Below are 115,343 nucleotides of genomic sequence, written 5' to 3'. Positions count from 1 at the left end.
GGAGTCGTCACTTTTGGGGATTATATACTCAATTAAAAAAAATAGATAAAAATTTTAGATTAAATTTTGGACTAAAAAAAGTATAAAAACTATTGCCAACACCGGTAACCGTTGCACAACCCCTTAAAAAAGCATAAAAACAGCTTAAAATCTTTGATTTTAAGCTGTTTTTAATTTTAATACGCCATACTTTCTCTAAAATGCAAGTGGCTTAAAACATAGTACTCGAAGGCTTATTAGGTGGTTTTTGGTGCTTTTAATAAAAGCAAGTAGTCCTGCTATACTTTCTGGTAAGTTTTTCATATATTTTAAATACTTTTTAAGATTATAGGCTGTTGCGGATAGATGCATACACTTATTAGCTTGTTTAATCCCAAGAGTATTCACTTTGACCATGTCTAAAAACTGAGTTAGTGCTCCAAATACGGGGGAACGTACTATGTCGTTTTACTTTCATATAGCTTCCTTTTTTCACTAATTCGTCGTCGCCCTTTACTGAACAAAATCCTTTTTACAAAAATGCCATGGCAGAATGTGTAAATGGCATATTAAAAGATGAATTTTACCTCGATCAAACCTTTGATAGTGTAGCACACGCAAAGAGCGCTGCAAAAAAGACAATTAATTTATACAACGACGTTAGATTACATTTATCTTTAGATTATAAAACACCTAATATGGTATATAAATTATCAGCTTAATTCAATTTTAACCTGTAGCCATATTTCAGGACAAGACATTGATTATTCACCCAAAAACATGACACAAAACGAATTAAACATAATTGGACTAGCATTTGATATTATAGGAGTTGTTTTATTGTTTTTTTACGAACCTCCTAAACCAGAGATTGGAGCTATATTATTAGAATCAGCGCCATCAAAATCAGATAGAGACAAAATAAAAAAAGTAAAAAAAATGGTATCTAAAATCGCCTTAATATTAATACTTATTGGATTTTCTATACAAATATATTCTAATACGATCCAATAAGGTTTTTTAGCTTAAAAAAATCAATCGCTTTTTTATTACACAACGGAATACTCACTCAACCGATTTCGAACAAATACAATACGAAACTGTTGCGTCGGACTGATATTCTGCACGGAATCGAAACTCTATAATTTCTGACCATAGTAAAACGCAAATATTACGGCGGATTTACTTTTTGTACGGCAAATCTAAACGTGGTAAATAAAAATCACTAAAACAGCGTTTTATAAATGTTTGAGAATTAAATCAATCCTACAAGTGAGAAATTATAATGTTCGCTAACAAAATGTATAAAAAACAGCTATTTTATTCCTAACTTTTTGATAGTTGCTTTGTTTGCCAGCTTCTGATTTTCCTTCGGAAAATCCTCGCACACAAACACGCTACTTTCCAAACAAGACCGTTAGCAGAAATACCAAAACTAGTAATATCTAAAATTTAATTTCTGTTTTTAAGTTTAAGTTTCTTAGTAGATAACCAACACAAAATAGAACCTACACAAACGAGTATTGCACCTTGCCAAAATGATAAACCTAAAGTTGTTGACAATATCATAGAAGAAATTGCTGAAGAAAACACAGGAATAAAATAAGAAGCTCCAGTCAAAATTGTAACATTTCCTTTCATAATACCAACATTCCAAGCAGCATAACCAAATCCCATAGAAATAGCTGCCAAAATCAAATAAATTATTGATTCTAAGTTGAAATTAAAATTAGAAATTTGATTTCCAAACAAAAAGAATTTTACCCAAAGCACAATTGCAACAAGCATAAAAAATAAAGTAATACCATTTATTCCTTTTGCTAATTTTATCGTTACAACACAATAAGCTGACCAGAGAATTACACCTACAAATGCTAAAGTATAACTCAATGGATTACTTTTGATATTTAAAATCATTTGAGAAATATCTATTCCTTCATCACCACCCAAAACCCACATTATTCCAACCATAGAACATAAGATTCCAGGAATGATTAACCAATTAGCCTTTTTTGTATGAAAAACTACTGTTGCAACCATTGTAAAACTTGGCCATAAATAGTTCACCATTCCAATTTCAATTGCTTGTTTTGAATTTTGGGAATAACCAATCGATAATGAAAGACAAATTTCATAAGCAACAATTAAAAATCCACCTAAAATCAAATACTTCTTAGGAAATTTCTTTAGTGGTACCCAACCTACACTAAAAATCAAAAAAAGAAATGCAACTGTATAAATTAACGCAGAACCACCAATTGCACCAAATGAGTTACTAACCTCTTTAATTAATCCGACAATAGCACTCCACAAAATTATAGCTGACAAACCAATTAATGTCCCTTTAGTAATTTGGTTCATAAATAAAATCTTAAAAAATCATGAATGCAATTATAGTAAAAAAGCAGTACTTCTGCTAACAAAGTACTGTGTTAAAAAACAAGTGAAATCTCATTAATTTTTCACTAATGTACTTTTATATTTTTTATTAAATATCAACCCTGATTTAGCAATAGCTTGTTTTTATAACTTATTACAAACCACTATTAAAGTTAGTTTTTTACTTTTTCCTTTGGCTACTAATCGCTCATAAATAGCTTTGCATGCTTTGTTGTATTTGCAAGCGCTAAAAGGCCACATAAACAATAAATTTCTAAGGTTTTAATTATCCATTTCATTAATTCGTCGTCGCCTTTTACTGAACAAAATCCTTTTTACAAAAATGCCATGGCAGAATGTGTAAATGGCATATTAAAAGATGAATTTTACCTCGATCAAACCTTTGATAGTGTAGCACACGCAAAGGGAGCTGCAAAAAAGGCAATTAATTTATACAACGACGTTAGATTACATTTATCTTTAGATTATAAAACTCCTAATATGGTATATAAATTATCAGCTTAATTCAATTTTAACCTGTAGCCATATTTCGGGACAAGACATTAAAGAAAAATGAAGTATTTATTCCTTTTAATAATTTTGATTAGCTGCAGTCAAAAAAAAGAAAAAATTAAAGACAAAGAGAATACAACATCTATTTTATTAAAGGATACTGTTTCTAATAAAATAGTCTATACTGTTGACTTGGAAAATAATGACTATAATTTATCCATGAATATGGAAAAATATTTATTAAAAGTAATTCCTGACTCTAATTCTTCCAAACAAGATATGAATTACAAAATATTGATGACATCAAAATCTGATATTATTATAGACTACATCATTAATATTGATTCTATCAATAAAAATTACATAGACCCTGAAAACAGTTTGAAAAAGGATAGAATAGATTTTAAAAACGAATATTATTTAAGCGGTATAGACATGTCGTGGTTGCGTCCTAGAGCAGATAATTTATCGTTTAGAGCTAAATTAAATTCTAAAAAAGATACAACCAAAAGACACGTTGAACTAACATTTAAAACTTCTGGACATAAAATGGGAAAACTATCTATAGCAAACATTTCAAACTAAAGCCAATCGAGTAGACGAACTCCGACTAAAATAGTCGGTTGCGCCTCTCACAACACCGCACATATGCAACTACGTTGATCCTTTCGTCTCTATTGCTACTAGCAATAGAACTCAGGAACGTATACGGCGGTTCGTAAATCATCACGCCAAAGGGCTTCATCCTTGCTACTTACTAATGCTTCAATAAGCCTGTCCTGAGTCTAGCCGAAGGGTTACGCCTGCGCATAAGGGACTTGCACCCTCTAGATTAATCATTTACCTTTAGTTAAATTAAAAGATGCCCATGCCGAGCGCACATACCGTATAAAAATAATTGAAATAGGATAAAGTTATGCAAGAGAGATACACTTCAAATTATGAAACACCAAGACTTACAAATGGAATACTTGATTACGATAAATTTATTAAAAATAACACCTAATAATGCAACAATGTGATGTTATTGAAAATTACAGTAAAAAAGATTCTCTAGAGTATATAAAACAACTTTTAAAGAAAAGAATTACTTTCAGAGCTATACATAATAGTCCTTTTATTCAAATGCATGACTATCATACTCTTGGCATAGGTACTCTCGAAGAATCTCTAGCTCACTTAGACCACGATTATCTTCTTGCTAATAGTATTTAATTCTCTAAGGATTTTTTATATAATTTTTCTTTAGATTCAGAAGTTGCTGAGTTCAACCCATAAGTGCAACACTCATACTTTTTAGGGTTTCAATAGGGTTATTATAATTAAACTTTCTAATAGGTCTGTAATTTAGTAATCTTTCTACTTCTTTTATTCTTTTGTTAGAGACTTTTCTAAGGTCTGTTTTCTTTGGAAAAAATCTTCTTATTACCCCGATTCTGTTTTCTACAGTTCCCTTATCCTGAGAGGTGTATGGTCTTGTGAAATATGTTTTCGCATTGACGTCTTTTGCTATTTCTCCATGGCGAGCAAACTCCTTTCCATTATCAAATGTTATTGTCTTAACCCAAGATGAGTCAAAATTAGTTAGGCGTTGATTCATTTTTTGATAAACTTCATCTGCATTTTTACTACTGAGCTTTTCTATCATCGTTACAAGAGTTGCTCTGTCTGTCATAACCAGTAATGCTGATTTATGATTACTACCCATCATAAGATCGACCTCTATATCTCCAATGCGTGAACGTTCTTCGACAACCTTAGGTCTCTTATCTATCCCTATACGACCGATAATAGCTCCTCGTTTATCTTTTATGTTATTTCTCTTTTGCCTTCTACCAGTGTGGCGCAAGTGCTTGTATAGTTTCTTGTAAGCATTGTGATTTCTATGGTTGCTGTGCTTTGCTGTCCATATCCATTTATAGATAGTCTCGTGGCTAACGCAGAGTTCAGATTCTTTTACTAATCGTTTTGCAATCAATTCTGGACTCCACTTCTCATGTTCCATTAAATCGGCTATTCGTTTTTTAAGTCCATCAGTTAAAATAATTGATTTTGGTTTTAGGCAATGTCTATTAAGCGCTTTATGTTGCGCGTGTTCTGCAATGTAAATGCCAGCTGTACGACCTCGACTGGGAGTATTCCTTTTTAATTCTCTTGATACGGTACTTTTATTAACACCAATAATTTTTGCTATTTGTGTTATACTAATTCCTGTCTCTAATAATGCAGAGATTTGATACCTTTGTAACAAGGTCAATTGTTTGTAATGTTTCATCCAAAACGAATATAAATATTGAGCCTAAAATAGATGGGGCTAGCTCCATCTATTTTAAATAGTCGTGTTGCACTTATGACTTGAACTTGGAGTTTCTTTATTAACAAGAATTATCATATTCTTGTTAAGAAAAACACGTATTCTTTAAACCATTTCTTTTGACTCCTTTAAATTACCCTCTAAACATAAATCATTGAATAGTAAATTTATCTTTCTGCCTATCATTATTTTCCATTTGATCAAAGTAAGAAAAAGAATTAATTTTGGCAGTAGTTAAAAACACACTAATTAATTATAAAAATATTAACAAATAAAAAAAATATGAAAAAATTAATAGGACTAGTACTTATAATTACATTATCATTTTACAGTTGTTCATCGGATGATGACAGCGTATCAAGTTCAGAAACAAGAATCAATCCACCAACTTGGATTCAAGGAACTTGGCTATTAGAAAATCCAAATTCGGGTTATGAATTTACAAATGATGATTTTTGTCTGATTATTTTAACTACACAAACTTGTTTTAAAGAATCTATCAGTCAAACCAATAGTAATGGAGGAACAACAAATGTTACTGAAATAACTACTGATAATAGTTATTCAATAGAAATAACATTAGAGACACAAACAGTTTATTATGAATTTGAAAAAATATCAGAAACCGAAATAGAATGGATTAATGACCCTTTAGGAGATTTAGCAACGACAATATATGTTAAACAATAAAATCTATTTATAAAATTAAGTTATATCATATATAAAAACAATAAAAAAACTTTAGACGTTTTGAAATGGGCAAAAATAAATTGAAAAATGTACCTTAAACACAAAAGGACAATTCATTTCAACAAAAAAGACAAACCTAATTTTGGAATAAAAGACCCAACTTGTGTTAAACAAATTTTCTCAGATGAAAACTTACAGCCTTTATGAAATACAGAACATAAATGAAGTGACACACTCATTTACCAAGGACAATTATAATTTATATAATACAACCCTCAAATTTAGCGACAGATTTTTTGAAGGACATTGTTCAGAATGTAGAGATATTTTAGAAGTTGACATAGTCTGTATAGATAAAAACTACGTACAATCGAGTAGACGAACTCCGACTAAAATAGTCGGTTGCGCCTCTCACAACACCGCACGCATGCAACTACGTTGATCCTTTCGTCTCTATTGCCACTAGCAATAGAACTCAGGAACGCACAAGGCGGCTCACCAAATTGAAATTTGCGTATAGTACTATAATCTAACAACGATTTATACCCTTTTAGTTTTAAGCCTAGAGGTTGTGATAGTAGTCTTTAAAATAGGACTTTGAGCTACTGCCCAACCTCCCATTCTGGTTCTACTCCAAGCATAAGCTTGTCCTGTCTCTACACCTAATTGAATCCTGTTTTGCGCTTGCGTTCTAGTGTCTTCAAATTTTGTTTCCAAAACACCAAGCTCACTTCCTTCTAGTGTTTGAGAATAATTAATTAAAACCAATCGTCACTTAAAGCACTAATTTCATTTTTAGATTGCTCTAATAAACTATCGACCTTATCCGCATATTGTTGCAAACCAAACGCGGTAATGTTTTTAGATGGAATACCCATTAATCCCAAACAAGCGTTTAATAAAGGGGTAGCAAAATTCATGCTTTTTAATGGCTCGATATTAAAATCACTTCCGCTAGTCATTAACACTAAAGCTTGTTTGTTTTCACATAGTCCTTTTGGTCCCATTTCGGTTTGTGTAAAAGTAACACCTGCCTGGATCACAACATCTATCCATGCTTTAACTGTAGCAGGAACAGACATATTAAATATTGGGCTGGCGATAACAATAAAATCAGACTCTAAAACCTGAGCCACCATTGTATCATTGTTTGCTAATAATAACTGCTCTTGATCCGTTAATGTAACACCTCCAAAATTACGTTTAACATATAAGTTTAATCTGTCTTCCAATAGTAAATCCGGTGTGTTTTTGGCTAAATTTAGTTCCGTAATTTCTGTTTTACTTTTGTTATTTTCAATAAAATAATCTACAAGTTTTTTTGTATTAGAGTTTTCTCTAGGCGTATAACTTACAACTAATGTCTTTGTCATCTGTTTTGTTTTTAAAATTGAATGAATACTATACTTCAATTTTTATTATTTTCAAAAGTAGGCTATATTTGGTATACTTTATATACTACTATACTAAAGTATACCGCTATACTTTAGTATAGTAACACCGTTACAAGCACATAACATGAAAACAATAAAAAACGACACAACCAGTTATACCCCAACAGAATGTAAAACATTTATCCTACCCGTACGTGATGTGATTGATATTATTGGCGGAAAATGGAGACTACCTATTATTATTGCGCTGTCTTTTAAAAACCATAGATTTAAAGAATTAGAACGCCAAATAGAAGGCATTACTCCTAGAATGTTGTCTAAAGAACTAAAAGATTTAGAAATTAACGGTTTAGTAAACAGAACTGTTTTTAACACCACTCCCGTTGCTGTGGAATACAGCCTAACAGAATACGGTAAATCGTTAGATAAAGTTATCGAAACCATTCGAGAATGGGGTATTACACATCGTGAAAAAATTAAAAATAGCTAATAGTACTTCTGCTTTAAACAAAAAACGCCAACCTCACAGTTGCCGTTTTTTATATATAAAAGTATGCTTTAGTCTAAAGCAGGGATACGTAATACTTGGCCAACATAAATTTTGTCTGGATCTGTAAGCATTGGTTTATTAGCTTCAAAAATTTCTGGGTACTTCATAGCATTACCGTAATATTTTTTAGCAATCTTACCCAAAGTGTCTCCGTTTATCACGGCATGAAACTGCGCTTCTGGTATAACTACTGCTGCTACTGCCACCGTCATTTTATCGTCCACTGTTGCAATACCATCGCTATTACCCACTAAAAGCACCACTTTTTCTTTAGTTGCTTGATCTGCCGCTTCACCAGAAATGGTTGCTGCATCAGCATCTATAAATATAGTTAATCCCTCTACCACTAAATCTAAATCTCTTGCTGTTTCTTCTAGTTTCCTGGCAGCTAATGCTTCTATTTTAACTTCAGCTGCAGCTGCTTCTGCGACTTCTTCTTTATCTGTTTGTCCTATCCCAAAAACTTTTGCTCCTGCGTTTTTAATAAATGAAAATAATCCCATAATTGTGTTTATTAGTTTAATTGTTACTTAATAATTATAAAGTTAAAACATTAGTTACCCAACGCCAACTTATAGCAACAGCTCTTATGCTAAGTCTTTGTTAAAACACCTGTAGCAACCTTGTTTTAACTAAAAATAAAAAACCGTTTAAAGCATATGCCTTAAACGGTTTTTACAAACTAATTAACTAACTTTTTATGTTCTAGAACTGTCTCTAGCATTATCCTTTTTCTCTGTATGTTGTACACGCTTTTTTAGCCCAGATGCTTTAGATCTATTGGTTTCTGTACCAACCCTTAAATATTCGATATAACCTCTTCCTGTAAACTCGTATACTGTTCCAGAACTTGGGTGATATAACTCGATACGTTGATCGTTAAGTATACTTAATTCAAATTGTTCGTTATCAAAATAATCGTAATCTAAAACCAATGTTTTTAAATACATGTTTCCAATTACATTTCCTACGCCATACAATCCTGTATAATCCCAATATAAATTGTTTGGATTAATACCATTTGCATCTTGACTGCTTCGGAACGTGTCATCATTTCCTCCAGATAAAAATTGTAAGTAATTTTCGTTATCGAACTCATTTAAAGCTCCAAAATTACTAGTGTATGTTTTTTCCCAACCCTCATATTCTTGTAAAAAATATTGGATATTATCGTAAAACACAAAGTCATAATCAAAATTACTACGTTGGTAACCATGTAAAAAATACGAGGTATCTGTAAATGGGTTGTATAATTCTATAGTATTATTGTCTATTTGATAAACATCAAAACTATCATTTCCATCAATATCGTGGTCTACATCTAAGATATTATCATAGGCGTTATAATACCCAATTGCGATACCATAACCATTACCCTGACTACCAATCCCTACTAAGTTATTATTCGCGTAAAGCGTCCCATTTCTAAAAGAGACTGTAAATGCGATTTGTAAAAAAGGAGACTCGCCATAACCGATAGTTTCCTCAACCGCAACATACCACAACTCGTTAGAGTTTAATACTTGGTTAATGTTTATCGGAATTGGGTCATTATAGCCATTATAGTCATCAACTACAACTTCTGTATAACAAGACGTAAATAATGTTGCTATTAAAGCAAAACCTGTAAGTAGTTTTATAGTCTTCATAATCTGTCGTTTTAAGGATTGATATTTAAGTCTATTTCAAAAGCTGTGCCAAAAACGATATAACATTGATAAATCATTAACCTATAACACTAAAATTTTCCGTATTTTTGATATTGATATAACCCCATTTTATGAGTCAACAATTAAAATACGCTGTTTTTGGATCCGGAAGTTGGGCCACTGCAATTGTAAAAATGCTTTGCGAAAACTTGGACGAAGTCGGATGGTACATGCGTAGCGTTTATACCAAAGAGCATTTATTAAAAGAGCAACATAATCCCAGTTATTTAAGTTCTGTCGAGTTTCATTTAGAGCAATTAAAACTCAGTAACGATATTAACGAAATGGCTGAATATGCCGATGTGCTAATTTTTGTAGTCCCATCCGCATTTATACATTCTGAATTACAAAAACTAACCGTAGATATTACCAATAAAACAGTGGTCTCTGCAGTAAAAGGTATTCTTCCAGAAACAGGAATGCTTTTAGGAGAATATTTTCACGACAGCTATAAAATACCTTTCGAGAACATTGCAGTTATCGCAGGACCATGTCACGCAGAAGAGGTAGCGTTAGAGCGTTTATCGTACTTAACCATATCTTGTGCCGATCAGAAAAAAGCACAAGCTATTGCAGATGTATTGTCAAGCGATTATATAAAAACTAAAACTAGCGATGATGTTATTGGTACAGAATATGCCGTAATGCTTAAAAACATTTATGCTATTGCTGCCGGAATCGCACACGGTTTGGGCTACGGAGATAACTTCCAAAGTGTATTAATGAGTAACGCGATCCGAGAAATGAAGCGTTTTATTAAAAAAATGCACAAAATGAAACGTAACATAAATAACTCCGCTTACTTAGGCGATTTATTAGTTACCGGATACTCTTCCTTTTCTAGAAACCGTTTGTTTGGAAACATGATTGGTAAAGGGTACACCGTAAAATCTGCACAAATGGAAATGAGTATGGTAGCAGAAGGCTATTATGCCACTAAAAGTGCTCATTTATTAAACGAGAAAAACAAAAAGAAAACACGTTTACCAATAGTCGATGCTGTTTATGCTGTACTATACGAAGGTAAAGATGCCAAAAAGGTGTTTCAGAAATTAACAGATAAATTAGATTAAAAAAAGTCCCTTTGTATAAATTATATAAAGGGACTTTTTAATTTTTAAATCTATTTGGGCGTTACCTAAAGGTCGCGCTTTACGTTGCAATCTTTTTAATCGTGCCTCATAAAAAGGATTTACACTACAATCGCTAACGCAACTACCAGCCAAGGGTTTTTAACACAATAGTGTAACAAACCTACTATTAAGTTATCCTTATTAAAAGCCATAATTTAACTTTTATTATAACCGTAAATAGTATGAAATTTAAAGCCATCCTTTTAATCATTTTTATAAGTATACTAAGCTGTAAATCCAATAAAGAAGAAAAACTAGACCCTTTTAAAAAAATCACAAAACTAGTAGACACCTACGCTAACCAAACTTTAGAGAAAAACAACATTAACTCTTTAGCGTTTGCTATTTATAAAGACGGAAAACTATATAAAAACTATTATGGCGAAATTGATAAAGGTGCAAACAACAGACCAGACGACAATACATTATATGAAATAGCATCTATAACCAAAGTATTTGCAGGCTCTTTAGCAGCAAAAGCGGTTTTAGAAAAAAAGATTAACCTTAATGATGATATTAGAAAACACCTAAAAGGAGATTATGCTAATTTAGAATTTGAAGGCACACCAATAACCATCAAAAATCTGCTTACACACACCATAGGTTTAAAAAACAAAACACCAAAAAGACTAAAAGAAGTAACAGACAGTGTAAATAATGGTTATTTTAAAAACAAACCATTTTCTTATAACATTACTCACCTTTTAGAAGAACTTAAAACTGTAACAGTAAATAAAAAACCAGGCACCGTTTACGCTTACAGCTCTGTTGGACCAGAACTTGTTGCTTATATTTTAGAACAAGTGTACCAAAAACCATATCCTGTTTTATTGCAAGATTTTTTAGACCAATTAGGCATGAAAAACACCTATTTACTAGGTTCTAATTTTGATGAAAACCGAATAGTAAACAGCTATAAAAATGGCAAATTGGCTCCATTAGACAAAAACCCCTTACTTGGTGGAGCAGCTGGACTTATTTCAACACTACCAGATTTAATTACGTTTGTGAAGTTTCAACTAGAAAGCGATAACCCTATTGTTAAAGAGTCTGTTAAACAGCTTTTTGAAGACAATGACGATAATCTAGTTGGATACCTATGGGAAGGTTTAGGTGTTGGAGAAGAAGAAGGTTTTTACTATTCTAAAACAGGAACATCAAATGGTACACAAAGCGGACTTTTATTATGTCCAGATAGCGATTATGGTATAATTTTAATTATGAATAGTAACTCTGATGCTGCTTTAAATAATTGGGAAAATTTATTTTTTAGTACAGAAAACGAACTCATTAAATACCCTAAATTAAACAGCGTTGCCTTTTTTGAAAATACTTTATTGCATGATACCAATAATGGCATTAAGCAATTAAGACAACAACTTAAAGATACGACTAATTACTATACAAATAATGATAATTTAAATGCCATAGCATACCAACTTCTTAATAATAAAAAGACCGAAGATGCTCTAAAAATATTTAACCTTCAACTAGAAATGTTTCCAGAGCATTTTAATTCTTACGATAGTTTGGGTGAATTCTATTTTACAACCAAAGATTACACTAAAGCATTAGTTAATTACAAAAAATCTTTAGAGTTTAATCCAGACAATGAAAACGCTAAAATCTTTATTCAAAAAATAGAAGCAATAACTGGCAAGTAAAGTAGCTACTTAACCAAAACACCTTTTGCTTCCATTAAAGGTACTGCCTGTAATGCTTTTAAATTAATGGTGTTTTTTCTAAAGGTATAGGTTTTATCAAACATTGCATTACCTTCAAAAAAGGTCACTTTAAACTGGTTATTTAAAGTAAACAAATCTTCCTGCATCAATTCGATCTTAGCATAACTCTTTTTAGGTAGTTTGTCTAGTTTTTTTCTAAAAATAGAAGTCATTTTATCATCAGAATACCCGCTAGTTACAATTAAAACCATGTCTAAATCAACGTCTTTATCATTAATGATATAAGCGTTCCAATCTTGTGTTTTATAAAGGTCGTTATACTCGTTAACAACAGCAATATAAACGTTTTCTACTTTAGGGATGTCAATGTCTTTTTTCATAAAAATATTATAAACTTGAACTAACAAGTCTTGCAAAAATATAGATTAGTACTAAGGATTATGTAACATTCGGTAAGTTTTTATTACATATATTAGCACTAAATTAATAACCAATGACCTTTTTTAGACCTTTTTTACTTTTATCCTTTTTATCAATAGCCCTTTTTTCTTGCGTAGATGATGCGTCAAAAGCCCATACAGCAGCAGCTGAGGAAGATATCCCTGACTGTAAAATAATGATTATTCTTGGTGATGACAGAAGTGGCTCATCACAAAGTATTCAAAAATTAGACAAAGCAGACTATGAAGCTGTAATAAATATTATTACCGAAAATGGTAATGGGTATTTTGCTTCAACCATTATTGGGAATCCTGCACCAAACTCTAAAGAGATTTTTAGATTAAAAGTAAGCGCGTTAAAACCTTACGAAGACATCTTAACGTCAGACAACCCAACACTGTCGGAACAAGCAAAACAAAAAAAACACAACGAAAAAATTAAAGCTAAAAACGAAAAGATTAAAAAGAAAAACCAATCCCGTGTAAACACTTTTTTATCCAAAACGTTAACGTCTTCCATTTTAACTTACGAACCTTATAAAGGTAATGACATTACTAATATCGATTTAGCCTTTAACCACATTAATAAGCTTTTAAAAGAACCTAACATGGATGATTACGACAAGATAATCGTCGTATTATTTACAGATGGTGTTAATGAGCCTGTTAGATCTGGTAAAATTGAAGCGATTGAAAACACTTTAGAACTTACTGATAATGCAGAATTGTATTTAGTAGGTTGGAAAGACACTTCCGTATTTGGAGGTGCCGAGATTAATGAATTTGAGGGTAAAGAAGGCTTTTTTAGCTACCTTGAAGATTTTGAATGTTTATAATAAACCACACATAACCAATTATGATTGTTAACTGGAATCAACCATCTACAGACGAGTCTGAGAATTTATACACCATCTCTGACGAAGTCGCATCAAGAGCGAACTCTGCCTCAAAACGCGCAAGAGATACTTTTGAAATTTTAAAACCTGAAGAGAAAAAACTAAGCCAATGGGACAAAATAATGTCCAATGCTTATGTTGTGCCTTTCACTATTTCGTTTATTGTAATTTGTATTTTAGAATACTACTTTAGTCGCGAAATTTATCGTGACATCTTACCTCAAGCGCCCTGGATTATTGGGATTGGAATTATATTTATATCGATAGTTATTGCCGAGCTTTTAGTAGGGATGCTAAGTTCTCATACTAGAAACAGACGTTTTTTTGAGGATAAAAAGATAAGCGCAAATGCCTCTACACCTGATTCTGATATTGTTAGAGGCGTATACAAACATGCTAGAGGTCAATTTATCTTTGGTGTTGTTTTATTTATTGCTATTGGAGGTGCCATTTTCTATTTTTCTAAAGAGCGTGTTGCTAGAGAAATTGCTGCAGGAATTAGAGAATCTGCTTTTGGAATTCAAGATATCTTACCAGTCTTATTTTATGTTTTAGAAGTATTAGCTGGACTGTTTGTCTTTTACTTATTCAAACGTTCTGTAGTGGCTTACAAAAACTATAGCAACAGAAAAAAATACAGTAAAGAGGTTGAAATTGCTAGATTACACACCAGCGAATCTTGTAAATATTTTGACAATGCTGAGAAAAAAGGATACAATACCTTTTTAGACGACGTGAGTAGCAACTTACATTTAGGCTTTTACAGAAACAAACATCAAAATACAAATCAGCAACATTTAAATTATGTTAATGAGCCTGAGATTGAAGAACAGTTTTTTAAAGCTAAGTTTTTAAATGTCAATGGACATCCTGCGCAAGTGACTATTGATGTCTTAACAGAATACAAGTTTAAAGAAAGTAAAACTAGCGATTCTAGTGGTTTAATAGAGTTGAGCATCCACGCTTACCCTCAGGACCAAATTAAGCAGTTTAAAATTACTTATTTTAATACCAACGACGAGAAAGTGATAGAAGATATTTCTGGAAATTACTCTCTAAACAATGAGGTACCTTACGAGATTATTTTAAAGTAAATCACAACAAAATAAATCCAATAAAAAGCCCATTTGACTAGTCAAATGGGCTTTTACTATTTTAAGAACTTAGACTAATTAATAATTAAAGTGTAATCAATATCATCTACAGAAAGTATTGTATTAAACACATCCTTATCTTTTCCACTAACTAATGCCTTCAGCTCTTTAATTTCCTGCCGATTAAACATTAGCACTAAATTATCTTGTAAGGTTGGAATTGGTATTTTACGTTTAACGTTAGCACAAGCATATTTATGCTCCCAATAATCCGCTTCCACAAATAAGATATACGTTTTAAATTGCTCATATTCCTTAGGCGTAAATTCGAAATAAATATTATTAAATTCAAGATGAAATTGCTGACACCCTTTACAGAAATTTAATTCGCCTTTAGAGGTTTTAGATATTGATTTTATATTGTTGCACATAATGATATATTTAGAATCAATAACAGTCTTTTTTTATTTGATTATTGGCCTCAAAAAAGGACAATGGTTGCTGCAGTTTAGATGCTGTGATGTGCTGTAACACTTCTAGAACCTTATTTTGCATAGCTATAGAGCCACAAATAAATATAACACCGTTGTCTTTTAAAACCTGAGCTATTACGTCTTGGTTATTAGCAACGACATCCTGAACATAAATTTTATCTTGTTGCTCTTGCGATAATGCAAGATAAAAACTAGATAGCGTTTTGTTTTTTAAACTGTTATCAATATGGTTTTTATATAGTTGTAAAGACTGTTTTGTACGCCCGCCCCAAAACAAATGTTTGGTTATTGGATGAGACTGACTTATCATACCCAGAAAAGGACCGATTCCTGTTCCATTAGCAATTAAAACAGCACTTTTATTTGTTTTAGATTCAGGTAAATTAAAAGACGGATTACGTTTAATCACTGCTTTTACCTGATCTCCTTTTTGCAAAGCACTAAAATAATTAGAGCAAATGCCGTGTTCGTGTTTTTTTACACTAATTATTATCTGATTGTTTATTTCTGCAATAGAATATAAGCGTTCCACACCATCTACTTTTGGAACCATTGACAATAAATCTCCTGAAGTAAATCTTACTTTTTTACTAGGTTTTAGTGTTACTAAAAAAGTGTTATCTATATTTAATGCTGAGACATCCAACACTTTAAAAGTTTGTTCTTTTCTTGGTTTAGTAATCGTTTTAATAGTTGAAATATCTAAATTTAAACTAATCACAGATTGCCATTGCAACACCCAATCTTTAAAACGGTCTTCCGATTGATTATGGATTTTAAACAACTCTAAATTAGGTTGAAATTTTGAATCTAACTGTAAACTCGCATCTACGATTTGTGCGTACTTGCAATACTCCTTATATTGTAAAGATCCAAATCCAACCACCGCGTAATTAAGTATTTGCTCTTGCTGCACACTTTTTAAAAGTGACACAAACTGTTTTGCATTTATTGGCGCTTCTCCTTCTCCATAAGTAGAAGTAAACACCACTAATTGTTTGGCTTGCTTGTATGTTGAATAACTGTTTAAGTCTGCAATAAACACCGTTTGCCCGTTAGCTAATAATGCTTTAAAAAAAGATGTTGCCAAACTATATGTACTGCCCGTTTCCGATCCCACAAGAATGATATACTCGGCTTTATCCTTAGTAAACTTGTTTTTTGGTAAGACCGTTTTTTTTCTTCTATCTATAGTCATTTTAAAACCTGAGTAGATAAAAAATAGAATATTTAAACACGCAATTAACAATACTATAGACCACCAAATACTCCCTTTACCAGTATGTAATAGCAAACTTAAATCTGATAAAAAAGTAACCATTGGATAATCAATCTGACTTAACACTACACCAGAATACTGATGTACAATAAGTTCTTTCTCTTTCAATTTTAAAGTAAAATAATCTTCTTCATCTTCCGAGAAAGGAAATTCTAAAGCAACAACCTCATCTAACATTACCGTACTAAACAGATGGCTACCAGGCTGCTTTTCAGCGAAAGCGGTCATATTAAAATCAACCGAATGCGAAGGTTTGTTTTCTGTAATAACATCAAACTTTAACAGTGATAAATACAGCCCTGTCAAGGTAATAATGATAATAGGAATTAAAGACAAACGTCCTAAAACGACATGCCAATATTGAGAGAAATCTTCATTTATAACTTTAGCAAAAAACCGTTTTATTCCGCTTTGACGCTTAATAATTAAAATGGATCCTGTAATAGCAATAATAAATAATAAAAATGACCCCAAGCCAACAAAAAAACGACCAAGTCCTTTCAAAAACAGAGAGCGGTGTAAGTTTGTTGTGAATTTAAAAAAATTAGATACTTCTGGCTTTTCGCCTAAAAAAGCACCTGTTTTTGGATTGAAATAACCATTTAAAGCGCTGCCCTCTGTAGTAATAACAGAAGCAGACACAAATTGATTTGCATCTACTTCTATAGTTATAATCTCTGGATATTGTTTTTTAAACGTTGCAACGGTTTGTTGTAAATCAAGTTGCTCTGACCCTTCTATTTTATACGATTGTAACTGCTCTGATATAGGCTGAAATGCTAATACAATACCTGTTATTGTTGCTAGAAAGACAAATACAAAAGAAGCTATAGCTAATGTGAGGTGACTATACCTCCAAATAGAAATGGTCATAAATACGTTTTAGTTTGGCATTAAACGCACATAGCGTATAAATCCTGTCCCTTCAACTTTGCTTTTTACACTGTCGGTGGTTAACAAAAACTGAACATCTTTAGTGTAATATTCTTGATCCTCTACTGCAGACTCAAAACGGATACTATAGCCTGCATTGATTTTAGAATCTTCAATTTGTATCACACTTACTGCACGTTCTCCTCCAGAAATAGTAGCGCCCGTTAAAGCATCAATATCAGTTCTTACTTTACCTTGAAATTTCCACCATTCTGTGATGTCATGATACCACTCTTCATCATCACCTTGGACGTACAACGTTTTTTCGTATTCGCCATCAGGATTAATTAAAGAGATAGCAACATAAGCGCCTTCTCCGCTATAATTAGTCATCTGCACCATACATTTATACTTGGATGACGTTGTAAGGCTTGTAAAAGAAAACAAACTGATACAAAGTACTGCTAGGCTAAAAATTAGTTTACTGTTTTTCATTTAATGTTCTATTTTAAAAAATCTAAAGTGACTTGATTACTCATTAAAATTTCGTTTTCCGATGCTAAATCAAAAACACCCTCATCAAAGCTAGTTTTTATTGTTTTATCTGCTCCGATTGACAATAAATATCTAATAATTGTAGTATTAGTCGCTTTCATGGCTGCTAAATGTAAAGCTGTGTAACCTTCTTTATTAACCGTATTTACATCAACATCAAATTGATTAATTTGTTTTAAAAAATCGACGTCATTTTTATCTAAAGCAATATGTAATAATGTGTTTCCGTTTTTTTGAGGTGTTGCAAAGTCAAAGCCATTACCTTCTAAAAGTTGTAATTTGGTTTTGAAATTTGCTTCCTTTTTAGGATTGTATGATTCTACTAGATAATACGCTATATTATTTCCATTACTATCAGCAACATCCGTTTTTGCCCCTTTATCTAATAGTAATTTTACAACGTCATGACTATTATTTTTAACCGCTAACATTAATGCTGACTGTCCTTTTTTGTTAGTAAAATCAATCGATTCCACTTGCTCTAAAAGTGATGTAACAATTGTAATATCGTTATTACTTGCTGCATTTAAGAATGGCGTATTTCCATTTTTATCTGCGTCGTTTACAGAATTACCTTTTTCAATAAAATAATTAATAACTGCTAAGTCTTTATTTCTAGAAGCCACATTATGTAAAGGTGTAATACCCTCTGTTGTTTTAGTTTTTGGGTTTAAACCTACACTTTCTAAATAGTTGTACACGTCTAATCCATTCGTTTTACCTTTAGTCCCTTTACTAGCAAATATAAAGGCTTGATCGGTTCCTTTTTTCCCTTCTTTGATTAATCCTTTAAGCAATTCTAAATCCCCCGTTTTAGCCACGTAATTAAAAATTCCGTTGCCGTTATTATCAACGCTTTTATCACTTAAACCTTTATAAATAAAATAGCCCGTTAACCTAATATCGTTAGGTGCTGCCAATAATAAAGCATTAGCACCATCATGATTAACATCATTTTTTAAGTCCGCACCATTTGCAATACAAATGTCATACACTTTAGTATTGGTTTGTCCTGCATTTGCAGCAAAGTTTAAAACGGTCATGCCGTGATCATCCAAAATATCTGTTTTAGCACCTTTGCTAATAAAATACTCCATTATCGTATCATTACCAGTGTAAGCTGCCCAAAAAATATACGTACGTCCATCATGCGTTAATTTGTTAACATCGTTACCTTCTAAAGACACCATATACTCTATGACCTCATTTGGTGCCGACTGCAAAATAGCATACACAACAGGATCAAAATTATTATCATTTAACTCGGATGGATTATTCCCCGCATCAACTTGCGCCTTAACCGCATCAATAGTTACAGACGGGTTCCAAAACCCTCTACTTAAAAACACATTATCCTGTGCGCTTACTGTTATACTAACAAGCAGTAAACTTATTGCTATTATTTTTTTCATGTTAATTATATCTATTTTTTAATAAAACGTTCAATTATAGGATCTATTTGCTCTGATGTCGAGTAATTTTCGTCATCAAATAAATATTTGAATAATACTTTATTATCCACTTTTGCTTCTAAAGCTAAATCTTGGTGCCTTGCAAAAACAGACGCCCATTTAGTACGGACTTTAGCCCATTTTTCTTGGCCATCTTTCCACCAATCTTGTGCCGCTTGACATTTATTGTCATCCACCTTAACATAGGTGTTATAGCCTTTCTCTTTAGCCAAAATTACATCTTCTTTTCCAGCTTCTCTTATAATTTTTTCATTGTCCTGATCATGCACCCAACCATAGTCTGTTGTTTGATGTCTGTTACCTCTTAAGGTGATGTTATAATCGCTTCTTTTAGTATATTCTCGTCTTGGTAACGGTGCAGTTGTAATATTTTCCCAATAACTTTTACCATCAACATGTACCCAAGTTGCAGATCCTTCATAACGTGGACTATCATCTACTTGATAGACTTTTTGCGTCCATTGGTTTTTAACCTCTTTTTTCGGTTTTGACACATACGCCCATTGGTTATCGCCATTAAACATATAAAAATCTGTGTTTTCAAACAACCAGTCTTGTCTCCAATGCTTCACAATATAAGGTGCCTCAGGAGTTCCGACTTGTAATAAATGCTGAATCACAATTTTATCATCATTATCCTCTACCAATTGCGCCCATTCCAAACCTGAAGCGATTTTAGTATCCGATGGCTTGTACAAGGAATCTTTGCTATAATTAAACGTCTCTGTAAAATTGAACGTCACCTCGTAACAACCACACATGTTTTTTATGGCGTCTTGGTCCTGCTTCTTCTTGTTTTGCGCACGTAATGAGACAGAAAATGCTAAAAGTAATACTGGTAAAACTACTAATTGTTTCATTTGTAATGGTTTGGTTTTTTTATTAAAAATAATGTTGTTCTTATTTAGACTGAATTAAAATAACTTATATATTTGTAGCAAATTTAATCAAGAATGATTCTAAATAAAAACTATTTAACGGTTTATTTTATATTTTTTTTAATCGGAATTACAACCGCTCAACAAAAAGAAGCGACGACCAACGATTCTACAATAGTTCAAAATCTTGATGAAGTTGTTGTTACCGGTCAATACAATCCACAATCGATAAAAAAATCGGTACATAACGTCATCGTGATAGACCGAAAAAAGATTGATCAACAAGCTGCTAATAATTTAGCAGACTTACTAAATTTTAACCTTAATTTAAATATTATTCCTAGCGCACAAACGGGACGTTCTACTATTTCGTTTTTTGGGTTAGACTCGCAATATTTTAATATTTTAGTGGATAACATTCCTTTAGTTAGTGATAATGGCGTTGGTAATAATATTGATTTAACGCAAATTAATTTAGACGATATAGAACGTATCGAAATCGTCGAAGGTGCAGTAGGTGTAGACTATGGCGCCAATGCAGTCTCTGGTGTTATTAATATCATTACTAAAAAATCTATTGCCCATGACTGGGAAATTCAAGCCTTTGTACAAGAAGAAACAGTAAGTGATGAATATGCTTGGTTTGACGAAGGTCGCCACATACAAGCACTTAATATTGGGCATAAAATAAACGAAAAATGGTCCGCTAAATTAGGCTTCAATCGTAATCAATTTGCAGGATTTTACAACCAACGTGAAGGTCAAAACCATTATACAAATGATGGGTTACGTGGTTATGATTGGTTACCAAAAACCCAATTAACCTCTAAAGCCAGTCTTAATTACTCGGGTAACGACTTTAGATTATTTTATAAGTTCGAATATTTTAATGAAGACTTAAACTATTATGATGCTGCCGTAAGAGCAAATATAGACACACAGTCACAAACTAGTAATCCCTCGGCAACGGATAGAATATACACCACTAATAGATTTGTAAATAACTTAAGTTTAAGCGGTAGTTTAACTTCTGGTGCTAATTATAATGCGTCCTTTTCTTACCAAACGCAAAAACGAGATTTAAACGAGTTTAACTACTATATCTTAACTAAAGAAAAGACTAATGAAACCGATGAAACCTACCAATCAAGCACTGTGTTCTTCTCGAAAGGAACCATCAATAATTTATCAAAAAGCGATAAGTTTAACTACCAATTAGGATATGAAACAAGGTTTATAGAAGGGTTTGACACACAAGCATCCGGAGAAGTCACACAACAAGATAAAACACAACAACAGAATAATTACGCTGTGTTTTCGTCCTCAGAAATTAAACTATCCAATAAACTATCACTCCGACCAGGTTTAAGATATGAATACAATTCAAAATTTAAATCTCAATTTTTAGGATCATTTAGTGCCCGATATTTATTAAACAAAGGTTATGAGTTAAGAGCAAGTATCGGATCGTCTTACCGTACTCCAAATTTTGAAGAGCTGTACTACTATTTTGTAGACTCTAACCACGATGTAAGAGGTAATCAAGACTTAACCCCAGAACAAGGGTTTTCGACCTTTTTAAACCTAAAAAAACGAAGCTGGTTTGGCGACATCGCCATGACTAACAATCTAAAATTAAGTTATATCAACTTAAAAGATAAGATTGAACTAGCACTAGTAAATACAACGCCCCTACAATACCAATATATAAATATTGATGCCTATCGTTTAATTGGATTTACATCCGAAAACACTATAAAACAGAATAATTGGACTTTTAATTTAGGAGCAACCATACAAGGTGTCTCAAGAATTATGAACACTGAGGTTAATGCCGAAAACGACTTTTTATACGCCTTGCAGCTTAATACAAGTGCAACGTATTTAGTTAAAGATTGGAACACTGCCTTTACCTTGCTTTTAAAACACAACGGAAAACAACAAAACTACATTGCCGAAGGCAGCGACACTGAAGGCGGTACGCTATTTAAAAAATATACCACAGATGCTTACAGTTGGATGGATGCCTCAATAAAAAAGTCCTTTTTAAACAACAAATTACAAGCCACAATTGGAGGTCGAAATCTATTAGACGTCACAAACGTTACAACTAATGGCAACTCTACAACTGGTACCCACAGCATAAACAACAGTAGCCTTTTATTAGGATACGGCAGATCATATTACTTAAAACTATTATATAATTTAAATTTTTAAACACCAATACAATGAAAAACAAACTCTTTACTTTAGCCCTTTGCATGACTGCACTAGTTTTTACAAACTGTAGTAGCGATGACGATAATACACCATCACAACCAATAAACATCGTTATTGAAGGTGCTGCAGTAGCACCAACTGTTGGTGGACCAAACCAACAAAATCAAGTCTATGTCGATTTAAGTACAAATACAACAACAAGCGTACAGCGTGACTCTTGGGATTTAGGATTTTATTCTGGAACAGAATTTAGAGTTGCTATAAATGGCTCTATAGAAATGACCGTTGCTGAATTAACTACAAACGATATTGATAACGTTAATGCATCAACACAAGAAGTTCTAGACTTACAACCACAAATGGAAATAGGTAATCCTGGAACTGATTTATTTGTTGATAATCCAGAAGGAGATATTTCTGGTACTGCCATTTCAGAAGTTTCATCAACGGATGACAATAACAAAGTTTATCTTGTAAACTTAGGTTATGAAGTTGGAACAGAAACACCTCCTGTTGGAAGCATAAGTGTTTCTGGAGATTCTAGAGGATGGAAAAAAATAAGAATCTTAAAAAACGGTAATGACTATATTTTACAATACGCCGACCTAGATGCAACAACACATAATGAAGTTACAATTTCTAAACAGGCAGATTATAATTTTACTTTTTTCAGCTTTAACACAGAAACAGAAATAAATATAGAACCAGAAAAAACAAAATGGGATTTAAACTTTAGTAGAGCAACACAAATTTTAAGTTTTGGACCAGGCATATCTGGTGCTTATGGTTATTCGGATTATGTCTTAAACAACACTAAATCAAACGCTACTGTTTATAGTATTGATACAGAAGTTGACACGGACCTATCTTATGATAATTTCACTTTAGCAGACGTTATTGACACCAACTTTACTAACGATCAGCGTGGTATTGGAAGTAGTTGGAGAAACGGTGGTGGACCAGGCGCTTTACCTTCTTTAAAAGACAACGTCTTTTATGTTGTTAATGATACCGACGGAAACTTATATAAATTAAAATTTATAGCGTTAACTAACGCAGCAGGAGAACGTGGTTATCCAGAATTTGTATATAGCTTATTGCAATAGACCATTTAACAAACACATAAAAAAGCCTTAACAGTAAATGTTAAGGCTTTTTTTATTGCACTATTCCATATACCGGTTGGTGTAATCACTGCTAACTATTCCTTTCAAGTTATAAACCACTAAATATTGAAACAACTCCTCTTTAGGATACAATTCAAACAAATTATGCTTCTTAAAAATAAGATTATCAATTCTGAAAAAATAAACTTTCACCATTAATTCCAAATTAATATCCTGCTTAATATCTCCTGATTCTTTGGCTTTTTTAAGTAAGTTAAACACTATATCAGTAGACAATTCTTCCGTAAAATCATCAACTAGAGCACTTGCTTTTGGGTAATACTTTTTTAATCCAAACAAAAAAGAGGGCTTAAAGTATTTTAAATACTCAAACCCTCTACGGTAAATTAATATAACACAAAAAACAGGATCTTTACCATTGCTATTAACAATCCCATCTATATCATCTCTAAACTCCTTTAATAAACTGTCAAGACTAGCAGTTACTAGATCTTCTTTATTTTTAAAAAAAGTATAAATTGTTTTTTTTGATATACCAAGCGTATTTGCTAACTCGTCTAAAGTCACATGCTTGCTCCCAAATTGGGTAAACTTTGCAATAGCACAACTTAACAACTCCGCTTTGGTAATCATTTTAGTTTATTTTATCTCCATCCACCACCAAGAGCTTCGTATAAGTCTACGATAGATACCAGCTGTTGTAACTTACTATCAATTATATTCAACTCTGCACTCAAGGCACTTTGTCTCGCAGTTAACAAGTCTAAATACGTTGCGTAACCATTTTTAAGTAACTCTTCAGAGTTTGATTCTGCAGTACGCAATGCTTCCACTTCATTTTCTCTAAATTGAAATTTCTTAGTTTCAGACTCATAAGAAAACAAGGCATTGGACACTTCAGTTCCTGCAATTAACAAGGTCTTTTTAAACTGAAGTAATGCTTGTTCTTGTTGTGCAATAGCCACTTCTTTTTGTGTTTTTAACGCCCTTTTATTAAATAACGGTTGCGTTAAACCACCAACTATATTTGCGAAAATTGAATTTGCATTAAATAATTTATCTATCTCTAAACTTTGTAATCCACCGGCAGCCGTTAATTTTAAAGACGGATATAAATTACTTTTAGCAACATTAGTCAACTCAAAAGATTGAATCAAATTATACTCTGCAGACATTACATCTGGACGGTTACTTAATAGTGTTGCAGGAACACCAAGCTTAAGTTGTTCTTCAATTTTCTGAATATCTAAATTGCTTCTTTCAAAATGTTGTGCTGATTTACCAAGTAAAATACTTAACGTATTTTCTGTTTTAAAAATAGCAGTTTCAATATCGACCTGTAACGCTTGCGCACTACTATATTGTGCTATATTTTGATCTACGGCAACTTGTGTTACTTGTCCCGCATCTTTCAAAGCTTTAATCGTTTCGACACTTGTTTTTCTAGTCTCAATAGTCTCTTTAGTTACTTTCAATTGCGCATCTAAGGCTAATAAATTGTAGTATGTATTTGCTATGCTTGAAATCAATTGCGTTTTAACTGCTTGATGCCCTGCTACACTTTGTAAATAAGCCGCTTGCGTAGCTCTTTTATTACTGCGTATTTTACCCCAAAGATCTGCCTCCCAAGATAAATTTGCTGTCACGTCAAACTGATCTGTAGACGTATCCGTTAAAAACGCACCAAATTGTGTGTTTTTAGATAACTCTTGGTGTGTCCAATTAGTCCCAACACTTACAGATGGTAAATATCCTACTTTACCTTGCTTTGCATAGGCTTGGGCAGCTACCATTTGCTGTATTGCAATACGCACATCCATGTTATTTTGCAAACCTTCCTCTATATACTGTTGTAAATATTGGTCTGTAAATAAGGTTTTCCAAGACACATCTGCTATAGACACGCTGTCTGATGGTAAATTATCTGTTCTGTAAAGCGCATCGCTTACTGGCAACTCTGGTCTTGTATAATCTTGCGCCACAAAACAACTTTGTAACGTTAGTCCAACTACCAAAATTAGTACTCCTTTACTAAAATTTCTATGTTTTATATTAACTTTCATTGTTCTTATTCTTGAATAGTTTGTACTGCTGGTTTACTAGAAACTTTTTCTTGTAACCACTGAAATAATATAAATAGGATAGGAATTACAAAGACCCCTAAAATGGTTCCGATTAACATTCCTCCTACAGCTCCTGTACCAATAGAGTTGTTTCCTTCAGACCCAACACCTTTTGCAAGTACTAATGGCATTAATCCTAAAATAAAGGCGAAAGACGTCATTAAAATTGGACGTAAACGTGATTTTGCACCATCAATTGCTGCATCAACAATACTTTCACCATTTTTCCGTCTGGCTAGCGCAAATTCTACAATAAGAATCGCATTCTTGGCGAGCAGACCAATAAGCATTATCAGTGCAATTTGGAAGTAGATATTGTTTTCTAATCCAAACAAATTAGTACTAATATATGCTCCAAAGACACCAAATGGTAATGATAAGATTACTGCAAATGGTAATAAATAACTCTCGTATTGCGCACTTAATAAGAAATACACAAATAAGATACTTAAGGCAAAAATAAATGTGGTTTGGTTACCTGCACTAACTTCCTCTCTAGTTAAACCAGAATAAGCCACTGTATAATTACTTGGTAATTTTGCAACTTCTTCTTCAATAACCCTAATCGCATCCCCTGTACTAAATCCATCATTAGTAGCACCAGAAATCATTGTAGAATTAAACAAGTTAAAACGCGTTACCGATTGTGGTCCATACACACGTTTTAGGTTTACAAACTGTGTAATTGGTGTCATCTCTCCAGAATCCGTTCTCACAAACATACTATTTAAAGCATCTACATCCGCCCTGTCATCTGGTAATGCTTGAATATATACTCTAAATTGTTTACCAAACTTAGAGAAATCTGAAGCATAAACCCCTCCAATATATCCTTGTAACGTTGAAAAAATGCTATTAATTGGCACCCCTTTTTCTTTCGCTAAAGGCACATTAATATCCATTTCGTATTGCGGATAATTAGTACTGAAAGACGATTGCGCATATTTTATTTCTGGATGACTCATTAACGCCATAGAGAAATCTTTATTTGCTTGATCTAAATCTGTAAACTCGCCACCAAACTTATCTAATAAATTGACTTCAAAACCTGCCGAGTTACCAAAACCACGGATACTTGGTGGTGAGAAGAAAATAATATTAGCTTCCGGCATTGTAGATACCACACCAAATAATTTTCCTGTAATTGCTTGTACAGACGTTGAAGGATCTTCACGATCACCCCAATCTGCCAGTTTAATAATACCAAAACCATAGTTACTACCTGCACCACTAATTAAACTACGTCCTTTAATAAAGTTTACTGCAACTATACCTTCAATACCTGTAATTTTCTCGTATAAATCTCTTGACACAGCATCTGTTCTATCTAAAGACGCTCCAGCTGGCAACTCGATGTTTGCGAAAATAATCCCTCTATCTTCATTAGGTACAAACCCTGTAGGTGTATTTTGTGATGCCCAGAAAATTCCAACAATAGCTAATCCTAATAATACCACAGACACCCATTTTCTTTTGTATAAAAACTGAAGTGATTGACCATAGCGTTGTATTGTAGCATTAAACCCACGGTTAAATAATCTATAAAAACGTTTTAACGGACTCTTACCTTTTAACTCTTCATCATCTTTATGTGATTTTAGTAATAAAGCACATAATGCTGGACTCAAGGTTAGGGCATTTACTGCCGAAATAAGAATAGCGATAATTAATGTCACCCCAAATTGTTCATAAAAGACACCGGTTGGACCTGTTATAAACGTTACCGGAATAAATACAGCTGCCATTACTAAAGTAATAGAGATGATGGCACCTGATATTTCATTCATAGCAGTTAGCGTCGCTACCTTTGGATCTTTTTCTCCTTCATCCATTTTAGCATGGACCGCCTCCACAACCACAATGGCATCATCCACTACAATACCAATAGCGAGGACTAATGCGAATAGCGTTAATAAATTAATAGAATACCCAAACACATTTAGGAAAAAGAACGTACCAATAATAGATACTGGCACTGCAATTGCGGGAATTAACGTTGAACGGAAATCTTGTAAAAAGATAAATACGACTAAGAACACCAGTAAAAAGGCTTCCATTAACGTGCTAATTACCTTCTCGATAGACGCATTTAAAAACAAACTAGTATCGTAAGGTACAAATACATCTAAGCCTTCTGGAAGATCTTTTTTAACACCTTCCAACGTCGTTTTAATGTTTTCAATAATTTCTCTTGCATTAGAGCCTTTTGTTTGGAAAATCCCCATAAATACTGCAGGATTCCCCTTACTCATCGCATTAGACGCATAAGATTGTGCATCTAACTCGATAGTTGCCACATCACTTAAACGTAAAAACTGCCCATTACCTAAAGCTTTTATAACAATATCTTCATATTGTTTTTGTTCTTTAAAACGCCCGCTATACGTTAATGTATAAGAAAATGCTTCTCCGTTATTTTGTCCTAATGATCCTGCTGCTGCTTCTAAGTTTTGCTCTGCTAATGCTGCAGAAATATCTGAAGGTATTAGCTTGTATGCTGCTAACTTTTCAGGCTTTAACCAAATGCGCATGGCATAATCTTGTTGTGAAAATACACTAACATCACCAACACCGCTAATACGTTGCATTGCAGGAATTACATTAATTTTTAAGTAATTCTGAATATACGTTGCATCATAATCCTCGTTCTCCGAGTACATTGATATAAACATCAAGGCACTTGTTTCTTGTTTTTGAGTCGTTACACCTGTTTGAAGCACTTCTTGAGGTAATAATGAACTTGCTCTAGACACACGGTTTTGCACGTTTACCGCTGCTATATCCGCATCCATCTCCTGATTAAAGTACACTGTGATTTCTGCTGTACCTGTATTTGAAGCTGTAGAGGTAATGTATGTCATCCCTTCTACTCCGTTAATTTGCTCTTCAATAGGAACAATTACACTTTCTAATACTGTTTCTGCATTGGCACCTGGATATGATGCTGTCACCTTAATGGTTGGCGGTGCAATATCCGGATACTCCTCTATAGGTAAGCTTGTTATACTGATAACCCCTAGTATGACTATGATAATAGAGATAACTGTTGAAAGCACTGGTCTTTCAATAAATGTTTTTAACATGACTATTAAATTTGTTAGTTACTAGTTTTTAAATAATACGGCTACTGGTTTAATAGCGTCCTCAAATGATGTTTCTTGTGGGGCAATTGTCATTCCAGCTCTTAATTTACCAACACCAGACACAATAATCTTATCTTTCAAGTCTACTCCAGACTCTACAACATATAAATTATCAATTGTAGCTTTTATTTTCACTATTGAAGTCACCACTTTATTGTCTTCGCCAACTTTAAAAACCATTACATTCCCTTGTTGCTCATATGTTGATTGCTGAGGAATAATAATTGCATTCTCATACACTGTTGGAATTTGGATTGTACCACTATTACCATTCGTTAATAATTGGTTTGGGTTATCAAACACTGCTCTTAAACTTACCGTTCCTGTGTTTTTGTTAACTTGTCCAGTACTTGTTTCAATTTTACCTTTTTCAGAATAGGTACTTCCGTTTGCTAAAATCAAATTGATTTCGGAGTAATTAGCTAATTTCTCCTTTAAGTTTTTACCTTTTGCATTTTGCAAGAAGTCTAAATATTGCGCTTCGTTTAAACTAAAAAACGCATAGACTTTACTAATATCACTTACACTAGTTAAAGGCGTTGGATCTGCAGGACTCACTAAAGCACCTTCTCTATAATTAATAGCACCAACATAGCCATCCACTTGACTTCTTATTGTACCATAACCAATACTTGCAGACACACTACTATAACTAGCTTTTACTTGTGCCAAATTAGCTTTTGCTGTTTCTAGCTGCACAGGACTAATAATATTTTTTTGTACTAATGGAACTAACTTATCAACTTCCACTTGCGCTGCATTAACACGCGCTTTTGCTGCTCCAGCATCTTGATTTAAAGACTGTGTTTCTAATTTAAATAACACCTGACCCTTACGTACTTTTTGACCTTCGTCAACCATTACTTTTTGGATATAACCAGAGACTTTTGCTCTTACATCACTATTAACTATACCTTCTAAATTTGTTGGATATGCTTTAAAACCAGTTACGGTTTTAGTTTGTAGTTGTGTCACAGGAAAAGGTGAAGCTGGCGCTTGAGCTGCCGCAGGAGCTTCTTGTTTTTTACCACAACTTAAAATGACTAAAAACACACTCAGTGCAAGTAACGTTACTATTTTATTATGTTTCATTTTTTACTTAGTTTAAATATCGAATTGATTGTCTGTAATTTTTATTCTTAAATCTTTAATAGAAGCACTAGCTTCGTCTATAAATTTGATGTAATCATCATGAAAGTTTAAATCAAATTTTTCATCTTCCTTTTCTATTTTAGTGTTATTAATAGTCTCCTTATAATCTTTAATTTCTAAATGTATTATTCGTTCTTCGTCCCAATGGCTTACCATTTTATCAATATGTTGAATAATAGTATCTTTTTTAATTATAAAATACTTTTTACGATCTCCTGTTTTTGTGAAGTATTGAATCTTGTTTAAATCCTGTAAATGATTAAGGTGTGTAGAGATAGTACTTTTACTTGCGCATAAAACGGTTACCATATCTTCAAACGTAGTTCCTTTTTTACCCGTAAGAATTATATAAGCCAATATACGAGCAGCCACAGGAGCTAATTGCTCTCTATTTTCTAAATGCACGCCTAGTTTTTCCACTAACGCCATTTTTTCTTTGCAGATCTCTTCTTTCATTTCTAAACAATTTAATTTCTGAAATTTTGAACATAGCATCTGTTAATGCTATATGCTCTGCAAATCTATAGATTAGTTCGGAACTAACCGAACTAACCGAAGTTAAAATGTTGTTAAATAAAAAAGCCAACTATTAACAGTTGGCTTTTAAAGTATATAATATTGAGGTTTAGACTATAAGGCTGATTTAAATTGCTCTAAAAATCTAACATTGTTTTCACTTAATAAACGTATATCGCTAATTTGATGCAATAACATTGCTATACGATCGATACCTACACCAAAAGCAAATCCAGAATATTCTTCTGCATCAATACCACAATTGGTTAAGACATTAGGATCCACCATACCACAACCTCCAATCTCTAACCAACCAGTACCTTTGGTGATTTTGTGATCAGTTTCTGTTTCTAATCCCCAATACACATCTATCTCGGCACTTGGCTCTGTAAACGGGAAGTATGACGGACGCAATCTAATTTTAGATTTCCCGAAAAGCTCTGTTGTAAAGTATTGTAAGGTTTGTTTTAGGTCTGCAAAACTGACATCTTTATCTATATACAACCCTTCCACTTGATGAAAGAAACAATGAGATCGTGCAGATATTGCTTCGTTACGATACACACGGCCTGGTGATATTGTACGTATTGGTGGTTGGTTATTTTCCATATAACGTACTTGTACAGAACTAGTATGCGTACGTAATAAGATATCCGGATTGGTTTGCACAAAAAAGGTATCCTGCATGTCTCTTGCTGGATGGTATTCTGGTAAGTTAAGTGCTGTAAAGTTGTGCCAATCGTCTTCTATTTCTGGACCTTCGCTAACATTAAATCCAATATTAGAAAAGATATCGATGATTTGATTTTTTACGATAGATATTGGGTGACGTGATCCAATAGTTATTGGCTCTCCTGGCCTTGATAAATCCCCACTGGTACCTTTGTCTTCAGTATTACTTTCAAATTCTTCTTTTAAAGTGTTTACTTTATCTTGAGCTGTATTTTTAAGCGTATTAATAATCTGGCCAAATTCCTTTTTTTGGTCGTTTGCGACATTTTTAAGCTCTCCATAGAATTCTTTTAACAATCCTTTGGACCCTAAATATTTTATACGAAACGCTTCAACCTCTTCTTTGGTTTGTGCTTTAAAGGCGTCTGCTTCTGCTATAAGTTCTTTTATCTTATCTATCATAATCTTCTAAATGATTGGCAAATTTATGAATTTTATCGTGATTTGCGTTAGCGATGGAGGCATTTGTTGAAGCTCTTTTATTTGCCAAAAAGCAAATTAAAAGCGACTGCCGATAGCGCGACCCTTGTGGTAACGCCCAAAAATTATTTAATATATTGGGTTTCCAAAAAGTAATTAACGATTGCTTCTTTCATTAAAACACTTTGTTCTCCTGCCTTTAGGTTTGGTAATTCTCCTATCGTTTTATAGTGTGGCCAGCCATCTTCATCTACAAACTCAAATTCATAATACCCGTAAGGCACCAACAATTTACAGATTGCAATGTGCATTAAATCTAGTTTGTGATCCTTTTTAAATGTGCGCTCCAACTGTCCTAACTCTTGCACGCCAATTAAATAAATTATTGCATCTAAGTCTAGTGTGTCTCCGTCTGCAAATTGGTTGGATAGCTTAGTCACTATCTCCTGCCATCTCTCTTTTAACTGTTCGTCTCTTGCCATAATAATTTTAAAGTCGCAAAGTTAATTTATATTTGCCTAAAATCTAACTTTATGGCTGTAATTGATATTGTTTTAGGTGCTTTACTATTATTTGGTTTAGTTCGCGGATTGTTTAAGGGACTTTTTGTTGAGCTAGCATCGATTGTAGCATTAATTGCTGGTGTTTATGGTGCTATTCATTTTAGCTATTTTGCTGCCGAATTTTTAATGGATAAAACCTCTTGGAACGAGAAAACAATTAACACGACTGCGTTTGCTATAACTTTTGTGATTATTATTCTGGTGATTAGTTTAGCCGGAAAAGCACTAACAAAGTTAGCAGATTTTGCTTCTTTAGGAATTTTAAACAAACTACTAGGCGCTTTGTTTGGCGCACTTAAAATAGGTTTGATTTTAAGTGTTTTATTAATTGTTTTTGATAAAATGAATAACGCCATTCCATTTGTTCAGGATGAGGATATTGAGGATTCTATGTTATATGCGCCCGTAAAATCTTTGGCGCCAATGATATTTCCTAGTATTATTAAGTCTGATGAGGACAACGAAGAAAACGAAGACGATCAAATTATTGATCCTGCTGAACCTACTGACGAGTCTGAAGCTTAAGGATTAATCTAAGTGATAGATTTCCATAATGTCTTCTAAATAGTGATCAAAATCTATTTTTAAGTCAATTAACTTACCCGTATGCACATTAAATACCCAACCGTGTACTTTTAAATCTCTATCTCTATAGGCTTTTTGTACTGCTGCTGTTTTTAACAAGTTAACACATTGCTCTTTAACGTTAAGCTCAACCAAACGGTCATACTTTTTCTCTTCGTCTTTAATGGCATTTAATTCGTCTTTGTGTATGCGATACACATCACGGATATTACGTAACCAAGAATTTAAAATACCTAAATCTGCAGATTGCATCGCCGCTTTGACTCCTCCACAAGCATAGTGTCCACAAACGACAACATGATTAACTTTAAGGTGTACTACCGCATATTCCACAACAGACATAGCGCTTAAGTCATTACCAGAAACCATGTTTGCAATGTTACGATGCACAAACACTTCGCCTGGACCTAATCCCATTAAATCTTCGGCTGTTACACGACTATCACTACAGCCAATATAAAGTAATTCGGGACTTTGACCTTTACCTAGGTTTTCAAAATAGTCCTTATCTATAGCTAATTTTGTCTTAACAAATTTATCGTTGTTATCAAACACTTTTTTAATATCCATAAGACAGTTATTTAAAATTGGTCTTTCACATTATCCTTAACCCATTGTAAGCAGGAATTAAAATCTTCAAAAATATGTTCTTTTGGAATTAAATCAGGAATGATATCAATACGCTCCATCATATATCTTGGTTGCGTTAATAGATTAACAAACAAGACGTCCATGTTTTGCTTTTTTAAGTCAACCAACACATCCTCCATTGCATATAAACCAGATTGATCCATGTACGGCATACGTCCTAATCTAACAACAACAGTTCTTGCTGTACTTGGTATTTGCTTTGCTAGTTGTTGAAAATCTGAAGTAGACCCAAAAAACAAAGGGCCTTTAATATGCTTTATAAAGACTTCTTCTTCCAACGCATCAGGAAAGTCAACTTCGTCCGACCACGCTTCTTCTTTTAACGGTTTAACATCCGAGCTTTGGGCTGTTAAATCTCCAATTTTTTTCATGAATAACAACGAGGCAATTACTAAACCAATTCCTACCGCATATATTAAATCCCATGTACTTGATAAAACTAACACGATTAACATGATAAGCACTTCCGAACTGAGTTTGATGGGTCCAATTTTCATGTCTTTTGGTAATGACGGAATAGCCTTTAAGCCTTTATAATCCATGACACCAATACCTACTGTAATTAATATACCCGCTAAAACTGCAGCCGGAATTTTTGAAGCTATTGGACCAATAGCTAACAAAATAAATAACAGCATGACAGAAGCGATCATACCAGACAAACGCGTGCGTCCACCAGCATTAATATTTACAACAGTTCTAATCGTTGCACCTGCACCAGGAAGACCTCCAAAAATAGAAGCGATACTATTACCTATACCTTGACCTATTAATTCTTTATTTGGATTGTGTTTTGTTTTAGTCATATTATCCGCAACCACACTAGTTAGCAACGAATCTATCGCACCTAAAAGCGCTAAAGTAATCGCTGTAAAAATATAAGGTGTAACACTTGCTAAGTCAAAACGTGTAAAAATCTCGAGGTTAGGTTTTGGCAGACCCAAAGGGATTTCTTCTATTGTCCGATACCCTAACTTAAAACCATAAGCGACACCAGAAACAACGATTAATGCAACCAAAGCACTTGGTATTTTAGTTGTTATTTTTTTAAAACCATAAACTATAAAAATGGTTGACAACGCTAGAGCTATTTCTAACCAATTAATTTGCTGTAAAGCTCTTGGTAACACTTTTAATGTCCCTAAAACCCCAGATGCTTCAGCTTTTGCTAACGTTTTAGATTCTTTATCAATATCGTCTTGTTGTAAATCCCCTGCTTTTTTAATGGTTTCTTTAAAATTCTCTAAAACCAGAACACCTTCTCCAGCTTCTTCTTTTAATATATTTTGTAAAATCAACTCTTCTGCTTGCGGCTTAAACTGCGCAACATATTCTGTATCTTCTTTTGGATAATAACCAATTGATGGCAATATCTGAGTGACTAATATAATTACACCAATAGCCGTCATAAAACCAGACACAACAGGATAAGGTATGTATTTAATGTACTTACCAAAACCTAATATCCCTAATCCAACTTGAACTAATCCAGCTAATAAAAATACAGAAAGAATATATGGTAAAGCTTTAGTGACATCGCCATCGTGAGTTGCAATAATACCAGCAATTACCACCATACTAACTGCCGTCATTGGAGCTGTTGGCCCAGAGATTTGGGTTGGAGTACCACCAAAAAAAGCGGCAAAAAAACTGATAAAAATAGCACCATACAGACCTGCACTAGGTCCTAAACCAGACGAAACACCAAATGCTAATGCTAAAGGCAAGGCAACAATACCTGCTGTTATACCACCAAATGCGTCTCCTTTAAAATTGGCAAAAAACTTCTTCATAGTCCTAAAATTATTTTATACTAAATTAACATTTTTTCTAAATAATAAAAATTTAGATTCTTGTACTACCCCTTAATTAACAGTAAATTATAAGCGTAGACTTGTTTAAAAATTAACAAAAGCCATGATGTTAATTTGATCTCTACTAGTTGTTTCAAAAAACTGATTCATATACCCTAATTCTAATCGTAATTGCTTCGAAAACTGATACCCGAAACCTCCATACATCCTGTTTCTATCAAATATTGAGCTTTTAGTGTTTAAAAAAATCTCATTATAAGCTGAAAGATACAATGGATTATTACCATCTGCATTATTTTGAAGTGGAATTTTCAAGCCTAAAAAATACCTAAAACGCATCTTGAAATCGGCTTCTACAAAACGTTGTTCAAACCTGTATCGATGACTTAAACTTAGTTTCCCTAAGTTTTGTTTTGTGGTAAATTGTTGAAAAATTCGATGTTCATTTACCGACACTTTCTCGTGCGTATTACCCACATAGTTTTCAGAGAGAATGTAACCATAACCTAATAACAAGTTGTTATTGTTTTCGGTTAAATTATAACCTAATCCTATTCTTAACAACAATTGTTCTAAATCGCCAATAGCATCATAGTTTCTGTATTGGACTTCATTATGAATGTTCCAACCATTTTTAAGATCTTTACTACCAATATAGATCAGCCAGTTTCCTAAACTGCTATCCTGGCTTAGCCCATAAAAAGGCAACACCAGCGATAGTGCTAGTGTTGCGATTATATTTTTCTTTTTCAATTTCCTCATTCTCATCCAAGTATGCTACTAATAAAACGATACTGCTCCTGTATTAATATCATACATAGCACCAACAATTTTAATTTCACCACTCTTTTCCATTTCTGTTAAAATTGGACTTTCAGCATGAATACGGTCCATCGTTAACTCGACATTTTTCTTTGAAACTTCATCTACAAAAGCTAAATTTTTAGACGTACGTAAACTTTCATCTTTAGGTTCTGATACTGCATTTACAGCAGGAGTAATTTTCTGGATTAACTTAGTAAGATTACCCATTTCTACGTGATCACAAGCCCCTTTAATAGCACCACAACTTGTGTGACCTAAAACCACAATTACTTTAGTTCCTGCTAATTTACTAGCAAACTCCATACTCCCTAAGATGTCTTCGTTTACAAAATTACCCGCTATACGCACACTAAAAACATCACCTAAACCCTGATCAAAAACCAACTCTGCAGAGACACGAGAGTCTATACAGCTTAATATTGTAGCAAATGGAAACTGCCCTTCACTTGTATCATTAACTTGCTCTAAAAGGTTACGGTTTGCTTTTAAATTATTTTGAAACCTTCCATTACCTTCGACTAAAAATTGTATCGCTTTATCTGGAGTCATTGTTGACTGAGTTTCTCTTGTATGTGCTTTCATATCTCTTTGCTTTTTTAAATTATTATAATACTACCTAGGCAGTATTGTTGTATTTTTTCCTATTAGTAATAACGACACATTAAGTCTGCTGATTACTTTTTTAATACTGGTATTGGATTTATCTTGTTTCGAATTATCAAAACACATTAAATTAATATTACTTTCTGACGCATATTTTGAAACATTATCGACTGCCTTGCTTCCTTTTTCAAATACATATTCCGTTGTTTTGTCCGTTATATTATTTTTAGACTGCGTCTGATTTGTTACAATTTTAAATGCTTTTATCGGCTGACTTGTTTTATTTACAAAGCCTTCGATAAAATCGGTAGTTATACTTTGATCGGTAGTATTTAAAACACCCAAAGTAACATCCTCATTTGGTTGTAAAGCGTGCTGTTCTGCAGCAATCATTATTGCCCCATTATATTTTTTTAAAACAAAACCGGTGATATTATCACCCATAAAATTGAGTGTTTTAGATTTTCGTCGACCTAAAACAATCATATCTGGCTGATAGTCGTTAATATACGTCTCAATTTCGTGTTTTACATTACCAATTACAACCTGATAGTTAACATTTTGCTTGAAATCTTCCTGAATAGGTCTAATTAAGCCTTCAATCTTCTTGTTAGTCGCAATATGATTCTCATTAATTGCACGCATTGCAGACAACTGACTTTCTCTTTCGACAATATCAGTAGGTTTTTTAACATGTAATAAGGTAATGTCTCCATCCATCATTTTAGCCAAACTTACCGTGCTTTTTAATTGTAACGCTGTGGACTTATTTAAATCTGAAAGCACCAATATTTTATATTTATTGTTTTTCATGATTTTAAGTTTATGCAGATACTGGTCTTAGTTTAAAAAACTCTATAAAACTATCTGGATTCTCCACGACACCACGCTCTGAAGTTAACTTAATATTAATGTTACGCTCTTTGGCTTTAAAAGCGAAATCTTCTAAAATTTCGATTATATCGTTATCCAAATATCGTGTTTTTCTAACATCTAATTCTAAAGACGTATCTCTTGGTAAGCTATCAAGTTCTTTTAAAATCGCTCCTTTATTAAAGAACGTTACCTCTTCAGCAAAAGTCATTTTTATTATATGCATACCGTTGCTTTTATCTTCAATATTTAAAAAGTGTGAGTTTTGGTAACTCTTAATTAATATGACAACAATACCAACTAACAATCCTAAACCAATCCCCCATAATAAATCAATAAAAACAATACCTAAAACAGTAATTACAAATGGTACAAATTGTTTCCATCCCATGTCATACATCTTTTTAAACAATCCTGGTTTTGCCAACTTATATCCTACAATTAAAAGGATGGCCGCTAAAACAGATAGTGGAATCATGTTTAATAATTTTGGTATTAAAACAACCGAAATCAACAATAAGAACCCATGAAAAATAGCGGATAATTTGCTACGTCCTCCCGATTGAATATTAGCCGAACTACGTACGATTACTTGCGTAATTGGCAAACCTCCAACTAAACCAGAAATAATATTCCCTGTACCTTGCGCTAATAATTCTCTATTAGTAGGCGTTACATTTTTATCTGGATCGATCTTATCCGTTGCTTCAACACATAATAAGGTTTCTAAACTTGCTACTAAAGCAATTGTAAACGCAACAATCCATACATCAGGATTTGTAATTGCACTAAAATTAGGAAACCTAAACTGACCTAGAAAGGAATCTAAATTCTCTGGAATTGGCACGCTTACTAAATGCGTTTTTTCAATTCCTAAATTAGTATCTTTTGTCACAACAAAATAAATGATACCTACAACTACTGCCACTAAAGGACCTTGTATTATTTGAAAAAATTTACCTTTTTTAGACAACACTTTATCCCATAACAATAAGATAGCTAAACCAATAAGACCAACAAGTAATGACCCTATAGTAATATGGTCAGTAATATTTAAAATGGCCGAAAATGTATTTTCTCCCGACAACTCAACAAAACTATCAGCACCTTCAGGCTCTGAATCGTATCCAAAAAAGTGAGGGATTTGTTTTAAAATAATTATAATTCCAATACCGGTTAACATTCCTTTAATTACTGAAGACGGGAAATAATACCCAATAACACCAGCTTTTAAAACTCCAAATACGATTTGAATAATTCCACCTAAAACCACTGCAACCAAAAAGTTTTCATAACCCCCCAGTGATACAATTGCTGTTAATACTATTGCCGCCAATCCCGCAGCCGGACCACTGACTCCTATTTTAGAACCACTTAAAGCTCCTACTACAACCCCTCCTATAATACCGGAAATTACTCCTGAAAAAAGTGGAGCATTACTGGCCAGAGCAATACCTAAACATAAAGGTAACGCTACAAAAAACACGACTATACTCGCTGGTAAGTCATTTTTTAATGTTTTAAACATGTATAAATTCATTTGCACCACTGCGGAAACGCAATGGTTATTTTAGTAATTTTTGTGTGGACAGATTTGTCCTATTTGAAAAAGATCACTAAATGAATTCGGGAGGTGGGAATAATAAATTCTGATGTGGTTTTGGGTAACTTTTGAAGCAATACCCTAAGTTATCCGTCTTTTTTGAAGTTTCTAAAAAACTATCTTCTAGATTTTCTAAAATAAAAGCGAGATTTAAGTTTTTGTTTTCTTCCTCTTCTTCTGACAAGCTATAAAAGACAGAGACATCCACAGAATCGTCCATAACAACAATAATTGATGGTGCTGTTATTAGCGCCAAAAATAATATTGTAAAGAAGATGGATACTGCTTTTCTGTGCATTTTTTTACTTTGAGAAAAGCAAATATATAACTTCAGACTCAGTTAACTGTTAAGGAACAATTAAAAATTATTCAACATTTTAATATCCTTTGCATTAATCCAACCTATTTTTCCATCTAAAAGTTTAATTTTTCGCCAGTCATTTATGGTATCTAAGACCAAAACCTTGGCGCCTTCATGTAAGACAAAAGCATCCTTACCATCCGAGTTAGGCTCGGTTTTGACTTCGCTTTTTTGTGCGAATACAATTGCTGGATTATCTTTTGTATCTAGTGCTTGTTTCTGAAATGCTAAGCCTACACTACATAATGATAAAAATAAAAACACAAAACTTAAAATAAAAGATCCCCGTTTACTTTGCGTCCCATGTGTAAAATAATACACTAAAAACAATGCAATAAACAAAACCATCAATACTATGGCTAATTTTGCCCAATTATCAAACGTCAATATCTTAATTACCTTATTAAAAAATCTAGATAAACCTAATTCTGGAACTGCCTGAATCGCATCCACGGTCATCTTTTTGGCGTATGCTCTATTGTTTAGGATATCTTTATCTTCCGGTTTAAGCTGTAGTGCTTTTTCATAATAATAAATACTTGGCGCAATATTATTTAGCTTATAATGTGCATTTGCAAGATTATAATAGACCTCTGCCGAGTGCTGTTTGGTCTCTAAAATAGATTCATATTTTGCAATGGCTTCATCAAACTTAGCATCGTTATATAATGCGTTTGCTTGCTCAAAAACAGTTTCGTTTTGCGCTGTTAAGCTTCCGAAGAAAAAAAAGAGTATGTAAATTATGTGCTTCATTATTATAGGTTTCCGCTTAAGCGAAAGTAGAAAAAACAGGTTATGTAATTTGTTTATCAATGAGATTAATTGTGGTTGCCGACTTCTCATAATCTTGTTGCATGGTTACAGTAGTAATAGGTGTATAACGTGCTAAATCACAATTTTCAAGTAGGGCTTCAAAATCTGTTATTACAACGCCTTCTACCCCTCTTTCTGTTAACAAACTGGTTATTTTATCCTTACTTAAATCGGAAGTCTCTATACTTAATCGTCCTTTTAAGTAATTATGTAATGCTTTTTCTAATGCGATATAAAAAGCTTCCTTTTGTCCTAATGCTTTTTTAGCCGCGCTTAAATATTTTTTAGCAAGTCTGTCCGCTTTTCTTTTTCTGTTACCAGAAACATCTGCGTCTCTTTCGTCACGTTTTCTTCTATATAATAGTGCTAGAGGAATAGCTAATAAAGGCCCTAGCAAACTTGTCCAGAACATAGGTGAATTTAAAAATGCTTCTTTTTCTTCTAAATCAAAACTAGTTTCTGTTTTTATAGAAGCAAACTGATTAGCATCTAAAGCTGTCACTTGTTCTCCACTACCTGCAATTGGTAAATTATTATCCGCCTCTGCATAAATCGGTCCTTCTATAACATTAATAACAATGTCTTGAGACGTTATTTCTTTATACGTTTCTGTTTCTAAATCAAAGTAAGAAAAACTTATTGGAGGTATTGGAAACTTACCTTTATACTGTGGCACAATAGTATACGTATCAGAAATCTGACCTTGCATTCCTGCTGCATTTGTTCTGACATTTTCTAAATGCTCAGGATCGTACACTTCCAACGTACTAGGTGTTGTTAATTTTGGTAATTGAAATAACTTCAGATTTCCTCTACCTGACACTTCTATTTTAGCCTGTAGAGACTCTGTTGCATTCAAACTATTTTTTGAAGTCGTTACATTAAATTGAAAATCTCCTACAGCTCCTGTAAAATTAGCAGGCTTACCTGCTTCCGGTAACGCTTTTACATTTATAGTTCTAGTATTAGCTGAAATTGTTCTATGGACTTGATTTGACACTTGTCTGCCATAAATATCACGTCTATTAGTTGGCACATCCACTGTGATATCTAAACTTAAAGGCTCTATCACTAAAGCGCCCGTTTTTTGTGGATATAACACTGTTTTTCTTAAAGTGACAAAACGATACTCCTCACCTTTATACGTCCCATTTTGTATTCTAACACCTCTATCATCAATGCTTTGACTCCAAAACCCATTAAACTTAGGACTTTCAAGCTCTCTATAATTACTAATCCCCGTTCTTGGTGCTACATATAATTTATAAACCACTGTAATAGGTTCATTTAAATAAGGACTACTTTTTGAAACCTCTGTAACCAAATGAATATTTTCCTGTACAATATAATCTGGATCGTTAGGATTCTCAGGTTTTTCTTGTGCTTTTGTAACCTTTATTGTTATTGCTGTGGTTTGAAAATCAACACCATCAATCTCTATTTTAGCCGGGTTAATTGTAAACGTCCCCATCTTTTTTGGCGCTAAAAAATAACTGTAAATTTTTGTAAATTTACGTCGTTTTCCATCCCACGAATTACTCACGGATTGATTAGGCCCACCAACGACAATAAAATCTGAAAAACTTGGAGGCGTAAAATTATCTCCGTCCCTATTCATCTGAAAATCGATACGTAAGCGTTCATTTAAAGCTAACCTTTTCTTACTCACTTTCGCCTGAAAAGTAACAGCATCACTATCCTGTGCCATTACTAAAGTAGTGGAGCACGTTAAAAAAAGAACTACTATGTATTTTAATACTTTCATTATAACTACCAATCTTTCTCTGTCTGCTGTTTAGCCCCTTTTACCTTTTCGGCATTTATTTTCTCTTGCACCTTTTGCTCTTGATTATTCATCGCTTCTAACAAGTTTTTAATTTGCTGAGGCGACATCTGACCTGGCTGTGGTTGCTTCTGTTGATCTTTCTGATCACCTTCCTTTGGATCATTTTCTTTTTCATCCTTAGGCTCTCCCTCTTCATCCTTATCCTGATCACCTTCTTTCTTATCCTTATCGCCTTGATCTTCCTGATCTTTCTTATTCTCGTCCTCTTTCTTATCTTTATCCTCGTCTTTCTTCTCGTCTTTATCCTTATTGTTATCACCGTCCTTATCGTCGTCTTGAGGATTATCATCTTCCTGCTGTTTTGCACATTCTTTAGCTATTGCAAAATTATATCTAGTCTCATTATCCGACGGATCATTTCTAAGAGCACTTTTATAAGCTTCCACAGCTTCTTTACACTTCTTTTCTTCCATTAAAATATTACCTATATTATGGAAAGCTTTATGTTTATCTGATTTATTTACAGCATGTTTCGCCGCTTGTTGATTGCGGTACAACGCTTCTCCAAAATTACCTTTTTTAAAGTATTGGTGTCCTAAATTATAAGCACCTGCAACTTCTGTTGGCTTTATAGATAATGCTTTACGGTATTCCATTTCTGCTTCAGCAAAAGCATCACTATTTGCTAAATCATTAGCTTCTGCAACAAATCCCTGCGCTTTCAACTTTTGTTTTAGTGCTGCTTTATCCTCTTCTTGCTCTTGGGCAACAACAGTTATTGATAAAAATAGCAATATGTAGGTTAAAATATTTTTCATTTAAATTTTATAACTTGTAAATATACTAAAGGCTTCCAATCGTTGATGTTAAGGGTTTTATAAATTCTCATTAAATAGATTTAATTTTTTCAACCAAGCTGTTTTTCTTTCTAATAAGAAAATATCAATTAAAAATAATAAAATCGCTAATCCTAAAAACCACTGAAATCTACTCTCAAAATTCGCGACTTGTTTAGCCTCAAATTCTTTTTTATCCATTTTATTTAAAATGTCAGTCATTTGACTCACCACTTTATCTGTATTTGCGCCATTAATATAAACCCCATTCGCCTGATCAGCAATATTCTTTAAGGTTTCTTCATTAAGCTTTGTGATAACCGTCTCGCCTTGTTTATCTTTTTTATAACCCACTAGCGCGCCTTTTACCCTTAATGGAATTGGCCCTCCTTTAATCTGTCCAACACCTATCGTAAATATTTTAATACCTTCTTTACTCGCTTCTTCTGCGACTTGCATAGCTGCTTCGCTATGATCTTCTCCATCAGATATTATAATTAACACACGATTGGTTTGCTCGTCGTCGTCGTAATACGTTTTTGCTAAATTAATAGCCTCGTTTATTGCGGTTCCTTGAGAAGACAACATATCTGTATTCATGTTTTGCAAAAACATTTTTGCTGCCGCATAATCTGTTGTGATTGGCAACTGCGGAAATGCTTTTCCTGCGTAAGCAATAATCCCTACACGGTCACTCCCCAAGTTATCTATAATTCTAGAAACTAACTGTTGTGCTTTTTTAAGTCTATTAGGCTTAATATCTTCTGCCAACATACTTTTAGACACATCCACTGCAAAGACAATATCTACACCTTCACGCTTTACTGTTTCTAAACTAGTTCCTACTTTTGGATTGACTAACGCCATCGATAAACTTGCAAAAGCCAAACATAACACGACTAATTTTAATACCGATTTAAAGACCGATTGATTTGGACTTAAACGTTTTAGCAAAACCTTATTAGCAAACTTTTTTTGTGTGCGTTTTTTCCAAAATTGTAACAACAAAAAGAAGACTACTAACACTGGAATAACCAGTAGTGTCCAAAACCATATTTTTTCTTCTATTTGAAACATTTTTCTTAGTATTCTATTTTTAGTCGCCGTAAGCAAACCTTACTTTGACGGGATAATTATTGATTTACATGTCGCTTTCGCGGAAAACAGGTCTGTTACACAAAACTCCTAAACAGTGTTATTCTTATCAAAAACTCTAACAACAATAACAATCCTGCGATCCAAACAAATGGTCTAAAAAGCTCTTGATAGGTTGTGTATTTTATTTCGTCAATTTCTGTTTTTTCAAGTTTATTTATTTCGGCATAAATCTGTTCTAACTTTTTATTATTATTTGCTCTAAAATATTTCCCTCCTGTAACTTTAGCAATATCTTTAAGTAAATCTTCATCGATCTCAACCTGAACGCGATCATACTTAAATCTACCATTTGGTAAAATTGCTACTGGTGACAAAGCCATACCATTGGTACCTAAACCAATAGTATACACCTTAATTTTAAACTCGACAGCCAACTCACTAGCAATTTTCGGATTTAAAACGCCCGAATTATTAACACCATCCGTTAACAAAATAATGACTTTACTTTCTGCTTTACTATCCTTTAATCTATTAACAGACGTTGCTAAGCCCATACCGATGGCAGTACCGCCTTCTATAATCGTATTGTATTTAATATCATCTAACGAGTTTAATACAATAGATTTATCACTAGTTATCGGTGTTTTAGTATAACTTTCTCCAGCATATTCTACTAATCCTATGCGATCATTTGGTCTCCCTTTAATAAACTTAGCTGCCACTTTTTTTAAAGCTTCTAAACGATTTGGATCTAAATCCTTTGCCAGCATACTTGCAGACACATCAATAGCCATAACAATATCAATACCTTTTGTTGTTTTAGTTTTAGTGTTAGTTTCTGACGTACGCGGTCTAGCAAATGCTACAATTAAAAACCCTAAAGCCAACAAACGCAACCCAAACAAAACGTGCTTTAACTTTGGCAATACAGAGTTACTAACCTTAAACCCTTTAAGACTTGATATTTTTAATTCAGCATTTTGCTGTTGGTTTTTAAAAACATACCAAACGACAGCTAATGGCAATGCTAAAAGCAACCAAAAGAATTCTTTATTTAAAAATGTAATTCCGTCAAACATTAGTTTTCTTTTTCTTTAAGTTCTACAGACGCTATAATACGATCTACCACTTGATCTAGATAAATATCATCTTTTAAATAGGTGATTACTATTTGTTGCATTACCTGCTCATTAGCAAAACTTAGTATTACAAATTGACCTTTAACATAATCCTCTTTAGAGTCGTCCGTAGGATATTCTAAAGTACCAGAGGTTTTAACCCCTTCCGCTCCATTAGGCGTTTTAAATTTATCTTTATTAGATATTATATTTCTTCCGCCTTCAGCCTCAATTGCTTTTAAATTTGCTTCAATTGCTTGTAATAAGTTGCCCTCTGCCGATGGCCCTTTTTCGCCTGTAGGCGAATCAGAAAAAGTTGTTGTCACAGTACCAACGGTAAACTTACCTTCTAGCTCATAATCAAATGCAGACACTTTAATCTGGTCCTTCAACTCTTCCGGAACAGGCATTTCCTGCCTTTTTAAAACTTCTGGAGTAGAGATTGTAATTGGAGGAAAACCATAATCACTATCGACCCAACCACCTTCTAAAAGTTGCTTAGTGTCTTTTTGAAACACCGTATCCACCACATATCCAAAACCATATCTATAACCAAAAGCAGCAAAGGTTAGACCTAGCATAAACACTATTGCAGCAACAGTCACCCATACTTTTTGGCGGAAATCTTTACGATCTTGCGCTTTTTTATATTCTAAATCTAATAGCTTTTCTTCTTCCGTAGCCTCTGGTAGCGCTTCTTTAACCTGATCAATCTCCTGATCAATCACCGTTCTATCTATTTTAGCTAATTCTACATCGGGAGCAGATTTAGCAAATTTCACTAAATCGGCACGTTTTAAAACAGTTTCTAATTTTCGGATGTCCTCTTTAGATAATTCTATCTGACTACCATCACTTAAGACTTCCAATCTTGTTATTAACTCGTCTGTTGTACTTTCTAAGGCTCTATCATACACCTTCTCATCTAAATAAGTACGTATTGCTAACGTTAACTCCGAATAATAATCTTTATAATTATCCTGAGACAAGTAGTCACTATCATCTAGCTTTTGCAATGCTAATTTAGCTCTATCATAAGGTGGTAATAATGCAATTTGCTCTTCTTCTGTCAATGGTTTTTTACGCCAAACAAACCAATAAATCAAAAAACCAACTAAGGCTAAAACGGCTAAACCTATTACCACATAAATCCACCAACTACTAGCTGGTTTATCAACCTGTAACATGGGTTTAATATCATATAAATTTTGCTTAGTTGTATCTACTACTATATTGCTAATATCTATTAACAACGAATCCGTTAAATATTGCTTTCCTGCAATAATTACTTTTTGCTTAGGAATAACATAACGTCCAGAATCGAACTGTGTTAATCCATATTTTTTTATTAATTTATATTTAGCATTTTGTTTGGTTGTGTCCGTTTTGTAAGACTCAATCATCTCTAAAGGCATAAAACTTTGCCCAACAGGAAACACAACTCTATTTACGGTATCCGTTTCTACTTCTATCTTATAAGTAATTTGTGATCCAATTTGTATGGAAGTCGAATCAATTGACGTTTTTACTTGACCAAAAGAACTTGTAGGTAATAGTAAAAGGGCAATCGCCACAAGACAAAATCCTATCGCTTTGATTGTATTTACTTTATTAAAATGTATTTCTTTTTTCACTTGTAGCTAATTAATTATCCTCTTGTTTTAAAATAGCCTAATAGCTTTTTTACATAACTTTCATCCGTCCTGCAAGCAATACTTCCTGCCCCAGATTTAGAAAAACTATCTTTGTAATACGCTACTTTTTCGTGGTAAAACTTAGCATAGTTTTTTCTAACTGTTTTAGAACTGGTATTAACCAACATTAACTCTCCCGTTTCTTCGTCTTGCATTTGTACCATTCCTAAATTCGGGATACTTTCTTCATGCCGATCAAAAACGCGTATTCCTGTAATATCGTGTTTTCCTGCTGCTATTTTAAGCGTTTGCTGATAGTCATCAGCAATAAAATCACTCATCATAAAAACAATAGCTTTCTTTTTCATGACACTACGTAAAAACTTCAAAGCTTCAACAATATTAGTCTCTTTGCTTTTAGGCTCAAACTCGATTAACTCCCTGATAATTCTAAGCACATGAGACCGCCCTTTTTTAGGTGGAATAAATAATTCGACTTGATCGGAAAATAAAATTAAACCAATCTTATCATTATTCTGTGTTGCCGAAAATGCTAAGGTTGCCGCAATCTCTGTTACAATTTCGTTTTTAAATTGGTTTTCAGTTCCAAAAAATTCTGACCCTGAAACATCCACCATAAGCATCATGGTCAACTCACGCTCTTCTTCAAAAACTTTGATATGAGGTTGACTAGTACGCGCGGTAACATTCCAGTCGATGTTTCTTACATCATCTCCAAATTGATATTGTCTCACTTCAGAAAATGTCATACCACGACCTTTGAAAGTCGAATGGTATTCTCCTCCAAAAATATGATCAGACAAACGACGTGTCTTAATCTCAATTTTACGTACTTTTTTAAGTAGCTCTTTAGTATCCATTTTTTTTTAAGTATGCCATGTGCAGTCTTCAATTAACAGTCAAAAAATAATTAGTAATCATTTAAGCTAATGCCTATACAATACTAATTACTGCCCACCCATCTATGGTACTTCAATTTCGTTTACAATCTTATTTATAATATCCTCGGAAGTTACATTTTCCGCTTCTGCTTCATACGTAATTCCAATTCTGTGACGTAATACATCGTGTACTACTGCACGCACATCTTCTGGTATTACATAACCACGACGCTTAATAAACGCATAACATTTAGCAGCTGTTGCCAAGTTAATACTACCACGAGGCGACGCTCCAAAAGAAATTAATGGTTTTAAATCTGCTAGTTTATATTTTTCCGGGTAACGTGTTGCAAAAATGATATCTAAGATATATTTTTCAATCTTCTCATCCATGTACACTTCCCTAACCGACTCTTGCGCTCTTAATATTTGAGCAACAGAAACAACTGGATTAACTTTTTCCCAGCTCCCTTTTAAATTAGCACGCATAATTAGTTGCTCGTCTGCTTGCTTTGGGTAATCTATAACCGTTTTTAGCATAAATCTATCGACTTGTGCTTCTGGTAATGTATATGTTCCTTCTTGTTCTACCGGGTTTTGAGTGGCCATTACTAAAAATGGTTTATCTAGCTTAAAGGTTTCGTCACCAATAGTTACTTGCTTTTCTTGCATCGCCTCTAATAAAGCCGATTGCACTTTTGCTGGCGCTCTGTTAATCTCATCCGCTAAAACAAAATTGGCAAATATTGGTCCTTTTTTAATTGAGAAATCATTCTCTTTCATATTAAAAATCAACGTCCCTACAACATCAGAAGGTAGTAAGTCTGGAGTAAACTGTATACGACTAAAGCTAGCATCAATGGCTTGCGACAGTGTATTAATGGCTAACGTTTTTGCTAATCCGGGCACCCCTTCTAACAAAATATGTCCTTGTCCTAAAAGACCAATTAGTAATCGTTCGACCATATGTTTTTGACCAACAATTACTTTATTCATTTCAAGCATCAGTAAATCTACAAATGCGCTTTCCTTTTCAATTTTCTCGTTAATCGACTTGATATCAATTGTACTTGTTTGTTCCATTATGTATTATTTTTTAAGAAAATGAACCGTTATTTAAATTCAAGTGCTGCAAATTGTTAAATTTTTAGCTGTAATCGTGTTAATAATTGGTTAAAAATAGCGTGTTTGATGCACTTTTAAGAGTATTTTATGGTTTACTTTTATTGCACAATTTATTCTATGACAAAAAACAAGTATTCTAAAGTTATTGCTGGAGCTATGACTTGGGGAAAATGGGGCAAGCAATTGCACCAAAAAGACATGATATCATTAATGAATCATTGTATTGATAATCAAATAACTACATTTGATCACGCGGATATTTATGGTGACTACACCACTGAAATTGATTTTGGAAACGCTTTCGCGGAATCCAATATAGACCGACAAAATATTCAGTTAATTTCTAAATGCGGTATTCAATACATTGGACAAACACGACCAGAAAATAAGGTCAAACATTATAATTATAGTAAGGATTATATTATTTGGTCTACGGAACAATCACTAAAAAAACTAAAAACAGACTATCTAGACCTATTATTATTACATAGACCAAGTCCATTAATGCAATCAGAAGAGATTGCAGAGGCGATTTCCATTTTAAAACAACAAGGAAAAATTAAAGACTTTGGTGTGTCTAATTTTACGGCATCACAAAGTGCGCTGTTATCCAAATACATTCCTATTTCTGTTAATCAAATAGAGTTTTCTTTAACGCAACATACCGCAATGCACGATGGTACTTTGGATCAAATGCAATTAAACAATACACAATCTATGTGTTGGTCTCCTTTAGGAAGCACTTTTAGAGAAGATACTGAACAAACCAGACGTATACATAAACAGCTAGGGCGTTTATTACAAAAATACAATGCCACAGAAGACCAATTATTATTAGCATGGATTTTAAAACACCCTGCCAATATATTACCGGTTGTAGGCACCACAAACACAAAAAGATTAAGTGGCGCTATCACAGCCACAAATATCACATTAGAATTAGAAGACTGGTTTTCAATATTAGTTGCTAGCCAAGGACATAAAGTACCATAAAACAATACAAATATGAGTAATACTAAAACAGCATTAATTACTGGCGCAACCAGTGGAATAGGTCGTGCAACAGCACATGAGTTTGCCAAACACGGTATTAACCTTATCCTTTGCGGGCGTCGTCAAGAACGATTAGACACGATTGAAAAAGCATTATCAAAGCAAACCAATGTGCATACGCTAAATTTTGATGTCCGTGATAAAAAAGCAGTCTTCGCGGCTATTGATTCGCTTCCTGAAAATTTTAAACAAATTGATATTTTAATAAACAATGCCGGAAACGCACATGGATTAGACCCAATCCAAGATGGTAATTTAGACGATTGGGATGCCATGTTAGATATAAACGTAAAAGGATTATTATATGTCAGCAAAGCTATTATCCCACAAATGACAGCTCGCCAATCAGGACATATTATTAACATCGGATCTTCAGCAGGAAAAGAAGTGTATCCAAAAGGCAACGTATATTGCGCCAGTAAACACGCAGTCGTTGCTCTCACCGAAGGCATGCGCATTGACCTCAACCCATTCGGAATTAAGGTGACTGCCATAAACCCAGGTTTAGTGGAGACTGAATTCTCTCAAGTTCGTTATAAAGGAGACGCCAAAGCAGACAACGTTTATAAAGGTTACAAAGCACTACAACCAGAAGATTTAGCAGACGTTATTTACTTTGCAGTATCACGTCCAGCACATGTAAATATCGCTGATGTACTACTATTTTGTACCGCGCAAGCTAGTTCTACTATCGTAAAAAAAGGACTAACACAATGATTGATTGGCTTAAATCCGAATGGCCTAAACTAACTAAAAACTATTGCGATGGTCCTTTAGCTGAATCACTTTGGAAAGACATTGAATTGCACTACACTACAAAAGACAGGCACTATCATAATCTTTCTCATATTTTTAATATGCTGAAACAATTGGATCAGATTCAAACAAAAATTGAAGATTTAGATAGTTTACGTTTTGCTATTTGGTATCACGACATTGTATACAAATCAACAAAAAAAGATAATGAAGAAAAAAGTGCTCTTTTTGCTCTAAAAAGACTCAAAAGGATAAATTTTAAACCAGAAAGAGCACAATCAGTAGAGCATTTAATATTATCTACTAAAAAACATAATATACTAGTAACACAGAATAATGATAATGCTGTGCTTTTGGATTTAGATTTATCTATTCTTGGCACCGATTGGAATACCTATAAAAAGTATATTTCAAATATTAGAAAAGAGTATAAAATATACCCTGATTTTATGTACAATCCCGGTCGTAAAAAAGTGTTAAACCACTTTTTAGAAAGAGAAAACTTATATTTTACAGAGCACTATAAAAAACAATACGAACAACAAGCTAGAGAAAATCTAAGTCGCGAGATAAAACTACTTTAAAATATAACACATAGATATAAGTCATGATTAATAAACGCTTACTTATCAAAAACCTACTCGCACATAACGATGAGAATAGTTTTTACGATAAAAAGCGCAAAATTGACATTGGCCAAAAAGAAGGGAAAGCTAAATTTTTAAAACACGTTTGTGCGCTATCCAACTCCAACCCAAAAAACAACTCATTTATTGTTATTGGCGTGGAAGATGAAGACAATCAAATTATAGGTGTTGATTTTTTTGACGATTCTAAAATCCAAAACCTCATCAACGCTTATTTTACTAACCCACCCATAGTTCAATACGAAAACATTCCTTTTCCGCATTTACCGGACCATAAAGTCGTAGGACTTGTTACTATTCGCCCAAAAGAAGGCTTGACGTCTCTTAAAAAAAACATCTGGAAATATTATGGAGGCTCTGTGTTTTTCAGAGACGGCAGCATTAGTATGCCCAAGGTTTTTAAAAGCGAAATAACAGACGTTAATTCCAAGATTGTCGAAGCCATAGAAAATCATGCACAAAACAATATTGAATACACTTTAGATGGCGTCTTTGATTTTATGAAAAAAAGACAAGACTACAATCCACAATACATTGTTTTCAAAGAGTATTTTGTGTTGTGTTGGTCAGGCGAAAAAAAGCAAGTTAGTAATGAAACGTTTTACTCTAGAGTAGATATTGAATTAATTAACGAGCAAGTGCGTTTGTTTTTTTCAACTTTAGATGAAGTCTCAATCACCTTTAATGAAAATTCTTTTACTATAATTGAATATTTACAGCTTGGACTTCAAAAGTCTTATAAATATTATCCATTAGAAAAAACAATAATTAGTTTTAACGACAACGCTAGTTACAACATAGCCTCAACCTTAATTTTTAACCCACCTCAATTTGACAAAAAGATACTACATCACATTTATAACACTAATAATTCCATACTAGAAAAATTAAAAAACGAACAATTATTAAATAATAACGAATCAAAAGATCTAAACAACCTCCCTGATACGTATCTTATATGTTATTTGAATCTATTTCATGAAGCGTTAGACAAATTAAACGAGGCAAAACCTTATTTAAAACCGTTTCCTGAAATATACAGAAAGTACAAAGACGTTTTACGTATTCTACGAAAAGTAAAATACAATTAAACTTAAAGTCGTTAGTTAAGCATCAATTTTAACTAACAACTATAAACAGTTAATTAGCAAGATACTTATAATAGGGGACACTTTTAATTAACTTCAAAAACCTTAATTCTCCCGACAAAGATTCGGCATTGAATAAGGTTTTATATTACTTAAAAAGCCAATATCTACAGATGTAAATATTGGCTTTTTTGTTGTTTTAATAGTCAGTATTACCGGCCACCATCTAAAAGATCTTGCCACTCATTTAGCTCCTTCCATAGACCATTAGCTGCCATATCGGCTTGTTTTGGCCACGTCCCTGGCTTATGCAATTCAAAACGTTTACCGCCACTTTTTAAAACCGCTTCACATTTTTCTACGCTACATTTTGAAAGCGCTGCCCAAGTCGTAACATCATGATTATGAAACAACTCTTTAATTTTAGGTCCAATCCCTTCTACCACAGTCAAATCGTCTTGCTTGATCGTTTTTCCAAATACCGCCTTCGCTGCTGCCGCATCAAAAGCAACGACTGGTACAACTGGTTCAATAGGCACAATAGGCTCGATGACTTCAACAGGCGTAACACCCGAAACGTCATTGGACTTAATAGTCGCATCAGTTACTGCTCCCGCAGCAAAAGAAGACGCTGTATTACCTGCTCCCGAAAAACGCGACACAGACTCCTTACTTGCTTTACAAGCTGCCAAATCTGTTTCCAGTTTAGCTATTCGACTTTTATAGACATCCAAGTCTACAGTATTATTAGTATCGCCTCCTCCAAATAATCGACCTAAAAGATAGCCCAAAATAGCACATATTACGCCCACTAATAATGGAATTAACCAGCAAGGGATACTACTAAATATATTTAATGATAAATTCATGATTTTTATTTTTGTTAGTTAATGGTTACGACTACTCTTCTATTTTTTGCACGACCTTCCTCTGTTGCATTATCTGCAATTGGAGCATCTGGTCCTTTAGAAGTACTATTTATTTTATTGGCTGCAATACCATTTTCTATTAAATAATTTTTAGCAAAGTCAGCTCTTTCCTGCCCTAACCTTACATTATTTGCCTGATCTCCGGTATTATCTGTATAACCTATTACCTTAAGCATAGCACCATCAACCTTGTCTGTATATTTAACCATATCAGCCACTTTTTGACGCTGTACTGCTGTTAAATTAATTGAAGCTTGAGCTGTATTAAAATATAAAATCAATGGATCTGCCTTAATAGCATCTCCTAACGCCTTTAAAGCATCTGCTTCACCTGTATCCGTTTCTGCTGTAGTATTAACACTATAACTTAGTGGCCCATGTAAAACACCATTACTATCTGCATTAAAATTGTCATCTAATACGCCAAAGGTGTTTACCTGCTTAGAAGACATTCCTTTTGAGATTAATTGATTTTTAATAGTATTGGCTCTTGCTAAACCTAGATTAGGAAAGGCAGAATTATTTGTTTCATCACTTTTATAATGCCCTTTGATATCAATAGATTTATTAGGATTTACCTCTAAATAATCTACAAGTTGTGTCAATCCATTGTCTACCTCTGCTGATAAAGGTTCGATATAGTGATAGTCTGATGTTTTGAAATTAATATTATCATTAATATCAAAACTTAAATTACCATTAGCATCACTTACTGTAAATGCATTCATGGTAGCATCTAATTTTGCGGGAACATCATTCTTGCTTTCTATTGTACCTGTTTTAGAATCGGCCTCTGCATCTGCAGCGCCAGAACAACAATTACAACACAAAAACCAGTACAGAATTGTACCTAGAATAATAGTCAGCAAAATACCTAGAAGATAACCGGTTTTTTTACTCATTATGGTTTGGTTTTTAAGTTAATGACTATCAAGTTATTAAAAAATTAAAAACCTTTTAACATTTACTACACTAAATAAAAATTTCACCTAAAAAAATCGACGAAATACACAAAAACAAGTTTAAAACACAAAAAAAAGCCACATCTTTCGATATGGCTTTAGTTCCGCGACAGCGAAAAATGATTTATAAATCAAACTTAATACCCTGAGCTAAAGGCAATTCGTCTGAGTAATTTACTGTATTTGTTTGTCTTCTCATGTATACCTTCCAAGCATCAGATCCAGACTCACGTCCACCACCTGTTTCTTTTTCTCCTCCAAAAGCACCACCGATTTCGGCTCCAGAAGTTCCAATGTTTACATTTGCAATTCCGCAATCTGATCCCGCAAATGATAAAAACTTTTCAGCCTCCTTCAATTCGTTAGTCATAATTGCAGATGATAATCCTTGTGCGACACCGTTTTGAGCAGCAATTGCATTTTCGACATCACCTGAATATTTAATTAAATATAATACTGGAGCAAACGTTTCTGATTGTACGATTTCAAAATCGTTTTTAGCTTCAATTATAGCTGGCTTGACATAACATCCAGACTCATAACCTTCACCTTCTAAAACACCACCTTCTACTAGTACATTACCACCTTCAGCTTTTGCTTTTTCAATAGCAGCTAAATACGTATTTACAGAATCTTTATCTATTAACGGTCCAATATGGTTTTTCTCATCCAATGGATTCCCGATAGTCAATTGTCCGTAAGCACCAACAATAGCGTCTCTTACTTTATCATAAACTGATTCGTGAATAATTAGTCTTCTAGTAGATGTACAACGTTGTCCACAAGTACCAACAGCACCAAATACAGCACCAGGAACTACAACTTTTAAATCTGCAGTTGGCGTGATAATAATAGCATTGTTTCCTCCTAACTCTAATAAAGATTTCCCAAAACGCTCTGCTACTGTTGCGCCAACAATACGTCCCATTCTAGTAGACCCTGTTGCAGATATTAATGGAATTCTGTGATCAGTTGTCATAAACTCACCCACTTTGTAATCTCCATTGATAATAGCCGAGATACCTTCTGGCAAGTTATTTTCTTTTAAAACTGATGCAATAATATTTTGACAAGCTACCGAGCAAAGTGGTGCTTTTTCTGATCCTTTCCAGATACATACATCACCACAAACCCAAGCCAAAGCAGTATTCCAAGCCCAAACCGCTACAGGAAAATTAAATGCCGAGATTATTCCAACAACACCTAAAGAGTGCCATTGCTCACGCATTACATGACCTGGACGTTCTGAAGGGATGGTTTGCCCATTAAGCTGTCTTGATAACCCGACTGCAAAGTCACAGATATCAATCATTTCTTGTACTTCTCCGTAACCTTCTTGTAAAGATTTACCCATCTCGTAAGAGACTAACTTTCCTAAAGGCTCTTTTAATGCTCTTAATTTATTTCCAAATTGCCTAACAATCTCTCCTCTTTGTGGCGCAGGCATTGCTCTAAATCCAACAAAAGCTTCCGTTGCTTTAGTGATTACTTTTTCGTAATCTGCTTTAGTCGTTGTTGATACTTTACCTATTAATTTACCATCTGTTGGCGAATAAGACTCAATCAACTCTCCACTCCCAAAGTTATTTAAACCTGTAGAGGTTCCTTGATTTATATCTTTTAACCCTAATTTTTTTAAGGCTTCTTTTATTCCGAAATCAGCTGAAACTGCTTGCATATTATAATGATTTTTAAGAATTATTTAATTTTTAGCCAATATACTACTATTTCATCGATTTTTTAGCAGTTTTATAGGCATAAAACTCATTAACTATTTAGTCCCAAAATTAGATTGATTTTCTCAATAAATTCCTTAATTTTACTGACTAAAGTTAAATTTTACCATAACTTTAACAAGCTGTAACATACTAAAAATCAAAAACTAAACGTATTCCATTTAACAAGTATCTTCTTGTTAAACTTTTCATCTTACAATATCTAACCGTATGCAATTAAAATCGCTATTTACCCTTTTGCTTATTTTTTCCATAACTGTTTCGTGTAAACAAAAACAAACAGACACAGATAACCTCTTTAAATTCAGGGACTATATTAGCTATACAACTTCTGGTCGCGTGTCTGTTGCAGACAATGTCAGGGTAAATCTATCCGAAGCTGTTAAAGGTTGGGAAGCAGATCAAGTATTGGATAAAAATGTATTTAACATTTCCCCTTACGTAGAAGGGAAAGCTATTGTTATTAATAGTCATTCTATAAATTTTATTCCTGATGAAACGTTAGAACCAGACACAGAATATACCGTTACTATTGGTTTAGGCGAAATCTATACCGATATCCCAAAAGAATTTAAAGATTACACGTTTCAATTTAAAACAATCACCCCTAATTTTAATATTGAAACCAACGATTTACAATCCTATTCCAAAGAATGGCAATATTTACTAGGAGTTGCCAAAGCCTCTGATGTTATTACATTACAACAAGCTAAGCAACTAGTAACAGCCTCTCAAAAAGGTAAAAACTTAAATATTGTATGGAATGAGAAAAGCCAACCTTCAAAGTATTTCGAATTCAAAATAGACAGCATCAACCGTTTGCTTGAAAATTCGGAGATTTTAATTAAATGGAATGGAAAAGCAATTAAAGCTGATAATTCTGGAGAAAACACGTTTGATATCCCCGGAAAAAACAATTTTAAGATTCTGTCTGTAAATGTAGTACAATCACCAGAGCAGTTTTTATCAATCAACTTTTCTGACCCTATTAAAAAGCAACAAAATTTTGATGGATTAATCTCTATTCAAAACAGTAAAAACCCTAAGTTTATTGTTAATGGAAATGTTCTAAAAGTGTATCCTGAATCTAAAATCACTGGTAATGTTCAAGTTGATGTTTTTCAAGGTATAAAAAATACTGAGGGTTATAAATTAAAAACACAGTTTAGCGAGACAATAGCTTTTGAAGACGTTAAACCACAAGTTAAATTGGTTAATAGTGGTGTCATTTTACCAAACTCAGAACAATTAAATTTTAATTTTGAAGCAGTAAATTTAAGTGCTGTTGATGTCAGAATTGTTAAAATTTTTGAAGATAACATCCTTCAGTTTTTACAAGACAATAGCCTAGAAAGTAATAATGCTAATCAAATAAGACGTGTTGGTAGACGCATTGCAAAACACAAAATAACGCTTATTGATGACCCTATAAAAAACGACGGAAAATGGAAAACGTATAGTATTGATCTTTCTAAATATATCAATGCCGATCCCGGTTCTATTTATCGCGTAGAGCTAGATTATAAAAAAGAATATTCTTTATATGATTGTGACGCTAATGCAAGTGTCTCAAGCAACGAAGACGATGACGATGACTACTATGATGACGAGTATTACTACAACGATTACTATGGCGATGGTGATTACACCTACACTAATACAGAAGATGAGGATTTAAAAGAAGAAGAGTATTGGGATAATATCACTTATAGCTATCGTGATAACAATTACAACTGGAGAGAACGCAACAACCCGTGTAATGATGCGTACTATAACTCTAATAAGATAATTTCTCAAAATTTAATAGCGTCTAACTTAGGTGCTATTGTTAAAAAAGGATCTGGAAATACCTATCATTTTGCTATTACCAACATATTAAATACCAATCCAGAATCAGGAGCCAAAATAACTTTATACAATTTCCAACAACAAGAGCTAGCCACTACAAATTCTGATCAAGAAGGATTAGCAAAACTTAAAACAGATAAGCTAGCTGCATTTGCAATTATCACTAAAGAAAAGCATAACACTTTCGTGAAACTACGCGACGGTAACTCCCTTTCACTTAGTAAATTTGATGTCTCAGGAGCGACGTTACAACGCGGACTTAAAGGTTACATGTATACCGAAAGAGGGGTTTGGAGACCAGGAGACTCCATCCACTTAACCTTTATGTTAAATGATATTGCTAATAAACTTCCAAAAGGACATCCTGTAAAATTAGAAGTGACAGATGCTAATGGAAAACTGGCATTTAAAAACATAGTTAATAATAGCGTCAATAATTTCTATCAATTTACAATACCAACTGCAATCGAAGACAAAACAGGTAACTGGAATGCTAAGATTAGTGTTGGAGGCGCTAACTTTTATAAAGGCCTTAAAATTGAAACGGTAAAACCAAATCGTTTAAAAATCAAAATAGATTTTGACGACAAAGTCCTTAGATCTAATTCGCCTTTAAACGGAAAACTTTCTGTTAATTGGTTACATGGTGCTCCTGCTAAAAATGTAAAAGCAGAAATTAAAGCAAAATTTACCACCTCTTATTCTGGTTTCAAAAACTACGAAGACTACCAGTTTAGAGATCCTTCAAAGAGTTTTAGCACAGAAGAAATTACTATTTTTGAAGGTAATGTTGATGACGAAGGGCTAGCGGACGTCACTAAAAACCTTAACATTGGACAAGATGCTCCAGGTATGCTAAAGGCACAATTTTTAGTCCGTGCTTTTGAAAACGGGGGAGACTTTTCTATGGATGCCTTTACAATGCCTTATGCGCCATACAACTCTTTTGTGGGTTTAAAATCGCCAAAAGGAAAAGCTTATGGTTCCTTTTTTACAGATGAGAATCACACCTTTGATTTAGTAACAGTAAATGACCAAGGAAAACCTATCAAACGTAAAAACCTTGAAGTAAAAGTGTATAAAATAGAATGGCGTTGGTGGTGGAACTCGTCTTACGATAATCTATCTCAATACACCTCTAGCTCGTATCACAAACCGTTTTTAGACAGTAAGGTTACCACTAGCACAAAAGGTAAAGCCTCTTTTAATATTAGAGTCCCTGATAACGATGGTGGTCGTTATTACATTACAGTTAAAGACCCTGTTTCAGGGCATATGACCGGACGTACGGCTTACTTTTATAAAAACTGGTGGCAACGTCAACCCTCTGGAGACAAAGAAGCTGCTAAAATGTTAGTCTTTGCTGCCGACAAAGAAAATTATAATGTTGGCGAAACAGCTAAAATCACATTCCCATCAGGAACAGAAGGTCGCGCTTTAGTGAGTATAGAAAATGGCTCTGAAGTCTTACAAACTAAATGGGTAAAAACATCAAAAGGAGAAACGACTGTTGATATCCCAGTTACAAAAGACATGGCTCCAAATGTATTTGTTAACATCTCATTATTACAACCACACGCGTCTACTGCCAATGACTTACCATTACGTTTATTTGGTGTTATTCCTTTATTAGTAGAAGATCCAAACACCAAGTTAGAACCAGAAATTAAAATGCCTAGTGTTTTAAAACCTGAAGAAGAATTTGAAGTTTTTGTCTCAGAAAAAAACAAAAAAGCCATGACATACACCATTGCAATGGTAGAAGAAGGCTTATTAGACCTTACCCGATTTAAAACTCCAAATGCATGGCATTCTTTTTATGCAAGAGAAGCATTAGGTGTTAAAACTTGGGATGTCTTTGATGATGTTATTGGTGCCTATAGCGGAAGTATTGAACAAGTCTTTGCTATTGGTGGAGATGGAAGTGCAGCAGATGGTAAAAACAAAAAAGCGAATAGATTTAAACCCGTGGTTACATTTTTAGGTCCTTTTAAACTAGAAGCAGGCGGAAGACAATCGCATAAAATAAAAATGCCAAATTATATTGGATCAGTAAGAACAATGGTTGTTGCTGGTAATAATCAAACCGAGGCTTACGGTAGTACAGACAAATCTGTACAAGTTAAAAAACCTTTAATGGTGTTGGCTACACTTCCTAGAAAATTAAGTCCTGGAGAGAAAGTAACACTCCCTGTTACTGTTTTTGCTATGGAACCTAATGTAAAAAAAGTTTCTATTAAACTAAAATTAAGCAAAGGTATTACTGTCGTTGGAGATAAAACCAAATCATTATCTTTTCCTCGTCCAGATGAGCAAATGGCTTACTTTGAACTAGATGTCAGCAAAGCAAAGGGAATCAACACTGTTGAAGTTATAGCTACAGGAAATGGCGAATCTTCAACTTATAAAGTAGAAATAGATGTCGAAAATGTTAATCCAATTTCATCTAAAAGTTTAGATGCAACATTAGAGGCTAATTCCTCTAAAACAATAGATTTCTCAACCTTCGGTGTTACTGGTACTAATAGTGCTAGTGTCGAGTTTTCTACTTTACCCCCAATGGACTTTACTAGACGTTTACAATATCTAGTGCAATATCCTCATGGTTGTGTAGAGCAAACAACATCAAGTGTATTTCCGCAATTATTCTTACAAGATATTTTTGATTTACCTTTTAACCAAAAACAAGAAATCCAATCTAACATAGAAAATGGAATCAAACGTTTAGGTCATTTCCAAAGACCAAATGGAGGGATGAGTTATTGGATTGGAGAAAATAACGCTAACGACTGGGGAACTAGTTATGCTGGACATTTCTTACTTGAAGCAGAGAAAAAGGGTTTTGTGTTACCATTGACTTTTAAAAGTAATTGGATAAAATATCAAAAACAAGCAGCACAAAATTGGAGACCAAGTTACAGAACTTATAATTCTGATTTAGCACAAGCGTATAGATTATACACTTTAGCCTTAGCTGGAAGCGCAGATTTAGGAGCAATGAATCGCTTACGCGAATTTTCTGAAATTTCTAACGAAGCTAAATGGCGTTTAGCTGCTGCTTATGCTTTAGCTGGTCAATCCGAAGCTAGTAATCAAGTTTCAAGTACTGCGAATATTAATTTCCAACCACCAAAATATAACTACTACACGTATGGGTCTGTTGATAGAAACAGAGCAATGGCTTTAGAAACCATGATTCTGACTAAAGATAAACGTGTCAAAGACTTATCAGAAACCATTGCTAAAGACCTATCTAGTCAACGCTGGATGAGTACACAAACCACAGCATATAGTTTATTAGCCATGGCTAAAATGGTAAATGCTAATGGTGGAAAAGCAATAAACCTAAAATATACGATCAATGGTAAAACCGAAACATTAGATACTAAAAATGCTATTGCGCAGCGTCCTCTAGTCATTTCTGATGGTAACAATAGTATTACCGTAAAAAACAACAAAGAAAACTTAGTTTACGTTCGCGTTTTAAATTCAGGAAAACTTCCATTAGGACAAGAATTAGCAGAGCAAAGAGGATTAACTGCTAACGTAGTCTACAAAGACTTAAAAGGAAACAGCATCGACATATCTAAGCTACAACAAGGACAAGATTTTATTGCTACAGTACAAGTGACAAATACTAAAGATTACAATGTCAATGATATCGCGTTAACACAAATTTTTCCATCAGGTTGGGAAATTGTAAACACACGATTTACGGCGTTTGGTGCTTCCACAACTAGTCAAGCTAGGTTTACTGATATTAGAGATGACCGTGTTAATTTCTATTTTGATTTAGGACCAAAGAAAACTAACACATTTAATGTTATGCTTAATGCGTCATATTTAGGAACCTACTACCTACCGGGCTTACAAGCTGAAGCCATGTATGACAATAAATTTTTAGTAAGAAACAAAGGACAATGGGTAGAAGTTGAGAAATAATGTTTTCCCACTGTCGTGGGAAAACACCGTTTTAAACAACTAATCGACTTCTAAAGTGTTTATGCATAGGATAACTAACTTTATTAAAAAAAATAAGATAAAATCGGTAGTTCTTTTTGTGCTATTAGTTGCCTATATTTTCTGTTTACCCAAGCAACTTTTTAAAGATCCGACCGCCACTGTTATTACAAGTAACACCTCTATTTTACTTGGTGCTCAAATAGCAAAAGATGGACAGTGGCGTTTTCCAGAAAGTGATAGCATTCCCGAAAAGTTTAAAACTTGTATTATCGCTTTTGAAGATGAGTACTTTTACAAGCACCCTGGTTTTAACCCTATTTCTATTTTTAAAGCTATAAAACAAAACATAAGTTCGGGCAAAGTCAAACGAGGCGGGAGCACCATTACACAACAAGTCATTAGACTTTCAAGAAAAGGACAATCTAGAACCTATATTGAAAAGCTAAAAGAAATGATTTTAGCGACACGATTAGAATTAAAGTATAGTAAAGAAAAAATATTAGCTCTCTATGCCAGTCACGCACCCTTTGGTGGAAATGTTATTGGGATTGATGCCGCTTCATGGCGGTATTTTAATAGAAATGCTAATGATTTATCTTGGGCCGAAAGCGCAACACTTGCCGTTTTACCTAATGCACCTAGCTTAATTTATCCTGGTAAAAATCAAAAGCAATTGTTTGAAAAACGAAACCGTTTATTAAAAAAACTATTAGACAATCAAACGATAGACCAACTGACTTACAATTTATCAATTGCAGAAGGTTTACCACAAAAACCCTATGCTTTACCGCAAATTGCTCCTCATTTATTACAAACCATCTCCAAAACAAATAAAGGAGAACGTATTCAAACAACCATTAAAAAACAACTTCAAGAACAAGTAAACACCATTGTCTCGAACCATTACAACTCTTTAAAGCAAAATGAAATATATAATATCTCTGTATTAGTTTTAGATGTTAAAACAAGACAAGTTTTATCCTATGTTGGTAATGCACCAACAGATAAAAAACATCAAAACAGCGTTGATATTGTAAACAAACCCCGAAGTACTGGTAGTATTTTAAAGCCTTTTTTATACGCTGCAATGTTAGATGCGGGAGACATTTTACCAAATACGCTAGTTGCAGATATCCCGACACAATTTGGTAATTATACACCTCAAAACTTTAATAAAGAATTTGATGGTGCTGTCCCTGCAAAACGCGCATTATCTAGATCATTAAATGTTCCTGCAGTTAGAATGCTTCAGGAGTTTGGGTTAGATCGCTTTCATCATTATTTAAAAGCTTTAAATTTAAAAGATATCACTTATAATGCTAATCATTATGGTTTATCTCTAATTTTGGGTGGTGCAGAAAGTAACCTATGGGATTTATGCAAAAGCTATGCTGCTTTCTCATCCACTATCAATCATTTTAATGAGACATCTAGCGAATACTTTTCAAACGAATTTTGTGAGCCGACCTATTTCGCCTCCAAAACCATCGATTTTGGCACAAAATCTACAGAAAAAACACTATTTGATGCCGCATCAATATATCTTACCTACCAAAGTCTAAAAGAAGTTAATAGACCCGAAGGTGATGATAACTGGGAGTTTTTTGACAATTCTAAACAAATTGCCTGGAAAACAGGCACCAGTTATGGTTTTAGAGACGCTTGGGCGATTGGTAGCACCTCAGATTATGTTGTTGGTGTTTGGGTTGGTAATGCGGATGGAGAAGGTCGTCCTGGCCTAGTTGGTGTTCAGGCTGCCGCACCTATATTATTTGATGTCTTTCACTTATTACCAAACAGTCCATGGTTTAAAAAACCATTGGATGAAATGCAGAACATTGATATCTGCTCAATTAGTGGCTACAGAGCCTCCGTTAATTGCAGAGAAACAGAGCTTCAATTTGTTCAGAAAAGTGGTTTAAAAACTAGACCGTGTCCGTATCATAAACTGATTCATTTAGATAACACTAATACGTTTCAAGTTAATACGTCTTGTGAAGACCTAAATGCAATTACGACAAAATCCTGGTTTATACTGCCGCCTTTGATAGAGTACTACTACAAAAAAAAGAATCCTTTTTACAAATCCTTACCAGCATTTAGACCAGATTGTTTAGGCGCAAATGCAATTACTATGCAATTTATTTACCCCAAAAATGGGAGCACCATTTTTCTGCCAAAGGATTTTAATGAAACCGTTAATGAATTAATCTTAAAAGTAGCACACTCTAAAAAAAACACCACTTTATATTGGTATATAGACAAAACTTACATCGGACAAACCACAGATATTCATGACATGGCCATTATACCAGACATTGGCGAACATTGGCTTGTTGTTGTAGATGAGTATGGTACCGAATTGAAACGAAAAGTCACAATCTCTAAATAAGTTAAGGCTACTCTTTATTCAACCCACAGCGTATACGGATGTTCGCTTAATTGCGAATTATAATACCTAGTAATCCCCGTAACCTCTTCACCTAACCACTTGGGTTTTGTGTAAACTTCTGTTTCGGAGTTTAACTCGACTTCGGCCACTACCAAACCTTCATTCTCACCAAAAAACTCATCTATTTCAAAGGTGTGGTTATCGACTTTAACTTCGTAACGTATTTTATCTATCACCCCTTGTTTACAGAGTTCTAACAACTGCTCTGCCTCCGCCTTCGGGATGTTTTTTTCCCATTCAAAACGAGATAAACCATTTTTAGAAGATTGTCCTTTTATAGTCAAATAGCCTTCCTCGCCTTTTATCCGCACTCTTACCGTTCGTTTTTTATCCGTACTTAAAAATCCTTGAACAATTCGCGTCTGTTTAAAAGCTTCCGCTTTAAAACCCTCTGATCTTACTAAAAATTTACGTTCTATTTCTATCATGATTATTTAAGATTTTCGATATATTTTCAGTTAAAAAAATGAAAACACCCGAACTGTCGTTAGTATTAATGCCTAAATTTACAAGATGCAAAACGATTTACCAATAAGAAAAATTATTCATGTGGATATGGATGCCTTTTATGCGTCTGTAGCCGAAATGGATAATCCCGAACTTAAAGGTAAAGCGATTGCTGTTGGAGGCGGCGGACCACGTGGTGTTATTAGTGCTGCTAGCTATGAAGCTAGGAAATTTGGAGTAAAAAGCGCTATGTCTGGTCAATTAGCCATAAAGCTATGCCCCCATTTAATTTTTGTTAAAACCGATTTTGAACGCTATAAAGACATCTCTAATAAAATCAGAAAAATATTTTATGATTATACTGATTTGGTTGAACCCTTATCTTTAGATGAAGCCTATTTAGATGTTACCGAAAATAAAAAAGGTCACCCCAGTGCTTCCATACTTGCTGAAGAGATTAGAACTAGAATTTATAACGAGGTTGGCTTAACGGCATCTGCAGGCATTAGTATAAATAAATTTGTTGCTAAAGTAGCCAGTGATTACAATAAACCTAATGGACAAAAAGTAGTTAATCCTGAAGAAGTTTTAGATTTTTTAGAAGCGTTAGATATAAGAAAATTTTATGGTATAGGTAAAGTCACTGCCGAAAAAATGTACCAAAAAGGCATCTATACTGGAAAAGATCTAAAATCAAAATCTATTGAATTTTTAGAAACTAATTTTGGCAAATCAGGCCTATCGTATTATTATATTGTTAGAGGCATACATAACAGTGAAGTCAAACCAAACCGTATTAGAAAAAGTTTGGCTGCTGAGCGTACCTTTAATGAAAACTTATCTTCTGAAGTGTTTATGTTAGAAAAACTACAGCTAATTGCTGAAGAAGTTGCCAAACGTTTAAGTAAAAGTAAAGTCGCAGGAAAAACAATAACTTTAAAAATAAAGTATAGCGACTTTACACTACAAACGCGAAGCAAAACACTTCCTTATTTTGTATCCAATGCAGAGCTCATATTAGAGACCGCAAAGGATTTATTATATCAAGAAAAGATGAGTAACTCCGTCCGCTTATTAGGGATTTCTTTATCTAATTTAAATACCATAAAAAAACCAAAAATAATAGAAACGGACAAAGCTATTAGTGTCCAATTACGTTTTGGGTTTTAAGCGACAGACAAAATACGCTCTAAAGGAATAATAGTAGATGTTTTTAAAATGACATATTTTTCTGTCACGCCCCATATGGTAGTGTTCACTCTTTTTAAGCCTTCATTATCCGCAAATAGAATACGTACTTTTTCGTGCTCTATATTACCTAAAACCATAGCTCTAGTTAATGTTAAACAACGCTCTGCTTTATCTGTCTTGGAGATTAATAATTCTTCTTTTGGAAACTTTAAAAATTTGATTTGTTCTTTTTCTATTGTTTGTATCGTTAGGTTTTTCATTAGGTATATTATTTAGGGTTTAGTAGTTTAAATTACACAATCATTACTTAACAAACTAAATAATTTATGTTTTTGATACTATTTTAACATTTTTTGTAAGTATTTTAAAACAAAAAACCAGCTATATCGCTATAACCGGTTTTGATAACTGTACCATACCTTTGCTCGCGTTAGCGATTGTAATGGCATCCTTTTTTGAGCGCGATTAGGCGCAAAAAAGATATAATGAAAAGCGCGACCCTTGCGGTAACGCCCAAATTGTTTTAGAAATTACAACTTTCGATTTCTGTGACTCTAAGCGTATTTACCATTCCTTTGTCTTGAATTGGCATAGCCGCTAAACTAATTAACATATCACCAACTTCTAAGAATCCTTTTTTACAAGCTATTGCATTAACGTCTTCTATCGTTTCGTCTGTGCTAACAAACTTATCGTAATAAAAAGAAGTTACACCCCACAGTAAACTTAACTGCGTTAAAATACGCTTATTTGAAGTAAATACTAAGATATGCGTACTTGGTCTCCAAGCCGAAATTTGGAAGGCAGTATACCCACTATTTGTTAATGTAGAAATTGCTTTGGCGTTAATATCGTTAGCCATATGCGCTGCATGATAACAAATAGATTTTGTGATGTAACGCTTAGTACGAATATGTGGTGGTGATTGTGGGACTTTAATTAAGTCTGAATCTTCCACACTTCTAATAATATTTGCCATTTGACGGATTACTTGTACTGGATATTGTCCAACACTAGTTTCTCCAGATAGCATTACTGCATCTGCACCATCCATAACACTATTGGCCACGTCATTAACTTCTGCACGCGTTGGTGTTAGACTAGTTATCATAGTTTCCATCATTTGGGTTGCTATAATTACCGGAATTCTGGCACGTTTTGCACGAAGTACTAATTGCTTTTGTACTAATGGCACCTCTTCTGCAGGAATCTCTACTCCTAGATCACCACGCGCAACCATTAATCCATCACAATAAGCAACAATTTTATCGATGTTCTCTACTGCTTCTGGCTTTTCAATTTTAGCGATAATTGGAATTTTGTGCTCGCTATGTTTTTTAATTAACTCTTCTAATTGCATTAAATCTTCTGCATGACGCACAAAAGATAAAGCCATCCAGTCTACTCCTAATTTACACGCAAAAATAGCATCTTCGATATCTTTTTCTGTTAATGCTGGTTGAGAAATATTAGTATTTGGTAAGTTAACTCCTTTTTTAGATTTAAGTGGTCCACCTTGTATCACCTTAGCTTTTACTTCAGACTTTTGATCTGTAGACACCACTTCAAAAATTAATTTTCCGTCATCTAAAAGAATACGTTCTCCTGGTTTTGCATCTTGAGGAAAACGATCGTACGTCATATAGACACGCTCTTTAGTTCCTTCAAAACGTTCTCCAGTTACAAAGATAATTTCGTCACCTGCATTAACAATAACCTCTCCCTTCATTACTCCAACACGTAATTTAGGACCTTGTAAATCCCCAAGAATTGAAGCATTGTAACCAAACTCGTCGTTTAGCTCTCTTATCATTTGTACACGTTCTTCAACGTCTTTATAGTCTGCGTGAGAAAAATTAATTCTAAAAACGTTAGCACCTTCGTCTAACATTGCCTTTAAAACCTCTTTACTACTAGTTGCAGGCCCTAAGGTTGCAACAATTTTAGTCTTTTTTTTGTTTAGCATTAGTTGAATATTAAGTTCTCTTTAGATTTTAAGCCCTCTACATCTATACTGTAAGCGGTAGACACTTGAGGAATCTTGAGAATATTAGTTAAAATGATTTTTTCTTTATTTAGAAACTCGGTCTCAACTTTAAGAATATAATTTACTTTCTTAAATTCTGGTAACAAATAAAAATTGGTTACTTCCGAGGTGTCTTCTCCAAATAATGAATTTGACTGTTGTTGTACATTATTATATTGCACTTTACAAGTATTAGCGACTAAATGATAGGTCGTTAATTGCTTTTCGTCAAACCACTCAAAAATAGCATGACTCGTATTTAAGCTTGGATCGGTAACATCTTCCTTTGCTCTTTTAAGGGAAATGTCCAATGTTTGATTAATTAAAAAAGCTAATCTATAATCTTCTATTACGCAGTGAATTCCTATTAATGCGTAATGCTCTTCTTCTAAAAAGTCATCTAAAGAGAGTTTTCGAACAGCCATTTTAATTATAAAATTAAATGTAAATATAGTATTTAAACACTTAGTGCCATCTTATTTTACGTAATCTTAACAACAAAATATCACGAAAACGTTGTAGTAAACCCTTAAAAAATAAGATTTTAAGACTACGGGCTTTTTAAATAAAGCCAGCCTTAGAAATTTGAGATTGTAGTGCAAAAAAAGCACGTTTAGACGCTTTTTCTTCTGCTTTCTTTTTAGAAGTGGCTCTCGCCTTAGCAATTACTTTTTTATCAATAGATAATTTGACGGAAAAATGTTTGACATCATCATTACCAGTATCTTCATAGACATTGTAGTCAAAAATCTTCTTTTCTTTTTGACACCATTCTATTAATAAACTTTTGTAACTAATAACCTTACCTTCTAAAGTTTCGATATCAACATAAGGCCCAATAACGCGTTTTTGTATAAATTTTTCGACGTATTTATAACCTTTATCTAAATAAATGGCTCCGATAAGCGCTTCAAATAAATTACCATGGATATTATCTCCAAATTGCCCTTTGGGTATTTTGCTTTCAACTAAATTAATTAGACCTAAGTCTTTTCCTAATTCGTTTAAATGCTCTCTACTTACAATTTTAGAGCGCATTTTAGTTAGATATCCTTCATCACCTCCTGGCACTTCCAAATATAGATGGTTTGCTATGACCGAACTCAGCATTGCATCACCTAAAAATTCTAAGCGTTCGTAATTAATGATGTTCCCTTTTTCATCTTTGATGTTCATTGAACGATGCGTAAAGGCGGTCTGGTAATACCTTAAGGTTTTAGGCTTAAATTTTAAAATTTTAGAAACAGCCATAAAAAAATTCCCATCTTGATTAGATTGGGAATTAAATATGTTACGAATTCTTTTCATTCAGAAACTTAATCTAGTTTTTTAAACAATACACAAGCATTGTGACCTCCAAATCCAAAAGTATTGCTCATAGCAACGTTTATCTCTCTTTTTTGTGGCGTATTAAGTGTTAAGTTTAATTCAGAATCTATATTCGGATCTGCTGTCGTATGGTTAATTGTTGGTGGCACGATACTATGTTGCATTGCTAAAATTGCAGCAATAGACTCAATAGCTCCGGCAGCACCTAACAAATGACCAGTCATTGACTTAGTAGAATTTATATTGATGTTTTTAGCATGATCGCCAAAAACTTCTTTAATCGCTTTTAACTCGGCAACATCACCTAAAGGGGTAGATGTTCCGTGTGTATTGATGTGATCTACATCTTCTGGTTTTAAACCAGCATTCTCTAAACAGTTTTTCATAACTGCTATCACCCCAATTCCTTCCGGATGTGGTGCTGTCATATGATAAGCATCAGAAGACATTCCGCCTCCTAAAACCTCTGCATATATTTTTGCTCCTCTTGCTTTTGCGTGCTCATATTCTTCAAGAACAATTGCTCCTGCACCTTCTCCTAAAACAAAACCATCACGAGTTACATCAAAAGGTCTTGATGCTGTTTGTGGGCTTTCGTTTCTAGTTGATAAAGCATGCATCGCGTTAAATCCTCCCATTCCTGCAATAGTAACTGCAGCTTCACTACCTCCTGTTACAATAACATCACATTGTCCTAAACGTATATAGTTTAAGGCATCAATCATTGCATTTGCAGAAGAAGCACAAGCAGATACTGTTGTGTAATTTGGACCCATAAAACCATTTTTTATAGAAATGTTTCCGGGTGCAATGTCTGCAATCATTTTAGGAATAAAAAAGGGATTAAATCTAGGTGTACCATCACCCGCAGCAAAGTTTAAAACTTCATTTTGAAATGTTTCTAGTCCACCAATACCTGCTCCCCAGATAACGCCAACTCTAAGTTTGTTAACGGTATCTAAATCTAGTTTAGAGTCCGCAATAGCCTCATCAGATGCGACCATTGCGTACTGCGTAAACCTGTCCATTTTTCGGGCCTCTTTTCTGTCAAGAAAATCAGTAGCCACGAAGTTTTTTAACTCGCAAGCAAAGTTTGTCTTGAACTTTTCAGCATCAAAATATGTAATAGGTGCCGCACCACTTTTACCACTAATTAGACCAGCCCAATACTCGTCTATAGTGTTTCCAATTGGTGTCAACGCTCCTAATCCTGTAACTACTACTCGCTTAAGTTCCATAAATATTGTGCTTATTTAGCAGCTTCAATATAAGATACAGCTTGACCTACTGTTGCAATGTTCTCTGCTTGGTCATCTGGAATCTGGATATCGAATTCTTTTTCAAATTCCATGATTAATTCTACAGTATCTAATGAATCTGCACCTAAGTCGTTCGTGAAGCTAGCTTCAGTTACAACTTCGTTTTCATCAACACCTAATTTGTCTACGATAATCGCTTTTACTCTTGATGCAATGTCTGACATAATTTTAATTTTTTTAGTTTTAATTAAGGGGCAAAAATAAAAAACTTTATTTTAAAACACACGTTTACTTTAAAAATGTGCTACGAATTTAATTATTTAAATCGAAGAATTTCGATTTTAGCCCGTAATTGTTAATAATTATTGCTTTTTTTGTTTGAAGAATTTAACATTGAATATAGAAAATGAAACGTGTAGTAATTTTTGCGTCCGGTAGCGGAAGTAATGCTGAAAATTTAATAAGGTTTTTTCAAAATAGAGACAATGCGTCTGTTATTCAGGTATTAACTAACAATCCTCATGCCAAAGTGCTAGAGCGTTGTAAAAAACTAAAAGTTAGCGCCTTATCTTTCAACAAAACAGCACTAACTGATACTGATGACGTCCTAAACATCCTTAAATCAAACCAACCAGATCTAATTGTTCTTGCTGGTTTTTTATGGAAATTTCCTGAAAAGATATTAAAAGCGTTCCCAAACAGAGTCATAAATGTGCATCCTGCTTTGTTACCAAAATTTGGAGGAAAGGGCATGTACGGCATGCACGTGCACGAGTCTGTTGTCGCCAATAAAGAAACTGAAACAGGCATAACAATTCATTATGTAAACGAGCATTATGATGAAGGCGCCATCATTTTTCAAGCAAAATGTGAGGTTTTAGCTTCAGATACCGCCTTGGACGTCGCAGAAAAGATTCATAAATTGGAAATGGAACACTTTCCATTAATAGTCGATAAATTATTAAATTAGCATACCTAATCCTGTTATAAGAACTGTACATATATATTAAAGTAGAGTTTCACCGTCTCAGAAAAGATAAAACAATACAATTTTCGCTTAAGCGGAAATAAAAGAAATGGGTAAAAAAAAGAAAAAATACTACACCGTTTGGCAAGGACACCACAAAGGCGTTTTTGAATCTTGGAATGATTGCAAAGCACAAATCAAAGATTACCAAGGTGCCCAATACAAATCATTTGCCACTTTTGATGCTGCCAAAGAAGCCTTAAAAGGCAACTACTTTGACTATATTGGAAAAAAGAAAGGGTTTACCAGCGAGTTAAGCCATGAACAACTTAAAAAAATTGGTCGTCCCAATTACAATTCTATATCTGTGGATGCCGCCTCTTCTGGTAATCCTGGAATAATGGAATACCGTGGTGTAGAAACAAAATCTAAAAAACAACTATTTAAACAAGGTCCTTTTGCTGAAGGCACTAATAATATTGGCGAATTTTTAGCTTTAGTGCATGGTTTAAGTTTTTTAAAAAAACACAATAGCGACTTACTTATTTATACAGACTCTAAAACAGCTATGAGTTGGGTCCGCAAAAAAACGTGCAACTCTAAACTAGAACGCAACGCAAAAAACAAACCTGTGTACGATTTGGTTGACCGTGCAGTAAATTGGTTAAAAGAAAACGATTATAAAACCACGATAGTTAAATGGGAAACCAAAGCTTGGGGAGAAATTCCTGCAGATTTTGGTCGTAAATAATTAGCTTTTCTTTCAACAGATTCCACTTTTTTACAGAATATATTTTACGTAAGTTTGCACTAAATTTTAAAGCCATTTATGAGCAAGTTAGTAATAGTAGGTACAGTAGCTTTTGACGCTATAGAAACTCCTTTTGGTAAAACCGATAAAATTCTTGGTGGAGCAGCAACTTATATAGGGTTGTCGGCTTCAAACTTTAACGTAGATCAAGCAGCAGTTTCTGTTGTAGGTGGAGATTTTCCTCAGGAATATTTAGACCTTTTGACAGATAGAAACGTAAATATCGAAGGTGTCGAAATTGTAAAAGACGGTAAAACGTTTTTTTGGAGTGGAAAATATCACAATGATATGAACTCTCGTGACACGTTAGCTACGGAATTAAATGTATTAGAACATTTTAATCCTGTAGTTCCTGAAAATTATCGTGATGCGGAGATAGTGATGTTAGGTAATTTACACCCTATGGTACAACAAGGTGTTTTAGACCAAATGACTAAAAAGCCAAAATTAGCTATTTTAGACACTATGAATTTCTGGATGGACATCGCTTTAGATGATTTAATTTCAGTAATTAAAAATGTAGATGTCATTACTATTAATGATGAAGAAGCAAGACAATTAACCGGAGAATATAGTTTAGTTGTTGCCGCTAGAAAGATTCATGAAATGGGTCCAAAATATGTAGTTATCAAAAAAGGAGAGCACGGTGCTTTACTATTCCATGATGACCATATGTTTTACGCACCTGCTTTACCATTAGAAGAAGTCTTTGATCCAACAGGAGCTGGAGATACTTTTGCTGGTGGATTTGCTGGATATTTAGCAAGCACTGGAGATCTTAGTTTTGAAAACATGAAAAATGCAGTAATCTACGGATCTACACTAGCCTCTTTTTGTGTTGAAAAATTTGGAACAGAACGTATGGTAACCTTGAAAAAAGAGGAAGTCAACAAACGTCTGCTGGAATTTAAGAAACTGACACAGTTCGATATAGAATTAACATAAACTAACGCGCTCATTATTATGAGCGCGTTTTTTATTTTTATTATTTTAATAAAACAACTCACAACACAACAACAATGAGTGATGCTTTAAAACACGAGTGCGGAATTGCACTTATTAGATTACGTAAACCTTTAGAATTTTACAAAGAAAAATATGGTAGTGCATTTTATGGTGTAAATAAAATGTATTTAATGATGGAAAAGCAACACAATCGTGGTCAAGATGGTGCTGGTTTTGCAAGTATTAAAATGGACACATTACCAGGAGAACGTTATATTAGTCGTGTACGCTCAATCGCGCAACAACCTATTCAGGATATTTTTGCTCAAATTAATGACCGTATTAATAAAGAATTAGCAGAACATCCAGAATACCAAGATAGTGTTGAACTTCAAAAAAAGCATATCCCTTATATTGGAGAGCTTTTATTGGGTCACGTACGTTATGGAACTTTTGGTAAAAATAGCGTAGAGAGTGTTCATCCTTTTTTAAGACAAAATAACTGGATGCACCGTAACCTGATTTTAGCAGGTAACTTTAACATGACTAATGTTAAAGAGCTTTTTCAAAGTTTAGTTGATCTTGGTCAACACCCAAAAGAATATACGGACACCATTACTATAATGGAAAAAATAGGTCACTTTTTAGACGATGCGGTAAGCAAAATTTATAAAGAACTTAAAAATGAAGGTTATGGAAAGCATGAGTGCTCTCCATTAATAGCAGAACGTTTAAAAATCGCTAAGATATTAAGACGTGCTGCAAAAAACTGGGATGGTGGTTATGCGATGGCAGGTTTAATTGGACATGGAGATGCTTTTGTACTTCGTGATCCAGCAGGAATACGCCCAGTATATTATTATACAGATGACGAGATTGTTGTTGTCGCTTCAGAGCGTCCTGTAATACAAACCGTATTTAATGTAGAGTTTGATGATGTTAAGGAATTAACACCTGGCCATGCTTTAATCTCTAAAAAATCTGGAGCAGTTTCAATTAAAAAAATATTAGAACCTTTAGAACGCAAATCATGTAGTTTTGAGCGTATTTACTTCTCTAGAGGAAGTGATGCCGAAATATATCAAGAACGTAAAATGTTGGGGCGTTTATTAATGCCAAAAGTTTTAAAGGCAATTGATAATGACACAGAAAACTCGGTGTTTTCATACATACCAAATACAGCCGAAACGTCATTTTACGGAATGATCGAAACTGTAGAAGAACATTTAAATGAAAAGAAAACAAAAGCTATTTTAAACGGTAACGGAAAATTATCTGCAGAGCAAGTGACTTCTATTTTAAAAGAAAGACCTCGTATCGAAAAAATAGCCATAAAGGATGTAAAACTAAGAACCTTTATTACGGAAGATAGTAGTCGTGACGACTTAGTTGCACACGTGTATGATGTCACTTACGGTGTTATCAAACCGACTGACAACTTGGTTATTATTGACGATAGTATTGTACGTGGTACGACCTTAAAAAAGAGTATTATTAAAATGATGGACCGATTACATCCTAAAAAGATTGTAATTGTATCCTCTGCACCACAAATACGTTTTCCTGACTGCTATGGTATTGATATGGCTAATCTAGAAACTTTAGTTGCTTTTAATGCCGCTTTAGCCTTACTTAAAGAAAATGGTAAATATGACTTAGTAGAAGAAGTTTACCACAAATGTAAAGCACAAGAAGGATTATTAGATAAAGATGTTAAGAATTTTGTAAACGAAATATATGATCAGTTTACTACAGAACAGATTTCGGCTAAAATATCCGAGCTATTAACAGACGACTCTGTAAAAGCGGAAGTGGAAATTATTTTTCAACCAGTATCTAACCTGCATAAAGCTATTCCTGACCATTTAGGAGACTGGTACTTTACAGGTAATTACCCGACTGCTGGAGGAAACAGAGTGGTCAACAGAGCCTTTATTAATTTTTATGAAGGCAATAAAGAACGCGCTTACTAAAACACAATTTATTAACTTTTTCACACACACAGACGTTTAAGCGAATATATTTACGTTTTGACCATATTTTACAATAATTGAATTTATTTGTCGTTATATTTGAGCTTACCATAACATAAGTAGGTTAAGTTCATGGTAGATTTGGGGCAAAAAAGGAGAACACTTGTTCTCCTTTTTTATTTTACAAAATTTAGAAAACATATATTTAGAGCATAAAAAAAAGCAGATTCATAAAAATGAATCTGCTTTTATATTTTACAAACGTTTTAAAGCTTATTTAGCTTCTGCATAACGTCTTTCAACTTCGTTCCAGTTAATTACATTAAAGAAAGCATCAATATAATCAGGTCTTCTGTTTTGGTAGTTTAAGTAATAAGCATGCTCCCAAACATCTAATCCTAAGATTGGAGTTCCTTCGCAAGTTACACCTGGCATTAATGGATTATCCTGGTTTGGAGTAGAACATACTTCAACCTTTCCTCCTTTATGCACACATAACCAAGCCCAACCTGAACCAAATTGCGTTGCTGCTGCTTTACTAAAAGCATCTTTAAAAGCTTCAAAAGAACCATAAGCTGCTTCAATAGCATCTTTTAAATCTCCAGATAAACGTCCTTTTCCTTCTGGATTCATAACTTCCCAAAATAATGAGTGGTTATAAAAACCTCCACCATTATTTCTAACAGCCATATTTTTCATATCCAAGTTAGCAAGAATATCTTCGATAGATTTTCCGTCTAAATCAGTTCCTTCTATCGCAGCATTTAGTTTAGTTGTATAACCATTATGATGCTTAGTGTAATGTATTTCCATTGTACGTGCATCGATGTTAGGTTCTAATGCATCATACGCATATTTTAATTTTGGTAATTCAAATGCCATGATTGTATGTTTTTAAATGTTAATGTTCAATTTATTCAAAATTAAACATTAAAGCCTTCAATTGAAAATTTTTATGGACTCTATTATTTCTATTTAATAATATTTTAACAACAAAAATTTATTATTACAGATTGTTTTGAAATTAATTTAACAACCATAATAATGTTATTATCTTGTCTAAAATTAAAAATTAAATGTCTAAAACAGCTCCTTTTAAAGTTTATGACGCTTCTGCGGGAAGCGGAAAAACCTTCGCTTTAGTTAAGGAATACATAAAGTTATTATTTGCATCTAAACACAATGATGGTTTTAAACAGATTTTAGCAATAACCTTTACCAATAAGGCGGTTGGCGAGATGAAAACCAGAATACTAGATACGCTTAAACAATTTTCTGACCCCGAGATTATTACTCATCCAAATAGTATGTTTGAAGCCATCACTAAAGAATTAGACTTAGAGCCCATTTTTGTACATAAAAAATCGGTGACACTATTAAACACTATAATGCATAATTATGCAGCTTTTGATATTTCAACCATAGATGGATTTAACCATCGCTTAATTAGGACATTTGCGCATGATTTAAAAATCCCTATAAATTTTGAAGTAGAATTAGATACGCCGTCATTACTTAATCAGGCTGTAGATAGTTTAATAGCAAAAGCAGGAACAGACAAGAAATTGACTAGAATATTAATAGATTTTGCTTTAGAAAAAGCAGATGACGATAAAAGCTGGGATGTTTCTAGAGATTTTAATAGCATTGCAAAACTTTTAATAAACGACAATGACCTACCTCATTTAGATAGCATAAAGCACAAAACTCTTGAAGACTTTAACACTTTAAAATCTTTAATAATTAAAAAAATTACGAATCACAAAACAATAATTACAAAAGTAGCCAATGATTTAATAGCCGTTTTTGAATCCAATGGCTTAGACCAAAAAAGCTTTTCTAGAGGGACACTATTCAATCATTTTGTAAAAGCTGCAAATTTAGATTTCAATAGGCTTTACGAAAACCAATTAGCCCAAAATATTGCTGATGGCAAACTTTACACAAAAAGCTTAGATTCCGCGAAAGCAGAAATAATAGACCAACTATTGCCACAAATTGAGACTGTTTACCATAAAATTAAAGATGCTGTTTTTAATTTAAAATTTTTACAAGCTGTTTACAAGAACGTAACTCCTTTATCTGTTTTAAATGCTATAAATAAAGAGTTAACAATAATTAAGGAAGAAGAAAACAAATTATTAATATCAGAATTCAACACATTAATTAGTAAGGAGATTAAAAACCAACCTACGCCTTTTATATATGAACGTCTAGGTGAGAAATTTAGACATTATTTTATTGACGAGTTTCAGGATACGTCACAAATGCAGTGGGAAAACTTAATTCCGCTAATAGAGAACACACTTACAGGCCAAAACTTAAAAGGCATACAAGGAACAGCAATGTTAGTTGGGGATGCCAAACAAGCGATTTACAGATGGAGAGGCGGAAAAGCAGAACAATTTATTGGTTTAACACAAAATGACAATCCGTTTCCAATAGAAAAAGAAGTCGTCCGTTTAGAACATAATTATCGTAGTTTTAAAAATGTTATTAACTTTAATAATCAGTTTTTTGACTATTTATCGCAGCATAGCTTTAGCAGTTCTGCCTATTCTAGTTTATATCAAAAAGCACAACAAAAACCCTCTATAAAGCACGAAGGTTATGTTAATTTACAGTTTTTAGACGTACAAAGAGAAGATGATATTAACCAACTTTTTCCTGAAACTATTTTCGAAACTATCATCAATTGTTTAGACAATGGCTATAACCTTAAAGACATTTGTATATTAGTTAGAAAGAAAAAAGAGGGGGTTGCTATTGCTGAATTTTTAAGTAAGAAAGGGGTAAGAATCACCTCTTCCGAAACCATGCTAATCAATAACTCTGAAGATGTTAGATTAATTATTAATATCTTTAAGCTACTAGTCAACCCTAACAATCTAGAGGTTAAAATTAAAGTTTTAGATTATATTGCAACAGCACATAAAATTGAAGACAAACACGCTTTTTTTAAAACCAATCTAAACTTACCACTTCAAGAGTTTTTTGAAAGTTTTGAGCAATATTCTATTACTTGTAATCCTACGCAATTAATCCAATTATCCTTATATGACTTAGCCGAAAGCATAGTCAGAAGCTTTAATCTAACCAAGGAATCTAACGCTTACATTCAATACTTTTTAGACATTGTACTAGAATTTTCTCAAAAACAAATTTCTGATATCACAAGTTTCCTAGACTATTATCATACTAAAAAGGAAAGTTTAAATATTGTATCGCCCAATAACCAAAATGCAGTACAAATAATGACGATACATAAATCCAAAGGATTGGAGTTTCCTGTGGTTATTTTTCCCTACGCTTATTTGGACATCTATAAGGAAGTTGAACCAAAAGAATGGTTTCCGCTAGACGAGAATCAATATAATGGGTTTTCGAAAACTTTACTAAATTTTAATAAAGACTTTGAGAATTTTGGGGATACCGGAGAAGCGATCTACCTACATCACAGAGCAGAACAAGAATTAGATAATATAAACTTACTGTATGTTGTGCTAACTAGACCTGTCGAGCAACTTTATATTATTTCGAAAAAAGAAAAAGCGACTAAAGACGGTATAACATATAACACCTATTCAGGCTTGTTTATAAATTATTTGACACAAAATGGACTTTGGGATGATGCGCAACTAGACTATAGTTTTGGTAATCCTAAACGAGAAATACAACCTGAAGAAGATCTTGAAACCACACAAGAAACAAAAGATTTTATAAGCGTATCCAAACAAGATCACAACATTAAAATTATTACAAAGTCAGGTTTTTTATGGGATACAGACCAACAAGATGCTATTGAAAAAGGAAATTTAATCCATGATATCATGTCTGAAATCAAAACAAAAGACGATGTTGATAATGTCATTAAGGACTATCTCCTTTCAGGAATTATAAACAAAGAACAAGCCGTATTATTAACAAAAACAGTTAAAGCTATTATAACCCACCCAGAAATAAAAAGTTATTATACTGAGAACTATACAATTTACAACGAACGTGATATAATCTCGAAATCAGGAGCTATAATACGACCTGACCGTTTAATGATAAAAGACAATGACGCTATTATAATAGATTACAAAACAGGATTGTCTGATCCTAAATACCAAGAACAATTAGAAAATTACGCCGATATATTAAAAGAAATGAATTACAACGTCAGTAAAAAAATACTAATTTACATCAATGACATTATTAAAATAGTAACCTACTAACTACAAAAGAATAAATTTTCTACCAATCACTTAAGGTAAAACATTATTAAATTTGCAAAACTAAAACAGAACGTATGTACAGTAATATAAAAGAACATTTACAAAAAGAAATACAAGACATCAAAGACAACGGTCTTTTTAAGGAAGAACGCATTATAACATCCGCGCAGGGTGCAGAGATAACGTTAGACTCAGGAGCACGTGTTTTAAACTTTTGCGCCAACAATTACTTAGGCTTATCTTCTCACCCTGAAGTCATTAAAGCTGCCCAAGACACAATGGATACGCACGGATTCGGAATGTCTTCCGTACGTTTTATTTGTGGAACTCAAGACATACACAAAACGCTAGAAAAGAAAATAGCAGATTTTTATGGCACAGAAGACACGATATTATATGCTGCTGCATTTGATGCTAATGGTGGTGTATTTGAACCTTTACTAGGAAAAGAAGACGCCATAATATCAGATTCTTTAAACCACGCTTCCATCATAGACGGTGTTAGGTTATGTAAAGCGGCACGTTATCGTTATCAAAACAATGATATGGCAGATTTAGAACAACAGCTAATTGATGCTAACAAAAATGGAGCGCGTTTTAAAATCATTGTTACTGACGGTGTATTTTCCATGGATGGCTTAGTAGCTCCTTTGGATAAAATCTCTGTTTTAGCAGAAAAATATGATGCAATGATTATGATTGACGAGTGTCATTCTGCAGGATTTATTGGAGAAACAGGTCGTGGTACACTAGAAGAAAAAGGTGTTATGGACAAAATCGACATTATTACAGGAACATTAGGAAAAGCACTTGGTGGTGCTATGGGCGGTTATACCACTGGTAAAAAAGAAATTATTGAAATACTTCGACAAAGATCAAGACCTTACTTATTCTCAAACTCTTTAGCGCCTGCTATTGTTGGAGCCTCTATTAAGGTTTTTGATATGCTTTCTAATGATAGCTCACTGCGTGACACCTTGGAGGAAAATACAAAATTTTTCAAAAAAGGTATGAAAGCTGCTGGATTTGATATCATTGATGGTGACTCGGCAATTGTACCTGTTATGCTATATGACGCTAAACTATCTCAAACCATGGCAAACATGCTTTTAAAAGAAGGCATTTATGTTATCGGATTCTTTTTTCCTGTAGTCCCAAAAGATAAGGCTAGAATTCGTGTCCAACTTTCTGCAGCGCATACCAAAGCGCATTTAGAAAAAGCCATCGCAGCCTTTATAAAAGTAGGTAAAGCACTGAATATTATTTAGAAACAATCTATAATACCTAAACAAAAGCAAATAATATTCAATATTTTTATATATTTGTCTTTGTTAATAATATATAACAACTTATTTTTGCTTTTAATTAACACTTAAAAATTAAACTTTGAATATGAAAAATCTTAGCAGATTATTGTTCACAATGTTACTACTTACAAGTATGGGTAACGTTATGGCTCAAAACGAAAACAACCCGTGGGCTATCAACTTCGGAATTAACGCAGTAGATGTATATCCAGTAGGAGAAGACATGCCTCAAGGTGATTACTTTGATGAATTTTTTAATGTTGAAGACCATTGGAGTATTTTACCTTCTTTGTCTACTATTTCTGTATCTAAATATGTAGGTGACAACTTTTCTGTACAAGCAGGAGGTTCTATCAACAGAATAGAAAAATGGGGACAGACAGCAACAAATCCTAGCATACGTGTTGGTGATTTAGCTTATTATGCTATCGACGGTAACGTAAGATACCACTTAGGAGATATTATTGGTTCAAAAAAATTAGATCCAGCTATCGGAATTGGTGGGGGTTACACATGGATTGAAGAAGGTGCTTACAATACATTTTCTACAGTTGCAGGTTCAAACAACAACGTTGGAGCTGGAACAGTTAACGCTTCTTTAGGATTAACTTACTGGTTTTCTGATAACATTGGTTTATTTGTTGAATCAAAATATAAGCACTCTTTTGAAGATTACTTAACTAAGCATTTCCAACATTCTGCAGGTATTTCTGTAAGATTTGGTGGAACTGATACTGATGGTGATGGTGTATATGACAAAAATGATGCATGTCCTGATGTACCAGGTTTAGAAGCTTTCAACGGTTGTCCTGATACTGATGGTGATGGAATCGAAGATTCTAAAGATACTTGTCCTGAAATAGCTGGTTTAGCTGAATTTAACGGATGTCCTGATACTGATGGTGATGGTGTTCCAGATAATGAAGATGACTGTCCACAAGTAAAAGGATTAAAAGAATTAAAAGGTTGTCCTGATGCTGATGGTGACGGTGTTGCTGATTCTAAAGACAAATGTCCAAGTGAAGCTGGTCCTGCTGCAAACGGAGGATGTCCTTGGCCAGATACTGATGGTGATGGTGTTTTAGACAAAGATGACAACTGTCCTAAAGAAGTAGGTACTGTTGCAAACAATGGTTGTCCTGAAGCTGTTATCCCAACTCAGGTTGTATTAGACAAATTAAATAGTTATGCTAAAACAATCTTATTTGCTACAGGTAAATCTAGCTTTAAATCAGAAACTTTTTCTGTATTACAGTCTATTACTGCTATCTTAAAAGAATACCCAGAAGCTAACTTTACAATCGAAGGTCATACTGATAGTGTTGGAAGCAAAACTTCTAACCAATCTTTATCTGACTCTAGAGCTAACGCTGTAATGGCTTACTTAATCGAAAACGGAATTAATTCTGAAAGATTAAATGCTTACGGATTTGGTGAAGATTACCCAATCGATAGTAACAAAACTAAGGCTGGTAGATATAACAACAGACGTGTTGAAGTTAAACTTAGAAAATAAGTTTAAACCAAAACATTAAATTTTATAGAAAAACGCTTCGGGAAACCGAAGCGTTTTTTATTTTTATATAATGAGAAACTTTATTCAAGATGTACTAAATGATCTAAAGAAAAATGATGCAGACTTTAGTCAGCTTATTTTCATTTTACCAAGCAGAAGAGCTGGAGTATTCTTAAGACGAGAATTAAGTTTAATTATAAGTGAAACCATCTTCGCTCCAAAAATAGTGAGTATAGAGTCCTTTGTTGAGGAATTATCCCTACTAAAATCAGTATCAAACACAGAGCTTCTATTCGAATTTTACAATACTTACCTTGAATTAACTCCTTCGGCAGAACAAGAAAATTTTGAAACCTTTACAAAATGGGCACAAATAATTCTTCAAGACTTTAATGAGATTGATCGTTATCTGATTCCTCAAAAAAAGATATTTGACTATTTAAAAGCTATAAAAGACATTGAGCATTGGTCGTTACAAACAGAACAAACTGAAGTCGTTAGTAACTATCTCAAATTCTGGAATAAACTAGATTCTTACTACACCAACTTCACAAAAAGATTAATAACTCAAAATCAAGGTTATCAAGGTTTATTGTATCGCGAGGCATTTAATAACATACAAACATACATTAACGATACAAACCAAAAGCATATCTTTTTAGGCTTTAATGCCCTAAACGAAGCTGAAGAAAGTATCATTCAAGAATTACTACAAAACAACCTAGCTTCGGTGTATTGGGATACCGATAAAACATTTGTAGATAATCCCATTCATGATGCTGGCCTCTTTTTACGTCAGCATAAAAAATCCTGGAAACATTTTAAAACTAACCCATTTAACTGGACAAATAACAATTATACAGACCAAAAAAACATATCTGTATTTGGTGTGCCCAAAAACATTGGTCAAGCCAAAGCTATTGGTTCTATTTTAGAAGACTTATCAACACACGATGCTTCCCTCAAAAACACAGCAATAGTATTAGGCGATGAAAATTTACTAATACCCGTATTAAACTCAATACCAAATTCTGTTGACACCTTAAATATTACGATGGGATTTCCATTAAAAACGATACCATTAGCCTCTCTATTTGAGCATCTATTCACGCTACAGAAAAAAAATAGTACGACATTTTACTATAAAGATGTTATAAGCATTTTATCACATCAATACATACAGCCCTTATTTAAAAACAGTAATGCCGTAAATTTAATAGAAGTAATAAATAAAAACAATTTAGTCTATCTTACAGTAACTCAATTAAAATCAATTTGCGTAGAAGAATCAGAGCTTATAACACTACTATTTAGTAATTGGAGCAACAACCCTAACACAGGTTTAAATAGTTGCTTTACGATAATTAAAACAATAAAGGAGCACTTGTCGGTAGACAAGCAAGAAAATCAATTAGGATTAGAGTACCTATACCGCTTCAACATCCTATTTAACGAGGTTCTTAGACTAAACGAAACCTACAAGCACATAAAAGACATAAAAGGACTATACAGTATTTATAAAGAATTATTAAGCTCTGAAACACTAGACTTTCAAGGAGAGCCACTACAGGGACTTCAAATTATGGGAATGCTAGAGTCCCGAGTTTTAGATTTTGAAACGGTAATAATATCCAATGTCAATGAAGGTATTTTACCATCCGGAAAAACCAATAATTCATTTATCCCTTTTGATGTTAAGTTAGAAAACAAATTGCCTACGTATAAAGAAAAAGACGCGGTATACACCTACCACTTTTATCATTTACTACAACGCGCAAAAAAAGTTTACATACTTTATAACACAGAAATAGACACCTTAGTCGGAGGAGAAAAAAGTCGATTTATTAATCAGTTAGAATTGGAAAATATTCATCAAATAAATCATAAAATATTAACCCCCAAAGTTCCAAATTACCAAAAGGAATTAGCAATAATACCTAAAACGGAGTTAGTTATTTCTCAACTAAAAGAAATTGCTAGAAAAGGATTTTCACCTTCATCACTAACAAGTTATGTAAGAAACCCAATTGATTTTTATTACCAAAAATTATTAGGCATTTCTGACCTTGAAGAAGTAGAAGAAACTATCGCTGCCAATACACTAGGAACTGTCGTACACAATACTCTAGAAGCGTTATACCTGCCCTTTATAAATCAATTGCTAACAGTAGAAAAGGTAAAAGCTTTAATACCAAACATTGATAGTAATATAACCAAGTATTTTAAAGAAGAATACAAAGAAGGCGATATGACCAAAGGAAAAAACTTAATTGTTTTTGAAATAGCGAAACGCTATGTCCTTAATTTTTTGAATCTTGAAATCGATACGCTTAAAAAAGGTAATGCTATAAAGATAATCTCATTAGAAGCAAAAACAGAAAATATCTCTGTACAAATTGACGGATTAGACTTTCCGATTCAATTAAGAGGAACTGTAGATAGAATTGATGAATTTAATGGCGTTACACGAATAATAGATTATAAAACAGGGAAAGTTGATCAAAGCAAGGTATCCGTAATAGAATGGGACAAACTAATAACAGATTATGACAAATACAGTAAATCTTTTCAAGTTTTAATGTATGCTTATATGCTACATAAAAAAAACTTGACTAACCTTCCCTTAGAAGCTGGAATAATTTCATTTAAAAATTTAAGTGAAGGGTTTATTAAATTCACAAAAAAAGAAAGCTCACATAGTAAAAACAAAGACACGCTCATTACCGAAGAGACCTTAAAAGAATTTGAAATTCAACTTAAAAATTTAATTTTAGACATATTTAATTCAGAAATAGATTTTATCGAAAAAGAAGTATAATGACTCAAAAAAACCTTGTTCTAAACAGAAAAGACCAAAAACCTATTGTTTTTGATGTATTTTATAACAAAACAAATACACCAAAACCATTAGTTATTTTTTGTCATGGTTATAAAGGTTTTAAAGATTGGGGCGCCTGGGATCAAGTAGCAGAACAATTTAAAAATGCCGCTTTGTTTTTCGTTAAATTTAACTTCTCCCATAATGGTGGAACAATTGATCAACCTATTGATTTTCTAGATTTAGACGCTTTTGCAGAAAATAATTACAGTAAAGAACTACAAGACCTTGATGACTTAATTAACTTTCTACTTAGTCAAAACAATGACTATTTACTTGAAATAGACATTACTAATATCACGCTAATTGGACATTCCAGAGGTGGAGGAATAGCAACTATAAAAGCTTCAGAAGATTCTAGAATAACCAAATTAATAACTTGGGCTAGTGTTTGCGCCTTTGGAAAACGCACTTCCACAACGGGCGATTTAGAGCAATGGAAAAAAGAAGGTGTCAAGTATGTTTTAAACGGAAGAACAAAGCAACAAATGCCACATAATTATCAATTTTATTTAGATTACAAAGCCAACGAAGAGAGATTAAACATAGAACACTGCTGTAAGAAAATAAAAGTTCCACATTTAATAATTCATGCTGAAGATGACCCATCGGTTAAATTTGAAGAAGCTATAAATCTTCATAAATGGAATCCAAATAGTAATTTAAGAAAATTAGAAAATAGTAATCACGTCTTTGATAGTAAACATCCATGGCAAGAAAAAGAACTTCCTAGAGCTTTAAAACAAGTTTTGAAGGAAACCATTTGCTTTATAACTTAAAAGCTAATCCTCATAAAAATGTTTGTACGTTTTCCCTGATATAATTTTAAAAATATCCTCTTCAAGGCTTTCCATAGGATACTCAACAAAACGTCCTAATTCTTTATTGTCTCTATAAAAAATAAAAGTTGGAACCTTAATAATATTATAGCCTTTTGTTAATCCCTTAGCCTTTTTATTATGGTTTACTGCTATCATTTCTAAATTACTCTCATCAAAATCGACTTCCTTTAACAGTTTATAAAAAACTGGTAGTTCTCGTTTACTATCTCCACACCAAACCCCCATAAATGCCTTAATTTTCACATCTTTAATATGCTTTTTAATGTTTAAAACAACCACTTCACTAAAGGTTACTCTTTCATATTTAGGGCTAAACCAGTTTTTATAGGGTAGTGCTTCTAATACACTTTTATCAATAATGCCTGTTACTATTTTATTTTCGTTTTTAACGACAGGTTTAGATCCAGCACAAGACACTAAAGTTGTAATTAATAGTATTACTACAAAATTTTTCAACATTTTTTATAATTTATAAGTTATTTTACCCAGTATTGTTCTTGGGAAAACATACGTTCTAGTCTCATTAAATAAAACATCTGTTAAACTAGAGTTTATTTTAACCCTACTATCACTTATATTGTTTGCCTTAATTTCGAAGCCCCAAGCACTATCTTCTTTTTGATAAAAAACAGAAGCGTTAATTTGATTAAATGAATTATTTGTATTTGATGCTTTATTAGTATAATAATCATATATGTTTTCTGTCAAAAAAGTCCAATTACCCATCTCATAATCTATAGCTAAATCTATTTTTGTATTATTAGAAACACTCTCAAATAACGTCGTTTTGTTATCACTATAAGTATGACTTATAGTAGCATCCACATTAGGACCATTTATATAAACAGACCTAAACGATGCTCTACCTGTATACCTATTATTTGTAGCTTTTGTTTCTAACTCATTTAATATACTTATATAATTATTATTGCTAAAATTGGTGCTTAACCAGGCTTTCCAATATTTATAATTATAATATAATCTTACATCTGCAGAAAATTCTTTCTCTGGATTAGTTAAATTAACAGGCGTATTTGAAGTGTAAATACCATTATTTAAAATAGAGAGGTTTTTAATTTTATCTTTAATTATCTTATACCTTAGTGTAGGATAAAAACTCCAGCCATAAGTTTGAGTTTTTCTAAACGATACTCTTAAATCATGATAATAGCTATCATTTAAACCTAACTGTCCTGCATAAATAGCATTAAAACTTGTTAGTTGCTTTGCGGTACTTAACAGTGTATAAGTTGGTTGCTTATTTGATAAGCTATAATTAAAACTAAGTTGTTTATTTGCTGTAATATCCCAATCTATAGTTAAGTTTGGTAAAAGTATTTTATGGTTTTTATTGTTCTCCAAAGCAAACTGATTATTAAACCTATTATAATTTAAATACTCCAACTTAAGTGTTAAAAAAGCATTACCAATCAAACGTTTATATTCTGTAGTAAAAGCTGTAAAAACTTCTTTATTATAATTTTTATTTTCAAAATCTATAAATTCAGAAACTCCATTCGGGTTAAATTGGTATAAATTTGACTGAAAATTATTTATAAACAATTCGTTTTTAAAGCTTAAAAACAAATGATTTTTAGGGTTTATAATCCAAAAATGTTTAAAAAAACTATTAATTTTAAATGTTTCTAAAGATGATTGTTGATAAACCTTTATAATGTCACTGTCTTCGATAGCTAAAGCATTGGAAAAAATATTTTCATCACTACTCCAGTATTGTTCTTCATTATTTTTTGAAAACAACACATTAAATTTAGCTTGAGACGTGTGAAATTTCGAAAACTGTTTTTCTATTCTAAAATTAGATTTATAAGTAAAATTATCGATACTATCATTTGTTGCATAATTTATATTCCGAGAGGTAATGTCGCTATTGGTTTGATTAAAATTATTAGCAGATGAAAGCTCTATTCTATTTTCAAATTTAATTCGAGTCGTTTCGTTAGGTCTAGATTTTAATTGAATTTTACCTAATAACATGTTTTGCTTTAGGCTTCCAAGCGTTTCTCTGTCCTCATTTACAGCGGTCCCTAAATAATTTTGAGATTGGTTAATTTGAGACTCTGAATGGTCACCTACACCAATTACAAATGCACTCCACTCGTTTTTTTTATTTGTATTAATTTGAACATTTAAACCACCAAATAGGTGTTTATTATTATAGAAATTATCATCAACTAGTAAACGCAATATAGGAGAGGTGTAAAAAGATGAAAAATCGCCTACATCAAAACCGCCTTCGTAATTAATATAATCTTTTAACGTAAACGATTTTTTACCCACATTATTAATATCACCTATAAAATTATAATTTATTTTAGGTGAGTATTTAAATACTGTGGGATGAAACACATATCTATCTTTTGTATCGCTACCAGCTTCTAAATCGCCAAAAATAAATTCCTTTTTATCCTTTTTAAGGCTTATATTTAAAGCTACTTCTTTAGATTCCTCAAAGCCTTTTAACAAATCACTTTCATGATAATCTTCTATAACCTGTATTTCATAAATTACATCTGCAGGTATGTTGTTAACCGCTAATTTACTATCTCCTGTAAAAAAGGTTTTATTGTCTACTAATACAGTTGTTACTTTCTTACCTTTTACGGTTACATTTCCTTTTCTATCAACGTCAACACCTGGTAATTTTTTAAGTACTTGACGCAGTTTACGTTCTTTACCGTTAGTAAAAGCATCTGCTCTATACGTTGTGGTATCTTTTTTAACTATAACAGGCTCTTTATAGTTTATAACTATTTCTTCTAATTGATTAGGATCTACTTGTAAAACAAAGTTTTGTACACTATTTTCTTCTATTATAACCACTTCTTGTTTTAAGGTAATAAACCCAATAAAACTTAATGTAAATTTATAACTAGCATTAGGTGTTAGCTGTAAACTATACTCTCCTTTTGTATTAGAAACCGTATAAGAAAACTTAGCGCCTTCTGTTATGGGTTTTGCAATAATATGAACATCTGGCAAAACACCTGAAGCACTGCTTAACTTTCCTGAAATGGTTACCTGGCCATAACTACTATATGATATTGTAAAAATTATAATAATTAAAGAAATAATCTTCATATAAATTAATCTTCAGTAACCTTTCTCAACTTACGTAATTTAAGTGCAAATTCTTTTGGTGTTACACGTTCTGCTTCTTTAAGTTTTGGGATGTCAACTTTTTTAGGGTTTAATGTCATTTCTTGCACTGTATATTCATAACTATCAGCAACAATAAGTTGCAAAATTAATCCTGGCAAATAACCTTCTCCAATAGGACCGTAGGGCACAGAAACATCTGGTGTATACCAGGCTACAAAAGTATAAAACTCTAGTGTCCTCTCATTTAACTGGTTTCTGGTTGCTTTGTAACATTCATAACCATCAATAGTTTTAGTTTGATTTGTTAATTCCCAATCTGCTAGATTCATTTTATCGTGAACTATTTGATAATCATCTGCTTGCACTTTAGAAATAATAATAGATTCTTTTTGAATTGGATATTGAAACCAAGGACCAATGTAGCCCACTGTAGCAGAAGCCATCAAGTGATTTAAAGAATTTAACGGGATACTCTTGTCTTGTTTAAAGTAAGAGAACTCTTTATTATAACTTAAAGTAAAACTCATTAAATCTAATTCTTTGTTTACCTCAACTATAAGTTCGTGTTGTTTCTCTGGTTTTTTATATCTTTTTACTTTATAACTAATTATTCCCGTTTGAGCTAAAGCACTGCAAGACAACAGACTTAAAATTAAAAAAAATTTCATCTTTATATATTTAAAATTTAATACCGTTGATTGTTATGCCATATCTTAAGTCAACAAATACAGTATTGACCAGGTTGTTTAACTTGTAATTACCCATAGGAAGACTAAATGTAATAAAAAACATTAACCTTAAATTAAATGTAGTAATAAATTGAGAAGTTTAGTTTCTTATTGTAAAAGTTTAGATATTAACTCGATTATAATTAAGTTTTGTAAATACATTGCAAAATTAATCTTCAGTAACCTTTCTCAACTTACGTATTTTAAGTGCAAATTCTTTTGGTGTTACACGTTCTGCTACTTTAAGTTTTGGGATGTCAACTTTTTTAGGGTTTAATGTCATTTCTTGCACTGTATATTCATAACTATCAGCAACAATAAGTTGCAAAATTAATCCTGGCAAATAACCTTCTCCAATAGGACCGTAGGGCACAGAAACATCTGGTGTATACCAGGCTACCAAAGTATAAAACTCTAGTGTCCTATCATTTAACTGGCTTCTGGTTGCTTTGTAACATTCATAACCATCAATAGTTTTAGTTTCATTTGTTAATTCCCAATTTTCTAGATTCATTTTATCGTGAACTATTTGATAATCCTCTGCTTGCACTTTAGAAATAATAATAGATTCTTTTTGAATTGGATATTGAAACCAAGGACCCATGTAGCGCACTGTAGCAGAAGCTATCAAGTGATTTAAAGAATTTAACGGGATGCTCTTGTCTTGTTTAAAGTGAGAAAATTCTTTGTTATAACTTAAAGTGAAACTCATTAAATCATATTCTTTATTTACCTCAACTACAAGTTCGTGTTGTTTCTCTGGTTTTTTATATCTTTTTACTTTGTAACTAACTATTCCGGTTTGAGCTAAAGCACTGCAAGACAACAGACTTAAAATTAAAAAAAATTTCATCTTTATATATTTAAAATTTAATACCGTTGATTGTTGTGCCATATCTTAAGTCAACAAATACAGTATTGACCAGCTTGTTTAATTTGTAATAGGAAAACTAAATGTAATAAAAAACATTAACCTTAAATTAAATGTAGTAATAAATTGAGAAGTTTAGATATTACCTCAATTATAATTAAGTTTTGTAAATACATTGCAAAATTAATCTTCAACAACCTTAATTAGTCTAAAGATAAATTCGCTATTCCAGTACTAAAACTAGTGATTTCTAAACCAATTTTATCATTAAAAGAGACTGCTGTATTAGCAAATATATTAATGCACTCAACTTCTTGTTATTGTTTGAATAGCCTAAATTTACATAGGTGTGTTAAATGGATTTTTAGACAAACTACCAAAACAACTTCAGACTGCAACAACTATCAAAATAAAGTATATTAAAAAAAGTGGAGCATAAGGGAGTCGAACCCTTGACCTCTTGGCTGCCAGCCAAACGCTCTAGCCAACTGAGCTAATGCCCCAAATATTATTTTAATCCACTAAGCACTAATACGGGAAAATTAGAGACATAAAACTCCTTTTTAAGAATACTATTTTTCTCCCACATTTTTGTAAAAAAACCTCTTTTACGCCTTACAACACATAGCATGTCTGGATTAAACTCTTTATAATGTTCTAAAACCCCCTGAAATGTCGTTGCATTCTCAGTCTCTTTAATAGACGTTATTTCTGATTTTAAATCATCCCCAATTTTAAAATCCTTTTGAGAATGAAAAGGCGTTTTAACCAACAATAAGTTTAATGTGGCATTAAAATGGCTTTTTAAATTCATTAATGGTTCTAATGCGTCCGTTTTATTTATTACTGCCGACTTAAGAGCAAATAAAACAGAATTAATAGGCTTATAAACAAAACCTTCAGGAACAATCAAAGCAGGAATATTAGTTTGTTTTATAATTTTCCCGGACGTCTTCCCTAGGTAAACATCCTTCTTTTTGGAGTTTACTCTTGGTTCCAATAAAATTAAATCAATATCTAAATCTCTAGATACCAAATCTATGGTCTCGACCAATTTACCTTTAAAGGCTTTTTTAATAACCTCTACATTTTTGGTATTTACCTTAGATACATGATGGTTTAAAAAATCCAAACTTTCACGTTCCAAAATTTCATCTACTTTAATCATAGTACCTGACATCGTGTATACATTATAAATTTGTATCACATAAATCTTTGCCCCAAAAGCCTCAGCAAAATCTACTGCGTATTGCAAATGACTTTGTGCGTTTTTTGAAGACCCAACAGGAACTAAAATAGATTTCATATATAGTAAATTTAGAAATCAAAAATACAGATTTTTATTCACAAAAACTTCCATTATCTTTTACGACCTTTACAAAACCAATCCTAAGATCTATTTTGAGTACTTCTATTAGTTTAAAACATATAAATAAACTAGCCATTCCCGCCTTAATAGCAGGAATATCAGAACCCATTCTATCTTTAACAGATGCCGCAGTCGTTGGAAATGTACAAATTAACCCAACAGAAGCTTTAGCCGCAATTGGAATAGTCACCACTTTTTTATCCATGCTAATTTGGGTTTTAGGACAAACGCGCAGTGCTATCTCGTCAATAATCTCACAACATGTTGGCGCAAACAGTTTAGACAAAGTTAAAGATTTACCCGCCCAAGCCATCTTGTTAATTACCTCACTAAGCTTAGTTATTATTGCAACCACCTACCCATTTGCTTCCCAGATATTTACACTTTATAACGCCTCCGATTTAATTTTAGATTACAGTATCGATTATTATAAAATCAGAGTCTTTGGATTTCCGTTCACCTTATTTGTAATTGCCGTATTTGGAACTTTTAGAGGACTCCAAAACACATTCTACCCTATGATAATTGCAATTATAGGAGCAGGATTAAATGTACTATTAGACTTTGCTTTTGTTTATGGTATCGAAGGAATAATAGATCCCATGCATATTAAAGGCGCAGCATACGCCAGTGTTATTGCTCAAATAATAATGGCTATAATATCCGCTTACTTATTATTAACCAAAACCACTATCCCACTTCGTATTACACTGCCTTTAAACAAACAGATTGGTAATTTTACGATAATGATTTTAAACCTTTTTGTGCGCACGTTAGCTTTAAACATCACCTTATATTTTGCAACAAAATATGCTACAGGTTACGGTAAAAATTACATCGCAGCCTACACTATCGCCATAAATTTATGGTTTTTAGGCGCATTTATAATTGATGGATATGCCAGTGCCGGAAACATATTATCTGGAAAACTATTAGGTAATAAAAACTATAAAGCACTACTTAAACTAAGTGAAAGACTAATAAAATATGGCGTAGCCTTAGGGATATTAATTGCTGTCCTAGGCGGCATATTTTATTATCCCATCGGGCATATTTTCACGCAAAAACGAGAGGTTTTAAAAGAATTTTACAACATTTTCTGGATTGTTTTAGCCATGCAGCCCCTATGTGCCATAGCTTTTATCTTTGACGGTATGTTTAAAGGTTTAGGAAAAATGAAAGACCTTCGCAACTTATTACTACTATCCACTATTTTTGTCTTTTTACCTGTACTTTTTATCGCAGACCATTTTAATCTTAAACTATACGGCATATTTATAGCCTTCACCTTTTGGATTATAGCGCGTGGTTTTCCGTTAATTATAAAATTTAGAAAACAATTTTCCCCTCTTGCACAAAACAATTAACTTTACACCCTAATACTATCTTATGTTTTTAAGCTTACTGCAAGTCACAATAGAAGAAAAACTTAAAAGTGCACCCAATGAAAATTACCAAACAGGCATACTCATAGCGACTTATCTTCCTGTACTTGTTTTAATAATCTTAGCCACATTACTTTACTTATATAATAAAAACAGAAATAAAGATCAATAATATTATGAGCAATTTACTTTTCCCCCTATTAGCATTATTTGTAATACTAGCATACTTCTACAACAAGTTTCGCAACCGCAGATAATTAGCGTGTTTTTAGCCAACCAGTAATACTTAATCTTTTAGTATTTACTGGTTTGACTTCGTGTTCTAAAATTTGACTCTCAAAAATCACCACACGACCCGGAAAAGGATACACAACCTTCTCTACCTCCTGCCCATTATCATCTAAATACAATACCAATTCGCCACCATTTTCTGGTTGCCAATCTTCGTGATTTAAATAACACACAAAAGACAGCTTACGTCTATCGTCGTTTTTAAAGGTATCTAAATGGCGCTTATAAAACGTCGCTTTAGGATAAATAGCATAATGAAACTCCTTATGTAAAATCCCCAAAAAACACGTTTTATTTAAGTAGCCAACCAAGTCATTAATCTTATTAAAAAATAAAGACTCAGCATAATTAGATTTAGCCTCTTCAATCCATAAAATCACGTCACCTCTAATAGTTTTAACGATAAGCTCGTCAAACTTATTACCAATAGCAGACTTCTTAAAAGCATCTTCTTCATGTTTTTCAAGTATAGAGGCTCTTAACACATCAACCTCTTCAACAGAGAAAAAATCGTCAACAATCGCGTATTTCTGTTTGCCAATAGCATCTATGATTTGCTCATAAAGCGGATTTTCAACAAAATCTAAAGCTTCAAAAAGCTGACTCATAGTCTATTTATATTTAAAAAAGTGAGCAAATGTAACCTATTAACCGTTCGCTTTTACAAATTCAATATCTTTGCAAACTAAATACTTGGTTAATGAGCAATATTCGTATTACAAAACAATTCACTTTTGAGACAGGACACGCACTTTATGGTTATGACGGAAAGTGTAAAAATGTACACGGACACAGTTACAAATTAGACGTTACCGTAATCGGGACACCAATCTCTGACTCCGATAACGCAAAATTCGGGATGGTTATAGATTTTACAGATCTTAAAAAAATAGTAAAAGAAGAAATTGTAGACGTCTTTGATCACGCCACAGTATTTAACAAAAACACACCACACGTCGAGCTTGCCAAAGAGCTAAAAGACAGAGACCACAATGTGTTACTGGTAGATTATCAGCCAACCAGCGAAATGATGGTGATTGATTTTGCACAAAAAATAAAAAACCGCTTACCAAACGCAATCAAATTACACTCCCTAAAACTATCCGAAACCGCAACCAGTTATGCCCAATGGTATGCTAGCGATAATGGATAAATAATATGGGCGTTACCACAAGGGTCGTGCTTTCACTACTCGCTCTCTGCGAGGAGCTCAGACAGACCGTTCAATCACTAACGCGCTTATCCGTTAACGATAGGCATTATCAAGAATTAAGTACCTTTATACAGTATGCAAATTCCAAAAGGAAAAAAAATATATTTCGCCTCAGACAATCATTTAGGCGCACCAACAAAAGAGCTATCCTTACCACGCGAAAAAAAGTTTGTCGCCTGGTTAGACATGGTAAAAGAAGATGCAGCAGCTATTTTCTTATTAGGAGATATGTTTGATTTTTGGATGGAATACAAACGTGTGATACCAAAAGGATTTACAAGAACATTAGGTAAACTTGCCGAAATTAGTGACTCCGGAATCCCAATCTATTACTTTGTAGGTAACCATGATTTATGGATGGATGGCTATTTTGAAGAAGAATTAAACATCCCAGTTTACCACAAACCAAAAGAATTCACCTTTAACAATAAAACCTTTTTTATAGGGCACGGAGACGGTTTAGGACCAGAAGACAAAGGGTATAAACGCATGAAAAAAGTGTTTACCAATCCTGTTGCTAAATGGTTATTTCAACGTTTATTACACCCCGATTTTGCCTTGCGTTTAGGACAATACATGTCCGTTAAAAACAAAATGATCTCTGGAGACGATGATGCTAAATTTTTAGGAGACGATAAAGAGTGGCTAGTGCAATACTGCAAACGCAAATTAGAGACTAAACATCGCGATTATTTTGTCTTTGGGCACAGACACTTACCTTTAAATATAGACCTTGGTAATGATTCTAAATACGTTAATCTAGGCGATTGGATACAGTACTTTACTTATGGGGTTTTTGATGGCGAAAACATGGCGTTAAAGGAATACAATTAAATAGATACAAAATCAACACTTTCAATTAAAAAAAGTTGATTTAATCTAGTAAAGCCTCTAGAGTTAATTGATCAATATTGCCATCCACAAATAAGTTAGCTTTAGTTTCAAAATCTAAAATTGCTTTTTCTGTTATAGATTTATACACACCATCCAAAGGTATATCGTAACCTTTTTTTACTAACAATTTTTGCACCTCATAAATAAAAGCACTTTTCTCCCCAGACCGTAAGTAGGCCCTAGGTAATTCTGACAATAATCTGTCTCGAAACTTATCCGCTTCTAATTGTTTATTATAGGCTTCTTCTGTTAAGCCTGTATTTTCAAAAAGTTGAACGCCTTTATTAGAGAACCCTTTATCTTTTAGTCGTTTGGACTGTTCTAATTTAACTTCATAGAATTTAACCTTAGCCCTTTTATTAGCATAACTATCAACAGCTAGAACTGTTTCTGCTTCCTCATTTTCGGGACTAATAACATCAATACCATTAGCACTCCATTGCATAGTAATATAAGCATTCAAACTTTGAATAGCGTCATGGTAACCAAACACAACCTCTTGATCATAATAATCAATATCAATCATTTGACTGACGTTATAATTTGTGTTTTCAGGATTAAAACGCTGATACGTTTTGTATTGATTGTACGCAAAAATTGAAATGATAATTACAATTATAGCGATAAGTAATTTTTTCATTTAGAGATGTTGTTTAAAGGAACAACAAAGATAATCTAAAAACAAATAGGTCTACTCCTCTTCTTTTTCATGATCCTCAATATCCTTAGTTAAATCTAAGTTTCTCAAGGTTTTATTTTTTGCACCAATAGCAACTACGGTTAACAACGTCATGACACCTCCAAAAATCACAGCTCTAGCAGCACCACCCAAATACTTGGCAGCAATACCACTTTCAAAAGCACCAAGCTCATTAGACGATCCCACAAACATACTGTTTACAGAGGCTACACGTCCACGCATGTGATCAGGCGTTTTTAATTGTAATATGGTTTGACGTATCACCATGGATACACCATCCGTTACACCCGAAAAGAACAAAGCTAAGACGCTAACCCAGAATAATTCTGACATTCCAAAAATGATAATACAAATTCCAAATCCAAATATAGAAATCAGTAATTTTTTTCCAGCGTTTTTGCTAACAGGCAAATAGGTAGTTATAAACATCGTTAAAATACTACCTATGGATACGGACGCGTTAAGCACACCAAAACCATTAGGTCCAACGTGTAAAATATCCTGTGCAAAAACAGACAATAAAGCGACTGCACCACCAAATAAAACCGCAATCATATCTAAAGATAAAGCCCCTAAAATAGCTTTATTATTAAACACAAACTGAAGTCCAACTTTTAGACTGTCCTTTACAGACTCGCCAATCTTAGGATTTAAAATAGGCTTCTTTTCTATCTGAAAAGTAATAACAAAAGCCAAAGCCACCAATACAAACACAATACACAGCGTACTGGCAACACCAATCCAACCTATAAAAAAACCGCCAAATAACGCTCCTAAAACGGTTGCTGCTTTCCAGGTACTACTACTCCAAGTCGCTGCATTAGGATAAATCTTTTTTGGTACCAATAAAGCTATTAAAGAAAAAATAGTCGGGCCAAAAAACGAACGTAAAAAACCACCAAAAAAGACCAACGCATAAATACAATACAAAATGGTATTCGTTTCCCAGTTGGCTACAATTTTGTCCCAAGTCAATAAAAACAAGCCCAAACTAATTAACGAAAACGCTGCAATACATAGCGCTAAAAGATTTCGTTTTTCTTTTTGGTCCACAATATGTCCCGCAAATAAAGCCATAGAAAATGCTGGAATAATTTCCATCAGTCCAATTAACCCCAAATACAAAGGATCTTTTGTCAATGTGTAGACTTCCCATTCAATTACAATAAATTGCATGGACCAACCAAAAACTAAAGCAAATCGTAGCAATAAAAAGATATTAAACTCTCTTATTCTTAGTGCTGCATATGGATCATTTTTAGCCATATTACTCCTTTAAATCTCTTAATTTTAGTTGTAAAGACACATTGCCTTGCCAATGGTTTTCATCCACAGAATAGACTGCTTTAAAACGTTTTCTGTTTTTTATAAGATTTAATTTATCACCTAAATTAAAACCAATGCACACAAATTTTTCTCTACCAGATTGGGTCACTGTGCATCTAATATGTTTATCATCCTCTCCAACACATTTTCCATAACCCGTATCTTTCAACGCTTCGGTCATAAAAATAGGCGTCATATTTCCTGGTCCAAAAGGCGCAAACTGTTTAACAATACGCCAAAATTTATCGTCAATTGCACTCAGTTCTAAAGTGGTATCAATTTTAATTTCTGGTGTTAGTAAATTTTTATCTATGGTTTTAGAAACCTCATCTTCAAACGCTTGTTTAAAAGCTTCGTAGTTTTCTTCTTTAAGCGTTAAACCTGCCGCATACATATGCCCTCCAAACTGTTCGATATGGGCACTACAAGCCTCCAAAGCGTTATAGACATCAAACCCAGAAACAGATCTGGCAGACGCAGCTAATTTGTCTCCACTTTTAGTAAACACCAATGTTGGTCTGTAATACGTCTCTATTAATCTTGAAGCGACAATCCCAATAACCCCTTTGTGCCAATCTTCTTGATACACTACGGAGGTAAGTCTTTGTTCTTCTTTGTTTTCTATGATTTGCGCTAACGCTTCAATTGTAATTGTTTTATCCGTTTCACGTCGGTCAGAATTAAATTCTTCAATTTCTTCAGCATAGGTCACGGCTGTAGCAAAATCGACTTCCGTTAATAAGTCTACCGCATATTGCCCATGTTTCATGCGTCCTGCCGCATTAATACGTGGCGCAATAGTAAACACAACATCTGTAATAGTTAACGTGTCTTTTTTAAGCTGATTGATAATCGCTCTAAATCCAGCTCTAGATTTTTGATTGACCACTTTTAAACCATGATAAGCTAAAATCCTATTTTCCCCAGTAATGGGAACAATATCTGCACCAATTGCAGTCGCTACTAAATCTAAATACGGAAGTAAATCAGCAATAGTTTGACCATCTTTTCCCGCTAAGGCTTGGATTAATTTAAATCCAACACCACAACCACATAACTCTTTATAAGGGTAATTACAATCGGCTTGCTTAGGGTCCAAAACCGCCACCGCATCTGGTACAATAGCACCCGGTCTGTGGTGATCACAAATTATAAAATCTATGTTTTTTTCTTTCGCATAAACGACTTTATCTACCGCCTTTACTCCACAATCTAATGCTATAATAAGACCAAAATCATTGTCCTCCGCAAAGTCAATTCCTTGATAAGAGACGCCATAACCTTCGCCATACCTATCAGGAATATAAGTCGCAACTAAAGGTGTTTTTGTTTTTAAATACGATGACATTAACGCAACTGAGGTCGTACCATCGACATCATAATCGCCATATACCAATATATTTTCATCATTAGCAATAGCGTGCTCTATTCTCACCACAGCCTTATCCATATCCTTCATTAGATACGGATCATGTAAATGGTCTAAGCTAGGTCTAAAAAAAGATTTAGCATCCTCAAAATTTTCAATACCTCGCTGCACTAAAAGAGATGCAATGGGTGCATCAATTTGCAAACTATCTGCTAAAGATTTAACAGTTTCAGGATTAGGTTTTGGTTTTAAGGTCCAGCGCATGTAATGAATTTAGAATAAAAATTAAACTCTTTTCTAAGTAAATACGATTACTTATTATGAAAATGCACATTAGTTTTAACTTCCGCAAATCGTCTAAACATCTCCATAACACCACAGTATTTTTCAACTGATAATTGTACTGCTCTATTTATTTTTTCTTCGTTTAAATCGTCACCAGTAAAATGATAATCTAAAATTACGGTATGATAATATTTAGGATGCTCGTCAGTTAACAAACCTTCAACTTCCATTTTTAAATCATAGCTATTAATTTTCATTTTATCTAAAATAGACACAACGTCTAACCCAGAACAACCCGCTAAGGATGACAACATTAAGGCTTTAGGAGACAATCCTTCACGCGCTTTACCTTCTACATCTGTATCCATTAAAACATGGTGACCACTTGGGTTATCAGAATCGAATAACATGTTTCCTTTCCAATTGGTTGTAATTTTATGCGACATAATTGAATATTTTTTCGTTTATTGATATCAATCAAAAATACTACTTAAAAACAAAAAACAATGCCTTTAATAACACCTTTAACAGCAGATCACGATTTAGAAACTAAAGAACTGGCAACATTCTTTAACGAGACCCTTGGATTTTGTCCAAATTCGGTTTTAACCATGCAACGTAGACCCGCTATTAGCAAAGCCTTTATCAATTTAAACAAAGCGGTTATGGCTAATGAAGGTCGTGTAACCTCAGCTTTAAAACGAATGATTGCATGGGTAAGCAGTAATGCTACAGGTTGCAGATATTGTCAAGCGCATGCCATTAGAGCTGCTGAGCGTTATGGCGCAGAGCAAGAGCAATTAGATAACATATGGGAATACCGCACACATGCTGCTTTTAACGCCGCAGAGCGTGCTGCTTTAGACTTTAGTTTAGCTGCTAGTCAAGTACCGAATGCTGTTGATGGCGACATTAAAGCGCGTTTACACGAACATTGGGACGAAGGCGAAATTGTAGAAATGCTTGGTGTAATCTCTTTGTTTGGATACCTAAACAGATGGAATGATAGTATGGGAACAACTTTAGAAGAAGATGCTATTGATAGCGGAAACCAATACTTAGGTAAACATGGTTTTGAAGTTGGAAAACACGTGTAATTAAAGCTTATTTATAGTTATTATAGATCAAAAACCTTACTAGAAATAGTGAGGTTTTTTATTTTAAAATTTGCTTTACAACCTGCTGCAATTCTGGTACAATAGTTAACTCAAACCAAGGGTTTTTACTACGCCAAAAACGATTGGTGGGCGATGGATGCGGTACAGGAAAGTATTTTGGCAAGTAAGCTTTATAATCGCCAACGGTTTCTGTCAACGTACGTTTTGCTTTATCTTTTAAATAATACTTTTGCGCATAGGCACCGATAAGTATCACCAACTCTACTTTTGGCAGCTGTTTTAGTAGTGCCTCATGCCACTCTGGAGCACATTCTTTTCTTGGTGGCAAATCTCCCGCTTTACCTTTGCCAGGATAACAAAACCCCATAGGCATAATGGCAAAATTTTTAGGGTCATAAAAATCCGCATCACTTACCCCTAACCATTGCCTTAACTTTTTACCGCTTTGATCATCCCAAGGGATTCCAGAATTATGGACTTTAGTGCCTGGCGCTTGACCAATAATAATAATTTTAGAATCTTTATGAGCTGTTACAACCGGACGTGGACCTAATGGCAAGTGCGCTTTACAAATAGAGCATTGCGATATTTTACCTAGAAGCTTTTCCACTAATTGTTATAGACTTATTTTTTAGCTAACGGGTATTGATTAAAACTTAAACCTTCAAAACCGGTATTAATAAAGTTTCTGATATTTTGATGACCTGTTCCATTGGGATCGTTTAAAACCTCATCAAAATAATACTGTCCAAAACAGGCCAGCGTTTCGGTTTTGGATAAAGCTTCTGCTTTTGCAAAAGCAAATACTTTACATGATCCCGAATTTTCTCCTTCAGCATTTTGCAACAAACCATTTGTAAAAGCTGATGGTGTAAAATCAAAATACGTGTCCACTACTTGCATAGTTTCCGCGAAAGCGATTGTACTTGGTGTGTTTTTTAATTTTAATTTAAACGTTGTAATAGTCATCGTTATGTATTAGTTCTATTTACTTTTCCCGCCTACCACAATAACAATTTCGCCTTTAGGTGGCTTGTTGGTGTAATGCTCTAAAACCTCTTTTGCGGTTCCGCGAATCGTTTCTTCGTATAATTTAGTTAATTCTCTAGACACAGAGACAGGTCTATCTTCTCCAAAATACTCACAAAAATGACCTAATGTTTTGATTAGCTTGTGTGGACTTTCATAAAAAATGATGGTTCTAGTCTCTTCAGCTAATAATTTTAATCTTGTTTGACGCCCCTTTTTTACTGGCAAAAAACCTTCAAAAATAAATTTATCATTTGGGAAACCACTATTTACTAATGCAGGCACAAAAGCAGTTGCTCCTGGCAAGCAGTCCACCTCAATATTATGCTCTATACAAGCTCTAGTTAATAAAAAACCTGGATCAGAAATAGCTGGTGTACCGGCATCACTAATTAACGCAATGGTTATTCCACCTTTTAATTTTTGCACCAAATTACCCACCGTCTTATGCTCATTATGCATATGATGGCTTTGCATTTGCGTACCGATCTCGTAATGTTTTAACAACTTCCCAGAGGTACGTGTGTCTTCTGCTAAAATTAAATCGACGTCCTTTAAAACTTCAACAGCTCTAAATGTCATGTCTTTAAGGTTTCCAATTGGCGTTGGAACTATATATAATTTACTCATATTTTAACTCAATAAGAACCCGAAATTTAAAATCTATTCGGTGCTCTATTATTACTTTACAAATTTATGATTGTTATAAACCTAAAAGCGTCTTTAATTATATTACTAATTTATTTTTTTGACGCACACCTTTACCCAAGAAGTAAGACACTAACACTATAAAAATAGTATAAAAAGACATTCCAAAAAGACCATGTCCGGCATCATAATGCGCAACCGTAGCTAATATCACATCAAAGAAGAAGCCTGCATAGGCCCATTCTGTTAGCCAAGCACTTTTACGCCACAAAATCATTATCACTCCAAGGACTTTAATAATAGCCAAAGGAATTACAATGTAAGCTGGATAGTTTAAGCTTTTAAAATAACCTTCTATCATTGCTGTATTAAAAAAATACATTTGAGCCGAATACAAAAACATGGCACAAACCAAAATAGTACTAACCCAATATAATATGTTTTTTATAGATGTTTGTTTCATGTAATTATTGTGTTGTTATTAAATTATTTAGGGAGATATTACTATTTAAGCTACTCAAATCTAGTCCCAATAATTGCCATAAAACGGATTTCATACTCTTCCTTTCCTTGCCAATTATTATACTCCGGTTTAACGACATTATTAATTAAATGACTTGCTTCATCTAAAGAAGATGAGGTGTTTAATTGTGATAATACTCTATTATAATCATCAGCCTCTCCACCAAACAAGTGTTTAATAAAGGCTAACTTATCATTAAGCCCAATATTTAAACCCGATTTTAACTTATCGTTCAAACTCTTTTTCTCATTGGCTTCAGACATTGACACAGGTTCAAAAACAGGAATGTCATCAAAACCAGCCGTAATGTTTTCAAAATCATTTTTATTGTAGTCTTGCTCAGGAATAACAGAGGCAATCAACTCATCAACTTGATGTGTTTCATCCGGCATTTGAGCAACTATATCCTTAATTTTCTCCATTAATGGCTCCATTATGCCATCATCTTCCTCATCATCAAGATTAATATAAGTTTTATTATCTACTTCTATATTATCACTTATTTTATTATTAAAAGCAGAGTCTAACATATCAAAAAACGAAGAGTCATTACCTATGGTTGGTAAAGCATCATCCAGATTTTCGCTTGCAAACTTTAAAACCGTTAGCTTTTCATACAAAGCAGCAACTTCTGCATGCATTTGGTTAACATCCTCTTTACCACCTAGCTTTAGAATCCTATGGGCTATACTCATTAATTCTGATTCTAATTTCTTCTTCATGGTTTTATTTTTTTTTTATAATTTTTGAATTTATTGCAAGTTAGCCTTTTGATTTTTAATAAATTTGACCCACCTTTATATAAAACGTAAACACATTACGTTTTAGCGCTAAATTTACAAAATGTTTCTCGAAAATACAGTAAATCAAAAAGAACAATTTGGATGGATTGAAGTCATCTGTGGATCAATGTTTTCTGGTAAAACAGAAGAGTTAATCCGTAGGCTTAAACGTGCCCAATTTGCTAAACAAAAAGTTGAAATCTTTAAACCAGCTATTGACACACGTTATGACGAAGAGATGGTTGTGTCTCACGATTCTAACGAAATCAGATCGACTCCCGTACCCGCAGCCGCAAATATTCCAATATTAGCAGACGGTTGTGATGTGGTTGGTATTGACGAAGCACAATTTTTTGATGACGAGATTGTCAGAGTGTGTAACGACTTAGCTAACAAAGGTATTCGTGTTATTGTTGCCGGATTAGATATGGATTTTAAAGGAAACCCTTTTGGTCCAATGCCTAATTTAATGGCAACTGCCGAGTATGTCACAAAAGTACATGCTGTCTGCACGAGAACAGGAAACCTAGCACAATATAGTTTTAGAAAATCTGCAAATGATAACCTTGTATTATTGGGTGAAACAGAAGAATATGAGCCATTAAGCAGAGCTGCATATTATAAAGCGACTATGCGCGAAAAAATCAAAGACATTAAAGTGCAAGATGCCGAAGAAGTTGATCAAAAACTGAATGCCAGCAATGATTAATAAGGCTCAAGAAACTGTTTTAGAAATAGATTTAAATGCCTTAAAACATAATTTTGAGTATTTAAAATCTAAACTCTCCGGAAACACAAAATTTCTAGCTGTCGTAAAAGCATTTGCTTACGGTAGCGATGCTGAAGAGGTTGCTAAATATCTTGAAACATTAGATATTGATTACTTTGCGGTCGCGTATACTTATGAAGGTGTTGCACTGCGTGACGCAGGTGTAACCACTCCTATCTTAGTATTACACCCACTACCTGTTAGTTTTGATACAATTATAGAACGCTGCTTGGAGCCTAGTTTATACTCCAAGCGTCTGTTAAATCTTTTTATCGCTTCCGCTGAAGCACATAAGCAATACAACTATCCTGTTCATTTAAAATTTAATACAGGACTAAATAGACTAGGTTTTGTAGCAGAAGATATTCCCGAAATTGCAGAAACACTATCTAAATCCGAAGCCCTAAAAGTACAAAGTCTGTTTTCTCACTTAGCAGAAAGCGAAGAACTGGACCATCCAGATTTCACCTTAAAGCAAATAGAATGTTTCAATACAATTTATAAAAAAGTATATACTTACTTAAATTATAAACCATTCCTTCATTTATGTAATACTTCAGGACTACTAAATTATCCTCAAGCACATTTTGATATGATCAGAAGCGGTATAGGATTATACGGTTTTGGAAACGACCCAAAATTTAATAAACACTTACAACCAATAGCCACTTTAAAAACTATTATCTCTCAAATTCATCATTTAAAAAAAGGAGAAAGCTTAGGATACAATAGAGGTTACATCACTAAAAAAGATATCATAACAGCGACATTACCAATTGGTCATGCCGATGGTATTAAAAGACAATATGGTAATGGCCATGGTTTTGTAACCATAAACAACCAAAACGCATACATTTTAGGAAACGTCTGTATGGACATGATTATGGTTGACGTGACCAATATTGACTGCCAAGAAGGCGACGAAGTCATTATTTTTGACCCAAATCACACCGCTGAAGCTTTAGCTGAAAATGTAAACTCAATCTCATATGAACTACTTACCGCTGTATCTCAACGGATAAAACGTGTAATTTGTCGATAATTTAATAGTCAATAGACTTTAATTTTCTGTTTTTTGTTAAAATTTTAACTAAATTAGTAGTTATTAATACAAACTAACATTTAAAATAGAAAGATTATGCTTAAAGAATTTAAGAATTTTATTATGACAGGTAACGTAATTGATTTTGCAGTTGCTGTAATTATGGCTGGAGCTCTTGGAGCAGTTATAAATGGTTTCGTTTCTAAAATAGCTATGCCTCTTATTGGTTTAGTCACTGGTGGAGCAAGTTTCTCTGACCAATTTTGGACACCTGGAGACCAAGTCTTTGCCACTGTTGCTGCCGCTAAAGAAGCAGGTGTTGCTGCTGTAGAATATGGTGCGTGGATCGACACAATCATAAGCTTACTAGTTGTTGGTTTTGTAATGTTCTTAATTGTAAAAGCATATAACAAAACTAAAAAACCAGTTGAGGCTGCTGCACCTGCAGGACCATCTGATAATCAATTATTAATGGAAATCAGAGACGCTTTAAAAAAGTAATCTAAATTCTGTTATTATCATCAAAAACCGATTTTAAATTTAAAATCGGTTTTTTTATGCCAAATTTTTACGAAAAAATTAATACTTTTTATATTAGTTCTTTACTCAAATACCCTAATTTTATCACTTAATTTAATAAGTATTTATTATGAAAATAGCTTTAGTTGGAGCAACTGGAATGGTTGGAGAAGTGATGCGTAAAGTATTAGAAGAAAGACAATTTCCTATTTCAGAATTTATTCCTGTAGCATCAGAACGTTCTGTAGGTAAATCAATCTCATTTAATGGTAAAGATTACACGATTGTAAGCTTACAAGATGCCGTAAATGCTAAACCGGATATTGCTTTATTTTCCGCTGGAGGAAACACCTCATTAGAATGGGCTCCTAAATTTGCAGAAGTTGGCACAACGGTTATCGATAATTCTTCTGCCTGGAGAATGGATCAAAGCAAAAAATTAGTCGTACCAGAAATTAATGCTGACCAATTAACAAAAGACGATAAAATTATAGCTAACCCAAATTGCTCTACCATACAAATGGTAATGTGCCTGGCACCGCTTCATAAAAAATACAAAATCAAACGTATTGTTGTTTCAACTTACCAATCTATTTCTGGAACAGGTGTAAAAGCTGTGCAACAATTAGAAAATGAATTAGCTGGAATTAAAGGAGAAATGGCCTACCCTTATCCTATATTTAAAAATGCAATTCCACATTGTGATGTCTTTGAAGACAACGGTTACACAAAAGAAGAATTAAAATTAGTTAACGAAACTCAAAAAATACTAAACGACAAAACAATCGCTGTTACTGCAACCGCTGTAAGAATACCGACTGCTGGAGGACATAGCGAATCTGTAAATATTGCTTTTGAAAATGATTTTGATCTAACAGAAGTTAGAGAATTGCTAAGCCAAACAGACGGTGTAGTTGTGCAAGACAATACAGATGTTAACACCTACCCAATGCCTCTATATGCTAATGGCAAAGACGATGTTTTTGTTGGTCGTATTAGACGTGATTTATCTCAAGAAAACACAATTAATATGTGGATAGTTAGTGATAACCTGCGCAAAGGTGCCGCAACAAACACAGTACAAATCGCAGAATATTTAGTGAAAAATAAATTGGTTTAACAAAATCAAAAAGCTTACCGTAGTCTTTTGCAGCGTCACGCCTGAAATCTTAAAAAGTGCTTGTTAATTTTAAACAAGCACTTTTTTGTTTAAATTTATGGTCGCAACCAAAACGTATTTATAACATGAAAAAAATAGCACTTTGCCTATTAACCCTTTCCGTAATTATGTCGTGTAAAGAAGTAGAAAAACAACAACCAATAAAAAGAGATATAGTCGTTGACTATCCTGACGCTAAAAAAGCAGATACAGTAACCAATTATTTTGGAACGGACGTAAAAGACCCATACCGATGGTTAGAAGATGATAGAAGTGCAGAAACTGAAGCTTGGGTCAAAGCAGAAAACAAAGCCACACAAACATACTTAGACAATATACCTTACCGAAAAGCACTTAAACATCGTCTTGAAAAATTATGGAACTACGAAAAAATTGGTGCTCCTTTTAAAGAAGGAGACTATACTTATTTTTATAAAAACGATGGGTTACAAAATCAATATGTTATCTACAGATACAAGACTGGCGAAGACCCGAGCACAGCAACTGTCTTTTTAGACCCAAATACCTTTAAAGAAGATGGAACTATTTCTTTAGGTGGGACAAGTTTTTCCAAAAACGGTAAAGTTCTAGCTTATGCGATATCTGAAGGCGGTAGCGACTGGCGTAAAATTTTAGTAATGGATATCGAGTCAAAAACAATTGTTGAAGACACTTTAGTAGATATCAAATTTAGCGGAATGTCTTGGTATAAAAACGAAGGGTTTTACTACTCCAGTTACGACAAACCTGAAGGTAGCGAGTTGTCTGCAAAAACAGATCAACACAAAGTGTACTATCATAAATTAGGAACACCTCAAAAAGAAGATGAATTAATTTTTGGTGGTAAGGCTTCAGAAAAACACAGATATATTTACGGATCAGTAACAGAAGATGACCGTTACTTAATAATTTCTCCTCGTGTTTCAACCTCAGGAAACAAATTATACATCAAAGATTTAACGCAACCAAATTCTAAATTAGTAGAAATTATTGATAATACAGATAGTGATACTTATGTTATCACAAATGAAGGATCAAAATTGTTTTTGGTAACAAACCTTAACGCGCCAAACAAAAAAATAGTTACTGTTGATGCATCTAATCCTACTCCAGAAAACTGGGTAGATTTTATACCAGAAACTAAAAATGTTTTAAGCCCATCAACAGCTGGTGGATACTTTTTTACTGAATATATGGTTGACGCCGTATCTAAAGTAATGCAGTACGATTACGATGGTAAATTAGTTAGAGAAGTAAAACTTCCAGGTGTTGGAAGTGCAGCTGGTTTTGGCGCTAAAAAAGAAGAAAAAGAGTTATACTACTCGTTTACAAACTATGTCACACCAGGAAGTACGTATAAATTTGAAATAGAAAGTGGAACTTCAGAATTATTTCGTAAACCAGATATCGATTTTAACCCTGAAAACTACGAAAGTAAACAAGTGTTTTATGCCTCAAAAGATGGCACAAAAGTACCAATGATAATCACTCATAAAAAAGGTATTGAACTTAATGGAAAAAATCCAACAATTCTTTATGGTTATGGAGGTTTCAACGTAAGTTTAACACCTAGTTTCAGCATCGCTAACGCGGTTTGGATGGAACAAGGCGGTATTTACGCTATCCCTAATTTACGTGGTGGTGGAGAATACGGAAAGGCTTGGCATGATGCAGGAACACAATTAAAAAAACAGAATGTATTTGACGATTTTATCGCTGCTGCAGAATACCTTATTGACCAAAAATATACATCATCAGACTTTTTAGCAATTCGTGGTGGATCAAACGGTGGTTTATTAGTTGGAGCAACGATGACCCAACGTCCAGATTTAATGAAGGTTGCTTTACCAGCGGTAGGTGTTTTAGACATGTTACGTTATCACACTTTTACTGCAGGAGCAGGCTGGGCTTATGACTACGGAACTGCCGAAGACAGTAAAGAAATGTTTGATTATTTAATGGGATACTCGCCTGTACATAATGTAAAAGAAGGTGTGCAATATCCAGCAACAATGGTAACCACGGGTGATCATGATGACAGAGTTGTACCGGCACATAGTTTTAAATTTGCTGCCGAATTACAAGCTAAACAAACAGGAAATAATCCAACGTTAATACGTATCGAGACGGATGCTGGTCATGGCGCAGGAACACCGGTTAGCAAAACTATAGAGCAATACGCAGACATTTATGGATTTACACTCTTCAATATGGGCTTTGATGTTTTACCGACTGAAATAGAAGATTTTAAAGACTAAAAACAACTACTTTAATAAAACAAGGTGACTAACATTTTCTATTAGTCACCTTTTTTTATATTTGCCAAAACCTAAATTAATCGAAATTTTAAAACCAAATGAAAAAAACAATCTTAATAGCATGTGCAGTTCTTGTAGGACTAATAATGAATGCCCAAAAAGCGGATGTTAAAACTCACGATATTAAAGTCACTTTTGAACAACCAGAAATCCTAAAGGGTACAAAAACATACAGCTACACTATTCAAGACGACGGTAAATACTGGAATTATACTCCTACTGAAGCAAACCCAACAATAGCATCCAATACAGAAGGCATTAATTTAAGCGGGTTAGCGCGTGTTGAAGACAACGCAGACTTACAAATAATTGTAGGGTTTTTAGGAAATCAACTATCAAAAAGCCCAGGATTACTTGTTTTACAAGGATCTTACCACATCATAGTTTTAAATAAAGACAATAAAATACTTTTAACTATAGACGATACAGTAACCAATAATGTTTCAGCAGCTGATAGCCAATACACAAACAAAAGTAAAAATGCAATAAAAGCATTAATTGTTACAGACTACGTAGAAAAATTACTTAAGGAATATGAGCACCTGTTTTCTGGAAGTGCTGATTTAAAAATTCCGTTTGGAATATTCAAAAAAACAAAGGGTGGTGCAGCCGAAAGCTTCAATACAAGTTCACAACCGCTAATAGACTCAATTGTAGATAACAGTAGTGATATTGCTACAATAGACAAAGCTATTGCTTTATGGACAGCACAATTAGATGTTGATTTTGGTAAAAAAGTTAAAGACAAAATAAAAAACAGGGTTATTTATGCCAACCTAACTTCTGCTAATCTATTAAAAAAAGATGTAGATGCTGCTAAAAGTTATTTTGAATTGGTTAAGGAAAATACCGGCTTTTTTGACACTTGGACGTCAAGTTACAAGCCTGCCTTTAATCGTTTTGAAAGTTCAAACATACTAGAAAACGACAGTTTAATAACTTTAAACATCACTCCAAAAAGCACTTATCTGATAACAATACCTGCAGGACAATACACTTACAAATCTAAAGACCCTATAAGCTACTCGAAAATAGAGATCCAAAATTTTGTTCCAAATATTAAATCTGGTATGGCGTCTTTAGACTCTAAAGTAAAACCAGAAATTTATATTTACGAAAATGATGTCAAAACATTACGTCATTTTGGAGATGGAAACAACACGATACTTACTGAAAATGGCGAAGAAATTATATTCAAAGTTTACAAGGGAGAATATAAACCCTGTCTAAAACAAGAGGACGGTACCTACAAAATATACAATAGTAATACAGTTATCGAATAATCATTAAACCAACTTTATATTACAGAGTCGCTCTAAATCAGAGCGACTTTTTTATTAATATACTTTTCTTCTTAAAGAACACTTAAAAAACAATCTTTATTTTGGTAGTATTAGTCAATTGGTATAGTTTTGCATTCGTAAATGAACAAAACAGTCACTAAATATTTATCGTTAATAACGCTCTTGTTATTAACAGTAGTCACTAACGCACATGCATATACTGCAATTGACGCGGACTACACTTTAGATGACAGTCATGACTCTAAAACTTCAATTGACAGTCATTTAAATAACTCTTCTCATTTTTCTATTCAACAAAACGAGACAGTCGAATTATTTTTTGATTACACGGAAGCCGAAGAAACAGAAAACGAAGAATCTGTTTCTACTACAATTAAAACGTTCAGTAGTTATATTTTAACCTTTTCTGAGGCTCAATTATTAAGCGATCTATCCTCTAAACTTCAAAAAGAGGTTAACAGTTTTACCCATACGTTTTGTCAACCTTCGACAAAGCTTCATGTTAGACTATCAGTTTTCATAATCTGATAATACTTTCTTTTTTTGCAAATCAATTTTCTATCGATTTGCTATTACATCACACTAAATTAATATAACACAAATAGCCACACCTATGCTCTATTTACAAGGCTTGGCTACAATCACATTTTATTTTACCAATTTACTTCAAATAAAAAATTATGAAAAAAATCTTCATTTTCATGGGTTTATTCGCATGTCTATTTCATACAAGTTGCGAGACTAAAAAAGAAAAAAAAGAAGAGCATGTTGCTTTTCTTGTTACAAATCCTATTAAAAAAGACACCACTATAACCAAAGATTACGTTAGCCAAATACACTCCATAAGACATATAGAAATAAGAGCTTTAGAGAAAGGCTATTTAAAACACATCTCTGTAGACGAAGGGCAACATGTTAAAAAGGGGCAAGCCATGTTCCAAATTATGCCTAACATTTATCAAGCCGAATTACAAAAGGCTAAAGCCGAAGCTAACGCTGCAGGAATAGAATTAAAAAACACAAAACTCTTAGCCGATGGAAATGTCGTGTCACAAAATGAATTGGCTATGGCAAATGCTAATTTAGACAAAGCTAATGCTGAAGTCTCTTTAGCACAAACACATTTAGGCTTTACTAGAATTACAGCGCCTTTTGATGGTATTATGGATCATCTAGAAGCGAGAGAAGGTAGTCTTTTAGATGAAGGCGAATTGCTAACTACGCTTTCTGACAACAGTAAAATGTGGGTATACTTTAACGTACCAGAAGCAGAATATCTAGATTATATTACCAGCGCAGACAAAGACGTTAAAAAAGAAGTTGGCCTATTAATGGCGAACAATAAGGAGTTCAACCAAAAAGGAATTGTAGAAACTATTGAAGGAGAATTTAATAGCGAGACAGGAAACATTGCTTTTAGAGCAACATTTCCTAATCCAGATGGTATTTTAAGACATGGTGAAACAGGTAGTATTTTAATGCGTGTTCCTTTTAAAGATGTTATTATAATTCCTCAAAAAGCAACGTTTCAAATCTTAGATAAAACCTATGTTTTTGTAGTAAACAAAGACCATGTTGTTAAGCAAAAAGAAATTACTATTGGTGCAGAATTACCTCATCTATTTATTGTCAACGAAGGACTTACCGAAAACGACACTATTTTATTAGAAGGTATTAGAATGGTTAAAAACAACGAAGAAATAGAAACGAAGTTTTTAGAACCAAACAAAGTAATGTCTGAGTTAGACTTATACGCTGAATAATTTTAGAATTTAATCTACAAAAGACATGTTTAAACAATTTATAAAAAGACCCGTTCTGGCTATTGTCATTTCGGTTATCATCCTATTTTTAGGAGGACTTGCCATTAAGCAACTCCCGATATCACAGTTCCCACAAATAGCACCTACAACCGTAAATATTTTTATTGCCTATCCAGGTTCTAGTTCAGAAGTATTAGTTAACTCAACATTAATACCATTAGAAACAGCCATAAATGGTGTGCAAGACATGCGCTATATTGCCTCTGATGCCACTAGTGCTGGTGAAGCAACCATTCGTGTAATTTTCGAGCCAGGTACAGATCCAAACGAAGCAGTCGTTAGGGTAAAAACACGTGTGGATCAAGTGATGCCACTACTACCCGAATTAGTGCAACGTGAAGGTGTTATTATATCACCTGTGCAACCTAGTATGTTGATGTACGTCAATCTATCTAGTTCAGATAAAAACAATGACGAGAAATTTTTGTACAACTACGCCTACACCAAAGTTATACCAGAAATACAACGTATTAAAGGAATTGCCAGTGCACAAATTTTAGGAAGTAGAAAATACGCTATGCGTGTTTGGTTAAAACCAGATCGTATGCGTGCTTATAATATTTCGGCAGAAGAAGTTTTAGAAGCCATGGAAGAACAAAGTATTCTTGCCAGGCCAGGTCGTTTAGGTCGAAGCTCCGGGATGACCTCGCAATCTTTAGAATATGTATTAACCTATGAAAACCGTTATAACGAACCAGAACAATACGAAGAGATTATTATCCGCGCCAATAAAGAAGGTGAAATTATTCAATTAAAAGATATTGCCGACGTAAAACTAGGGAGCGAATTTTTTGATATTTATTCTAATTTAGACGGAAAACCATCTGCATCCATCGTATTAAAACAAACGTTTGGGAGTAATGGTAGTGATGTTATTGATGCTGTAAAAGAAAAATTAAAAGAATTAGAAGTCGAACTTCCTCCTGATGTAGACTTTCAAATTAGTTATGATGTTTCTAACTTTTTAGATGCGTCTATAGAACAAGTATTACACACGCTTAGAGATGCTTTTATATTAGTTGCTCTTGTGGTCTTTTTATTTTTAGGAGATTGGCGTTCGACGTTAATTCCAATTATAGCTGTACCAGTTTCGTTAATTGGAGCCTTTTTTGTGATGCAATTATTTGGGCTGTCCATTAACTTAATAACCCTATTTGCTTTAGTACTCGCCATTGGTATTGTCGTCGATAATGCTATTGTCGTCGTGGAAGCCGTCCATGTTAAAATGGAGGAAGAACACCTCACACCCTACAAAGCGTCTTATGAAGTTTTAGGCGAAATTGGTGGCGCCATTATAGCTATTACATTGGTTATGGTTTCGGTATTTATACCCATTTCTTTTATGTCAGGCCCTGTTGGTGTTTTCTATAGACAATTCTCTATCACAATGGCTGGTTCTATTGTTATTTCGGCAATTGTAGCCTTAACGTTAACACCTGTTTTATGTGCTATTTTACTTAAAAACAATCATGGAAAAGCAAAAAAATCGCTAATCGATAAGTTTATTAATTGGTTTAATAATGGTTTCGAAAAACTAACCGGAAGCTATGTTAAAATCCTTAATAAAATTGTAGCCAGACGTATTGTAACCTTTGGAATATTGATTGCTTTTTGTGTCGGAATTTTTGTAACCAACAAAGTGCTTCCTGCTGGATTTATACCCAATGAAGATCAAGGGATGATTTATGCTATTATCCAAACACCTCCAGGAGCCACGTTAGAACGCACTAATGAAGTTGCTAAAAAACTTCAAAAAATTTGCGAAGAAACGGAAGGCGTACAATCGGTATCCTCTTTAGCGGGTTATGAGATTATGACCGAAGGTCGCGGATCTAACGCCGGAACCTGTTTAATTAACCTAAAACCGTGGTCTGACCGTGAACATTCTGTACACGAAATCATGGAAGAGCTGGAAGAAGAAACTAAAGATTTAGGAGCTGTTATTGAGTATTTTGAACCACCTGCTGTTCCTGGTTTTGGATCTTCTGGAGGATTTGCTATGCGTTTATTAGACAAAACAAACTCTACAGATTATCATCATTTTGAGGAGATCAATAATAGCTTTATTGAAGCCTTATCTAAACGTAAAGAGCTAACGGGTTTATTTACTTTTTTCTCGGCAAATTATCCGCAATACCAATTAAAAATAAACAATAAAATCGCCATGCAAAAAGGCGTTAGTATTGGTAAAGCAATGGAAAATTTAAATATTTTAATTGGTAGTACTTACGAACAAGGATTTATTCGTTTTGGTCGCTTCTTTAAAGTATACACGCAAGCAGGACCAGAATACAGACGTTTACCATCTGATTTAGAAAAACTTTTTGTTAAAAATGAAGAAGGTGAAATGGTACCATATTCTGCATTTATGACCATCGACAAAAAACTAGGCCCTAACGAAATTACACGTTATAACCTTTACAACTCTGCCTCAATTAGAGGTTTACCTGCACCAGGATTTACCAGTGGTGACGCAATAAATGCCATTAAAGAAGTTGCTGCAAAGGAACTTCCTAGAGGGTATGATATTGCATGGGAAGGCTTGTCTTACGACGAAGCAAGTAGAGGTAATGAATCTACTTATATTTTTATTATCGTATTAATTTTTGTCTATTTTGTTTTAGCTGCACAATACGAAAGTTTCTTATTACCATTTGCTG

The 115,343-nt window shown here is 33.5% G+C and carries 103 protein-coding genes, 1 tRNA gene and 1 pseudogene (2 of these 105 running past the window's edge); 43 read left to right on the top strand and 62 right to left on the bottom strand.

Features of this window, described 5'->3' with window-relative positions; genetic code table 11:
• The 3 genes from E9099_RS08080 to E9099_RS08070 all read left to right on the top strand — a co-directional run.
• Positions 1-86: the 3' portion of a hypothetical protein gene (locus tag E9099_RS08080; RefSeq protein ID WP_136583150.1), read on the top strand. 685 nt of this gene lie to the left of the window's left edge; 86 of the gene's 771 nt are visible here — the last part of the coding sequence; its start codon lies beyond the left edge, outside the window; it ends in the stop codon at positions 84-86.
• 438 nt (positions 87-524) lie between these two features.
• The gene (locus E9099_RS08075) at positions 525-701 is read left to right on the top strand and encodes an integrase core domain-containing protein (RefSeq protein WP_136583149.1); all 177 of its coding nucleotides are present in this window, start codon (positions 525-527) and stop codon (positions 699-701) included.
• 58 nt (positions 702-759) lie between these two features.
• Positions 760-993 carry a hypothetical protein gene (locus E9099_RS08070; RefSeq protein WP_136583148.1) on the top strand — a complete coding sequence of 78 codons (234 nt, stop codon included), beginning with the start codon at positions 760-762 and terminating at the stop codon, positions 991-993.
• Positions 994-1,431: 438 nt separating this feature from the next.
• Here E9099_RS08070 and yddG read toward each other — a convergent pair whose 3' ends face one another.
• Both yddG and E9099_RS19750 read right to left on the bottom strand, forming a co-directional pair.
• Positions 1,432-2,340, bottom strand: a complete 909-nt coding sequence (gene yddG / locus E9099_RS08065; RefSeq protein ID WP_136583147.1) for an aromatic amino acid DMT transporter YddG — start codon at positions 2,338-2,340, stop codon at positions 1,432-1,434.
• Between the two features lie 93 nt (positions 2,341-2,433).
• A pseudogene (locus tag E9099_RS19750) lies at positions 2,434-2,607 on the bottom strand (IS110 family transposase); the annotation flags it as partial.
• 99 nt (positions 2,608-2,706) lie between these two features.
• Here E9099_RS19750 and E9099_RS08055 point away from each other — a divergent pair.
• Both E9099_RS08055 and E9099_RS08050 read left to right on the top strand, forming a co-directional pair.
• Positions 2,707-2,883, top strand: a complete 177-nt coding sequence (locus E9099_RS08055; RefSeq protein WP_136583146.1) for an integrase core domain-containing protein — start codon at positions 2,707-2,709, stop codon at positions 2,881-2,883.
• Positions 2,884-2,931: 48 nt separating this feature from the next.
• Positions 2,932-3,456 carry a hypothetical protein gene (locus tag E9099_RS08050; RefSeq protein WP_136583145.1) on the top strand — a complete coding sequence of 175 codons (525 nt, stop codon included), beginning with the start codon at positions 2,932-2,934 and terminating at the stop codon, positions 3,454-3,456.
• A 682-nt stretch (positions 3,457-4,138) separates the two neighbouring features.
• On the opposite strand, the gene E9099_RS08045 is transcribed toward E9099_RS08050, so the two are convergent.
• Positions 4,139-5,146: an IS30 family transposase gene (locus E9099_RS08045; RefSeq protein WP_136581813.1), complete on the bottom strand. Its 1,008-nt coding sequence runs from the start codon at positions 5,144-5,146 to the stop codon at positions 4,139-4,141.
• A gap of 321 nt (positions 5,147-5,467) precedes the next feature.
• Between E9099_RS08045 and E9099_RS08040 the strand changes: the two genes are divergently transcribed.
• The gene (locus E9099_RS08040) at positions 5,468-5,875 is read left to right on the top strand and encodes a hypothetical protein (RefSeq protein ID WP_136583144.1); all 408 of its coding nucleotides are present in this window, start codon (positions 5,468-5,470) and stop codon (positions 5,873-5,875) included.
• 540 nt (positions 5,876-6,415) lie between these two features.
• Here the strand turns inward: E9099_RS08040 and E9099_RS19175 are convergent.
• Positions 6,416-6,643, bottom strand: a complete 228-nt coding sequence (locus tag E9099_RS19175) for a hypothetical protein (protein ID WP_168800694.1) — start codon at positions 6,641-6,643, stop codon at positions 6,416-6,418.
• Positions 6,634-7,248, bottom strand: a complete 615-nt coding sequence (locus tag E9099_RS08030) for an FMN-dependent NADH-azoreductase (protein WP_136583143.1) — start codon at positions 7,246-7,248, stop codon at positions 6,634-6,636. Before E9099_RS08030 ends, E9099_RS19175 begins: the two co-directional genes overlap by 10 nt.
• Before the next feature lie 145 nt (positions 7,249-7,393).
• Between E9099_RS08030 and E9099_RS08025 the strand changes: the two genes are divergently transcribed.
• A complete protein-coding gene (locus tag E9099_RS08025) occupies positions 7,394-7,759 on the top strand; it encodes a winged helix-turn-helix transcriptional regulator (RefSeq protein ID WP_101015589.1) in 366 nt (121 codons plus the stop codon).
• A 68-nt stretch (positions 7,760-7,827) separates the two neighbouring features.
• On the opposite strand, the gene lysM is transcribed toward E9099_RS08025, so the two are convergent.
• Both lysM and E9099_RS08015 read right to left on the bottom strand, forming a co-directional pair.
• Positions 7,828-8,322, bottom strand: a complete 495-nt coding sequence (lysM, locus tag E9099_RS08020; protein WP_136583142.1) for a peptidoglycan-binding protein LysM — start codon at positions 8,320-8,322, stop codon at positions 7,828-7,830.
• Positions 8,323-8,517: 195 nt separating this feature from the next.
• Positions 8,518-9,468, bottom strand: a complete 951-nt coding sequence (locus tag E9099_RS08015; RefSeq protein WP_136583141.1) for a nicotinic acid mononucleotide adenyltransferase — start codon at positions 9,466-9,468, stop codon at positions 8,518-8,520.
• Between the two features lie 131 nt (positions 9,469-9,599).
• On the opposite strand from E9099_RS08015, the gene E9099_RS08010 reads away from it, so the two are divergent.
• Together E9099_RS08010 and E9099_RS08005 are read left to right on the top strand one after the other, a co-directional pair.
• Complete coding sequence (locus E9099_RS08010; protein WP_136583140.1) at positions 9,600-10,601, top strand: NAD(P)H-dependent glycerol-3-phosphate dehydrogenase; 1,002 nt, start codon at positions 9,600-9,602, stop codon at positions 10,599-10,601.
• Positions 10,602-10,843: 242 nt separating this feature from the next.
• Positions 10,844-12,325, top strand: coding sequence for a serine hydrolase domain-containing protein (locus tag E9099_RS08005; RefSeq protein WP_136583139.1), 1,482 nt, complete (start codon positions 10,844-10,846; stop codon positions 12,323-12,325).
• A gap of 5 nt (positions 12,326-12,330) precedes the next feature.
• On the opposite strand, the gene E9099_RS08000 is transcribed toward E9099_RS08005, so the two are convergent.
• The gene (locus E9099_RS08000; RefSeq protein WP_136583138.1) at positions 12,331-12,726 is read right to left on the bottom strand and encodes a hypothetical protein; all 396 of its coding nucleotides are present in this window, start codon (positions 12,724-12,726) and stop codon (positions 12,331-12,333) included.
• Between the two features lie 113 nt (positions 12,727-12,839).
• Between E9099_RS08000 and E9099_RS07995 the strand changes: the two genes are divergently transcribed.
• Both E9099_RS07995 and E9099_RS07990 read left to right on the top strand, forming a co-directional pair.
• Positions 12,840-13,622, top strand: a complete 783-nt coding sequence (locus tag E9099_RS07995) for a hypothetical protein (protein ID WP_136583137.1) — start codon at positions 12,840-12,842, stop codon at positions 13,620-13,622.
• A 20-nt stretch (positions 13,623-13,642) separates the two neighbouring features.
• Positions 13,643-14,776 carry a hypothetical protein gene (locus E9099_RS07990; RefSeq protein WP_136583136.1) on the top strand — a complete coding sequence of 378 codons (1,134 nt, stop codon included), beginning with the start codon at positions 13,643-13,645 and terminating at the stop codon, positions 14,774-14,776.
• A gap of 74 nt (positions 14,777-14,850) precedes the next feature.
• Here the strand turns inward: E9099_RS07990 and E9099_RS07985 are convergent, their stop codons facing one another.
• From E9099_RS07985 to E9099_RS07965, 5 genes are read right to left on the bottom strand one after another with little or no spacing between them, the layout of a single operon-like run.
• Positions 14,851-15,207: a DUF6686 family protein gene (locus tag E9099_RS07985; protein WP_101015597.1), complete on the bottom strand. Its 357-nt coding sequence runs from the start codon at positions 15,205-15,207 to the stop codon at positions 14,851-14,853.
• 16 nt (positions 15,208-15,223) lie between these two features.
• Positions 15,224-17,422, bottom strand: coding sequence for a PepSY domain-containing protein (locus E9099_RS07980; RefSeq protein WP_136583135.1), 2,199 nt, complete (start codon positions 17,420-17,422; stop codon positions 15,224-15,226).
• Between the two features lie 9 nt (positions 17,423-17,431).
• A complete protein-coding gene (locus E9099_RS07975) occupies positions 17,432-17,917 on the bottom strand; it encodes a DUF2271 domain-containing protein (RefSeq protein ID WP_136583134.1) in 486 nt (161 codons plus the stop codon).
• Positions 17,918-17,925: 8 nt separating this feature from the next.
• Positions 17,926-19,389, bottom strand: a complete 1,464-nt coding sequence (locus E9099_RS07970; RefSeq protein WP_136583133.1) for an ankyrin repeat domain-containing protein — start codon at positions 19,387-19,389, stop codon at positions 17,926-17,928.
• An 11-nt stretch (positions 19,390-19,400) separates the two neighbouring features.
• Complete coding sequence (locus E9099_RS07965) at positions 19,401-20,309, bottom strand: DUF6607 family protein (RefSeq protein WP_136583132.1); 909 nt, start codon at positions 20,307-20,309, stop codon at positions 19,401-19,403.
• A gap of 93 nt (positions 20,310-20,402) precedes the next feature.
• Between E9099_RS07965 and E9099_RS07960 the strand changes: the two genes are divergently transcribed.
• Together E9099_RS07960 and E9099_RS07955 are read left to right on the top strand one after the other, a co-directional pair.
• Positions 20,403-22,544, top strand: coding sequence for a TonB-dependent receptor plug domain-containing protein (locus tag E9099_RS07960; protein WP_136583131.1), 2,142 nt, complete (start codon positions 20,403-20,405; stop codon positions 22,542-22,544).
• An 11-nt stretch (positions 22,545-22,555) separates the two neighbouring features.
• Entirely contained in the window at positions 22,556-23,653 is a 1,098-nt protein-coding gene (locus E9099_RS07955; protein WP_136583130.1) for an HmuY family protein, read from the top strand.
• A 60-nt stretch (positions 23,654-23,713) separates the two neighbouring features.
• Here the strand turns inward: E9099_RS07955 and E9099_RS07950 are convergent, their stop codons facing one another.
• From E9099_RS07950 to E9099_RS07920, 7 genes are all read right to left on the bottom strand, one after another.
• Positions 23,714-24,307, bottom strand: coding sequence for a TetR/AcrR family transcriptional regulator (locus E9099_RS07950; protein WP_136583129.1), 594 nt, complete (start codon positions 24,305-24,307; stop codon positions 23,714-23,716).
• Positions 24,308-24,318: 11 nt separating this feature from the next.
• A complete protein-coding gene (locus E9099_RS07945) occupies positions 24,319-25,737 on the bottom strand; it encodes an efflux transporter outer membrane subunit (RefSeq protein WP_136583128.1) in 1,419 nt (472 codons plus the stop codon).
• Between the two features lie 5 nt (positions 25,738-25,742).
• Entirely contained in the window at positions 25,743-28,880 is a 3,138-nt protein-coding gene (locus tag E9099_RS07940; protein WP_136583127.1) for an efflux RND transporter permease subunit, read from the bottom strand.
• A gap of 21 nt (positions 28,881-28,901) precedes the next feature.
• A complete protein-coding gene (locus E9099_RS07935; RefSeq protein ID WP_136583126.1) occupies positions 28,902-30,032 on the bottom strand; it encodes an efflux RND transporter periplasmic adaptor subunit in 1,131 nt (376 codons plus the stop codon).
• 12 nt (positions 30,033-30,044) lie between these two features.
• Positions 30,045-30,548 (bottom strand): GbsR/MarR family transcriptional regulator, encoded by a 504-nt coding sequence (locus E9099_RS07930; RefSeq protein ID WP_136583125.1) that lies wholly within the window; start codon positions 30,546-30,548, stop codon positions 30,045-30,047.
• 174 nt (positions 30,549-30,722) lie between these two features.
• A complete protein-coding gene (gene pheS, locus E9099_RS07925; RefSeq protein WP_136583124.1) occupies positions 30,723-31,742 on the bottom strand; it encodes a phenylalanine--tRNA ligase subunit alpha in 1,020 nt (339 codons plus the stop codon).
• Between the two features lie 143 nt (positions 31,743-31,885).
• Positions 31,886-32,242 carry a hypothetical protein gene (locus E9099_RS07920; protein ID WP_136583123.1) on the bottom strand — a complete coding sequence of 119 codons (357 nt, stop codon included), beginning with the start codon at positions 32,240-32,242 and terminating at the stop codon, positions 31,886-31,888.
• Between the two features lie 51 nt (positions 32,243-32,293).
• Here E9099_RS07920 and E9099_RS07915 point away from each other — a divergent pair, with 51 nt between their 5' ends.
• Positions 32,294-32,848 carry a CvpA family protein gene (locus tag E9099_RS07915; protein ID WP_136583122.1) on the top strand — a complete coding sequence of 185 codons (555 nt, stop codon included), beginning with the start codon at positions 32,294-32,296 and terminating at the stop codon, positions 32,846-32,848.
• Between the two features lie 3 nt (positions 32,849-32,851).
• On the opposite strand, the gene E9099_RS07910 is transcribed toward E9099_RS07915, so the two are convergent.
• The 15 genes from E9099_RS07910 to E9099_RS07840 all read right to left on the bottom strand — a co-directional run bounded on the left by E9099_RS07910 (position 32,852) and on the right by E9099_RS07840 (position 48,908).
• A complete protein-coding gene (locus E9099_RS07910) occupies positions 32,852-33,478 on the bottom strand; it encodes a carbonic anhydrase (protein WP_136583121.1) in 627 nt (208 codons plus the stop codon).
• An 11-nt stretch (positions 33,479-33,489) separates the two neighbouring features.
• Positions 33,490-35,352 (bottom strand): SulP family inorganic anion transporter, encoded by a 1,863-nt coding sequence (locus E9099_RS07905; protein ID WP_136583120.1) that lies wholly within the window; start codon positions 35,350-35,352, stop codon positions 33,490-33,492.
• Positions 35,353-35,457: 105 nt separating this feature from the next.
• Positions 35,458-36,135: a DUF2490 domain-containing protein gene (locus E9099_RS07900; RefSeq protein WP_136583119.1), complete on the bottom strand. Its 678-nt coding sequence runs from the start codon at positions 36,133-36,135 to the stop codon at positions 35,458-35,460.
• An 18-nt stretch (positions 36,136-36,153) separates the two neighbouring features.
• Positions 36,154-36,780, bottom strand: coding sequence for a carbonic anhydrase family protein (locus E9099_RS07895; RefSeq protein ID WP_136583118.1), 627 nt, complete (start codon positions 36,778-36,780; stop codon positions 36,154-36,156).
• A gap of 30 nt (positions 36,781-36,810) precedes the next feature.
• Positions 36,811-37,614, bottom strand: a complete 804-nt coding sequence (locus E9099_RS07890; protein ID WP_136583117.1) for a universal stress protein — start codon at positions 37,612-37,614, stop codon at positions 36,811-36,813.
• A 10-nt stretch (positions 37,615-37,624) separates the two neighbouring features.
• Entirely contained in the window at positions 37,625-39,202 is a 1,578-nt protein-coding gene (locus E9099_RS07885; protein ID WP_136583116.1) for a SulP family inorganic anion transporter, read from the bottom strand.
• Between the two features lie 88 nt (positions 39,203-39,290).
• Positions 39,291-39,575 carry a hypothetical protein gene (locus E9099_RS07880; protein WP_240788974.1) on the bottom strand — a complete coding sequence of 95 codons (285 nt, stop codon included), beginning with the start codon at positions 39,573-39,575 and terminating at the stop codon, positions 39,291-39,293.
• Positions 39,576-39,635: 60 nt separating this feature from the next.
• On the bottom strand, positions 39,636-40,391 hold the full coding sequence (locus E9099_RS07875) for a tetratricopeptide repeat protein (RefSeq protein ID WP_136583115.1): 756 nt from the start codon (positions 40,389-40,391) through the stop codon (positions 39,636-39,638).
• A gap of 40 nt (positions 40,392-40,431) precedes the next feature.
• Positions 40,432-42,159: a BatD family protein gene (locus E9099_RS07870; RefSeq protein WP_317130653.1), complete on the bottom strand. Its 1,728-nt coding sequence runs from the start codon at positions 42,157-42,159 to the stop codon at positions 40,432-40,434.
• A gap of 62 nt (positions 42,160-42,221) precedes the next feature.
• On the bottom strand, positions 42,222-43,055 hold the full coding sequence (locus tag E9099_RS07865) for an aerotolerance regulator BatC (protein WP_136583113.1): 834 nt from the start codon (positions 43,053-43,055) through the stop codon (positions 42,222-42,224).
• 57 nt (positions 43,056-43,112) lie between these two features.
• Positions 43,113-44,150, bottom strand: a complete 1,038-nt coding sequence (locus E9099_RS07860) for a vWA domain-containing protein (protein ID WP_136583112.1) — start codon at positions 44,148-44,150, stop codon at positions 43,113-43,115.
• A gap of 95 nt (positions 44,151-44,245) precedes the next feature.
• Positions 44,246-45,250, bottom strand: a complete 1,005-nt coding sequence (locus tag E9099_RS07855; protein ID WP_136583111.1) for a vWA domain-containing protein — start codon at positions 45,248-45,250, stop codon at positions 44,246-44,248.
• Complete coding sequence (locus E9099_RS07850) at positions 45,250-46,923, bottom strand: hypothetical protein (protein WP_240788973.1); 1,674 nt, start codon at positions 46,921-46,923, stop codon at positions 45,250-45,252. Before E9099_RS07850 ends, E9099_RS07855 begins: the two co-directional genes overlap by 1 nt.
• A gap of 14 nt (positions 46,924-46,937) precedes the next feature.
• Positions 46,938-47,804, bottom strand: a complete 867-nt coding sequence (locus tag E9099_RS07845; protein ID WP_136583110.1) for a DUF58 domain-containing protein — start codon at positions 47,802-47,804, stop codon at positions 46,938-46,940.
• A 102-nt stretch (positions 47,805-47,906) separates the two neighbouring features.
• On the bottom strand, positions 47,907-48,908 hold the full coding sequence (locus E9099_RS07840) for an AAA family ATPase (protein WP_136583109.1): 1,002 nt from the start codon (positions 48,906-48,908) through the stop codon (positions 47,907-47,909).
• 159 nt (positions 48,909-49,067) lie between these two features.
• Here E9099_RS07840 and E9099_RS07835 point away from each other — a divergent pair, with 159 nt between their 5' ends.
• The 4 genes from E9099_RS07835 to E9099_RS07820 are packed head-to-tail and all read left to right on the top strand — an operon-like array spanning position 49,068 to position 52,497.
• Positions 49,068-49,943 carry an aldo/keto reductase family oxidoreductase gene (locus E9099_RS07835; RefSeq protein ID WP_136583108.1) on the top strand — a complete coding sequence of 292 codons (876 nt, stop codon included), beginning with the start codon at positions 49,068-49,070 and terminating at the stop codon, positions 49,941-49,943.
• Between the two features lie 12 nt (positions 49,944-49,955).
• Positions 49,956-50,720: an SDR family NAD(P)-dependent oxidoreductase gene (locus E9099_RS07830; RefSeq protein WP_136583107.1), complete on the top strand. Its 765-nt coding sequence runs from the start codon at positions 49,956-49,958 to the stop codon at positions 50,718-50,720.
• Positions 50,717-51,343 (top strand): hypothetical protein, encoded by a 627-nt coding sequence (locus tag E9099_RS07825; RefSeq protein ID WP_240788972.1) that lies wholly within the window; start codon positions 50,717-50,719, stop codon positions 51,341-51,343. The genes E9099_RS07830 and E9099_RS07825 overlap by 4 nt, the downstream gene beginning before the upstream one ends.
• Positions 51,344-51,366: 23 nt before the next feature.
• Positions 51,367-52,497 carry an ATP-binding protein gene (locus E9099_RS07820; protein ID WP_136583106.1) on the top strand — a complete coding sequence of 377 codons (1,131 nt, stop codon included), beginning with the start codon at positions 51,367-51,369 and terminating at the stop codon, positions 52,495-52,497.
• A gap of 209 nt (positions 52,498-52,706) precedes the next feature.
• On the opposite strand, the gene E9099_RS07815 is transcribed toward E9099_RS07820, so the two are convergent.
• The 3 genes from E9099_RS07815 to E9099_RS07805 form a co-directional block, all read right to left on the bottom strand.
• Positions 52,707-53,363, bottom strand: a complete 657-nt coding sequence (locus E9099_RS07815; RefSeq protein WP_136583105.1) for a hypothetical protein — start codon at positions 53,361-53,363, stop codon at positions 52,707-52,709.
• A gap of 14 nt (positions 53,364-53,377) precedes the next feature.
• A complete protein-coding gene (locus E9099_RS07810; RefSeq protein ID WP_136583104.1) occupies positions 53,378-54,325 on the bottom strand; it encodes an OmpA family protein in 948 nt (315 codons plus the stop codon).
• A 184-nt stretch (positions 54,326-54,509) separates the two neighbouring features.
• Positions 54,510-56,063 carry an aldehyde dehydrogenase family protein gene (locus tag E9099_RS07805; protein WP_136583103.1) on the bottom strand — a complete coding sequence of 518 codons (1,554 nt, stop codon included), beginning with the start codon at positions 56,061-56,063 and terminating at the stop codon, positions 54,510-54,512.
• Positions 56,064-56,331: 268 nt separating this feature from the next.
• Here E9099_RS07805 and E9099_RS07800 point away from each other — a divergent pair, with 268 nt between their 5' ends.
• Together E9099_RS07800 and pbpC are read left to right on the top strand one after the other, a co-directional pair.
• Positions 56,332-61,911 carry an Ig-like domain-containing alpha-2-macroglobulin family protein gene (locus tag E9099_RS07800; protein ID WP_136583102.1) on the top strand — a complete coding sequence of 1,860 codons (5,580 nt, stop codon included), beginning with the start codon at positions 56,332-56,334 and terminating at the stop codon, positions 61,909-61,911.
• Positions 61,912-61,972: 61 nt separating this feature from the next.
• Positions 61,973-64,324 carry a penicillin-binding protein 1C gene (gene pbpC / locus E9099_RS07795; RefSeq protein WP_136583101.1) on the top strand — a complete coding sequence of 784 codons (2,352 nt, stop codon included), beginning with the start codon at positions 61,973-61,975 and terminating at the stop codon, positions 64,322-64,324.
• A 14-nt stretch (positions 64,325-64,338) separates the two neighbouring features.
• Here the strand turns inward: pbpC and E9099_RS07790 are convergent, their stop codons facing one another.
• Positions 64,339-64,812, bottom strand: coding sequence for a CYTH domain-containing protein (locus E9099_RS07790; protein ID WP_136583100.1), 474 nt, complete (start codon positions 64,810-64,812; stop codon positions 64,339-64,341).
• Positions 64,813-64,897: 85 nt separating this feature from the next.
• Here E9099_RS07790 and dinB point away from each other — a divergent pair, with 85 nt between their 5' ends.
• On the top strand, positions 64,898-66,001 hold the full coding sequence (dinB, locus tag E9099_RS07785) for a DNA polymerase IV (protein WP_136583099.1): 1,104 nt from the start codon (positions 64,898-64,900) through the stop codon (positions 65,999-66,001).
• On the opposite strand, the gene E9099_RS07780 is transcribed toward dinB, so the two are convergent.
• From E9099_RS07780 to E9099_RS07755, 6 genes are all read right to left on the bottom strand, one after another.
• A complete protein-coding gene (locus E9099_RS07780; RefSeq protein ID WP_136583098.1) occupies positions 65,998-66,282 on the bottom strand; it encodes a hypothetical protein in 285 nt (94 codons plus the stop codon). The two genes, dinB and E9099_RS07780, sit on opposite strands and share 4 nt — an antisense overlap.
• A gap of 263 nt (positions 66,283-66,545) precedes the next feature.
• Entirely contained in the window at positions 66,546-67,988 is a 1,443-nt protein-coding gene (gene pyk, locus E9099_RS07775; protein WP_136583097.1) for a pyruvate kinase, read from the bottom strand.
• Positions 67,988-68,473, bottom strand: coding sequence for an IPExxxVDY family protein (locus tag E9099_RS07770; protein ID WP_136583096.1), 486 nt, complete (start codon positions 68,471-68,473; stop codon positions 67,988-67,990). Before E9099_RS07770 ends, pyk begins: the two co-directional genes overlap by 1 nt.
• Positions 68,474-68,609: 136 nt before the next feature.
• A complete protein-coding gene (gene rnc, locus E9099_RS07765) occupies positions 68,610-69,356 on the bottom strand; it encodes a ribonuclease III (RefSeq protein ID WP_136583095.1) in 747 nt (248 codons plus the stop codon).
• A gap of 8 nt (positions 69,357-69,364) precedes the next feature.
• Positions 69,365-70,615 carry a beta-ketoacyl-ACP synthase II gene (fabF, locus tag E9099_RS07760; protein WP_136583094.1) on the bottom strand — a complete coding sequence of 417 codons (1,251 nt, stop codon included), beginning with the start codon at positions 70,613-70,615 and terminating at the stop codon, positions 69,365-69,367.
• An 11-nt stretch (positions 70,616-70,626) separates the two neighbouring features.
• Entirely contained in the window at positions 70,627-70,860 is a 234-nt protein-coding gene (locus E9099_RS07755; protein WP_013869581.1) for an acyl carrier protein, read from the bottom strand.
• A 182-nt stretch (positions 70,861-71,042) separates the two neighbouring features.
• Here E9099_RS07755 and E9099_RS07750 point away from each other — a divergent pair, with 182 nt between their 5' ends.
• The 4 genes from E9099_RS07750 to E9099_RS07735 all read left to right on the top strand — a co-directional run bounded on the left by E9099_RS07750 (position 71,043) and on the right by E9099_RS07735 (position 75,332).
• Positions 71,043-71,606, top strand: a complete 564-nt coding sequence (locus E9099_RS07750) for a phosphoribosylglycinamide formyltransferase (RefSeq protein ID WP_136583093.1) — start codon at positions 71,043-71,045, stop codon at positions 71,604-71,606.
• Between the two features lie 106 nt (positions 71,607-71,712).
• The gene (locus E9099_RS07745; RefSeq protein WP_101015642.1) at positions 71,713-72,354 is read left to right on the top strand and encodes a viroplasmin family protein; all 642 of its coding nucleotides are present in this window, start codon (positions 71,713-71,715) and stop codon (positions 72,352-72,354) included.
• Positions 72,355-72,432: 78 nt separating this feature from the next.
• Positions 72,433-73,359: a PfkB family carbohydrate kinase gene (locus E9099_RS07740; RefSeq protein WP_136583092.1), complete on the top strand. Its 927-nt coding sequence runs from the start codon at positions 72,433-72,435 to the stop codon at positions 73,357-73,359.
• A gap of 74 nt (positions 73,360-73,433) precedes the next feature.
• Complete coding sequence (locus E9099_RS07735; RefSeq protein WP_136583091.1) at positions 73,434-75,332, top strand: amidophosphoribosyltransferase; 1,899 nt, start codon at positions 73,434-73,436, stop codon at positions 75,330-75,332.
• 273 nt (positions 75,333-75,605) lie between these two features.
• On the opposite strand, the gene E9099_RS07730 is transcribed toward E9099_RS07735, so the two are convergent.
• Positions 75,606-76,214, bottom strand: a complete 609-nt coding sequence (locus E9099_RS07730; RefSeq protein WP_136583090.1) for a superoxide dismutase — start codon at positions 76,212-76,214, stop codon at positions 75,606-75,608.
• Positions 76,215-76,408: 194 nt separating this feature from the next.
• On the opposite strand from E9099_RS07730, the gene E9099_RS07725 reads away from it, so the two are divergent.
• From E9099_RS07725 to E9099_RS07705, 5 genes are all read left to right on the top strand, one after another.
• Positions 76,409-79,552, top strand: a complete 3,144-nt coding sequence (locus E9099_RS07725) for a UvrD-helicase domain-containing protein (protein ID WP_136583089.1) — start codon at positions 76,409-76,411, stop codon at positions 79,550-79,552.
• Positions 79,553-79,626: 74 nt separating this feature from the next.
• On the top strand, positions 79,627-80,820 hold the full coding sequence (gene kbl, locus E9099_RS07720; RefSeq protein ID WP_136583088.1) for a glycine C-acetyltransferase: 1,194 nt from the start codon (positions 79,627-79,629) through the stop codon (positions 80,818-80,820).
• A gap of 124 nt (positions 80,821-80,944) precedes the next feature.
• Positions 80,945-82,375: an OmpA family protein gene (locus E9099_RS07715; RefSeq protein WP_136583087.1), complete on the top strand. Its 1,431-nt coding sequence runs from the start codon at positions 80,945-80,947 to the stop codon at positions 82,373-82,375.
• A gap of 70 nt (positions 82,376-82,445) precedes the next feature.
• Positions 82,446-85,193: a PD-(D/E)XK nuclease family protein gene (locus E9099_RS07710; RefSeq protein ID WP_136583086.1), complete on the top strand. Its 2,748-nt coding sequence runs from the start codon at positions 82,446-82,448 to the stop codon at positions 85,191-85,193.
• Positions 85,193-86,032, top strand: coding sequence for an alpha/beta hydrolase family protein (locus E9099_RS07705; RefSeq protein WP_136583085.1), 840 nt, complete (start codon positions 85,193-85,195; stop codon positions 86,030-86,032). Before E9099_RS07710 ends, E9099_RS07705 begins: the two co-directional genes overlap by 1 nt.
• A 3-nt stretch (positions 86,033-86,035) precedes the next feature.
• Here the strand turns inward: E9099_RS07705 and E9099_RS07700 are convergent, their stop codons facing one another.
• The 6 genes from E9099_RS07700 to E9099_RS07675 all read right to left on the bottom strand — a co-directional run bounded on the left by E9099_RS07700 (position 86,036) and on the right by E9099_RS07675 (position 92,123).
• Positions 86,036-86,554 carry a thioredoxin family protein gene (locus E9099_RS07700; protein ID WP_136583084.1) on the bottom strand — a complete coding sequence of 173 codons (519 nt, stop codon included), beginning with the start codon at positions 86,552-86,554 and terminating at the stop codon, positions 86,036-86,038.
• Between the two features lie 3 nt (positions 86,555-86,557).
• Positions 86,558-89,197, bottom strand: coding sequence for a TonB-dependent receptor (locus tag E9099_RS07695; protein ID WP_136583083.1), 2,640 nt, complete (start codon positions 89,195-89,197; stop codon positions 86,558-86,560).
• A gap of 5 nt (positions 89,198-89,202) precedes the next feature.
• Positions 89,203-89,886 (bottom strand): GLPGLI family protein, encoded by a 684-nt coding sequence (locus E9099_RS07690; protein ID WP_136583082.1) that lies wholly within the window; start codon positions 89,884-89,886, stop codon positions 89,203-89,205.
• A gap of 229 nt (positions 89,887-90,115) precedes the next feature.
• Entirely contained in the window at positions 90,116-90,799 is a 684-nt protein-coding gene (locus E9099_RS07685; RefSeq protein ID WP_168800727.1) for a GLPGLI family protein, read from the bottom strand.
• Positions 90,800-91,246: 447 nt separating this feature from the next.
• Positions 91,247-91,320 (bottom strand) — tRNA-Ala (locus E9099_RS07680).
• Positions 91,321-91,325: 5 nt separating this feature from the next.
• A complete protein-coding gene (locus tag E9099_RS07675) occupies positions 91,326-92,123 on the bottom strand; it encodes a universal stress protein (protein WP_136583080.1) in 798 nt (265 codons plus the stop codon).
• Positions 92,124-92,218: 95 nt separating this feature from the next.
• Here E9099_RS07675 and E9099_RS07670 point away from each other — a divergent pair, with 95 nt between their 5' ends.
• Positions 92,219-93,553 carry an MATE family efflux transporter gene (locus E9099_RS07670; RefSeq protein WP_136583079.1) on the top strand — a complete coding sequence of 445 codons (1,335 nt, stop codon included), beginning with the start codon at positions 92,219-92,221 and terminating at the stop codon, positions 93,551-93,553.
• Positions 93,554-93,828: 275 nt separating this feature from the next.
• Here the strand turns inward: E9099_RS07670 and E9099_RS07665 are convergent, their stop codons facing one another.
• The gene (locus E9099_RS07665) at positions 93,829-94,470 is read right to left on the bottom strand and encodes a 2OG-Fe(II) oxygenase (RefSeq protein ID WP_136583078.1); all 642 of its coding nucleotides are present in this window, start codon (positions 94,468-94,470) and stop codon (positions 93,829-93,831) included.
• Between the two features lie 92 nt (positions 94,471-94,562).
• Here E9099_RS07665 and E9099_RS07660 point away from each other — a divergent pair, with 92 nt between their 5' ends.
• Both E9099_RS07660 and E9099_RS07655 read left to right on the top strand, forming a co-directional pair.
• Complete coding sequence (locus tag E9099_RS07660) at positions 94,563-95,015, top strand: 6-pyruvoyl trahydropterin synthase family protein (protein WP_090836912.1); 453 nt, start codon at positions 94,563-94,565, stop codon at positions 95,013-95,015.
• Positions 95,016-95,150: 135 nt separating this feature from the next.
• Complete coding sequence (locus tag E9099_RS07655; RefSeq protein WP_136583077.1) at positions 95,151-95,909, top strand: UDP-2,3-diacylglucosamine diphosphatase; 759 nt, start codon at positions 95,151-95,153, stop codon at positions 95,907-95,909.
• 40 nt (positions 95,910-95,949) lie between these two features.
• On the opposite strand, the gene E9099_RS07650 is transcribed toward E9099_RS07655, so the two are convergent.
• From E9099_RS07650 to E9099_RS07635, 4 genes are read right to left on the bottom strand one after another with little or no spacing between them, the layout of a single operon-like run.
• Positions 95,950-96,609 (bottom strand): peptidoglycan-binding domain-containing protein, encoded by a 660-nt coding sequence (locus E9099_RS07650; RefSeq protein ID WP_136583076.1) that lies wholly within the window; start codon positions 96,607-96,609, stop codon positions 95,950-95,952.
• Between the two features lie 51 nt (positions 96,610-96,660).
• Positions 96,661-97,935 (bottom strand): MFS transporter, encoded by a 1,275-nt coding sequence (locus E9099_RS07645; protein ID WP_136583075.1) that lies wholly within the window; start codon positions 97,933-97,935, stop codon positions 96,661-96,663.
• Position 97,936: 1 nt separating this feature from the next.
• The gene (gene recJ / locus E9099_RS07640) at positions 97,937-99,628 is read right to left on the bottom strand and encodes a single-stranded-DNA-specific exonuclease RecJ (RefSeq protein ID WP_136583074.1); all 1,692 of its coding nucleotides are present in this window, start codon (positions 99,626-99,628) and stop codon (positions 97,937-97,939) included.
• A gap of 47 nt (positions 99,629-99,675) precedes the next feature.
• Entirely contained in the window at positions 99,676-100,095 is a 420-nt protein-coding gene (locus E9099_RS07635) for an OsmC family protein (RefSeq protein ID WP_101015663.1), read from the bottom strand.
• Positions 100,096-100,155: 60 nt separating this feature from the next.
• Between E9099_RS07635 and E9099_RS07630 the strand changes: the two genes are divergently transcribed.
• Positions 100,156-100,746 carry a carboxymuconolactone decarboxylase family protein gene (locus E9099_RS07630; RefSeq protein WP_136583073.1) on the top strand — a complete coding sequence of 197 codons (591 nt, stop codon included), beginning with the start codon at positions 100,156-100,158 and terminating at the stop codon, positions 100,744-100,746.
• A gap of 58 nt (positions 100,747-100,804) precedes the next feature.
• Here E9099_RS07630 and E9099_RS07625 read toward each other — a convergent pair whose 3' ends face one another.
• The 5 genes from E9099_RS07625 to E9099_RS07605 all read right to left on the bottom strand — a co-directional run bounded on the left by E9099_RS07625 (position 100,805) and on the right by E9099_RS07605 (position 103,689).
• Positions 100,805-101,377, bottom strand: coding sequence for a uracil-DNA glycosylase family protein (locus tag E9099_RS07625; RefSeq protein ID WP_136583072.1), 573 nt, complete (start codon positions 101,375-101,377; stop codon positions 100,805-100,807).
• A gap of 14 nt (positions 101,378-101,391) precedes the next feature.
• Complete coding sequence (locus E9099_RS07620) at positions 101,392-101,736, bottom strand: HopJ type III effector protein (protein WP_136583071.1); 345 nt, start codon at positions 101,734-101,736, stop codon at positions 101,392-101,394.
• A 15-nt stretch (positions 101,737-101,751) separates the two neighbouring features.
• Positions 101,752-102,426: a 16S rRNA (cytidine(1402)-2'-O)-methyltransferase gene (gene rsmI / locus E9099_RS07615; protein ID WP_136583070.1), complete on the bottom strand. Its 675-nt coding sequence runs from the start codon at positions 102,424-102,426 to the stop codon at positions 101,752-101,754.
• Positions 102,427-102,523: 97 nt separating this feature from the next.
• Entirely contained in the window at positions 102,524-102,907 is a 384-nt protein-coding gene (locus E9099_RS07610; protein WP_136583069.1) for a DoxX family protein, read from the bottom strand.
• A 50-nt stretch (positions 102,908-102,957) separates the two neighbouring features.
• Positions 102,958-103,689: a hypothetical protein gene (locus tag E9099_RS07605; RefSeq protein WP_136583068.1), complete on the bottom strand. Its 732-nt coding sequence runs from the start codon at positions 103,687-103,689 to the stop codon at positions 102,958-102,960.
• 121 nt (positions 103,690-103,810) lie between these two features.
• Here E9099_RS07605 and E9099_RS07600 point away from each other — a divergent pair, with 121 nt between their 5' ends.
• The 9 genes from E9099_RS07600 to E9099_RS07560 form a co-directional block, all read left to right on the top strand.
• The gene (locus tag E9099_RS07600) at positions 103,811-104,458 is read left to right on the top strand and encodes a thymidine kinase (protein WP_136583067.1); all 648 of its coding nucleotides are present in this window, start codon (positions 103,811-103,813) and stop codon (positions 104,456-104,458) included.
• Complete coding sequence (gene alr / locus E9099_RS07595; protein ID WP_136585156.1) at positions 104,454-105,560, top strand: alanine racemase; 1,107 nt, start codon at positions 104,454-104,456, stop codon at positions 105,558-105,560. The genes E9099_RS07600 and alr overlap by 5 nt, the downstream gene beginning before the upstream one ends.
• Positions 105,561-105,656: 96 nt before the next feature.
• Entirely contained in the window at positions 105,657-106,061 is a 405-nt protein-coding gene (gene mscL / locus E9099_RS07590) for a large conductance mechanosensitive channel protein MscL (RefSeq protein WP_101015674.1), read from the top strand.
• A gap of 148 nt (positions 106,062-106,209) precedes the next feature.
• Positions 106,210-107,199: an aspartate-semialdehyde dehydrogenase gene (locus tag E9099_RS07585; protein WP_136583066.1), complete on the top strand. Its 990-nt coding sequence runs from the start codon at positions 106,210-106,212 to the stop codon at positions 107,197-107,199.
• A 125-nt stretch (positions 107,200-107,324) separates the two neighbouring features.
• Positions 107,325-109,496 carry a prolyl oligopeptidase family serine peptidase gene (locus tag E9099_RS07580; protein WP_136583065.1) on the top strand — a complete coding sequence of 724 codons (2,172 nt, stop codon included), beginning with the start codon at positions 107,325-107,327 and terminating at the stop codon, positions 109,494-109,496.
• Positions 109,497-109,594: 98 nt separating this feature from the next.
• A complete protein-coding gene (locus E9099_RS07575) occupies positions 109,595-110,839 on the top strand; it encodes a hypothetical protein (RefSeq protein ID WP_136583064.1) in 1,245 nt (414 codons plus the stop codon).
• A 141-nt stretch (positions 110,840-110,980) separates the two neighbouring features.
• Positions 110,981-111,388 (top strand): hypothetical protein, encoded by a 408-nt coding sequence (locus E9099_RS07570; RefSeq protein ID WP_136583063.1) that lies wholly within the window; start codon positions 110,981-110,983, stop codon positions 111,386-111,388.
• Between the two features lie 152 nt (positions 111,389-111,540).
• A complete protein-coding gene (locus E9099_RS07565) occupies positions 111,541-112,623 on the top strand; it encodes an efflux RND transporter periplasmic adaptor subunit (RefSeq protein WP_136583062.1) in 1,083 nt (360 codons plus the stop codon).
• Positions 112,624-112,648: 25 nt separating this feature from the next.
• Positions 112,649-115,343, top strand: the 5' portion of a protein-coding gene (locus E9099_RS07560) for an efflux RND transporter permease subunit (protein ID WP_136583061.1). 557 nt of this gene lie beyond the right edge of the window; the window shows 2,695 of its 3,252 coding nt (coding positions 1-2,695); its start codon is at positions 112,649-112,651; the stop codon falls past the right edge of the window.

This window comes from Psychroserpens sp. NJDZ02, from assembly GCF_004843725.1.
Taxonomy (GTDB): domain Bacteria; phylum Bacteroidota; class Bacteroidia; order Flavobacteriales; family Flavobacteriaceae; genus Olleya.
Note: the sequence above shows the minus strand (reverse complement) of the source record. Positions and strands in the feature narration are given on the sequence as shown.

What these genes read in the sequence shown, in the direction of transcription:
- E9099_RS07690 (WP_136583082.1), bottom strand. Translation starts at nt 89,886, where the DNA reads ATGAAATTTTTTTTAATTTTAAGTCTGTTGTCTTGCAGTGCTTTAGCT.
- E9099_RS08075 (WP_136583149.1), top strand. Translation starts at nt 525, where the DNA reads ATGGCAGAATGTGTAAATGGCATATTAAAAGATGAATTTTACCTCGAT.
- dinB (WP_136583099.1), top strand. Translation starts at nt 64,898, where the DNA reads ATGCAAAACGATTTACCAATAAGAAAAATTATTCATGTGGATATGGAT.
- E9099_RS07655 (WP_136583077.1), top strand. Translation starts at nt 95,151, where the DNA reads ATGCAAATTCCAAAAGGAAAAAAAATATATTTCGCCTCAGACAATCAT.
- E9099_RS08015 (WP_136583141.1), bottom strand. Translation starts at nt 9,468, where the DNA reads ATGAAGACTATAAAACTACTTACAGGTTTTGCTTTAATAGCAACATTA.
- E9099_RS07685 (WP_168800727.1), bottom strand. Translation starts at nt 90,799, where the DNA reads ATGAAATTTTTTTTAATTTTAAGTCTGTTGTCTTGCAGTGCTTTAGCT.
- E9099_RS07890 (WP_136583117.1), bottom strand. Translation starts at nt 37,614, where the DNA reads ATGAAAAACAATAAATATAAAATATTGGTGCTTTCAGATTTAAATAAG.
- E9099_RS07730 (WP_136583090.1), bottom strand. Translation starts at nt 76,214, where the DNA reads ATGGCATTTGAATTACCAAAATTAAAATATGCGTATGATGCATTAGAA.
- E9099_RS07630 (WP_136583073.1), top strand. Translation starts at nt 100,156, where the DNA reads ATGCCTTTAATAACACCTTTAACAGCAGATCACGATTTAGAAACTAAA.
- E9099_RS07755 (WP_013869581.1), bottom strand. Translation starts at nt 70,860, where the DNA reads ATGTCAGACATTGCATCAAGAGTAAAAGCGATTATCGTAGACAAATTA.
- fabF (WP_136583094.1), bottom strand. Translation starts at nt 70,615, where the DNA reads ATGGAACTTAAGCGAGTAGTAGTTACAGGATTAGGAGCGTTGACACCA.
- E9099_RS07860 (WP_136583112.1), bottom strand. Translation starts at nt 44,150, where the DNA reads ATGTTTCAAATAGAAGAAAAAATATGGTTTTGGACACTACTGGTTATT.
- E9099_RS07565 (WP_136583062.1), top strand. Translation starts at nt 111,541, where the DNA reads ATGAAAAAAATCTTCATTTTCATGGGTTTATTCGCATGTCTATTTCAT.
- E9099_RS07865 (WP_136583113.1), bottom strand. Translation starts at nt 43,055, where the DNA reads ATGAAAAATATTTTAACCTACATATTGCTATTTTTATCAATAACTGTT.
- E9099_RS07930 (WP_136583125.1), bottom strand. Translation starts at nt 30,548, where the DNA reads ATGAAAGAAGAGATCTGCAAAGAAAAAATGGCGTTAGTGGAAAAACTA.
- mscL (WP_101015674.1), top strand. Translation starts at nt 105,657, where the DNA reads ATGCTTAAAGAATTTAAGAATTTTATTATGACAGGTAACGTAATTGAT.
- E9099_RS07960 (WP_136583131.1), top strand. Translation starts at nt 20,403, where the DNA reads ATGATTCTAAATAAAAACTATTTAACGGTTTATTTTATATTTTTTTTA.
- E9099_RS08005 (WP_136583139.1), top strand. Translation starts at nt 10,844, where the DNA reads ATGAAATTTAAAGCCATCCTTTTAATCATTTTTATAAGTATACTAAGC.
- E9099_RS07905 (WP_136583120.1), bottom strand. Translation starts at nt 35,352, where the DNA reads ATGAAGAAGTTTTTTGCCAATTTTAAAGGAGACGCATTTGGTGGTATA.
- E9099_RS07665 (WP_136583078.1), bottom strand. Translation starts at nt 94,470, where the DNA reads ATGAGTCAGCTTTTTGAAGCTTTAGATTTTGTTGAAAATCCGCTTTAT.
- E9099_RS07855 (WP_136583111.1), bottom strand. Translation starts at nt 45,250, where the DNA reads ATGTTTGACGGAATTACATTTTTAAATAAAGAATTCTTTTGGTTGCTT.
- E9099_RS08055 (WP_136583146.1), top strand. Translation starts at nt 2,707, where the DNA reads ATGGCAGAATGTGTAAATGGCATATTAAAAGATGAATTTTACCTCGAT.
- E9099_RS07875 (WP_136583115.1), bottom strand. Translation starts at nt 40,391, where the DNA reads ATGAAGCACATAATTTACATACTCTTTTTTTTCTTCGGAAGCTTAACA.
- E9099_RS07715 (WP_136583087.1), top strand. Translation starts at nt 80,945, where the DNA reads ATGAAAAATCTTAGCAGATTATTGTTCACAATGTTACTACTTACAAGT.
- E9099_RS07980 (WP_136583135.1), bottom strand. Translation starts at nt 17,422, where the DNA reads ATGACCATTTCTATTTGGAGGTATAGTCACCTCACATTAGCTATAGCT.
- pbpC (WP_136583101.1), top strand. Translation starts at nt 61,973, where the DNA reads ATGCATAGGATAACTAACTTTATTAAAAAAAATAAGATAAAATCGGTA.
- E9099_RS07645 (WP_136583075.1), bottom strand. Translation starts at nt 97,935, where the DNA reads ATGGCTAAAAATGATCCATATGCAGCACTAAGAATAAGAGAGTTTAAT.
- E9099_RS08045 (WP_136581813.1), bottom strand. Translation starts at nt 5,146, where the DNA reads ATGAAACATTACAAACAATTGACCTTGTTACAAAGGTATCAAATCTCT.
- E9099_RS07870 (WP_317130653.1), bottom strand. Translation starts at nt 42,159, where the DNA reads ATGGCACAGGATAGTGATGCTGTTACTTTTCAGGCGAAAGTGAGTAAG.
- E9099_RS07700 (WP_136583084.1), bottom strand. Translation starts at nt 86,554, where the DNA reads ATGTTGAAAAATTTTGTAGTAATACTATTAATTACAACTTTAGTGTCT.
- E9099_RS07650 (WP_136583076.1), bottom strand. Translation starts at nt 96,609, where the DNA reads ATGAAAAAATTACTTATCGCTATAATTGTAATTATCATTTCAATTTTT.
- E9099_RS07800 (WP_136583102.1), top strand. Translation starts at nt 56,332, where the DNA reads ATGCAATTAAAATCGCTATTTACCCTTTTGCTTATTTTTTCCATAACT.
- rsmI (WP_136583070.1), bottom strand. Translation starts at nt 102,426, where the DNA reads ATGAGTAAATTATATATAGTTCCAACGCCAATTGGAAACCTTAAAGAC.
- E9099_RS08040 (WP_136583144.1), top strand. Translation starts at nt 5,468, where the DNA reads ATGAAAAAATTAATAGGACTAGTACTTATAATTACATTATCATTTTAC.
- E9099_RS08030 (WP_136583143.1), bottom strand. Translation starts at nt 7,248, where the DNA reads ATGACAAAGACATTAGTTGTAAGTTATACGCCTAGAGAAAACTCTAAT.
- E9099_RS07950 (WP_136583129.1), bottom strand. Translation starts at nt 24,307, where the DNA reads ATGATTACCAAAGCGGAGTTGTTAAGTTGTGCTATTGCAAAGTTTACC.
- E9099_RS07815 (WP_136583105.1), bottom strand. Translation starts at nt 53,363, where the DNA reads ATGAATTTATCATTAAATATATTTAGTAGTATCCCTTGCTGGTTAATT.
- E9099_RS07745 (WP_101015642.1), top strand. Translation starts at nt 71,713, where the DNA reads ATGGGTAAAAAAAAGAAAAAATACTACACCGTTTGGCAAGGACACCAC.
- E9099_RS07900 (WP_136583119.1), bottom strand. Translation starts at nt 36,135, where the DNA reads ATGAGGAAATTGAAAAAGAAAAATATAATCGCAACACTAGCACTATCG.
- E9099_RS08070 (WP_136583148.1), top strand. Translation starts at nt 760, where the DNA reads ATGACACAAAACGAATTAAACATAATTGGACTAGCATTTGATATTATA.
- lysM (WP_136583142.1), bottom strand. Translation starts at nt 8,322, where the DNA reads ATGGGATTATTTTCATTTATTAAAAACGCAGGAGCAAAAGTTTTTGGG.
- E9099_RS07610 (WP_136583069.1), bottom strand. Translation starts at nt 102,907, where the DNA reads ATGAAACAAACATCTATAAAAAACATATTATATTGGGTTAGTACTATT.
- E9099_RS07780 (WP_136583098.1), bottom strand. Translation starts at nt 66,282, where the DNA reads ATGAAAAACCTAACGATACAAACAATAGAAAAAGAACAAATCAAATTT.
- E9099_RS07830 (WP_136583107.1), top strand. Translation starts at nt 49,956, where the DNA reads ATGAGTAATACTAAAACAGCATTAATTACTGGCGCAACCAGTGGAATA.
- E9099_RS07955 (WP_136583130.1), top strand. Translation starts at nt 22,556, where the DNA reads ATGAAAAACAAACTCTTTACTTTAGCCCTTTGCATGACTGCACTAGTT.
- E9099_RS08025 (WP_101015589.1), top strand. Translation starts at nt 7,394, where the DNA reads ATGAAAACAATAAAAAACGACACAACCAGTTATACCCCAACAGAATGT.
- E9099_RS07580 (WP_136583065.1), top strand. Translation starts at nt 107,325, where the DNA reads ATGAAAAAAATAGCACTTTGCCTATTAACCCTTTCCGTAATTATGTCG.
- E9099_RS07935 (WP_136583126.1), bottom strand. Translation starts at nt 30,032, where the DNA reads ATGAAACATAATAAAATAGTAACGTTACTTGCACTGAGTGTGTTTTTA.
- E9099_RS07740 (WP_136583092.1), top strand. Translation starts at nt 72,433, where the DNA reads ATGAGCAAGTTAGTAATAGTAGGTACAGTAGCTTTTGACGCTATAGAA.
- rnc (WP_136583095.1), bottom strand. Translation starts at nt 69,356, where the DNA reads ATGAAAAGAATTCGTAACATATTTAATTCCCAATCTAATCAAGATGGG.
- E9099_RS07575 (WP_136583064.1), top strand. Translation starts at nt 109,595, where the DNA reads ATGAAAAAAACAATCTTAATAGCATGTGCAGTTCTTGTAGGACTAATA.
- kbl (WP_136583088.1), top strand. Translation starts at nt 79,627, where the DNA reads ATGTACAGTAATATAAAAGAACATTTACAAAAAGAAATACAAGACATC.
- E9099_RS07675 (WP_136583080.1), bottom strand. Translation starts at nt 92,123, where the DNA reads ATGAAATCTATTTTAGTTCCTGTTGGGTCTTCAAAAAACGCACAAAGT.
- E9099_RS07660 (WP_090836912.1), top strand. Translation starts at nt 94,563, where the DNA reads ATGAGCAATATTCGTATTACAAAACAATTCACTTTTGAGACAGGACAC.
- E9099_RS07915 (WP_136583122.1), top strand. Translation starts at nt 32,294, where the DNA reads ATGGCTGTAATTGATATTGTTTTAGGTGCTTTACTATTATTTGGTTTA.
- E9099_RS07620 (WP_136583071.1), bottom strand. Translation starts at nt 101,736, where the DNA reads ATGACTATTACAACGTTTAAATTAAAATTAAAAAACACACCAAGTACA.
- E9099_RS07975 (WP_136583134.1), bottom strand. Translation starts at nt 17,917, where the DNA reads ATGAAAAACAGTAAACTAATTTTTAGCCTAGCAGTACTTTGTATCAGT.
- E9099_RS07585 (WP_136583066.1), top strand. Translation starts at nt 106,210, where the DNA reads ATGAAAATAGCTTTAGTTGGAGCAACTGGAATGGTTGGAGAAGTGATG.
- E9099_RS07705 (WP_136583085.1), top strand. Translation starts at nt 85,193, where the DNA reads ATGACTCAAAAAAACCTTGTTCTAAACAGAAAAGACCAAAAACCTATT.
- E9099_RS07820 (WP_136583106.1), top strand. Translation starts at nt 51,367, where the DNA reads ATGATTAATAAACGCTTACTTATCAAAAACCTACTCGCACATAACGAT.
- E9099_RS07825 (WP_240788972.1), top strand. Translation starts at nt 50,717, where the DNA reads ATGATTGATTGGCTTAAATCCGAATGGCCTAAACTAACTAAAAACTAT.
- E9099_RS07605 (WP_136583068.1), bottom strand. Translation starts at nt 103,689, where the DNA reads ATGAAGAAGAAATTAGAATCAGAATTAATGAGTATAGCCCATAGGATT.
- E9099_RS07810 (WP_136583104.1), bottom strand. Translation starts at nt 54,325, where the DNA reads ATGAGTAAAAAAACCGGTTATCTTCTAGGTATTTTGCTGACTATTATT.
- E9099_RS07750 (WP_136583093.1), top strand. Translation starts at nt 71,043, where the DNA reads ATGAAACGTGTAGTAATTTTTGCGTCCGGTAGCGGAAGTAATGCTGAA.
- recJ (WP_136583074.1), bottom strand. Translation starts at nt 99,628, where the DNA reads ATGCGCTGGACCTTAAAACCAAAACCTAATCCTGAAACTGTTAAATCT.
- E9099_RS07840 (WP_136583109.1), bottom strand. Translation starts at nt 48,908, where the DNA reads ATGGAACAAACAAGTACAATTGATATCAAGTCGATTAACGAGAAAATT.
- E9099_RS07600 (WP_136583067.1), top strand. Translation starts at nt 103,811, where the DNA reads ATGTTTCTCGAAAATACAGTAAATCAAAAAGAACAATTTGGATGGATT.
- E9099_RS07735 (WP_136583091.1), top strand. Translation starts at nt 73,434, where the DNA reads ATGAGTGATGCTTTAAAACACGAGTGCGGAATTGCACTTATTAGATTA.
- E9099_RS07710 (WP_136583086.1), top strand. Translation starts at nt 82,446, where the DNA reads ATGAGAAACTTTATTCAAGATGTACTAAATGATCTAAAGAAAAATGAT.
- E9099_RS07945 (WP_136583128.1), bottom strand. Translation starts at nt 25,737, where the DNA reads ATGAAAGTTAATATAAAACATAGAAATTTTAGTAAAGGAGTACTAATT.
- E9099_RS08050 (WP_136583145.1), top strand. Translation starts at nt 2,932, where the DNA reads ATGAAGTATTTATTCCTTTTAATAATTTTGATTAGCTGCAGTCAAAAA.
- E9099_RS07910 (WP_136583121.1), bottom strand. Translation starts at nt 33,478, where the DNA reads ATGGATATTAAAAAAGTGTTTGATAACAACGATAAATTTGTTAAGACA.
- E9099_RS07895 (WP_136583118.1), bottom strand. Translation starts at nt 36,780, where the DNA reads ATGAAAGCACATACAAGAGAAACTCAGTCAACAATGACTCCAGATAAA.
- E9099_RS07805 (WP_136583103.1), bottom strand. Translation starts at nt 56,063, where the DNA reads ATGCAAGCAGTTTCAGCTGATTTCGGAATAAAAGAAGCCTTAAAAAAA.
- E9099_RS07835 (WP_136583108.1), top strand. Translation starts at nt 49,068, where the DNA reads ATGACAAAAAACAAGTATTCTAAAGTTATTGCTGGAGCTATGACTTGG.
- E9099_RS07970 (WP_136583133.1), bottom strand. Translation starts at nt 19,389, where the DNA reads ATGAAAAAAATAATAGCAATAAGTTTACTGCTTGTTAGTATAACAGTA.
- E9099_RS07695 (WP_136583083.1), bottom strand. Translation starts at nt 89,197, where the DNA reads ATGAAGATTATTTCTTTAATTATTATAATTTTTACAATATCATATAGT.
- E9099_RS07770 (WP_136583096.1), bottom strand. Translation starts at nt 68,473, where the DNA reads ATGGCTGTTCGAAAACTCTCTTTAGATGACTTTTTAGAAGAAGAGCAT.
- E9099_RS07885 (WP_136583116.1), bottom strand. Translation starts at nt 39,202, where the DNA reads ATGTTTAAAACATTAAAAAATGACTTACCAGCGAGTATAGTCGTGTTT.
- pyk (WP_136583097.1), bottom strand. Translation starts at nt 67,988, where the DNA reads ATGCTAAACAAAAAAAAGACTAAAATTGTTGCAACCTTAGGGCCTGCA.
- E9099_RS07880 (WP_240788974.1), bottom strand. Translation starts at nt 39,575, where the DNA reads ATGCACAGAAAAGCAGTATCCATCTTCTTTACAATATTATTTTTGGCG.
- pheS (WP_136583124.1), bottom strand. Translation starts at nt 31,742, where the DNA reads ATGATAGATAAGATAAAAGAACTTATAGCAGAAGCAGACGCCTTTAAA.
- E9099_RS08000 (WP_136583138.1), bottom strand. Translation starts at nt 12,726, where the DNA reads ATGAAAAAAGACATTGACATCCCTAAAGTAGAAAACGTTTATATTGCT.
- E9099_RS07985 (WP_101015597.1), bottom strand. Translation starts at nt 15,207, where the DNA reads ATGTGCAACAATATAAAATCAATATCTAAAACCTCTAAAGGCGAATTA.
- E9099_RS07725 (WP_136583089.1), top strand. Translation starts at nt 76,409, where the DNA reads ATGTCTAAAACAGCTCCTTTTAAAGTTTATGACGCTTCTGCGGGAAGC.
- E9099_RS07965 (WP_136583132.1), bottom strand. Translation starts at nt 20,309, where the DNA reads ATGAAACAATTAGTAGTTTTACCAGTATTACTTTTAGCATTTTCTGTC.
- E9099_RS08010 (WP_136583140.1), top strand. Translation starts at nt 9,600, where the DNA reads ATGAGTCAACAATTAAAATACGCTGTTTTTGGATCCGGAAGTTGGGCC.
- E9099_RS07990 (WP_136583136.1), top strand. Translation starts at nt 13,643, where the DNA reads ATGATTGTTAACTGGAATCAACCATCTACAGACGAGTCTGAGAATTTA.
- E9099_RS07940 (WP_136583127.1), bottom strand. Translation starts at nt 28,880, where the DNA reads ATGTTAAAAACATTTATTGAAAGACCAGTGCTTTCAACAGTTATCTCT.
- E9099_RS07635 (WP_101015663.1), bottom strand. Translation starts at nt 100,095, where the DNA reads ATGTCGCATAAAATTACAACCAATTGGAAAGGAAACATGTTATTCGAT.
- E9099_RS07995 (WP_136583137.1), top strand. Translation starts at nt 12,840, where the DNA reads ATGACCTTTTTTAGACCTTTTTTACTTTTATCCTTTTTATCAATAGCC.
- E9099_RS07570 (WP_136583063.1), top strand. Translation starts at nt 110,981, where the DNA reads ATGAACAAAACAGTCACTAAATATTTATCGTTAATAACGCTCTTGTTA.
- E9099_RS07790 (WP_136583100.1), bottom strand. Translation starts at nt 64,812, where the DNA reads ATGATAGAAATAGAACGTAAATTTTTAGTAAGATCAGAGGGTTTTAAA.
- yddG (WP_136583147.1), bottom strand. Translation starts at nt 2,340, where the DNA reads ATGAACCAAATTACTAAAGGGACATTAATTGGTTTGTCAGCTATAATT.
- E9099_RS07920 (WP_136583123.1), bottom strand. Translation starts at nt 32,242, where the DNA reads ATGGCAAGAGACGAACAGTTAAAAGAGAGATGGCAGGAGATAGTGACT.
- E9099_RS07845 (WP_136583110.1), bottom strand. Translation starts at nt 47,804, where the DNA reads ATGGATACTAAAGAGCTACTTAAAAAAGTACGTAAAATTGAGATTAAG.